The organism is Staphylococcus sp. ZWU0021, assembly GCF_000798895.1.
Taxonomy (GTDB): Bacteria; Bacillota; Bacilli; order Staphylococcales; family Staphylococcaceae; genus Staphylococcus; species Staphylococcus saprophyticus.
Map to the genome: position 1 here is coordinate 172,624 of NZ_JTLN01000027.1, position 115,343 is coordinate 287,966.

The following is a 115,343-nucleotide window of genomic DNA, read 5'->3' on the forward strand; positions in this document are numbered from 1 at the left end:
TGGTAAAGAAGTAGAAAATGCAATTCAAAGAATTACTCAAATGGCTCGTGCAGCAGGCATTCATTTAATCATTGCAACACAACGTCCTTCTGTGGATGTGATTACTGGTTTAATCAAAAATAACATTCCAAGTAGAATTGCTTTTGCTGTTAGTTCACAAACGGATTCTAGAACGATTATTGATAGCGGTGGCGCAGACAAGCTATTAGGAAAAGGTGACATGCTATATGTTGCAAATGGTGGTTCTACAAGAACGCGTGTGCAGGGTGCATTTTTAAGCGATCAAGAAGTGCAAGACATTGTTAATTATGTAGTAGAACAGCAAAAAGCGAATTATGTTAAAGAAATGGAACCAGACGCACCAGTAGAAAAATCAGAAATGAAGAGTGAAGATACGCTTTATGATGAAGCATATTTATTTGTCATTGAACAACAAAAAGCGAGTACTTCTTTATTACAAAGACAATTTAGAATTGGTTATAATCGCGCTTCCAGATTAATGGACGATTTAGAACGAAATCAAGTTATTGGACCACAAAAAGGAAGTAAACCTAGACAAATATTAGTGGATTTAGATAGTGATGAGGTGTAAAAATGGAACTGACTTCTGTTTATAAAGTTAAAGAGTGGATGATACAACAAATCAAAGATGGCAAATTACAACATGGTGAACCATTACCAAGTAATTTAGCAATAGCTAGAACATTAAATGTAAAGACAGATGATGTCTATGATGCAGTAGATGAATTAATCACTGAACAAGTTTTATCAAATAATTTAGAAGAAGGTGCACGTGTTAAATCACTGCACCCATTCTATTATCCTTTAGGAGAAGTTGTAAGTATAAGTAGAATGATTGAAGATCAGGGTTATAGTGCTGGGACAGAATATATTAGTTTTGATGAAAAACCAGCGACCTCATTAGATTCAAAACGATTAAATATTGCAGATAAGGCAAACGTTACAATTATAGAACGTGTCAGAACGGCAAATAAGAAACCCGTAGTATATTGTTTAGATAAAGTGCCTGCGAGTGACTTAACATGCGCACAATATCAAAATAGCGATGAATCGCTACTAGGTGCTATCGAAGCACATACGGGAAAAAAAGTGGCATATGCTGATACTGAAATGGAGGCCATCAGTTATGAGCCGCACATTTCAGACATCTTAGGTGCATCACCACATGAAGGGCTTATGTTATTGAAATTAGTCCATTATGATAAAGATGACCAACCAATACTTTATTCTTTTAATTATTTCAAAAGTAGTTTAGTAAAATTTAAAACGGTTAAAAATAGTTTATAATAAGAAATTTATGAAAGTGAGGCATGACAATTTGAAGAACAAAAATACTCAGAATGACATACATATTAAAGTAATGCCAACTACAAAATTTAAAACGACCACAATAACGTTGAAATTTATGGCTCCCTTAGAAAGTGACACCATGACTGCGCGTTCGATTCTAAGCAAAGTATTAGTTCGAGCAACCAAACAATGGCCTACAGATAAAGCATTCAATAGACATTTATCACATTTATATGGCGCCTATGTGAATAGTTTTGTTTCAAAATTTAAAGATAAGCATGTTATAAGCATTTCATTAGAGTTAATTAATGAACGTTATTTGAAAGACCAAACACCATTATTTGAAAAAGGTGTGGCATTGTTAAAAGAAATTATTTGGAACCCGTTAGTGACTGATCAACAATTTGATGAGGTTTTTGTGTCACAAGAAAAATCTTTATTAGGTAAAAAACTAGAAGCGATGGTTGATAACAAATCGCAGATTTCATTTTTAAATTTATTAAAACATATGTTTGGAGAACATCCTTATAGACATTTGGCTACAGGTCAAATAGAATGCATAAAAAGTGTAACGCCAGAAACTTTATACGATACATATCAATCTATGCTACAAAATGATTACTGTGCAGTTTACGTCGTTGGTAACGTAGATGAAGCACAAGTTAAAACGCAATTGAAAACTTATTTCGATATCAAACCTTTCCACTTTGAATTAACGCAAGACGCACCTATGAAACAAGCACATACATTACCACAAGAAATTGTTGAAGGGGACGATGTAGATCAAGCTAAGTTGAATATGGGCTTTAGAATGCCTGCAAAATATGGCGACGCAGCGTATTTTACAATGGTTGTATTTAATGTAATGTTCGGTGGTGACCCTTCATCTGTATTATTTAATGAAGTCCGTGAAAAACAAAGTTTGGCATATTCAATTCATTCACAAATTGATGCAAAAAATGGCTTCATGTTTGTATTGAGTGGTGTATCCATAGATAAATATGAAGTTGCAAAAGATACAATTATCAAAGAATTTGAAAAGTTCCAAAACGGTCAATTTGAAGAAGATAAGCTAGCATTAGCTAAAAAAGTAATTCTTTCGCAGAGACAAGAATCACATGACAGACCAAAAAGTATGATAGAAATTTTAAACAACAATATCTTATTAGATGAGCCTATGTCAGAAGAAAGTTATTTTGAAGGTATCCAAAGTGTTACAAAATCAGATGTGCAACAATTAGCGCAAGCGGTTGTGCTTGATACCATTTATATTCTGACAAAAGGAGGTAATGACTAATGCGAGAAAATTATTATGAACAAATAGATGAACGTGTATTTGAAGCAGAATTAAATAATGGATTGAAATTATTTATCATCCCCAAAAAAGGGTTCCAAAAAACATTTGTGACGTATACTACAAAGTTCGGCTCGTTAGATAATAAATTTAAGCCACATGGTAGTGATACTTTTGTCACTGTTCCAGATGGTGTAGCGCATTTCTTAGAACATAAATTGTTTGAAAACGATGATGATAGTGAAGATTTATTTACGGCATTTGCTGAAGATAATGCACAAGTCAATGCATTCACTAGTTTTGATCGTACAAGTTATCTATTTAGTGCAACAGATCATGTGGAGCGTAATATTAAACGCTTATTAACAATGGTTGAGTCACCTTATTTCACTAAAGAAACAGTAGATAAAGAAAAAGGCATCATAGCTGAAGAAATTAAAATGTACCAAGAACAGCCTGGTTACAAATTAATGTTTAATACATTGAAAGCTATGTATGATACACATCCTATTCGTGTGGATATTGCAGGCAGTGTAGAGAGTATTTATGAGATTACTAAAGATGATCTTTATTTATGTTATGAGACATTTTATCATCCATCGAATATGGTACTCTTTGTTGTCGGCGATGTAGATGTAGCAAATATTTATGATGTCGTGGCAACGCATGAAAATCAACGCGATAAAGAAGCACAACCGCAAATAGTTAGAGATCCATTGATAGAAAAAGCAACTGTAAATGAATCCAAAGTGACTGAAACTATGAAATTGCAATCACCTCGATTGATGTTAGGCTTTAAAAACAATCCGTTAGTTGATGAACCCGACGCATCTTTTGTAAAGAGAGATTTAGAGATGACACTTTTCTATGAAATGTTATTTGGTGAAGAAACAGATTTTTATCAATCTTTACTTAACGAAGATCTAATTGATGAGACATTTGGATATCAATTTGTATTAGAACCGACATATAGTTTCTCAGTAATTACGAGCGCAACACAGTATCCTGATAAATTAAAAGCGTTACTTTTAACAGAAATTGAAAACAACCAAGGACAACTGAATGATGAAGAAGCATTTAGTTTACTAAAAAAACAATTCATAGGTGAATTTATTTCAGGGTTAAATTCTCCGGAATACATAGCGAACCAATATACGAAATTATATTTTGAAGGCGTAAGTTTATTCGATTTATTGGAAATTGTTGAAAGCATCACTTTAGAGAGTGTAAACGAAACTTCAAAAATGTGCTTGAACCTAGAGCAAGTTGTTGATAGTCGTTTGGAGATGAAATAAAAATGAAGGCATTAGTGATGGGTGGTTCTGGTAGTATAGGTACAGCTATCGTTGATCGTCTATTGTATGACGGTTATGAAGTTATCATTCAGTATAATCAGGCTAATGTTGATACACTGCAGTCGCAATATAAAAGTCAGCCTGTACAATTCATACAAATAGATTTAATGCAGGACATCGATTTTGCGGATTACTTTGATTTTATTACTAATTTGGATTGCCTTATTTATGCGAGTGGCACTGCATTATATGGACAAATACAAGATATGACTGACGAAATGATTGATTTAGCTTATCAAATTCACGTAAAACAATTCATACGTGTTTGTAGGTATTTTGTTGATCAACTAAGACAAAGTCAGAATGGTAGGATTGTTGTTATTTCATCTATTTGGGGTGAAACAGGTGCAAGTATGGAATCAGTTTATTCTGCAATGAAAGGTGCCCAAATTGCTTTTGTAAAAGCATTGAGTCAAGAACTTGCAATGACTTCAGTAACGGTGAACGCTATTGCACCCGGTTTGGTAAGTGGTAATATGGCTAGAGTTTGGAGTGAAGCGGAATTGGCAGCAATTACTGAAGACTTGCCACAACAAAGATTGATAGATCCGACTGAAATTGCTCACACATGTAGTTATCTATGTCATCCTTTTGCGAAAAGTATCACCGGAACAATTCAAAAAGTGAATGGCGCTTGGTACTTGTAAATAATTTAAGTAAACTATAGAAAATAAAACAACTTTGAAACATTCAATGATATAATGTCAGTAAGTATGAGGAAGTAATTTTCTAAAAAGTTTTGTATTACTATTTAACTTAGATGACTGATGAAAGGATTATTATAGCTAAAGTGAAGTAGCACGTTTGTAGTTCATTCTAGTCGTTAGTTGTTCATATGATCTAATAGGATGATTCTTATATTTATGCTCAGCCAATAAAACAAAACGTCAATGATATAATTTATAAAATAATGTTTATTTAAAGTGTATCATTTGCTGTTTATCATAAAAGACAACATATGGTTTATAAACAAAGGGGTGTTTATTTCATGACAGTAGCAACTAAAAAAGAATGGTATTTAGAATATGAGATAACAATGAACCGAGCTGGCCTTTTAGGAGATGTTTCTAGTTTATTAGGTTTGATGGGAATTAGTATTGTGACTATCAATGGTATTGATGAAGGTCGTAGAGGGCTATTAATAAAGTCAGATAGTCTAGATAAAGTGCATAGATTTGAAAATATCGTAACAGAAATAGATGATATATCTATAACAAAATTGCGTAAACCAGAGTTACGTGATCGTTTAGCTGTGAGACATGGAAGATACATAGAACAAGATGCAGATGATAAAAAAACGTTTCGTTTTGAAAGAGATGATTTAGGTTTACTTGTTGATTTTATGGCAGAATTATTTAAAGAGAAAGGCCATAAATTAATTGGTATTAGAGGTATGCCGAGAGTAGGTAAAACTGAATCAATCGTTGCAGGTAGTGTGTGTGCGCACAAGAGATGGTTATTTATCAGTTCAACGTTAATTAAACAGACTGTTCGTAGCTCTTTAATTAAAGGAGAATATGATTCTGATCATGTTTATATTATCGACGGTGCAGTCACAGCGAGAGAGTCTAGTCAAAAACATCAAGAATTAGTTAAAGAAGTTATGAGTTTACCAGCAATAAAAGTAGTCGAACATCCTGACTTGTTCGTTGAAACGAGTGATTATGAAATGAGTGATTTTGACTATATCATCGAATTACGAGAAAATAAAAATCAAGAAATTCAATATGAAGAAATGAAAAAGAAAACAGTTAAAAGTAAAAATAACTTAGATTTTGGTGATGATACGTTTGGTGGCGGATTTGGATTTTTTGAATAAAATATGAATAGTTATTGAGGAGGACTAACATTTTGAATTTAGTTGGTCAAACTTTAAAAGGACGTCGAGAACGTTTAGGTATGACACTAAACGAACTTGAAACGCGTACCCAAATAAAAAGAGAAACACTTACACTGATTGAGAATAATGATTTTGAATCGTTGAAAAATGTAAATTATGCAGAAGGTTTTATTAGGAAATATGCAAAAGCAGTGAATATCGACTCAGTACAGTTAATTGAGGCGCATAGAGAAGAAATTCCTAGTAATGATGAATCGCTTCAAAATGCAATAACTGCTTTTTCAAAAGAAGATAAACCGACTTATCGAACTAAAAATAAAGAACCATTGCAAGTGGCCGTTGTAATAAGTATATTTGTTATTATTACAGCACTTTTATGGATTTTTTCAGTATTAATTTTTTAATCTGTAAGTCCAAGTACGTCATAAGTTATAAATAGAAAAGAGGACTTTGTATGAATATACCGAATTGGATAACTGTATTTAGAGTTATACTCATTCCAATCTTCCTATTGTTTGCTCTAGCGAATTTTGGATTTGGTAAAATTTCATTTATCGGTGGTAATGAAATTAGAATAGAATTATTAATTAGTGGCATTATTTTTATCGTCGCATCATTAAGTGACTTTGTAGATGGTTACTTAGCGCGTAAATGGGAACTTGTAACAAACATGGGTAAATTTTTAGATCCATTAGCAGATAAATTACTAGTATCAAGTGCTTTGATTGCGCTCGTACAAGTAGATTTAACCAATTCTGTAGTTGCAATTATTATTATTGCTCGAGAATTTGCTGTTACGGGATTACGCTTATTACAAATAGAACAAGGTTTTGTTAGTGCTGCAGGTCAGTTAGGTAAAATAAAAACTGCTGTTACTATGGTTGCCCTTGTTTGGATTCTTTTAGGCGATCCATTGTCTAGCTGGATTGGTTTTGAATTAGGACAGGTATTACTATATATCGGTGTATTTTTCACTATCCTATCAGGAATTGAATATTTTTATAAAGGTAGAGATGTGTTTAAGGCAAAATCATAAACACATTAACATCATAACGCTATAAATCGGGGCATGTAGATAATTTGGACATGCTTCGATTTTTTTAATTTTTATAAACAAGTCGTATAGAAGCGCTTTTACATGAACGAATCTTTCGTTATTTATGGTTTTTCATTTTATAATATAGGGAAGTAGAAATATATTGTTAATTAGAAGCTATAAGGAATAAATTATTTACAAAAATGTAAATGTCTCAGGAGGAAACGTTTTGAATATATCTATTATTGCGGTAGGATCAGAATTATTATTAGGACAAATCGCTAATACTAATGGTCAATACTTATCAAAATTATTTAATAGTGCTGGCCATAATGTGGTTGAACATACAGTGATTGGTGATAACCCACAAAGATTAGAGAGAGTAATTAATAAAGCATTAGAAAATTATGATACCGTTATATTAACTGGAGGCTTGGGCCCTACAAAAGATGATTTAACTAAGCATACAGTTGCGAAAGTATTAGATCGAGATTTAGTTATCGATCAAAATGCACTCGACTACATCGAACAATATTTTAATGAACAAAACGTCGAAATGACGCCAAATAACCGTCAACAAGCGTTAGTCATTGAAGGTGCGCATGTCTTGGATAATAAGGTCGGTATGGCCCCAGGAATGCTTGTCCAACAACATGGAAAGCAAATTGCTTTGTTACCAGGTCCACCAAAAGAAATGAAATCGATGGCTAAAGAGGCGTTATTACCTTATTTTATAAATGGTGAAAATACAATATTTTCAGAATTACTTCGCTTTGCGGGTATAGGAGAATCAAAGGTCGAAACAGAATTAATGGATTTAATCGATCAACAAACGAACCCTACGATAGCGCCATTAGCTGGGTCTCACGAAGTCAATGTAAGATTGACAGCAAGTGGTGAGACACAACAAGTATGTGAAACGTTAATAGCGCCGCTTAAAGAAGAAATTTTAGAACGTATCGGTAAATATTATTATGGTTCTGATGATATTGTTATAGAACAAGCATTTATGAATAATATGACAAAAACATTTGCCATTTATGATGGGGTGACAGATGGTATATTATTTTATCGGATGAAAAATTTTGATAATAATCAGTTACTTCAAGGTATGTTATCTCACCACACGCAATTTATAGATGAACGTGATATAATAACATCTCAACTTTCAGTATCTGCTCAGATTGTCAAAGACATGTTTAACACGGAAATAGGTATTTCAGTGATACATCAACATGATACGGTATATTTAGGTATTTTAGAAAATGATGAATTAGCTGTACAATCATTTAAAATGACACAAAGAAGACATTTAATTAAAAGCAGAACTCAAAATTATGTGTTGATTAGATTACTAAATTGGTTTAAATAAATACGAACAGTATACAGAAAACGCGAAAAATAGCACGTGTGTTCTATTTTAGCATTATTGAATTCAAATATTAGCGAACAAATATTCGCAAAATACTTGCGAAATTATCTGAATCAAGGTATAGTGAATATAAGATATTTTTTCGAGAGATAAATCTCATTTAGGAGGTCCAGCATTGGATAACGATCGTCAAAAAGCTTTAGATACGGTAATTAAAAATATGGAGAAATCATTTGGTAAAGGTGCTGTTATGAAATTAGGCGACAACAAAGCGCGCAAAGTTTCGAGTGTATCAAGTGGTTCTGTAACATTAGATAATGCTTTAGGTGTAGGTGGTTACCCTAAAGGAAGAATCGTAGAAATTTATGGTCCAGAAAGTTCTGGTAAAACAACTGTAGCGTTACATGCTATCGCTGAAGTACAAAAAAATGGCGGTGTTGCAGCGTTCATAGATGCTGAGCATGCATTAGATCCTGTTTACGCAGAAGCTTTAGGCGTAGATATACAAAATTTATATTTATCTCAACCTGATCATGGGGAACAAGGTTTAGAAATTGCCGAAGCATTTGTTAGAAGTGGCGCTGTTGATATCGTTGTGGTCGATTCAGTTGCTGCGCTTACACCTAAAGCTGAAATTGAAGGTGAAATGGGAGATACGCACGTTGGTTTGCAAGCACGTCTTATGTCCCAAGCCTTGAGAAAGCTTTCCGGTGCAATTTCAAAATCAAATACAACAGCAGTATTTATCAACCAAATCCGTGAAAAAGTTGGTGTGATGTTCGGTAATCCTGAAGTTACACCAGGTGGACGTGCTTTGAAATTCTATAGCTCTGTTCGTTTAGAAGTGCGCCGTGCGGAACAATTGAAACAAGGTCAAGAAATTGTTGGTAATAGAACAAAAATTAAAGTCGTTAAGAATAAAGTAGCACCACCATTTAGAGTTGCAGAAGTTGATATTATGTATGGTAAAGGTATCTCTAAAGAAGGAGAATTAATTGACCTAGGTGCTGAACATGAAATTGTAAATAAATCAGGGGCTTGGTATTCATACAATGGTGAACGTATGGGACAAGGTAAAGAAAATGTGAAATTATACCTCAAAGAAAACCCTGCTATTCGAGAAGAAATTGATCAAAAATTACGGGAAAAATTAGGTATCTTTGACGGTGACGTTGAAGAAAAAGAAGCTGAAAGTCCTGCTACACTTTTTGATGAGGAAGAATAACTAAAGTTCTGGTTATCAGTAGAGCGTTATAAAATATAATTTGAGTTATTTATTACTAATAACATAATAATAAGCTTAGACATTCAAGCGTGTCTAAGCTTATTTTTTGTATATGAATAAGAATATAAAAATATTATATGAAAATATTTTTCATTTCAAATGTTCTGTGAGTTAAGTAAGCGCAATCGGTAAAGTAAATATTGTGTAAAAGGAACGCTTCAAATATTGAATTAATGTGTATGGAAACCTTGACACTTCTTAGCTGTAAACCGTACAATTACATTGTATGATTCTTTTAGAACTTCATATAATCATATTTAATCATATTGAAATTTGATATACAGAGCAAAATCCTAGATAAAAAGGGGGTGTTTGTGTGAATTTATTAGGCCTCCTACTCATTTTGCTAGGTATTATTCTCGGAGTTGTTGTAGGGTATATTGTTGCCCGAAATTTGTTGCATCAAAAGCAATTACAAGCAGGACAAACTGCCGAAGATATTATCGAACAAGGTAATAAAGAAGCAGAGAATATTAAGAAGGAAAAGCTCCTAGAAGCTAAAGAAGAAAATCAAATCATAAAAGAGCAAAGTGAAATTGAACTTCGTGAAAGACGTGGTGATCTTCAAAAGCAGGAAGCAAGACTTCTACAAAAAGAAGAAAACTTAGAGCGAAAATCTGATCTATTAGATAAAAAAGATGAGATTTTAGAGCAAAAAGAGTCTAAACTTGAAGAACGACAACAACAAGTAGATGCAAAAGAGAGTAGTGTTCAAACATTAATAAATAAGCATGAACAAGAATTAGAACGCATCTCTGGTCTCACTCAAGCAGAAGCTGCACAAGAGCAACTTCAAAGAGTTGAAGATGAATTGTCACAAGATATTGCAATACTTGTTAAGGAAAAAGAGAGAGAAGCAAAAGAAGCAGTCGATAAAAATGCAAAAGAACTATTAGCAACTACTGTTCAAAGGTTAGCTGCAGAGCATACTTCTGAATCTACAGTTTCTGTTGTTAATTTACCGAATGACGAAATGAAAGGTCGAATCATTGGTAGAGAAGGTAGAAATATCAGAACGTTAGAAACGTTAACTGGTATTGACTTAATTATAGATGATACACCAGAAGCCGTAATTCTTTCTGGTTTTGACCCAATTAGACGTGAAATTGCAAGAACTGCATTAGTAAATCTTGTTTCGGATGGTCGAATCCATCCTGGACGAATTGAAGATATGGTAGACAAAGCTCGAAAAGAAGTAGACGACATTATTAGAGATGCAGGGGAACAAGCTACATTTGAAATAAATGTACATAACATGCATCCAGATCTTGTTAAGATCTTAGGTCGTTTACAGTATCGTACTAGCTATGGACAAAATGTATTGAAACATTCTATCGAAGTTGCTCACTTAAGTGGTATGTTAGCAGCAGAATTAGGTGAGGATATTACATTAGCTAAACGTGCTGGCTTACTTCATGATGTTGGTAAAGCTATTGATCACGAAGTAGAAGGTAGCCATGTTGAAATCGGTGTAGAATTAGCGAAAAAATACGCTGAAAATGAAACAGTCATTAATGCAATACATTCCCATCATGGTGATGTTGAACCAACTTCAATTATTTCTATCTTGGTTGCTGCAGCAGATGCACTTTCAGCTGCGAGACCGGGTGCTCGTAAAGAGACTTTAGAAAATTATATTAGAAGATTGGAAAGATTAGAAACACTATCTGAAAGTTATGAAGGTGTTGAGAAAGCATTCGCAATCCAAGCAGGTAGAGAAATTCGAGTTATTGTATCACCAGATACTATCGACGACTTAAAATCACATCGCTTAGCAAGAGATATTAAGAGCCAAATTGAAGATGAACTTCAATATCCAGGTCATATAAAAGTGACAGTTGTTCGTGAGACTAGAGCAATTGAATATGCAAAATAAAAGTTAATTATTAAACGATTAATTTTTGAAATTTAAACAAACTAAACGATATTTCGTTTAGTTTGTTTTTTTTAATATTTTAGAATAAAAGAACATCCGCGACAATTTATTTATGTCGCGGATGTTTCACATTGAGGTTAAAAATAACTGCAATGAAAAGTATTGGTAACAACTCATTAAGATAATGTAGTATATGTCATACTTTTATACAGTTTATCGATACGCTCAATGATGTATATGGATTTAATAATTCAAGTTCATTGTAATTAACATGTTAAAATTTAAGTGAGCTCTAAATCTGCCTGTTGTACTTCTTTAATTATTTCTGCAGTATCATAACAGTTTGTAGAGATATTGGCATACCTTTCAGCTAAACGGTATGCATTGATATATAGCTCCAAACTTTCTTTAGCTATGTCTTCTGCATCTTCACTTTTTGATGGATTTGCTGTAACAACTAAGTCAGCAAAATGTTGTGGATCGATATTAATTGACATGTATTACTTCCAACTCCTATATTTTGAATTAGCTCTTAACTACTATAATCTATACCACTATTTTTATAATTAAAACTTAGCTAATTTAATAAATTTTCATCAGCACCTTTTCATTGTAAATAAATTGAATTAAACTAACACTAAGAGAGGATGAACACGTAAATGAGATTATTATTTATTGGGGATATTGTAGGAAAAGTAGGGCGCGAGGCCATTACAACATATTTATCAAGACTGAAGCAGACATATCGTCCTACAGTTACAATTGTGAATGCTGAAAATGCGGCACATGGTAAAGGCCTGACAGAAAAAATATACAAAGATTTATTAAGAGAAGGCGTAGATTTTATGACGATGGGTAACCACACATATGGTCAGCGTCAAATTTATGATTTTATAGATTCAGCAAATCGTATGGTAAGACCGGCTAACTTTCCAGAAGAAGCGCCAGGCGTAGGTATGCGATTTATTCAAATAAATGAAATTAAGCTAGCTATCATCAACTTGCAAGGTCGTGCTTTTATGCAAGATATTGATGATCCTTTTAAAAAGGCAGATGAGCTTATAAACGAAGCAAAAAAAGAAACGGATTATATATTCGTAGATTTTCACGCTGAAACGACATCTGAAAAAAATGCTATGGGTTGGTATCTTGATGGTAGAGCAAGTGCTGTTGTGGGCACGCACACACATATACAAACTTCGGATGAACGTATATTACCAGGAGGGACAGGTTATATTACGGATGTTGGTATGACAGGTTTTTATGATGGTATATTAGGTATAAATAGACATGAGGTGATTACGCGTTTTATTACAAGTTTGCCACAAAGACATGTTGTGCCAGATGAAGGTCGCAGTGTATTATCGGGCGTGATTATAGATATCAATAAAGAAGGAAGAACAACACACATTGAACGTGTATTAATCAATGACGATCATCCTTTTTAAAATATCGTCCATTAGTATGAATTTAAAAAAGTACCACTCTGTACATAGTAATAGGGTGGTTTATTTTGGTATGATGAACAATGAATTATTATAACCACTAGGAGGCAAGATGATATGAAATCACAAGTATCATGGAAAGTGGGCGGTCAACAAGGCGAAGGTATTGAATCTACTGGGGAAATCTTTGCTACTGCTATGAACCGTAAAGGATACTACTTATATGGATATCGTCATTTTTCAAGTAGAATCATGGGCGGACACACGAATAATAAAATACGCGTATCCACGACACCAGTGCATGCAATTAGTGATGATTTAGATATCTTAATTGCATTTGATCAAGAAACAATCGAATTAAACCATCATGAAATGCGTGAAGACAGCGTAATTATTGCAGATAGTAAAGCAAAGCCAGAGAAACCAGACAACTGTCGTGCTCAATTGATAGACCTACCATTTACTGCAACTGCTAAAGAATTAGGTACTGCATTGATGAAAAATATGGTAGCGATTGGTGCCACTTGTGCTGTTATGGACCTCGATATTTCAGATTTTGAAACATTAATTACAAACATGTTTACTAAAAAAGGTGACAAGGTTGTAGAATTGAATATAGAGGCGTTAAATGAAGGTTATCGTTTAATGAATGAACAGTTAAATAACGTTGATGCTGATTTTATCTTAGATAAAACGGATGGAAAGCCACATCTATATATGATTGGTAACGATGCCATTGGTTTAGGTGCGTTATCAGCAGGATCAAGATTTATGGCGGCTTATCCAATAACACCAGCTTCAGAAATTATGGAATATATGATTGAAAATCTTCCAAAAGTGGGCGGAACAGTTGTACAAACTGAAGATGAGATTGCTGCAGCAAACATGGCAATCGGTTCAAACTATGCAGGTGTACGTGCATTTACTGCTAGTGCGGGACCAGGACTATCGCTAATGATGGAAGCGATTGGTTTATCAGGTATGACAGAAACGCCTTTTGTAGTTATAAATACACAGCGTGGTGGCCCTTCAACAGGATTGCCAACGAAACAAGAGCAATCAGACTTAATGCAAATGATTTACGGTACACATGGTGATATTCCTAAAATTGTAGTCGCGCCTACTGATGCAGAAGATGCATTTTATTTAACTATGGAAGCTTTTAATTTGGCTGAACAATATCAATGTCCAGTCATAGTATTAAGTGATTTACAACTTTCATTAGGTAAACAAACGGTTGAACAATTAGACTATAATAAAATAGAAATCAATCGTGGTGACATGATCCAATCCGATATAGAACGTGAAGAAAATGACAAAACTTACTTTAAACGTTATGCATTAACAGAAAGTGGTGTTTCCCCAAGACCTATTCCTGGGGTAAAAGGCGGCATTCATCATGTTACAGGTGTTGAACATAATGAAGAAGGAAAAACGAGTGAAGCTGCAGATAATAGACAACAGCAAATGGATAAACGTATGCGTAAAACAGAAAACCTATTAATACAAAATCCAGTAGAAGCTGATGTACAACATGAAACAGCAGACATACTATATTTAGGATTTATTTCAACTAAAGGTGCAATTCAAGAGGGTAAATCAAGATTAGAATCACAAAATATTAAGGTTAACCACATACAAATTAGACAATTGCATCCATTCCCTAGTGAAACGATTCAAAAAGAAGTCGACAAAGCTTCAAAAGTCGTTGTAGTTGAACATAATTATCAAGGTCAACTTGCCAATATATTAAAAATGAACGTAAATTTAGGTGATAAATTAGTAAATCAAACGAAATACGATGGCACACCATTTTTACCACATGAAATTGAAGCTAATGGACTTGAGATAGCTAAAGAAATAAAGGAGTTGGTATAAATGGCGACATTTAAAGATTTTAGAAATAATGTAAAACCTAACTGGTGTCCTGGTTGCGGAGATTTTTCAGTACAAGCAGCCATTCAAAAGGCAGCAGCCAATGTTGGTTTAGAACCGGAAGAAGTAGCGATTATTACGGGGATTGGTTGTTCTGGACGTTTATCAGGATACGTAAATTCATATGGCGTTCATGGTATACATGGCCGTTCATTACCATTGGCACAAGGTGTAAAAATGGCTAATAAAGATTTAACGGTTATTGCTTCTGGTGGTGATGGAGATGGTTATGCCATTGGTATGGGTCATACGATTCATGCATTACGTAGAAATATGAATATGACTTACATTGTTATGGATAATCAAATTTATGGCTTAACTAAAGGTCAAACGTCACCTTCTTCAGCTCAAGGATTTATTACTAAATCTACACCAAAAGGAAATATTGAACAAAATGTAGCACCTTTAGAGTTAGCACTTTCATCAGGTGCAACCTTTGTAGCGCAAGGTTTTTCAAGTGACATTAAAGGACTAACAAAAATGATTGAGGACGCAATTAATCATGATGGCTTCTCATTTGTGAATGTATTTTCTCCATGTGTAACATATAACAAAGTGAATACGTATGATTGGTTTAAAGAAAATTTAACAAATATCGATGATATTGAAGATTTTGATATTAAAGATAAGCAAAAAGCCACTCAAAAAGTGTTAGAATATAATTCATTAATAAAAGGTATTGTTTATCAAGATACTGAAACACCTTCATATGAATCACAAATTGAAGAAATGAACGGTACACCTTTAGCTAAACAAGACATTCATATTGATGAAGAACAATTTGAGGCATTAACGAAACAATTTGTATAAAATATTTTTAACTAAATAAGCTAATGAACTGTCACATTATTAACGAAATAATCATGCACGCATTGATTGTCGTATTGAGCATGTGACAGTTTTTTTATATGTTTGATTAAGCATGATTTGTAGTACATATTTTCATTACACGATAGAGAGGACATTCATTATGATAGATCAATTTATGTCAATGTCAGAACTGATTGATCACACTGAAGAACATAAAGATTGGCAAATTTTATATAACGAGCGAGTTGCAAAAAGTTTAATAACAGCTGTTCATGGTGGTGCGATTGAACGTGGCACATCAGAAATTGCACAATTAATTAGTGAAATTGGTGGTTATAGTTTTTATACATTTAAAGGAATCAGGAAAAATAAAAATCATGAACTTCATGTTACATCAAAGCATTTTGATGAGCCCATACTTAATGAATTAGTACCGACACATGAAGTTGTAGTATCGTTACATGGTTGTATGGGTAATGATGTAGCAGTTTATATTGGAGGTAAAGATTTAGAATTATCCTATGAAATCACACAACAATTACAAAAAATAGGTATAAAGGTCAAACCGGCTCCAGCACATATAGCTGGAATGCAAACAGAGAATTTTGTAAATAAGGGTAAACGTGACGCAGGTGTACAATTAGAACTAACTGTGGCATTAAGGAAACAATGTTTTAAAAATAATAAATATAATTTACATGATAGAGAGAATCGAGAGAATTGGTCGCAGTTAATGTTTTCATTTTCCACTGCAATTGCCAATGCTTTAAAAATATTAAATGATTAAGTACGACTTTACAAAATCTTAAGATAATAGTGCTTAAGTTAGGGAATAGGTTGAATAGAAACTATGAAGGGAGTTTATTTATGGCAGATAAATATAAATCAATGACTGAATTGGCTGAATATACGACTGAAAATAGTGATTGGTCAGTGGTTCGTCGCGACTTAGATAGCCAAGTTATTATTTAGGCGATTCATGGTGGAGCGATTGAACCTGGTACAACGGAAATTGCTGATTTAACAGCACAAAAGGGTGATTTTGATTATTTTACTTTTAAAGGAACAAAATCAAAAGGAAATGAAGCGTTACACGTAACTTCTCGTCATTAAGACCAACCGGATATGATGGAAATGGTCAAAAATAAGACGCAAGCAGTAGCAATTTATGGCTGCGTGGGTGATGATAGCATTGTATATATGGGCGGCAAAGATGAAAGTTTGATTCGTGCATTAAAAGAACAATTTGAGCAATTAGATATTAAAGTAGATCAAGCGCCTAAACATATGTCTGGTGCACACGATGATAATATTATCATCGTGTGCACAGGTGAAGGTGTACAGCTAGAATTAACTTCGGGATTAAGAAAATTGTGCTTTAAAAATCAAAAATATAATAAACATAGCCGAGAAGACCAAAGTAATTGGAGTCAGTTTATGGATAACTTTACAATTGCAATCGTTCAAGCGATACAAAAGGTGCAGTAACGCTTGTAAATAATGGACACTTAAGCTATTATAGATTCAAGATGTCTATAGTAGGAAGATGATGATAAATGAAATATTCTAAAGCGACCAATTATGCGTTACACGCGTTATTATTTATGATCAAAAATAATGGTGATGTTCAACGAATTCCGGTACAAGATCTTGCTAAAGCATTAGGTATTTCTACAACTTACTTGTCAAAAATTTTAACAAGATTAGTTAAAGTTGGTGTTATTTCAGCGAGTAGCGGTGCTAAAGGTGGATACCAATTAAGTTTAAATTGGCAAGATGTAACAATCTATGAAGTGATTACAACAATTGATGGTAAACAAAGCTTGTTTGAAGATAGTTTTAATCATGGTGATAGTTGTTCAATTAATAAGTTAATGATTGAAGCGGAGCAAGCGCTCATAGGCAGTTTGAAACAAAAAAAGCTAAAGGATCTCATATAAATAATTGAGGTTCTTTAGTTTTTTTGTACGAGTAATTTAGATATTGGATGATTATAAAGCTGTACATCATGAGTACACATGATGAAATGATAATTGCATTGTTGTACATTAGTTTTCATTTTGTTTTTGAATAAAGTAACACGCGAATAACTGTGCGTATTATGTTTAATTTGCTAAAATATAAAGTAAATAAAGTAATTAAGGGGTTGACGTAGTATGAATGATACATTAATGAGTATTCAGATTATTCCTAAAACTGCTAACGGAGAAGACGTAATTCCATATGTTGATGAAGCGATTAAAGTAATAGATGACGCAGGTTTAACGTACCGAGTAGGTCCATTAGAAACAACAGTACAAGGTGAAATGAATGAATGTTTAATATTAATTCAAAAATTAAATGATCGCATGGTTGAACTAGAAATTCCTAGTATTATAAGTCAGGTTAAATTTTATCATGTACCTGAGGGGATAACGATTGAGACACTGACTGGGAAGTATGATGAACTTTAAAAAGTTCAAATATAGATTTATGTATGCGCCAGATTTATTTTATAAATAAACTTTTTTTTAGAACCACTTCTCAATTTATTGAGATAGTGGTTCTTATGCAAGTGAAAAGGCACTTGTAAACCCAAGCCAGAGCTTCTCAGTTTATTGAGATAGTGGTTCTTATGCAAGTGAAAAGGCACTTGTAAGCCCAAGCTAGAGCTTCTCAATTTATTTTCTTCGTATTGCTTAATCTATAAACTTTAATTGCTGAAAGTCATTGATTTCATACTGACATGGCTACTTTTGATTATATTTTTGAGCGCGGCCACATTTATTGAATGATGAAAGTTGTTTATAAAGGTTAACTGCAAAAAAAGTTGACTTTAATTATTTACAAGTCTTTTTGCACTTTGTGTTCAAATTTAATATAATGTAATAATGATTATGGATAAAGTTATAGAACTTAGAACTACGATGTTGTTAAACAAAATGATGCGAAATCTTTTGAATTACTTGTTCTTAGTTTTTATGATATAGAAAGGATTTTGTAGAGTGAATGAAGAACAAAGAAAAAGTACTTCTATTGATATCTTAGCAGAACGTGATAAAAAGACTAAAGATTATAGCAAGTATTTTGAACACGTGTATCAGCCCCCGAGTTTAAAAGAAGCACGAAAACGTGGTAAAGAGGAAGTTAATTATAATGACGATTTTCAAATAGATGAAAAGTACCGAAACATGGGACAAGGCAAAACATTTTTGATTAAAACATATGGTTGTCAAATGAATGCGCATGATACAGAAGTCATGGCAGGCATACTTGGAGCATTGGGTTATACACCAACGGAAGATATTAATCATGCAGATGTTATATTAATTAATACATGTGCGATTCGAGAAAACGCTGAGAATAAAGTATTTAGTGAAATAGGTAATTTAAAACATTTGAAAAAAGAAAAACCTGAAACGGTCATCGGTGTATGTGGTTGTATGTCACAGGAAGAGTCTGTGGTCAATAAAATATTAAAATCTTATCAAAATGTTGATATGATATTTGGAACACATAATATTCATCGTTTACCTGAAATTTTGGAAGAAGCTTATCTTTCAAAAGCAATGGTTGTTGAAGTATGGTCTAAAGAAGGAGACGTCATTGAAAATCTTCCTAAAGTAAGAGAAGGTAATATCAAAGCGTGGGTTAATATTATGTACGGTTGTGACAAATTCTGTACATACTGTATAGTGCCTTTTACTAGAGGTAAAGAGCGAAGCAGACGACCAGAAGATATCATAGATGAAGTCCGTGATTTAGCGCGCCAAGGCTATAAGGAAATCACATTATTAGGTCAAAATGTTAATGCTTATGGTAAAGATATTGATGGCTTAGCATATGGTTTAGGAGATTTATTAGAAGACATTTCAAAAATTGATATTCCGAGAGTAAGATTTACGACGAGTCATCCATGGGATTTCACAGACAGAATGATTGAAGTCATTGCAAATGGTGGAAATATTGTGCCACATGTCCATCTTCCTGTACAATCTGGTAATAATGCAGTGCTTAAGATTATGGGACGTAAATATACACGTGAAAGTTATTTAGATCTCGTTAACAGAATTAAGACACATATTCCTAATGTTGCACTTACAACTGATATTATAGTTGGTTATCCAAATGAAACAGATGAACAGTTTGAGGAAACTTTAACATTATACGACGAAGTTGAGTTTGAACACGCATATACGTATATATACTCACAAAGAGATGGCACCCCTGCAGCTAAGATGAATGATAATGTGCCATTGGATGTAAAAAAAGATAGATTACAGCAATTAAATAAAAAAGTTGCGTATTATTCTGAACGTGCAATGCAACAATATGAAGGACAAACAGTTCAAGTATTATGTGAAGGTGTAAGTAAAAAAGATGATACGGTCTTATCTGGTTATACCTCAAAAAATAAATTAGTGAATTTTAAAGCTCCTAAATCAATGATTGGAAAAATAGTTAATGTATATATTGACGAAGCTAAACAATTTTCACTTAATGGTACGTTTATCAGTGTGAATGATAAAACGGTGGTGACACAATAATGTATGAAAAAGATGATATTTTAGCTGAAGCAGAACGTTTGAGTGAACGTATTAAATCTCTAGATACTGTCAAAGAATATCATAAAGTAGAATCACAAATTCATCATAATGAAAATTTAGAACAACGAATGAAAGAATTAAAGAAAAATCAAAAGCAATCGGTCAATTTGCAAAATTACGGTAAAACACATGCGTTACAGGCCTCGGAAGAAAAGATTCAAGACATCGAAGAAGATATCAATATACTGCCAATTGTAGAAGAATTTAGAGAATCACAAGCAGAAGCCAATGATTTATTACAAATGATGATTCACACAATGTCCGATAGATTAAATAAACACCAAGAATAAGCAATTTTTTATTGCACTTATGGAAAGGGTTTGAACACTATGAAGACTAAAAAGTTAACATTAACAGCAATTTTTATTGCTATAAATGTTGTGTTAAGCAGTATAATTGTGATTCCACTAGGTCCTATAAAAGCAGCACCTATGCAGCATTTAATTAACGTACTTTGCGCTGTATTTGTAGGTCCTTGGTTTGGACTTGCTCAAGCTTTCATTTCATCAATCTTGCGCATGATTTTTGGTACCGGTAGTTTCTTTGCCTTTCCAGGTAGTATGATTGGTGTATTACTCGCTAGTGGTTTTTATTATTATAGAAAGCACCTATTTATGGCAGCTGTGGGAGAAGTGATTGGCACTGGAATTATCGGTAGCATCATGTGTATACCACTTGCTTGGGTCCTTGGTTTTTCAAATCTTGCAATTAAACCATTAATGCTCGCTTTTATTGTTTCAAGTGTAATTGGGGCAATTATTAGTTATATCATTTTAATGATATTGAAGCGAAAAGGCATTTTAAAACGCTACTTATAAAACACTATTATTATGAGATTGAGACATATTATTTTAATCAATAAGTAAATTTATGAAGTTAACTTGTAATCGTTAAGGTCATTTATTACTTAAAGATAAAATAAAGTGTCTTAATCTCTTTTGTTATATATGGGAGTTGGATTATGAAATCTCTATTAGAAAATTTGATTTCTGTCCCGCTCCCATTGAATTTTTAATATGATGAGAAATGTTTAAATTTAATAAACAGGCGTAAATTGAAAACTTATGTTAAAATTTAAGAGTTAAATTAGCTAGAAAAGCTGAAAATCGTGTGGTTATTAAAACAAATTTCAAACAATATAACGAGATAGTAAAATGATATTAGATGTAAGTACATCTCTTATAATCAATGTAGGATGAGATGCAAAAAGACAAAACTTACTTTCTATGACTAAATCAATGAACTAAGTGAAAATAAGAAAAATAAAAGGATTGTGAAATATATTTATGACAAACCAAACCCCAATGATGCAGCAATATTTAAAAATAAAATCACAATATCAAGATTGCCTATTGTTTTTTAGATTGGGTGACTTCTATGAAATGTTTTTTGAAGATGCTAAAGTAGCATCGAGAGTACTAGAAATTACTTTGACAAAACGTGATGCAAAAAAAGAAGACCCGATTCCAATGTGTGGTGTGCCATATCATTCAGCTGATGGCTACATTGAGACATTAATAAGTAACGGTTATAAAGTAGCCATTTGTGAACAAATGGAAGACCCTAGACAAACTAAAGGCATGGTTCGACGTGAAGTTGTTCGTATTGTCACGCCTGGTACAGTAATGGATCAAGGCGGTGTAGATGAAAAACAAAACAATTATATTCTGAGTTTTATTCAAAGTGCATCAATGTATGCATTGAGTTATTGTGATGTTTCAACAGGTGAATTAAAAGTAACTCATTTTGAAGATGAAGCAACTTTAATTAATGAAATTACGACAATAAATCCAAATGAGATTGTTGTTAAAGAAGCCATTGGTGAATCGCTAAAACGACAAATTAGTCTAACGACAGAGACTATCACGGTGCTTCCAGATATTTCTGATGTAAAATATGATGTTAATACAACGAATGATAGCCATTTATATCACGTAACACAATTATTATTAGATTATGTTTATCATACGCAAAAAAGAGATCTTTCTCATATTGAATCTGTGATTACATATGAAGCAGTAGACTTTATGAAAATGGACTTTTACGCAAAACGTAATCTTGAATTAACAGAAAGTATACGTTTAAAATCAAAAAAAGGAACGTTACTTTGGCTAATGGATGAAACGAAAACACCTATGGGTGCCAGACGTTTAAAACAATGGATCGATAGACCGCTTATTCAAAAAAAGCAAATTGAATCACGTCTTGATACAGTAGATCAATTTATCAATCATTTTATTGAGAGAGATACATTGAGAGGCTATTTAAATCAAGTGTATGATATTGAACGTCTAGTTGGTCGTGTGAGTTACGGCAATGTTAACGCACGTGATTTAATTCAGCTAAAACATTCTATTTCAGAAATACCCAATATAAAAAATCTCTTACAAGCTTTTGATGAACAAATGACAGCACAGTTTGAGGCGTTAGAACCACTAGATGATTTGCTTAATTTATTAGAAGAAAGTTTAAAAGAAGAACCACCCATTTCAGTTAAAGAAGGCGGTTTATTTAAAACTGGATTTAATGAAACGCTTGATAGCTATTTAGAAGCTTCAAAAAATGGAAAAAATTGGTTAGCAGAATTACAAACAAAAGAAAGACAACGAACTGGAATTAAGTCATTAAAAATTAGTTTTAATAAGGTTTTTGGTTATTTCATAGAAATTACTAGAGCTAATTTACAAGGGTTTGATCCCACTGAATTTGGATATCATAGAAAGCAAACACTTTCAAATGCAGAACGTTTCATTACCGATGAATTAAAAGAGAAAGAAGATATCATTCTAGGTGCAGAAGATAAAGCTATTGAATTAGAATATCAATTGTTTGTGCAACTTAGAGAACAAATTAAAGCATATACGGAAAGATTACAAAAACAAGCAAAAGTAATCTCTGAACTGGATTGCCTGCAGAGTTTTGCTGAAATAGCTCAAAAATATAATTATGCTCGCCCGACTTTTAGTGAAGATAAGACATTAGAACTTGTTAATTCACGACACCCAGTTGTAGAACGGGTTATGGATCATAATGATTATGTGCCTAACGATTGTGAATTAGATAAGGAAACGTTTATATATTTAATTACTGGCCCTAATATGTCGGGTAAATCAACATATATGAGACAAGTCGCAATTATTAGTATCATGGCTCAAATGGGTGCTTATGTACCATGTGAATCGGCAATATTACCTGTGTTTGACCAGATTTTCACTAGAATAGGTGCAGCGGATGATTTAGTTTCTGGGAAAAGTACTTTCATGGTAGAAATGTTAGAAGCTCAAAAAGCACTTGCACATGCTACAGAACACAGTTTAATCATATTTGATGAAATCGGTAGGGGTACATCGACATACGATGGTTTGGCTTTAGCTCAAGCAATGATTGAATATGTCGCACATACGTCGCATGCTAAGACTTTATTCTCAACACATTATCATGAATTAACTACGCTAGATCAATCATTGGCATGTTTGAAAAATGTGCATGTTGCTGCAAATGAATACAATGGTGAATTGATTTTCTTACACAAAGTTAAAGATGGCGCCGTAGATGATAGTTATGGTATACAAGTAGCTAAATTAGCGCATTTACCAGTGGAAGTGATTAATCGAGCGCAAGTGATATTGGATGCATTTGAACAATCGAATAATCAAACAAACAATAAGAATACCATGAATCATGTTGATATTCCTACTGATAAAAATCTAAATGCTTCAAGTGATGAAGTGACAGAAACAAAAGCTACGTATTATGTTGATAATGAACAGTCAGCTGCAACACAACATGCAAAAAGTGATGGACAATTTGAGCAAGCTGCCTTTGATTTATTTGATTCGCCTGCAAAACAAAGTGAAATAGAAAATGAAATTAAAACATTAAATTTATCAAATATGACGCCAATTGAAGCATTAGTAAAACTAAGTGAATTACAAAAACAATTGAAATAGAGGTGAAGTCATATGGGTAAAATTAAAGAACTACAGACATCCTTAGCGAATAAAATTGCTGCTGGCGAAGTTGTAGAACGACCTGGATCAGTAGTGAAGGAATTGTTAGAAAATGCGATTGATGCCCAAGCGACTGAAATCAATATAGAAGTTGAACAATCCGGCGTAGCATCTATACGAGTTGTGGATAATGGCACAGGTATCCACATAGACGATTTAGGCCTCGTCTTCCACAGACATGCTACGAGTAAATTGGATGCAGATGATGACTTATTCCATATACGTACACTCGGTTTCCGAGGTGAAGCTTTAGCAAGTATCTCTTCAGTAGCAAAGGTTACATTAAGTACATGTACAGATAATGAAGAAGGACAACAGATCTATGTGGAAAATGGTGAAATATTAGATCAAAAACCTGCTAAAGCGAAACGTGGTACAGATATCTTAGTAGAATCGTTATTCTATAATACGCCAGCGCGTTTGAAATATATTAAGAGTTTGTATACGGAATTAGGCAAAATTACAGATATTGTTAATCGTATGGCAATGAGTCATCCAGATATTCGTATTTCATTAATATCAGATGGCAAAACGATTATGAAAACAAATGGTTCGGGCCGTACAAATGAAGTAATGTCAGAAATTTATGGTATGAAAGTGGCAAAAGATTTAGTGCATATTTCTGGTGACACGAGCGATTACCATTTAGAAGGTTTTGTTGCAAAACCAGAACATTCACGTAGTAACAAACATTATATATCGATTTTTATCAATGGGAGATATATTAAAAATTTCTTGTTAAATAAAGCCATTTTAGAAGGTTATCACACCTTGCTCATGATAGGTCGTTACCCAATATGCTATATCAATATTGAGATGGATCCAATTCTAGTTGATGTCAACGTTCATCCGACTAAATTAGAAGTAAGACTGTCCAAAGAGGATCAATTATTTAATTTAATAGTTGAAAAAATACGTGAAGCTTTTAAAGATCGTATTTTAATTCCGCAAAATGATATGGATAAAATTACCAAAAAGAATAAAGTGTTGGATCAATTTGAGCAACAGAAATTAGATTTTGAAAAGAAACAACAACAAGAGAATCATTCACAACCTGTAAATAGCCATGAGGAAGATGAAAAGAATGACGACAAAGCATATCATTCCAGTCAAACTCATTACGAACCTACAGATTATATACTGAAAGAGGAAAACAACACATCAGTTTCTACATCGCCTAATAGTGATGATGACTATACCCAAACGCAAAAATCTGTTTTATATGATTTAGAAAATGAAAATCAATCTGAATTTATAAATGAAGCTGATTTTGATTCAGATATAAGCAATCACTCAGATTCTGATATTAAAGGAAGTGTCAGTAAAGACCCTTCACGTCGTGTGCCTTATATGGAAGTGGTCGGACAAGTTCATGGCACATACATTATCGCTCAAAATGAAAATGGTATGTATATGATTGATCAACATGCGGCACAAGAACGTATCAAATATGAATATTTTAGAGAGAAAATTGGTGAAGTGACGAATGAAATTCAAAATTTGTTAATTCCGTTAACTTTCCACTTTTCAACTGATGAATTAATGATTATTAATCAGCACAAAGAAGAGTTAGATAAAGTAGGCGTTCATCTCGAACCATTTGGGGGTAATGACTATATTGTAGATAGTTATCCGGTTTGGTTTCCCACAGCTGAAGCAGAAGAAATTATAAAAGATATGATTGAATATGTTTTAGAGCATAAGAAAGTAAATGTAAAAAAAATTCGAGAAGACGCTGCCATAATGATGAGTTGCAAAAAATCAATTAAAGCAAATCACTATTTAAAAAATAATGAAATGGCAGATCTAGTCAACCAATTGAGAGAAACTGAAGATCCTTTTACTTGTCCACATGGTAGACCAATTATTATTAATTTCTCAAACTACGAATTAGAAAGATTGTTCAAAAGAACTATCTAGGAGGTAAGTGGATGAAACCATATATTTTACCAGCAATTAGATCAATGAAAGATTTAGAAAAAATGACGCAAACAGATTATAAAGAATGCGTATTGCTCGATACACATATTGGTCATATTAAAAGTATAATGGATTTATTAAATAAGCATCACATTGAAACATATATGCATATTGATTTAATTAAGGGCATGAGTCACGATGAATTTGCCTGTGAATATATTATTCAAAATTATCATCCTAAAGGTATTGTCTCTACTAAGACTAAAGTGATCAACAAAGCCAAAGCATTGAATACGACGACTGTGTTCCGTGTTTTTGTATTAGATAGTCATGCATTACGTAGAAGTATTGAATTAATCAAACGTGTAGAACCAGACTATGTTGAAGTATTACCGGGAGTTACAACTAAAGCAATACAAATTATCAACGAGGAAACGAACACGTCTGTAATTGCAGGTGGATTAATCAATACGGTAGAAGAAGTTGATATCGCAGTTAAAAATGGTGCTAAATATATAACGACAAGTGATCGCCATTTATGGTAACCATCATGAAGAAAAATATCAATTCTATTTAAACCAAATTTAAGATAAAAGCTAGGCTAGCCAAACACAGAGATAATATTGCTATTTGACAAAGATATTAGCGATACTCTGTTAGCGCTAGCCTTTTTTTCTGATATTGTTAAAGGATTCAATATATATGTTATGATTAGTGGAATTTTATTAGATTGTGTTAAGGGGTGATTTGATGATTAAACCAAAACAATTAAAGCGTGGCGATACGGTAGCAATTGTTTCTTTATCATCAGGACTAGCTGGTGAAACTGACATGTTATGGCGTACGTATCAAGGTATTAATCGATTGAAATATGTATTTGGTTTAAATGTGAAGGTAATGCCAAATGCTTTAAAAGGAAGAACTTATATTAGCCAACATCCCGAAGCGCGGGCTGAAGATTTTAATAATGCCGTTAAAGATCCCACAATAAAGGGTATTATCAGCTGTATTGGTGGTGATGATGCTATTAAAATATTGCCATTTGTGAATCTAGAAGCACTACGGGAGCACCCAAAAATTTTTTCGGGCTATTCTGATTCAACCACGGTTCATATGATGTTTTATAAAATGGGTGTTGTCAGTTTTTATGGGCCTGCATTACTGACAGATTTTGCAGAAAATATTGCTATGGACGATTATACGGTTCGAGATATAGAGAAATTTTGGTTTAATACTAATATAATAGGTGAGATTCTTCCAGCAAAGTATATTAGACCATTTGGATTAGCGTGGCATATAGAAAATAAAATGATTGCTAGACAAACGATACAACAACAAGGTTATGAGTTGATTCAAGGATATGGTATTAAACAAGGACACTTAATTGGTGGGAATTTGGAAACATTGACTAGTTTAATAAACACGGACTTATTTCCAAATAAGACTGATTTTGAAGATGCTATTATATTTTTAGAAACATCTGAAGATACACCAGATCCTCAAGCATTTGAAGCGATGTTGGTCCAATTAATTCAACAAGATGCATTAAAACAGTGCAATGGAATGATTATAGGTAAACCATTTGATAATGTGTATTACACAGCTTATAAAGAAAAAATATTAGATGTATTGAAACAATACAATTACACGAATATACCAGTATTATACAACATGTCTTTTGGTCATAATGAGCCTAAGCACATGCTACCGTATGGTTTACAAGCAAAAATAGATTGTAATAAAAAACAATTTAAAATCAAGGAAAATGCTGTCAATATCACTTGAATTGTGACAAGATTTTTACAAAAAGATTGACAACGCTTACAAAATCGGTGTAAGATGAACACAAGTTAATAAATAGAACAGAGATGGGAGATTTCTACAGTAATTAAACCGGTGGTTCGCAACTGGCTATAATTGTAGGAATCTCTCTATCTTTTTTTAGGAGGAGTCTCTATGAGTGTGTATTTTGCTGAATTTTTGGGAACAGCAATACTAGTATTATTTGGGGGTGGCGTTTGTGCCAACGTCAATTTGAAAAAAAGTGCCGGTAACGGTGCAGATTGGATTGTTATTGCATTAGGTTGGGGGCTTGCAGTTTCAATGGGTGCATATGCGGTTGGAAATATTTCCGGAGCGCATTTAAATCCCGCAGTTACATTAGCGTTTGCTATGGACGGCGCGTTAAGTTGGAGTATGGTACTAGGCTATATCGTTTGTCAAATGCTCGGCGGTATTTTCGGTGGTGTTTTAGTTTGGTTAATGTATTTAGCACATTGGAAACAAACAGAAGATCAAGGCGCAAAATTAGGTGTATTCTCTACAGCACCAGCAATTAAAAATTATTTTGCCAACTTTTTAAGTGAAATCATTGGTACTGCTACACTTACTTTAGGATTACTATTTATTGGGATGAATAAAATTGCTGATGGATTAAATCCATTAATCGTTGGCGGTTTAATTGTAGCGATTGGTTTAAGTTTAGGTGGACCAACTGGCTATGCCATTAATCCTGCGCGTGATTTAGGACCTCGTATTGCACATGCGATATTACCAATTGCTGGGAAAGGGAAATCTAATTGGAGCTATGCGATTGTGCCAGTTTTAGGCCCAATTACTGGAGGAATGATTGGTGCAGTCATTTATAGATTATTCTATAAAGGCGCGTTTGATACAATGTCAGTTGTAGCGATTGTATTACTAATTGTTACTATTGCGCTTGGTATAGTGTTAAATAAAGCTAAAAGTGCAAAAGGTATCGAATCTGTATATTGATTAAGTTTTAAACAGTCCTGTTTATAAGTTAAACTATAAGCAGGCTTTATATTATAACAATTTTTGATTTAGATTAATGTTTGTAAAAATGAATATATGGCAATGTGTATAATAACGTGTAAAAAAGAGTTACATATATATAGCCACGATAAACGAGATAAGAGGGAGATTTTAATTATGGAAAAATATATTTTATCAATTGACCAAGGAACAACAAGTTCAAGAGCAATTCTTTTTGATAAAGAAGGTAAAATTAAAGGCATCGCACAACGTGAATTCAAACAATTCTTTCCAAAATCTGGTTGGGTAGAACATGATGCTAATGAAATTTGGACATCTGTTTTAGCTGTTATGGCAGAAGTATTAAATGAAAGCAATGTAGGAGCAGAACAAATTGCTAGTATTGGTATCACAAACCAACGTGAAACAACAGTTGTGTGGGATAAACATACGTCACGTCCTATATATCATGCAATTGTATGGCAATCTCGTCAAACACAAGGTATTTGTCAAGACTTAAAAGAACAAGGCCTTGAAGATAAATTCCGCAATAAAACTGGTTTGCTTTTAGATCCTTATTTTGCAGGTACAAAAGTGAAATGGATTTTAGATAATGTGGAAGGTGCAAGAGAAAAAGCAGATAACGGTGATTTATTATTTGGTACGATTGATTCATGGCTTGTTTGGAAATTATCAGGTGGACAAGCGCATATTACAGATTATACAAATGCAAGTCGTACATTAATTTATAATATTTATGATTTAGAATGGGATCAAGAATTATTAGATATTTTAGAAATTCCTAATACAATGTTACCTGAAGTCAAAGCATCAAGTGAAGTTTATGCACACACAATTGATTACCATTTCTTTGGTGAAGAAGTACCTATTTCAGGTATTGCTGGCGACCAACAAGCAGCATTATTCGGACAAGCTTGTTTCGACCGTGGAGATGTAAAAAATACTTACGGTACGGGTGGATTCATGTTGATGAATACAGGTGAAGAAGCTGTTTCATCTAAGAGTGGTTTATTAACTACGATTGCTTATGGTTTGGACGGTAAAGTGAATTATGCTTTAGAAGGTTCAATATTTGTTTCAGGTTCTGCAATTCAATGGCTAAGAGATGGATTAAGAATGATTAATTCAGCGCCACAATCTGAAAATTATGCTGAACGTGTTGAATCAACAGAGGGTGTATATGTCGTGCCTGCATTTGTAGGTCTTGGTACACCATACTGGGACGCAAATGCACGTGGTGCAATCTTTGGATTAACACGCGGCACAGAAAAAGAGCATTTCATCCGTGCAACATTGGAATCACTTTGTTACCAAACACGTGATGTATTAGAAGCAATGGAAAAAGATTCTGGCATCAAAGTAAATAATTTACGTGTTGATGGTGGCGCAGTAAAAAATAATTTTATTATGCAATTCCAAGCTGATTTATTAAACTTAGGTGTTGAGCGTCCAGAAATTAATGAAACAACAGCATTAGGTGCAGCGTACTTAGCAGGTTTAGCTGTAGGTTTCTGGGATAGTAAAGATGAAATTGCTAATCGTTGGAACTTAGAAAAAGAATTCCAACCAGATATGATTGAAAAAGATAGAGAAAGATTATATAAAGGTTGGAAGAAAGCTGTAGAAGCAACACAAGTATTTAAATTAGAAGATGAGTAAAAAATTAGACTTAATATTGTTATATATGCTACAATACGGGTAAGTTAATAATATCGAGATGAGAAATGAGAGATTCAATTCGTACAATTATATATGTATGGGATGAATCTCTCTTTTTTTAATACTTTAGGAGGCGCTTGTTTATTATGAGTTTATCAACGTTGAAAAGAGAACAAATAAAAAAAGATTTAAAAGATCAAGAATTTGATGTCGTTATCATTGGCGGAGGTATCACTGGTGCTGGTATTGCTTTAGATGCAAGTGAAAGAGGTATGAAAGTTGCACTTGTTGAAATGCAAGACTTTGCACAAGGAACAAGCTCACGTTCTACGAAATTGGTACATGGTGGGTTACGTTACTTAAAACAACTTCAAGTTGGAGTGGTAGCTGAAACTGGTCGTGAACGTGCGATTGTTTATGAAAATGGACCGCATGTTACTACACCAGAACGTATGCTTTTACCAATGCATAAAGGCGGTTCAATGGGCAAATTCACTACTTCTATTGGATTAGCAATGTATGATAGATTAGCAGGTGTTAAGAAAGCTGAACGTAAAACAATGTTAAATGCTAAAGAAACATTAGAAAAAGAACCATTAGTTAAAAAAGCTGGTCTAAAAGGTGGCGGTTCTTATGTTGAATATCGTACAGATGATGCGCGTCTAACTATTGAAGTTATGAAACGTGCAGAAGAAAAAGGTGCGAAAGTTATTAATCATACAAAATCAGTACATTTCACTTATGATTCAAATGAAAAAGTCAACGGTATACAAGTTGAAGATCAAATCAGTAATGAAACGTATCCAATCAAAGCTAAAAAAGTCATTAATGCAAGTGGCCCATGGGTAGATGAAGTTCGCAGTGGAGACTATGCACGTAACAATAAACAATTACGTTTAACAAAAGGTGTTCACATTGTTATTGATCAATCTAAATTCCCATTAGGTCAAGCAGTTTATTTCGATACTGAAAAAGATGGACGTATGATTTTCGCTATTCCTCGTGAAGGTAAAGCATATGTTGGTACGACTGATACGTTCTATGACAACAATAAAACTTCACCATTAGCTAACCAAGAAGATAGAGACTATCTCATCGATGCTATTAATTACATGTTCCCAGATGTAAATGTAGCTGATGAAGATATTGAATCTTCATGGGCAGGTGTCAGACCGTTAATCTTAGAAGAAGGTAAAGATCCATCTGAAATTTCACGTAAAGATGAAGTATGGGAAGGTAAATCTGGTTTATTAACAATTGCCGGTGGTAAATTAACTGGTTATCGTCATATGGCACTTGAAATTGTGGATTTACTATCTAAACGCTTGAAATCAGAATTCGGTCTTAAATTTGATAAATGTGCGACGAAACACTTAACTATCTCAGGAGGAGATGTTGGTGGTAGTGCGAACTTCGATAAGTTTATTGAACAAAAAGTTGAAGAAGCAAAATCTTATCAAATTGATGAGTCAACTGCACGTCACTTTGCTTCAAAATACGGTTCAAATGCTGAAGAACTATTCAAGATTGCACAAACAGCACAATATCAAGAAACTGGTTTGCCTTTAGACATTTATACTGAATTAGTTTATTCAATCCAAAACGAAATGGTATATCGTCCAACAGACTTCTTTATTCGTCGTACAGGTAAACTATACTTCAAAATTGATGACGTCTTAAATTATAAAGAACAAGTTATTGATGTCATGGCTGGCTTATTAGGATACACAAATATTGAAAAAGAAGCTTATACAAAAGAATTACAAATTGCAATTGATGAAGCACAAACTGGTAATCATCAACCAGCAGTAAAAGAATAATTTAAAGTACTTTTTCAATAATATAATTTAAATAGAAATAGCTGCTAACTTTGCGAGGTTGGCAGCTGTTTTTTTAACCAAAAATGGTAATTTAAAGCATGATTAAAATTTGAAAATACTTTTATTAAAACAATGTTTGTACATACTGAGCTGATTGCGTACTATTTGATAACATGCTCATTTGAAGGTATATTGTATAATATACAAAAATATAAGTCGTAAAGTATGGGAGGCCTATAACATGAGTAAAAATGAATTTAAAATTACAGTTGCAGATGGCACAATGATAGAAGTTAAATTGAATAAAGCTAAAAAAACAACTATCGGTGTCGTGCATATACTTCATGGAATGGCAGAGCATATGGATCGATATGATCAGCTTGTGGAATCATTAAACCAACAAGGTTATGATGTGTTACGACATAATCATCGGGGCCATGGCAAAGATATAAATGAAGATGAACGTGGACAAATTGATGACCTGTCTCAAGTTGCGGAAGATGCATATGAAATTGCTGAAACGGTGTGTTCACATTATCAACATATCCCATATATTATTATAGGACATTCAATGGGATCAATTGTGGGACGTATATTCGCTCAAAGATATCCAGATGTAGCTCAAGGTATGATATTAACCGGAACAACGCAATACCCAACCTTTTTGAGCATTTCCATTTGTACATTACTAAAAATAATTACATTGGTGTTAGGAAAACATCGTAGATTAGATTGGTTAAACAAAATAATGTATAAATCGTTTAATAAAAATATTAATAACCAAAAAACGACAAGTGACTGGCTCTCTAGTGATGCGAATGAAGTAGAACAATTTATAAAAGATCCATATACAGGATTTTTAGTCTCAAATCAGTTGATTTATCAAGTTATGAAACAAATGGTATCAACAAGTCGAATGAAAAATATAAAACAAATGAACGCCAATCTTCCTGTATTGTTAATTTCAGGTAAAGATGATCCTCTAGGAGACTATGGTAAAGGGATTAGGAAACTGGGTAGATTATATAAAAAAGCAGGTATTAAACATATCACAGTACAACTGTATAAAAATAAAAGACATGAAGTACTTTTTGAAAAAGGCTATGTTGAAACATGGCATCATATGTATGAATGGATAGAAAAACAAATTTTAAAAAAGAAAAAGTAAATAGCAAATAAATAAAGAGAGATGATACACGTGGAAAATGACAAGCCCTTTATAGTTGTTCTTGTTGGACCAACTGCAGTAGGTAAGACTGAATTTAGTATTGAATTAGCCAAAAAATATAACGGCGAAATTATCAGTGGAGATTCAATGCAAGTTTATAAAAATATGGACATCGGCACAGCAAAAATAACACTTGATGAGATGTCTGGCATACCACATCATATGATAGACATATTAGAACCCGATGAACCTTTTTCGGCTTATGAATTCAAAAACAGAGCACAAAAATTAATCAAAGAAATTACTCATAGAGGCCGTGTGCCAATCATTGTAGGTGGCACAGGTTTATACATACAATCACTTATTTATGATTATGCCTTCGAAGATGAAACTATTTCAGAAGCGCATAGCGAAAGTGTAGAAACGCAGCTAGCGGAACTTGATCAACTATCAAATGATGAATTACATCAGTATTTGGCATCGTTTGATGAAATTTCTGCGCAAGATATTCATCCCAATAATCGAAAAAGAGTTAGACGTGCTATACAATATTATTTAAAAACAAAAAAACTTTTGAGTTCACGTAAGAAAGTACAACAATTTACAGAAAATTATGATACATTATTATTAGGGATAGAAATGTCGCGTGACATATTATATCAAAGAATTAATACACGTGTTGATATAATGTTGGAACGTGGATTATTAAGTGAAGTGAAACAGCTCGTTGAAAATAGTTATGAAACAAGTCAAAGTATGCAAGCCATTGGCTATAAAGAGATTGTACCCGTTATTAACGGACAAATCAGTCTAGATGAGGCAACTAATAAATTAAAGCAACATTCTAGAAATTATGCTAAACGACAAATGACTTGGTTTAAGAACAAATTAGACGTCTTGTGGTTAGATAGAGAGAAAATGTCACTTTCACTAATGTTAGATGAAGTTTCAGTCCAAATACAGAAAAGGAGAACATAAAATGAATACAACAGAAAACATCCAAGACAAATTCCTAAGACAATTTAAGGCTGATCAAACAAAAATAATTGTATTTTTAGTGAATGGTTTTCAAATGAAAGGTACGATTGAAGATTACGATAAATACATCGTATGTTTATTATCTCAAGGAAAACAACACCTTATTTATAAGCACGCCATAAGTACCTTCACTATTGACGAAGCAGCCACAACTGAAGAAAGGTAATTTACATTTAAAAATTATGAAAAATACTTAAGTAAAACCGAGGTTGGAACAAATAAATGTTTCAACCTTGGTTTTTTGTATAAAAAAAGCATTGCCGTGTTTAAGTAAGGATACGATAATGCTTTTTAATATCATATATGAAATTGTATTTTCAGTTATAGTAATGCTTCAATTTCTGATTCCAATTGACTTGGTTTTTTCTGTGGTGAAAAACGTTGAACCACATCGCCATTTTTATCCACTAAAAATTTAGTGAAATTCCATTTTATTTTTTCATTGAAAAATCCATTTTGAGCTTCAGTTAAAAATTTAAATAGAGGATGTTGTTGTTCACCTTTAACATCAATTTTTTCATGCATTGGGAAAGAAACACCGTAATTGATTTTACAGTTTTGAGTAGCTTCCTCACCTGTACCAGGTTCTTGGCCACCAAATTGATTACAAGGGAATCCTAAAATGATGAAATCTTGATCTTTATACTTATCATATAATGCTTGTAGCCCTTCAAATTGTGGTGTAAATCCACATTCACTAGCCGTGTTTACAATTAACATCACTTTGTTTTTATAAGCATCTAATTTATAAGCATCTCCATTTGGTTTTTGTACTTCTATGTCGTAAATAGTCATAATACTTCACCTCTTTTTATTAATTTAACATAATTTAAGTTTATAGTCTTTATTTTGGCACTATGATAGAATGGCAAAGAATACTTTGAAAAGAGGTGCATGTTATGACCCAACAACAAACATATACAACGGAACAGAGTTTAGAAACAGCAATATTAGTTGGAGTACATGCTCAAACGGATGAAGACTTTAACTTTGAGTCAACAATGGAAGAATTAGCGTCTTTATCTCAGACATGCCAATTAAACGTAAAAGCACAGTTTAGCCAAAATAGAACTAACGTAGACAATAAATTTTATGTTGGTAAAGGTAAATTGGATGAAATTAAAGCATATGTTGAATTTCATGACATAGACGTTGTTGTAGCCAATGATGAGCTTACAACTGCACAATCCAAAACTTTAAATGGTAATTTAAACGTCAAAATAATTGATAGAACGCAGCTTATATTAGAAATATTTGCTCTACGCGCACGTAGTAAAGAAGGTAAACTACAAGTAGAATTAGCGCAATTAGATTATCTTATGCCCAGATTGCAGGGTCATGGCCGAAGTTTGTCTCGACTAGGTGGCGGCATCGGAACAAGAGGTCCTGGTGAAACGAAATTAGAAATGGACCGTAGACACATCAGAACGAGAATGAATGAGATTAAACACCAATTAGAAACGGTAGTAGAACACCGTGAACGCTATCGTAATAAAAGAGAACAAAATCATGTATTTCAAGTAGCATTGGTAGGTTATACTAATGCTGGGAAATCGTCTTGGTTTAATGCATTAGCAAAGGAATCTACTTATGAAAAAAAACTGCTTTTCGCCACACTTGATCCCAAAACGAGACAGATACAGATAAACGACGGCTTTAATCTCATCATTTCAGATACAGTAGGATTTATTCAAAAACTACCAACAACACTTATAGCGGCTTTTAAATCAACTTTAGAAGAAGCAAAAAATGCAGATTTATTATTACATGTTGTCGATAGTAGTCATCCTGAATATCGCGCGCAATATGATACCGTTAATCAAATTGTAAATGATTTAGATATGGGACAAATACCTCAGGCCATCATTTTTAACAAGAAAGATTTGCATGATGGCTCATTACCAGCTACAAACAAACCTCATGTATTTGTTTCTAGTAAAGATGAAAAAGATATAGAGAAAGTAAAATCATTGTTATTTAATCAAATTAAACAAGTGCTTACTTATTATGAAGAAAGTGTACCGAGTGCAAATGCAGATCGCTTATACTTTTTAAAACAACATACGTTGATATCAGAATTAGTATTTGACGAGATAAATGCTAATTATCAAGTTAAAGGATACAAAAAAGAATAGAAGGAAGTTATGAAAATGGAAGAGATGAAACAACTGATTGCGGACACAGAGGCTACATTAGCGCCATATTTTAAAGCAATAGAAGAAACCGCCTTTGTTAATCAGGAAAAAGTACTTAATGCGTTTCATGAAGTGAAAGCTACTGAAAGTGATTTACAAGGGACGACAGGTTACGGGTATGATGATTTTGGTAGAGATCATCTTGAAGAAATTTATGCACACACGTTTAAAGCAGAAGATGCTTTAGTTAGACCTCAAATCATCTCTGGTACACATGCAATCACGATTGCGCTGCAAAGTACTTTGAAACATGGTGATGAGTTATTATATATCACTGGCAATCCTTATGATACTTTATTAGAGGTCATTGGTATCAATGGCAATGGTATTGAAAGTCTTAAAGAACATGGTGTCCAATATAATAAAGTGGATTTGAAACATGGTGATATAGATATAGAAACGGTAATGCAACAAATTCATAGTCGAACAAAAGTCATCGCTATCCAACGTTCCAAAGGCTATGACCAACGTCCTTCTATCAATTTAAATTTAATCGAAAAGGCCATACAACAAATTAAGGCGCAATATCCAGAAATCATTATTTTTGTCGATAATTGCTATGGTGAATTTGTAGAAGAACGTGAACCTATTGAATGTGGAGCGGATTTAATTGCAGGCTCATTAATTAAAAATCCAGGTGGCGGTTTAGCAAAAATCGGCGGTTATATTGCAGGAAAAAAAGATTTAATTGCACGTTGTGGTTATCGTCTAACTGCGCCTGGTATAGGTAAAGAAGCAGGTGCATCACTCAATTCGTTACAAGAAATGTATCAAGGGTTCTTTTTGGCACCACATGTTGTTAGTCAAAGTTTGAAAGGGGCTTTATTTACAAGTCTTCTTCTAGAGAAGATGGATATGCGAACAAGTCCAAGATACGATGAAGCGCGAACAGATTTAATTCAAACGGTTTCTTTTGAGAATAAAGAACAAATGATTCAGTTTTGTCAAAGTATACAACAAGCCTCTCCCATTAATGCACATTTCAGTCCTGAGCCAGCTTATATGCCAGGATATGAAGACGATGTAATCATGGCGGCAGGGACATTTGTACAAGGATCTTCTATTGAACTTTCTGCTGATGGGCCAATTAGACCGCCATTTGAAGCCTATGTTCAAGGCGGATTAACATATGAACACGTAAAATTAGCTGTCTCAAGAGCAGCGAGAAATCTAAAATCACAACAATTGATTTGATTTTTGAATGAACTTCCATATATGTTTTGTAAAAAGAGATAGTATATACATGCTATTTTAATTTATAATCCCATATATGGATTTTTTTGAATAAATTTAAGGAATTTTCTAATAATTATAGATTTAAGGCGACGAATTAACAGATGAAAGTAGTCATATCAAGGGATGAGAACTTCATGTTAGAAAACCTTACATATCTTTGAATTAATCTGATTATTATGCTAAATTTATTACAAGTTCAAAAGTAGAGGTGATCGGATTGAAGTCAAATGATACATTACGACGAAGTATGCCCGTTTTCCCTATGAGTGTTGTAACAAAATTAAGTGAATTGTCTGCTAGGCAAATTCGTTATTATGAAACACATGAACTCGTTAAGCCACAACGATCAGAAGGAAACAAAAGACTTTTTTCATTAAATGATTTAGAACGCTTACTTGAAATTAAGAAGTTAATTGAAAAAGGGTTCAATATTAAAGGTATTAAACAAATTATTAATGATGAACAAGATCACCTTACTGATGATGAACAAGAGACAAGAAAACAAATGATAGTTGAAGCTACACAGAAACCAGAGCGAGAAGCAATTCCAATAAATCGTGGTGACTTATCACGTTTTATTAAATAAAAATACGGGGGACATATATTATGCCAAAACGTTCATTTACAAAAGAAGATATTCATAAGTTTGCTAAAGAGGAAAATGTAAGATACTTACGACTACAATTTACAGATATATTAGGCGTTATTAAAAACGTTGAAGTACCAGTAAGTCAATTAGAGAAAGTATTAGATAACGAAATGATGTTTGACGGATCTTCAATTGAAGGGTTCGTACGTATTGAAGAATCTGATATGTACTTATATCCAGATTTAGATACTTGGGTTATTTTCCCATGGACTGCTGGTCAAGGAAAAGTTGCACGACTTATTTGTGATATTTACAAAACAGATGGTACACCATTTGAAGGGGATCCACGTGCAAACTTAAAACGTGTCTTAAATGATATGAGAGAATTAGGTTTTTCTGAATTGAACTTAGGACCTGAACCAGAATTCTTCTTATTCAAATTAGATGAAAAAGGAGAGCCAACATTAGAATTAAATGATGATGGTGGTTACTTTGACCTTGCACCAACGGATTTAGGTGAAAATTGTCGTCGTGATATTGTATTAGAATTAGAAGATATGGGCTTTGATATTGAAGCGAGTCACCATGAAGTTGCACCTGGACAACATGAAATTGATTTCAAATATGCAGATGCAATTACAGCATGTGATAATATTCAAACATTTAAGCTTGTAGTTAAAACAATTGCGCGTCAACATAACTTACATGCAACATTTATGCCAAAACCATTATTTGGCGTTAACGGAAGCGGTATGCATTTTAATATGTCATTATTCAAAGGTAAAGAGAATGCGTTCTTTGATCCAGATGGTGATATGCAAATGACTAAAGATGCTTTCCATTTCGTAGCAGGTATCTTAAAAAATGCACGTGGATTTACAGGCGTATGTAATCCATTAGTTAACTCATATAAACGTCTTGTTCCTGGCTATGAAGCACCGTGTTATATTGCATGGAGTGGTAAGAACCGTTCACCATTAATTCGTGTGCCATCATCTCGTGGACTATCAACACGTGTTGAGGTGCGTTCAGTAGACCCGGCTGCCAATCCTTACTTAGCATTAGCAGCAATATTACAAGCTGGCTTAGATGGTATTAAAAATAAACTTGAAGTACCAGAACCAGTGAATCAAAATATCTATGAAATGAACCGTGAAGAACGTGAAGCGGTTGGTATACAAGATTTACCTTCAACTTTATATACTGCAATTAAAGCAATGAGAGACAACGAACCAATCAAACAAGCACTTGGTAATCACATCTATCACCAATTTATTAACTCTAAATCAATTGAGTGGGATTACTACAGAACTCAAGTTTCTGAATGGGAAAGAGAACAATACATCAAGCTTTACTAGGTGCTAAACAAAGGGGTTAAACACTAGGAATATAAGCAATCCATTTATTCTTTATGAATAGATTGGGTTGCTTTTTTGCGCCCACTCATTAAAAATAACCAACTATACCTTTAGCGAGTTATAGATGGTCATAAAAATAAAATAATTATAAAACTGTATCGCTTTTTTTAAAGCATGTAATTAACCGATACACACAGTGTGTTACCAATTTGTATGTATCAATAAGAATAATAAAAAATGATCAAATATTTGAGTTATTCAAGCTATATTAGATTTATCAGATTTAATAAAAAAGATAGAATGCACTCGTAAAAGTTAACGAGCCATTCTATCTTTGAACATTAGTGATGAAACTAATGTTTAACCAAATATTGCGTGCGAAAATGGTATTAAATATAAGACGATTAATGTAAGACTTACTAAAAAGTATATAATAAACGCACGCACTTCTTTTGACTTAAAGAAGATAATCACCTCACTCATGTTTAGTGAACTTTAATTGTAGAACAAGCGAATTTATCAGTCAACTTTGACTTATTAATGGGAAGAAGATTGACTAATTACCTTTAAAATTTGTGTGCAATATAAACCTATAGTATAATATACTTAATAAAATTTACTTATCATAAGGGGATGGAATCATGCAAGAAGTAAAATTAGTAACATTAAAAGCACTTTCACTAGATGATTTAGAAAAAGAAATTAATAACTATTTAAAAACAGACGAAATATCTGGTTATAAATTATTAAATTCTACTGTACGTGAAGTTGAAGAACGTACATTTTCAGCTAACGAGCAAGAATTTCATGCATTTTTAACATTTACAAAAGATATTTAAATGGCATATCATTAATTGAAAACACTGCGTAGAAAGATTAATTTCTTTCTGCGCAGTATTTTTTTGTGCCAAAGCTAATATATAAACAACTATAATAATATTATGTAAACTTTATAATTTCATAATATTCATTTTACTTAATGACATTTGTCATATGTAATTTATGACAATATTCACTACTGTCTTTCTATTAGATTCGTCATACTTAAAGTAGGAAATGAAAGGAGTGTATAAAATGATTAAAATAAAACATTTAACTAAAACTTATAAACGAGTAAAAGTAGTTGATGATGTGACGTTTGATATAAATGAAGGTCATTGTACTGCATTAATAGGACCGAATGGCGCTGGTAAATCTACGCTTATAGACATGATTATAGGTGATCGACATGCAAATAAAGCCGAAATACTAGATACGGCACAATTATTGGATTCTAAGAATTTAGGGATTATGTTTCAAAAAACAAATTTTCCAGATTTAATAAAAGTAAAGGAACTTTACCAACTGTTTGCTCATTTATATACGGATGCCATTACTTTAAAAGAGTTTAGTGAAATTACACTTTTTAATGAAAGTCAATTAAATCAATATGCTAATAAATTATCGGGTGGGCAAAAGCGGATTCTTGATTTTGCACTCGCACTTATAGGTAAACCCCAATGTATATTTTTAGATGAACCGACGAGTGCCATGGATGTACAAATGCGTGGCCATTTTTGGGAAGTTGTAACGAAGCTGAAGGACGACGGGGTAACGATATTTTACACCTCCCATTATATAGAAGAAGTAGAGCGTATGGCTGACCGAGTAATTGTTTTGGAAAAAGGACGTGTGATTTTAAATGACAATCCGGAAACGATAAGAACACGTCAACATACATCAATCATTAGTTTACCAAGCAAATACCAAGACAAAGTTGAAACGAATTTATCTAGTAAGCACTTCGAATATACATTAGAGAATCATAAAATACGGATAACTACGACAGATGTACAAATGATCATTGAATATCTCATTTCGATACATGTCGATTTGAATGAAATAGAGATCAATAAAGCAAGTCTGTTAGAAACCGTATTTAATAAAGAAGAGGTGAAGTAGTATGTTAACTTATTACTTAAAGACAGAAATTCAATTATTATTTAGAAAGAAAGTGTATTTGGTGCTATCTATACTGGTACCACTTGCTTTATATTTATTATTTACATCTATACTGGATTTGCCTGAAGAAGCGAAAAAACCATTTTATAAAGAATATATGTATAGTATGACGGCATTTAGTTTATCGAGTTTTTGTTTAATGCAATTCCCGATAGATTTAATTAATGAAAAGACGACAGGTTGGTATAAAAATTTAATGCGTACACCACTACAGTCACATCAATATTATATGGCTAAAGTCTTTAAAATGATGTTCCAATTTATTTTAGCCATCTTACTTATTTTTATTGTCGCACACTTTATGAAAGGTGTTGAAATGTCAACTTCAGATTGGTTACTTTCCGGTTTAATATTATGGATTGGGGCGAGTACTTTTTTATCTGTTGGGGTATTGATATCACAAATCAATGAAATTCAAAAAGCAAGTAGTATTGGTAATATTTTGTATTTAAGTTTAGCTATTCTTGGCGGTCTATGGTTTCCTGTAAGTCAATTTCCTGAATGGATGCGCAAGATTGCTTATGTCACACCGACTTACCATTTGAAGCAAGTCGCTTATGAAATTGGTAAAGGAGGGACGCTAGACTATTTATCACTTTTTGTTTTAGTTGGTTATAGTATACTCTTTTTAGTAGTTGCACTTATTATTCAAAAGAGAAGAGACGTGGATATATGATTAAAAGATTGAAAGTCAATGTAATTGATTTATCGAGTTTAGTATATCTCATATTTGCAGTGATACCATTGTTTACATTTGACTTAAAAGGGCCATATTGGATGTATGTTATTATATTTATTATTTTTACAATTTCATATACTGCTTTGGCCATATTTACGGAAGTGTTATCAACGAAAATGATATATACTTTTCTAATTTTACATTATATTGGTATCACTTATTTAGTTTATAGTGTCGGGCCAGCGACGAGTTTATTCTTTTTCTTTAGTTCATTTATTTTACCATATGTATTGAAAGTGAAAATGAAATCTATAGCCTTTTTAATTTTCATTGTTGTCATGCTTATTAATTTTATTTTAATTTATGTCGCAGATCCGCTAAGTTTAGGCTTTATAGCAGTCATGCATATCGCTATATTACTTATAACGGTTGGAAACTTCAAACAGAGTGAAACAATAAAAATGAAAAATGCACTGGAAGAAAAGAATAAGCATATCAATGTACTCATTGCCGAACAAGAACGAAATCGCATTGGACAAGACTTACATGATACGTTAGGTCATGTTTTTGCAAGTTTAAGCATAAAATCAGAACTAGCAATCAAACTGATTGATAGCGATTCAGAAAAAGCAAAATTACAAATGATTGAAGTTAACAATATATCTAAGGAATCATTAAATAAAGTTCGCAGTATCGTCAATGATTTGAAAATACAGTCATTTGAAGAAGAAGTAGCTTCGATGGAAACGTTGTTAAAAAATGCAAATTTAAATTTTGAATTTTTTAATGCCGAACTAGCAAAAGGTATTAGTCCAGCTAAACAAGCTATTTTGGCGATGATTTTGAGAGAGGCAATTAATAATGTGTTGAAACATGCTCATGCAACATCGGTAACTGGTTCATTAACAGAGACACAAAATGATATTACATTGACTATTATTGACAATGGGATTGGTATGGATGATTTAAAAGAGCATGATTTGAAGAGTATTAAAGAACGTGTAGCCCTTATGAATGGATCGATTGAAATACAATCGAATCATGGCTTATGTATATCCATTAAAATATCTCGAGGTGACGCATGATGATAAATATCATACTAGCAGAAGATCAAACGATGTTAAGAGAAGCAATGGTTCAGCTTATTAATTTAAATGAACAGTTAGAAGTAGTTGGAAGTTCAGGTAACGGAAAAGAAGCGTATGAATTAATTAAAGTAAGACAACCACAGGTTGCTATCTTAGATATTGAAATGCCTGGCATGACAGGTTTAGAAATATTGAGAAATATTAAAGAACAACAACTTGATGTGAAAGTAATTATAGTTACAACATTCAAGAGACCCGGTTATTTTGAATCAGCGGTAGCAAACGATGTAGATGCTTATGTATTGAAAGAACGCTCTATAGATGAATTAGTCACAACGATTTATAAAGTATTGAATAACGAAAAAGAATATAGTGAAGCACTGATGACGTCGCTATTTAAAGAAAAAAATCCATTAACACCTAAAGAACAATTGGTTTTAAGAGAGATAGGTGAGGGCCATACGAGTAAAGAGATTTCCAAGCATCTCTTTTTATCTTATGGAACAATTAGAAATTATACATCTACGATTATTGATAAACTTGATGCCGAAAATCGATTTGAAGCATGGAATATTGCTAGAAATAAAGGATGGATTTAAATGATTTAGCACTTGCTAAATATGTTGTATGGTTCAAATTAAATAATAAAACTGCCGATAAGTCTATAACGGCAGTTTTTATTATTTACGTTTATTTTTGGATGCGATAGATTGGATAATGAAAATGATAAATCCGATTAATATGCCTAATAAAACTGCTACAACGGCAGAAACCATTAGCGGTAGTTGAAATTGGTTTTGTAAGATTAGACCTACGATGACGGCAATGACAACTGCAATAATCGTTATCATGTTTTCTTTGAAAATGCTCAATTTGTTCACTCCTATTCAAGATTATTATAGCACGAGTTATTTACATAGATAAACAATATCATGTTATTTAAAACATCAGCTAATTTATGAGTTAGTGTATAATGTGGTCTTGACGATAGTTTGCTTTTTCTATATGATAATTTGGAATATTTAAAAGAAGTGGGTGCAACAGTGAAATCTAAGAAAAAAATGACTAGTTTAGTCGTTATCGTAGTAGTGTTAGGTGTATTAGCTTTTCAATATATTAATCAAACAGGACCATTTCAAAATAATGGTGCAGATACGTCAACAGGACCACATGATTCTGAAAAAGTTCATGTGTCACGTGTTGTAGATGGAGATACATTCGTTGCTGAAAATGACAATAATGAGCAATTGAAAGTTAGACTGATTGGCGTTGATACGCCCGAAACAGTTAAACCCAATACGCCGGTACAACCTTATGGGAAAGAGGCTTCTGATTATACTAAAAAGCATTTAACAAATAAAGACGTGTATTTAGAGTACGATAAAGAAAAAGAAGACCGATACGGTAGAACATTAGCTTATGTTTGGCTTGATGATAAGACAATGTATAATGAGCAATTAGTCAAACAAGGCTTAGCTAGAGAAAAATATTATTCTCCAAATGGAAAATATAGAGAAGCCTTTGAAAAGTCTGAAGACATTGCTAAAGAGAAAAAATTAAATATTTGGAGTTAAACTTTGAATTTATAATGTGAAAAAAAAGCCGAGACGTATATTAATGTCTCGGCTTTATAATATTATATTTTTCATAACGTATTGGCAGTAATTTGGGCCGACTCCTGTGGAAAAGCACTGGCCGAAGACTACAGGCTAAGGCTGTGTCCACGGAAAGCGTGCACAAAAAACTGCCCACAAAGACGGAGGCTTTAGCTAAAGTTTGAAGAGTCTGAGACATCTATTTTTGTCCCAGACTCTTCTTTCCTATATAGTATATTAATTTAATAAAAACGTGCTACTAATTTATCATATTGCTCTTTAGTCAATGCCTGATCTGTTGATTGAACAGTATCTCCAATAATTTGTTGTAAGGAAGATTTAGATGAGACTGTTTCAACGTAATCACCTCTTGTAGACGGGCCGTCAATAATATTTACGCTACCATCAGTGAAATAAACAAGTCCAATATTCTTGATTTGTTGATTGAGTTTCTCATATATCTTAGCCTCTAAAGCCTGTGTATTGATAGATGATTGTTCAAAAGGATCATAATTATAAAAATCATAGGTTACAGAATTATTTTTAATACGTTCAATGAATGTATACGTTGTCGAACGTGTTGATTGAAACTGACTATGAAATTGATTAGCAATATAACGTCCTACAGTTTGGTCTATATTATCATTCACTTTAGATTCATTGCTGTTTGTTGTATCTGCAGTGAAATGATAAAATGTTTTTTGCTTCCAATTTTTAACATTGATATTAAAAATGCCTTTTTCTGTAATTACAACATAATCGAAAGTTCTAGCGTACTCAAAAAGGGGATGTTTTACAGCTAAGTTACCAGTAGCTATAATATCAAAATGTTGAATGACACCTTCGTTTTTATATTGATTTAAGATACTATTTAAATCTTGCTTCGCTTTTCTTAAACCATGATGGTGCGTATCATTGTTTCCATCTATATTCAGCATTTGATTTTTTAATTGTGTATTTTCTCGAGTTACTGTACTTATTTTTGTAACTAATTGATCTTTTGAATACGTTTCAGTTTCAAGTTTATTTTGCATTACTCGATGGTCAATTATTACAATAACAATTAATAGTATTATAATTACAATTAATATTAACGGGAAAAACATATGTATCATCCTAATCTTATTTAATTTTTTATTATATCTTATTTTACGCTTTTATTTAGTTTAGCACAAATTCTATAATTTTAAATTAGTATATTAGTGCTATGACAATAGAAAGACCATTACTTACAAAAGCAATATTTTGATGTAATATTACTAAATTAATTTTATTGGTTCTTTAAAACTGTTGTGGAATTTGTATAATTCAAGTCATTAAACAGTTATAATGAATTACGCACAATATCTTTCAATGAAGAAGGTGAATAGCAAGTTGAGCAATATAAAACAATATTTTGAACATATCATAGAAACGATCCAGTGGGACGATATTATTGCATTTGATAATCATCCGTTTGCTTATAAAATGATAGATGAACTATATAAAGCAAATATAAAAATATCAGTAATAAGTTATTCTACAGATATTATAAGGTATGTATCAAAATATACAGATTTTAATATAATCATTCCAAATGGTATGGTTGATAGTGCTAGTCATGTGATACTAGGCAAAGGTGTATTAGAAACCTTTTCAAAATACCAAATTCGCTTTTATTTTGTTTCAGCACCTTTTATGAATGAAGATAAGTTATATCAAACCGTACCTGCAATAGCAGAAATACAAAATACGATAAAGAACTGTACTCATAGTGTGCTCCTAATGAATAGACCAGATCCTATTATTGGAGATTCAAATGGGCAATACATAGAAATTGGTGATTTTTAAAATTATTTGTGCTTTATTTCACATTTTTGCGCTTAATGCATTGAAAAATGCGCATACAAATTATATAATATGTATTATTGGAAACGCTTACTTTTATAGGAGGTGCACTTTTGGATAATGAAAATAATGAAAAAGTTAAAGACATTGTAAAATCTTTAAATGAAAATGTACCTAACTTATTTAAATTTAATGGTGAAGTTGCCAAACAACTATTTTTACGTGACGAATTTAACCTGAATGGTAAAGTTGATATCAGCGTTGAAAGAAAATTTTTAGGTGAGGTCTTAAAATATATTCCTAATGACAATCGTAAGGTGCTCCACGATACCAATCACGCATCATCTAATTATGACGAATTAAATTTCGAAAATATTACACATGCAGAAATATTTGATGGTGAAAAATTAATTATGACTATCATTGCCTATGATGTTGAAGATGAAGAATGGATGTTTAGATGGAATCATAATATTCGATTGCCAGAAAAAAATATTTATTTTCACTCTATTAAATGGGATGTAGACTATATTAAGCCAGAAATCGTTTTAATGTATGAATTATTAGATCCTATTGATTATCATCAATTACCAAATTATAGAATTGTTATAGATTCATTGAGTTATTATCAATTTGTAATACTACGTTTAGTAGTGGGCGATGAAAGAATTAATCAAGTGCTTATATCAGAGAAAAAAGCCATATAAAATCCTTCAAATCATTGGAAAGTTTAACCAACAGATACAATGAATTTGAAGGATTTTTGTTTGGCTTGATTTATGAAATATTATTTAAAGCGAGTTTGAATTTGTATGACTTCAATCATATCATTAAAACTACTTTAAGTATCTTTTGATTTATATAACGATAATAAAAGCTACTTAAGATTTTAAACATATGCCATTATAACAATATTCATAAGTGGATTTGACTGCTTTATCGGCATCAGAGACATGTATACCAAACATGATTGATATCTCTGATGCCCCTTGATTCATCATTTTTAAATTGATATTCGATTCAGCTAACGCGTGCGTAATTGTATTTGCAGTACCGACAATTCTATGCATACCTTCACCAACAATCATTAAGATAGCTAAATCATGTTCCACACTTAACTCATCAACATCGCAATTTTTTCGAATGTCATTTAAGACTTGTTCTTCTCTATTTTGGATTTCTTTGGAGCGCATAATAATACTAATATTATCTATACCTGATGGCATATGATCAAATGAAATACCATAATCCTCTAAGACAGCTAATATTTTTCTTGTAAAACCAACTTGTCTATTCATTAAATATTTTTTAATGTTTAAAACTGTAAACCCTTTATCACAACTAATACCACTGACAATGTTATTAGAATTTATTTCTCTATCATGGCGAATATATGTACCAATATCATCAGGTCTATTTGTATTTTTTATGACAACTGGAATTCTATCTTTGTGTAAAGGTTGTAAAGCTTCATCGTGAAACACTCCAAATCCAGCATAAGAAAGTTCACGCATTTCTCGATAGGTAATTTCATCGATGACTTCAGGATTTTTAACAATCGTAGGATTTGCTCTAAAAATACCAGAGACATCAGTGAAATTTTCATATAAGTCTGCCCGTACACCTCTAGCTACTATAGCACCTGTGATGTCAGAGCCACCTCTTGGAAATGTAACAATATAATTTTGTCGTGAAACCCCAAAGAATCCAGGAATTATGAGTTTTTCATTATATTCACGTAATTTATATAGCGTATTATAAGATTGCTCTAAGATTTGTGCATTTTGTGGTAAATCAGTAACTTGAATGCCTGCCTCACCAGGAGATACATATCTTGTAGGAATACCTTGGCTATTGTTATATTCTGCAATGAGTTGCGCATTAAAATCTTCTCCACAGGATAGTAATGCGTCTAATAAACGAGAAGGTTTATCTTTTAATGTAGCAATGTATAACTCTAATGTTTCATCAATTGAAGTTAGTAAATGATAATCCATGTTTAATTCATCTATGATATCTGCGTATCTTTGAATGATTTCTTTCTTTTTAGACGTGTAATCTAATCTATCAATCACTTTTTCATACAAACGAATTAGTAAGTCCGTTGTTTTTACATCTTCGCTGTGACGTTTACCCGGTGCTGATATGATGATAATTTTCCGATCAACATCTGAATTTACGATATTTAATACTTTTTTAATCTGTTCTGCATTAGAAACAGAACTTCCTCCAAATTTAGCTACTTTCATTGTAAATACCAACCTTTCTAAAAAATCAGAAAATTTTGTTTAGTTTTTATCACGGGAGTGATACGATAGATATACGATTAAATATTGAACCTTTACAAAAATAATGAATGAATTTATACTATACCATATTCAAGTATTTTTCAACTGTACAATTGTATTTTTAAGAAGAACAACGGAGGAATGAAGTTATGAGAGAATTAAACGTAGCCTTACTTGGTTTAGGAACTGTAGGTTCTGGTGTAGTTAAAATTATAGAAGAGAATAGAGAACAAATTAAAGAAACAATGAATAAAGATATCAATATTCGACACATTTTAGTTAGAGATAAATCAAGACAAAGACCAATAAATGTGTCGAGTTATCATTTAACAGAAGATATTGATGAAATATTAAATGATGATTCAATTGATATCATTGTAGAAGTTATGGGTGGTATTGAACCAACTGTGGATTGGCTAAAACGTGCATTAAGTCAGAAGAAACACGTCGTAACAGCAAATAAAGACTTATTAGCAGTCCATTTAAATGTATTAGAAGATTTAGCGCAAGAAAATGATGTTGCGTTGAAATATGAAGCAAGTGTTGCAGGTGGTATTCCTATTGTAAATGCTATAAATAATGGGTTGAATGCAAACAACATTAGCAAATTTATGGGCATACTGAATGGTACGTCTAATTTTATTTTAAGTAAAATGACTAAAGAGCAAACAAGTTTTGAAGCTGCCTTAGACGAGGCTAAAGCATTAGGTTTTGCAGAAGCAGATCCTACAGATGATGTAGAAGGTATTGATGCGGCAAGAAAAGTGGTCATTACTTCTTATTTATCATTTAACCAGGTTATTAATTTAAATGATGTCGATAGACGTGGTATCAGTGATGTTGAATCTGAAGACATTCAAGTTGCAGATCAATTAGGTTACAAAATTAAATTAATCGGTAAAGGAACATATGAAAATGGACAGGTACAAGCTTCAGTTGCACCGACGTTCATTAATAAAGCGCACCAACTTGCAGCGGTAGAAGATGAATTTAATGCAATTTATGTTATTGGCGATGCTGTTGGAGAAACAATGTTTTACGGAAAAGGTGCAGGCAGTTTAGCAACTGGTAGTGCTGTAGTCAGTGATTTATTAAATGTCACATTGAATTTTGAAACTAACTTGCATACATTACCGCCTCACTTTGAATTAAAAACTGAAAAAACCAAAGAACTGATGGATGAATCAGAAACTGTTTCACTTAAAGAGAAAGAAAGTTATTATGTTGTAGTTCAAACTGATGGTGAAGAAGTAAATAAAGTTGAAACGTTACTTAAAGGTCAATTACCGTTTCATAAATCATTGGCCGTAACTGAGCGAGATGCTCATACGGTTGGTGTTGTAATTGTTGGTATAGATGAAAATCCTGAAGCATCCATCACAGAATCTGGATATATCGTTAAGAAAATTTATCCAGTAGAAGGAGTTTAATAACTATGAAAAACTGGCAAGGTTTAGTTGAAGAATTTAAAACATATTTACCTGTAAATGAAGCAACACCATCACTAACATTAAATGAAGGACATACGCCACTCATATATTGTGAACGGATGTCTGAAAAATTAGGCATTGAACTCCATGTGAAATATGAAGGTGCGAATCCTACAGGCTCTTTTAAAGACAGAGGTATGGTTATGGCGATGGCCAAAGCCAAAGAAGAAGGGAAAAAAATCGTAATCTGTGCATCGACAGGTAATACGTCAGCATCTGCAGCTGCATACGCTGCTCGAGCTGGCTTAAAAGCAATCGTAGTAATTCCTGAAGGTAAGATTGCACTAGGTAAATTATCACAAGCTGTTATGTATGGCGCAGAAATTGTTTCAATCGAAGGTAATTTTGATGAAGCATTAGAAATCGTGCAAGAAGTTGCAAAAAATGGAGAAATCGCATTAGTTAATTCAGTCAATCCTTATCGACTTGAAGGTCAAAAAACTGGCGCATTTGAAGTTATTCAACAATTGGGTGGTTCGGCGCCTGATATACTCTCTATACCGGTTGGTAATGCAGGAAATATTTCTGCATATTGGAAAGGTTTTAAAGAATATAGTGATAAAAATGGCACTCAATTGCCTAACATGTATGGTTTTCAAGCAGAAGGTGCCTCTCCTATCGTTCAAAATAAAGTTGTTAAAAATCCTGATACAGTGGCAACAGCAATTAGAATTGGTAATCCAGCAAGTTGGGATAAAGCGACGAATGCACTAGAAGAATCAAATGGTTATATTGATAGTGTGACAGATGAAGAAATTTTAGAAGCATACCAATTAATGGCTCGCAATGAAGGTGTATTTAGTGAACCAGCAAGTAATGCATCAATTGCAGGATTGATAAAATTACATCGCGCTGGTAAATTGCCTCAAGGCAAAAAAGTTGTTGCAGTTCTAACAGGTAATGGACTGAAAGACCCTGATACAGCCATTTCACTATTAGATAATCCAATTAAACCATTACCAAATGATAGACAGAGTATTTTAGATTACATCAAAGGGGCACTATAGCATGAAAGAAGCGTTACATTTAAAAATTCCGGCATCTACAGCTAACTTAGGTGTCGGATTTGATTCTATAGGAATGGCTTTAAATAAATTCTTATATTTAGACGTTACTGTGAACGATGAAGATCAATGGTCTTTTAATCATATTGGACCTAATGTAGATGAACTGCCTAATGATGAGAGCCACTACATTTACCAAATCGCACAAAAAGTTGCTGAAACATATGAAGTTGAATTGCCAAATTTAAATGTAGAAATGAGAAGTGAAATTCCTTTAGCAAGAGGATTAGGTTCATCTGCTTCGGCTTTAGTGGGTGCATTGTATATCGCTAACTACTTTGGAGATATTGAACTATCTAAATATGAACTATTACAACTTGCGACGGATTTTGAAGGGCATCCAGATAATGTAGCGCCAACAATTTATGGTGGTCTTGTGCTTGGTTATTATAACGGTGATACAAAAGTTACAGATGTCTCCTACATTGATACACCTAAAGTTGATATTATTATAACGATACCAAGTTATAAATTAAAAACAATTGATGCAAGAAACGCATTACCTGATACATTTTCTCATGAAAAGGCAGTTCAAAATAGTGCAATTAGTAATACGATGATTAGTGCATTAATTCAACATAATTATGAATTAGCTGGAAAAATGATGGAACAAGACGGTTTCCATGAACCTTATAGACAACATTTGATTCCAGAATTTCAAACAATTAAAGGTATTGCGAAACAACATCTAGCATACGCAACAGTAATTAGTGGTGCCGGCCCAACAGTACTCACATTAATAGCACCTGAACGAAGCGGCGAATTAGTACGTGCACTAAAGCGTGAATTTAAAGATTGTAGATCAGAACTTGTTACAATCAATGAAACAGGTGTAACGACTAAAGTATTGTACCAACGTTAATAATCTGTTGTAATATAGAATATAGACGTTGAAGGGAGGTTAGCAACATGGGTAAGTATAAAATGGTAGTCATGGACATGGATGACACATTGATGAATAATGAAAATCAAATGAGTCCAGAGACAGAATCTTATTTATTAGATATACAAAAACAAGGATATAAAGTCGTATTAGCATCTGGTAGACCTACTGAAGGCATGTTACCAACTGCTAAAAAATTAAAATTTGATACATATCAAAGTTATGTAATTAGCTATAATGGTGGTAAAACTGTCAATGTGAATACTGAAAGTGTAGAAAAAAGTCGAACGGTAACTAAGGAAAATTTCGATTTAATTGTGGATTATTGTCGCAAAAATAATTTATTCATTTTAACATATGAAGATGGTCATATTGTTTACGAAGGTGAACATGAATATATGAATATAGAATCGGAATTAACTGGGTTACCTATGGAACATGTAAATGATTTAAAGGATTTCATCCAGGATGACGTGCCTAAAGTAATGGGTGTAGATTATGTATCAACTATCTCAAAACTTAACACTGACTTAGCTGGTCACTTTAATGAAGATATAGATGTGACAACAAGTAAGCCGTATTTCTTAGAATTTATGGCACAGGGTGTTTCTAAAGGTAATGCAGTAACAGATTTATCTAAAAAATTAGATATTGCATTATCTGAAGTAGTTGCATTCGGAGATAGTTCAAACGATATTTCTATGCTGCAAGTGGTCGGTCATGCTGTTGCTATGGGCAATGCCAATGACCAGGTGAAAGCAGTTGCTGATGAAATTACATTGAGCAATAGTGACAATGGCATTCCACATACATTGAGACAGATTTTATAAAAGTTAAAGCGTTTAATGTATTAATATCGTTTTTGTAATTATTTGTTTGTATGCGCACTGAAATTACGATTTGTAGTAGTTATTAAAAAAGAGGTTAGAACTTTAAATAAAAGTCCTAACCTCTTTTTTAATAGATGTATTTATTTTGCAGTATGTGTCCATTCATTTTTACCTCGATGTCGTTTTACATGTGCATAGACATGGTCTGCAGCATAATCTAGGTTTGTATAAACAGTGATTGAAAATGCGGACTGATCCTCCTCAAATGTTTCTTCTAAAAATAGGTCTTTTAAATGTTCAAAGAGGCTTTCCATTTGTGAATGCTCTAAACTACTGTATTCTCTTAGTGTGCGTTTGATTAAGCGTTGATGCTTTTCCTCAAGTGATTGCACAACTATAACGAAACGTTCTTCAGTCTCTAATATGTCATCAAATAAATTCGTTTGTCCAACCATAGTTTCCACCTCTAGGTTAAGTCATTATTATATGTTATTATACTACACTTCTTGACCAGTGAAAATATCCTTACTTCTATAATTAAATTGTTAGCAAATTAAAAAACATCGGAATAAACACATAACAGTTTATTCCGATGTTTTAATTTTAATTATAATCGTGTCTCTTCAAATCCATCTCACTGAGTTTGACGATTTTAGTTTTCTTAATAAATTTGTGAACGATATAAATTACAAATAAAATAATCATAGGTGCTAAATTTCTAAATAGTGCGGCAAAATCTCCAGATAAAGCAGCATCTAACGAGTTACCAACAAATAAGAATAATAACGCTATAATGACAATAATTGGTCCAAATGGATAAAACGGTGCTTTGTAAGGCAACACTTCATTTGGATCTTTATTTTGTTTCTTAATAGCAGAGCGTAACCTAATTTGTGATAAGATACTAGACGCCCAAATCACAATAACGAGTGATCCTATAATATTTAATAACGAGAACACTATATCTGATTTGAATTGCGCTAGTATTATGATGAACAATACAATTACAAATGTAGCAATTAATGCAGTCATTGGTAATTTTGTAGTCTTGTTTAATTTAGATAAGAACTTAGGTGCTTGTCTATCTTCTGCCATAGAGAATAACATTCTACTTGTAGTATAAATCCCAGAATTAGCTGCTGATAATAAAGAAGTTAAAATAACTGCATTTATTACTGAAGCTGCAAATGCAATGCCAACACGATCAAACACAATGGTAAAAGGGCTTTGAGAAACCGATTCGTTTTTATTCAATAACATTGGGTCTGTATAAGGGATAATTGCTGATATAACTGCGATTGATAATACATAAAAGAGTAAAATTCTCCAGAAAACTTGTCTGATAGCTTTTGGCATTGAGCGATCAGGGTTAGAAGATTCGCCTGCAGTAACAGCAACGACTTCCGTACCTCCAACTGAAAAGCCTGCTACCAAGAGGACGCCTAGAAAACCTGAAATACCACCAACAAATGGTGCCTCACCAGTTGTGTAATTCGATAATCCATAAGTTTTCCCACCTAATATTCCTACAATCGTTAATACACCAATGAGAATAAACACGATGATGGTTACAACTTTGATGAGAGATAACCAAAATTCTGTTTCACCGAATGCTTTAACAGAAAATATATTTAATAAGAACAGTAAGCATAAGAATATAATGCTCCATGTGACAGGACTGAAAAATTGAAAAGCATCCCAGTAATAAAGTACACTTGAAGAAATAATAATATCAACGCTCGTTACAAGTAGCCATATTGCCCAATATAGCCACCCCATGGTAAATCCTAATGATTTATCTACAAACCTTGTAGAATAAGAACTAAACGATCCAGAAACAGGATAGAAAGTTGCTAGCTCCCCGATTGATGACATTAAGAAATACAACATAATTCCAATAATTAAATAAGCTAATATAGCGCCACCAGGTCCTGCTTGAGAAATGACATTCCCAGTTGCAACAAAAAGTCCAGTACCAATGGCACCACCAATTGCAATCATTGAAATATGACGAGAATTTAGACCGCGATTCATATTGTTTTGTGCCATAAAAAGTCTCCTATATTCGATTGAAATTTTATATATACAATACATTTTAATGCTTTTACTGAATACAAGCAATGCTTTTTGTGAGTAATAATTACAAAATGTTTAAATATTGCGAAAATTGTCATTAAAATTAGTGAGCCAATGTTTGCTTTTACGTGGAGGATACATTAAAATAAATACTAGATAATAATTATTATTATCTAGATGAAGTAAGGGGGAAGTAAAATGAGCAATAATAAAAAATTGACAAGCCTTTTCGGTGCGCCAGTCTCAGATAGAGAGAACAGTATGACAGCGGGTCCAAGAGGACCGTTATTAATGCAAGATTGGTACTTTTTAGAACAAATGGCACACTTCGATAGAGAAGTGATTCCGGAGCGCCGTATGCACGCTAAGGGTTCAGGTGCTTTTGGTACTTTTACGGTAACAAATGATATTACACAATATACTTCAGCAAGTATTTTCTCTGAAGTAGGTAAACAAACAGAAATGTTCGCACGTTTTTCAACAGTAGCTGGTGAACGTGGTGCAGCTGATGCAGAACGTGATATTCGTGGTTTTGCATTGAAATTCTATACGGATGAAGGTAACTGGGACTTAGTTGGTAATAACACACCAGTATTCTTCTTTAGAGATCCGAAATTATTCGCAAGTTTAAACCACGCAGTTAAACGAGATCCTAGAACAAATATGCGTAGTGCTCAAAACAATTGGGACTTTTGGACATCATTACCAGAAGCTTTACATCAAGTAACAATCTTGATGACAGATCGTGGTATTCCAAAAGGCTTTAGAAATATGCATGGCTTTGGTTCACATACGTACTCAATGTACAATGATAAAGGTGAACGTGTTTGGGTTAAATTCCATCATAGAACACAACAAGGTATTGAAAACTTACAACCGGATGAAGCGGCACGAACAATTGCAGAAGATAGAGAATCTTCACAAAGAGATTTATTCGAAGCAATTGAAAATAAAGATTATCCAAAATGGAAAACGTATATCCAAGTAATGACTGAAGAACAAGCAAGAAATCATAAAGATAATCCTTTTGACTTAACTAAAGTATGGTATAAAGGCGACTATCCACTAATCGAAGTTGGAGAATGGGAACTTAATCGCAATCCAGATAACTATTTCCAAGATGTAGAACAAGCAGCATTTGCACCAACTAACATTGTACCTGGTATTGACTTCTCTCCAGATAGAATGTTACAAGGACGTTTATTCTCATATGGTGATGCACAACGTTATAGATTAGGTGTGAACCATTGGCAAATTCCAGTAAACCAACCTAAAGGTGTAGGGATTGAAAATATCTGTCCATTTAGTAGAGATGGTCAAATGAGAATTCTGGATAACAATCAAGGTGGTAGTACGCACTATTATCCAAACAGTGAAGGTGCATTTGAAGATCAACCTGAATTTAAAAAACCTGGATTAAAAGTAGAAGGCGAAGCTTACGAATATGATTTCCGTGAAGATGACGATAACTACTTCGAACAGCCAGGACGTTTATTCAGATTACAATCTAAAGAACAGCAAGAGCGTATTTTTGAAAATACAGCGAATGAAATGCAAGGTACAACATTAGAAGTACAACACCGTCATATTCGTCATTGTTATAAAGCGGATAGTGAATATGGTAAAGGTGTAGCTAAAGCATTAGGCATTGACATTAATGATGTTGATCTTGAAGTTAAAGACTAATTTAACACAATTTAATAATAAAATAAGCACAAGTTGAATAAACATCATATTTAAAGCCAACGAAATTTATTTCGCTGGCTTTTTTGAGGTGAGGCTTAATTTTATTAACAAAAGTAGGATGACTAGGATTGAAAAGTTTTCAGAGCTGAAGCGCATGTATAAGTCTACTAGCATTTTTATGCATAAGAACTACTAATTTTCATAAATAGAAGTAGTAGTTCTTTAAAGCAGTGGGACTTTACATTTTCTATTCAGTCATCTACTGCCTAAACGAAAAAGAGTCTGAGACATCTATTTTTGTCCCAGACTCTATTGTTCAAAACTCAGAACATTAGACTAATATGCTGCTTTTTAAATTAAAAAAACAACATATATTACAAATTCCAATTTTTAAATGTCGTATTTAAAAGATAAGTAATGAAATGTACTACTTAGTTTCACGATGTAACGTATATTTATTTAATCTTGGACAAAACTTTTTAAGTTCAATACGTTCAGGATGATTACGTTTGTTTTTTGTAGAAATATAATTACGATCGCCACATTCAGTACATGCTAATGTAATATTTACGCGCAAAGTTAACACCTCTTTCCAAATAGTAATGATTACGTTTTATAATATTACCATATAAAATTTAATCTTTCAACATTTTAATAATGTGCAATTTGAAGAATTACATTAAAATACATATCCACTAAAAATTAATTAAAGATTAAAGATTGAATAGATAGAAAAATATGTTATGATATAAAACGTAATAATTACGATTTGTAAAAGGGAGAGGAAAATAGATGGCAAAAAAATCTAAAATAGCAAAAGAGCAGAAAAGAGAAAAGTTGGTTGCACAGTATTACGAATTGAGAAAAGAGCTAAAAGATAAGGGCGATTATGAAGCTTTAAGAAAATTGCCAAGAGATAGTTCTCCTACGAGATTAACAAGAAGATGTAAAGTAACTGGCAGACCTAGAGGTGTTTATCGTAAATTTGGTATGTCACGCATTGCATTAAGAGATTATGCACATAAAGGGCAAATTCCAGGAGTGAAAAAATCTAGTTGGTAATTTACGACTAAAGTCAGTTTACATTTGATATAAAACAATGTATATTATCTATTGGAAAAGATAAATAAAAAAGTTATTGTTCGGAAAAATGATAAAATTATCAATTATTTCAATGATAATGCTCATTAACATCATGAAAATCTTACCATTATATAAAAGTTTTATTAAAAATGTTAGGGGTTTGTTAAAATGAAAATTTTTGATTATGAAGATATACAACTTGTACCAAATAAATGTATTGTAAACAGTCGTTCGGAATGTGATACAACAATTCAATTTGGACCTAGAAGTTTTAAACTACCTGTAGTACCGGCAAATATGCAAACAGTAATGAATGAAACATTAGCGGAATGGTTCGCTGAGAATGATTATTTCTATATTATGCATAGATTTGATGAAGAAGGTCGTATTCCTTTTATTAAAAAGATGCAAGAAAAAGGTTTATTTGCTTCAATTTCAGTTGGTGTTAAAGAACGCGAATTTGGTTTTGTTGAATCATTAGCTGCTGAAAACGTGATTCCTGAGTATATTACGATTGATATCGCTCATGGACATTCTGATTCAGTTATCAATATGATTAAACATATTAAAAAACATATTCCAGAAGTATTTGTAATTGCTGGAAATGTAGGTACACCAGAAGGCGTACGTGAATTAGAAAATGCAGGCGCTGATGCAACAAAAGTAGGTATTGGACCAGGTAGAGTATGTATTACTAAAATTAAAACTGGATTTGGTACAGGTGGTTGGCAATTATCTGCTTTAAATCATTGTAGTAAAGCAGCGCGTAAACCAATAATAGCAGATGGTGGTATTAGAACACATGGTGATATTGCAAAATCAATTCGTTTTGGTGCATCAATGGTTATGGTAGGATCATTATTTGCTGCACATGAAGAATCACCAGGTGAAACAGTGGAATTAGATGGCAAAATGTATAAAGAATATTTTGGTAGCGCATCTGAATTCCAAAAAGGTGAACATAAAAACGTTGAAGGTAAAAAAATGTTTGTTGAACATAAAGGCTCACTTTTTAATACTTTAACTGAAATGCAACAAGATTTACAAAGTTCAATTTCATATGCAGGTGGCAAAGACTTAAATTCATTAAGAAAAGTAGATTACGTTATCGTAAGAAACTCAATTTTTAATGGTGATAGAGACCAAAATTTATAGTAGGTGTTTAAAATCAGAAGACTTTTATTATATATAGTCATTTTTTTGATCATTGTATTAGTCGTCCCTATCAAAGAAACGGCACCTATGACATCGTTACAGCAGCAACTCAAATCGAGTGTTGATAGTTGGACTTCAAGCGAAACAGCAACGAACGATGAACTGAAAGTACCTAATAAACAAGATTTTGCTGTGAATAATATTCAAATGAATATGTCAAAACAGGACGTCGATAACAAACTTGGCAAAGCTAAACGAGTGACATCAAATGAATATGGCACACACTGGCATACGTATTATTCTGATGATTATAGAGCATTTGTAATGGTAAGTTATATTGATGATAGAGTGAATGCACTTTATAGTAATCAAAATCTAATTTCTTCTAAATCGAAAATTAAATACGGTACACCTAAACAAATTGTGCGAGATAGACTTGGCGAACCAATTAAAGATAAACAAAAAGGTAACGTAAAATTTGATGTTCAAGACGATGAATATGATAATTTTCATAAAGACAGCATTTATACAACGGCATTTTATGATAAACATGAGAACAATAACTTAACTGCGCTTTTACAGGTTAGTGACAAAATGGAAAATCGTTTACAACAACAATATGGTGCACCTTCTGATAATTTAGCCCAAAGTTTCGAACTACAAAACTTTGATTTAGTAAATGCTGAAAGGGTTCAACATAATTTAAATACATTAAGCTATTCATCTAGTATTTCAGATACTGCCAGAAAACACAGTAAAGATATGGCTGATAATAACTATTTTGATCATAACAATTTATCAGGAGAATCTCCTTTTGATAGATTGGAGGCAGATGGTCATGATTTCAATGCAGCAGGAGAAAATTTAGCATATGGTCAAGCAAGTAGTATTTATGCACACCAAGGTTTAATGAATTCATTAGGTCATAGAAAAAATATACTTAAAAAAGAATTTAATACTCTTGGTGTGGGTGTCGATTTTAATAAAAATAGGCAACCTTACTGGACAGAAAATTATACAGGCTAATGTTTTATTATAGTTGTATACGGGTATCCATGATTTGTGAGGATGGATAAGTTATGACAACAAATAAAAAAGATAAAACAGAAGATATACTTGAAAAAGTTAAAGAAGTTTTAGAAAAGAATAGAAAAAAATAAGCGAATGCGCAATTGCGCATTCGCTTATTTTTTTGAGAGTGTCTTAAATTGCTCTAAATTACCAATTACATTTCTCTAAATAATCCGACCACTTTTCCTAAGACAGTAACTTGATCTAAATAAATAGGGTCCATTGAACTATTTTCTGGTTGTAGACGGTAATGTGCTTTTTCCTTAAAGAAGCGTTTGACTGTAGCTTCATTTTCTTCAGTCATAGCGACAATAATATCACCATTTTCGGCAATTGTTTGGCTTCTAACAATGACTTTGTCTCCATCAAGAATACCTGCTTCAATCATACTATTTCCAACTACATTTAAAATAAAAATATCACTATTGTGTGTAGATGTGAAATGTTCTGGTAAAGGGAAGTACTCTTCAACATTTTCAACAGCAGTTATTGGTATACCTGCTGTTACTTTGCCAATTACAGGAACATGAATTGTTTCTTCCATATTAATAGGTTCACCTAATTGTTCAGTTACTATTTCAATGGCACGTGGTTTAGTAGGATCTCTTCTAATATAACCTTTTTCTTCTAATCTAGATAAATGACCATGAACTGTTGAGCTAGATGCGAGACCAACAGCTTCACCGATTTCTCTAACACTTGGTGGGTATCCTTTAGCGTGAACAGTTTGTTTTATATATTCAAAAATCTCATTTTGTCGTTTAGTTAACTCTCTCATAATAGGCACTCCCTAATCTAATTTAACCTAATTATAGCATGTGTATATCCGTTTTACAAACGTTTGTTCGTTTCGGTGTTGACATAGAACAAATGTTCTGATAAAGTAACTATACAAACAAACGTTCTAGGAGTGACTATAAATGATAAAAATATATAAATCTCAAATAAAAGCTTATACAATGGTGTTAATTGCAACTATGGTTCTTTGCGCAATTTTTATATTAAGTGCTTATAACAACGCTAATTCAGAACAGACGTACGAAATGACAGATCACCAAATGACGCAACAATCTAACAATAGCGAACAAAACAATACTAAATTGGAGCAGAAAAGCGAACAAGATTCACAACCCGTAATGGCATCAATGTATTAAAATATATATAAAAGACAATGATTAATGATGATAATAAGGTTGGGTTAAGGTGAGCGAAACAATTTAGTTTCGTTCACTTTTTTGTTATATTTTTTATATTAATAATAACGGAGGTTTATAATGTCTCAAAAAGATGGTGTAGATATAAAAAGAATTAATGAATTAGCAAAAAAGAAAAAGGAACAAGGACTTACAGAAAATGAAGCTAAAGAACAATCGAAATTGCGAAAAGCTTATCTAGAATCTTTTAGAAAAAACTTTAAACAACAAATTGAAAGTACAAGAGTCATTGATCCTGAAGGTAATGATGTCACTCCGGATAAAGTGAAGAAAATTTTAGATGCGAAAGAGAAAGAAGATAAATAGAAAATCAATATTTTGTTAAATAGATATTAAATAAGGTATAATGATATAGAATCTTGTTAGAAGAAAGGAAGTCATTTAGATGAATAAAGAAAAAGATCAATTAGCGGTTGATACGATTAGAGCATTGAGTATCGATGCTGTTGAACAAGCCAATTCAGGACACCCTGGATTACCAATGGGTGCTGCTCCAATGGCATATACACTATGGACACGCCATTTAAATTTTAACCCCCAATCAAAAGATTTCTTTGATAGAGATCGCTTTGTATTATCTGCTGGACATGGTTCTGCTTTATTATATAGTTTATTACATGTTTCAGGTAGTTTAGAATTAGAAGAGTTAAAACAATTTAGACAATGGGGTTCTAAAACACCAGGACACCCAGAATTTAAACATACAGATGGAATTGAAGTAACAACTGGTCCACTTGGACAAGGTTTTGCTATGTCTGTAGGTATGGCGATGGCTGAAAAACACTTAGCTGGTAAATTTAATAAAGAAAATGCTAACGTTGTTGATCATTACACATATGTTCTTGCTTCTGACGGTGACTTAATGGAAGGTATTTCTCATGAAGCAGCTTCTTTAGCAGGTCATAATCAATTAGATAAATTAATCGTTTTATATGATTCAAATGATATCTCGTTAGATGGAGATTTAGATAAAGCATTCTCTGAAGATGTAAAAGGTCGTTTCGAAGCTTACGGTTGGAAACACATTTTAGTTAAAGATGGCAATGATTTAGATGCAATTGATAAAGCTATTGAAGAAGCTAAATCACAAGATGTTCCAACAATTATAGAAATTAAAACTGTAATCGGTTTCGGTGCGCCTAATAAAGAAGGTTCTCACGGTGTGCACGGTGCGCCACTTGGAGAAGATGAAAGAAAATTAGCGTTAGAAAACTATGGTTTAGATCCAGAAAAACGCTTTAATGTACCAGAAGAAGTTTATGAAATCTTCCAACAAAGCATGTTAAAACGTGCAAATGAAAAAGAAGAAGCATGGAATAAACTTGTAGAAACTTACAGTAAAGATTATCCTGAGCTTGCAGAAGAATTTAAATTAGCAATCAGTGGTAAATTGCCTGTCAATTATAGTGAAGCATTACCTCATTTTGAAGCTGGACACAGTGGCGCGTCACGTGCAGACTCAGGTGAAGTGATTCAAGCATTAAGTAAAACAGTGCCTTCATTCTTTGGTGGATCAGCAGATTTAGCTGGTTCAAATAAATCAAATGTTAAAGATGCACCTGATTTCGATAAAGAAACGCCAGAAGGTAAAAATATTTGGTTTGGTGTACGTGAATTTGCAATGGGTGCCGCTGTAAATGGTATGGCTGCTCACGGCGGATTACATCCATATGGCGCAACATTCTTTGTATTTAGCGACTACTTAAAACCAGCATTACGCTTATCATCAATTATGGGTCTAAATTCAACATTTATCTTTACACATGACTCAATCGCTGTTGGTGAAGATGGTCCAACTCATGAACCAATCGAACAATTAGCTGGTTTACGTGCAATTCCAAATATGAACGTTATTCGTCCAGCAGATGGTAACGAAACACGTGTTGCTTGGGAAGTTGCTTTAGAATCAGAAGGCACACCAACTTCATTAGTATTAACACGTCAAAATCTTACAACTATGGATCTTTCTAAAGAAACTGTAGAAGAAGGTGTTCGTAAAGGTGCTTATGTAGTATTTGAATCAGATAAAGCACCAGAATTCTTACTATTAGCTACTGGTTCTGAAGTTAACTTAGCTATAGAAGCTGCTAAAGATTTAGAAGCTCAAGGTAAAGGTGTACGTGTTGTTTCTATGCCAAACTGGAACGCTTTTGACCAACAACCTGATGAATATAAAGAATCTGTATTACCATCATCAATTACTAAACGTGTTGCTATTGAAATGGCATCACCACTTGGTTGGCACAAATATGTAGGTACAGAAGGTAAAGTAATTGGTATCGACGGATTTGGTGCTAGTGCTCCTGGAGACTTAGTTGTTGAAAAATATGGCTTTACTAAAGAAAATGTATTAAATCAAATTCAAACATTTTAATTAGTGTAGTGAAAATTGATTTTGTTGGTATGAGAACTTAAGTTCTCATACCATTTTTTATTTTATAATTAAAATAAGCTTATATTTACAAATTGATTTTGAAATTGATATAATACATAAGTCGATAATTTATATAAATAGAGTTGCTCTTGAAAATGAGCACTAATTTTAGTAAAATTCATTAGGGTAGGAAAGTGGGTGAAACAATGGCAACTTGGTTAGCAATCGTATTAATCGTGTTAGCATTAATTTTAGGTTTAGTAGGTGGATTTTTCCTTGCAAGAAAATATATGATGGATTATCTTAAAAAGAACCCACCAATCAATGAAGAAATGCTACGAATGATGATGATGCAAATGGGTCAAAAACCTTCTCAAAAGAAAATAAATCAAATGATGACAATGATGAATAAAAATCAACAAGATCAATTGAAAAAATCTAAATAGAACATCATTAAAGGGCTGGGAGCTACTTGTAAAAAGTAACTTTCAGCCCTTATTTTTTGCTCTGGCAACACAGTGGCAAAATGACTATGAATTTTTAAATCGCATTTATAAATACATTGTTTAGTATTTCATAACTTCTTTTTCATTATTCGGGTACAAAATTATGAATTAAAAGCATTTGGAATGTTTTTGAAAATAATAATTCCAGATGATGAAAATATACCTTTTCTTAATACTACAAATGTAGATAATAAAGGGTATGAAAGTGCATCAAAAAATCAAAGGAAGTGGTTGCTCGATGGTAACACTCAATTCCCAAATTCGATTCAAGTTGCAAAGGTTACTTCACAGCTGTAACTGATGAAAAAGATAAAATTCACTACCCAACAGATAGTGTAAGTCAAAAGTTATAAGATGAATATATGAATGAGGATATTGAGAATTTTAAAAATAAGTTATATAACATTCTTTTTGAAAAATAAGAATACAATAATCAATTTACAATATATTCTTATAGGTAATTTATAGAATGAATACGTAATTAGTGTAGGAGAGTATAACAATAAAAATTCGAATATTCAGAAAAATAATTGATTATAGATTGTAATTTGTTATAATATGAATATAAGGGAGGTAGTAATAAGTGAAGGATGCTTATGCCATGGAAGATAAAGAAGTACTTGATCGACTAGCAAATATGCATATTAACTTTCCGACCGACGAAGCATTTAAGAAATATCATAACGCGATGCAATTACATGATATGAATTATCTTAGATACACTTTAAACGATGCATTGTCCGCATGTACACAAACAAATGCAATATAAAAATACACATGTAGTAAAATCAGCTTAAATATAAGCTGGTTTTATTTTGTGTATATTGTGAATAAGCATTTGACTATGTCGTTTTCTACATAACTAAAAGACATGATATGAACATTAAGCCTTAAATTTTGAAGATTAAATAATAAATTAGGCTATAAATACTGATTATTAATTTATTAAGTGATATACTATCCAAGGTAAATATCATCTTGTAGAAACACAAAGAAGGTGTAAGCATGTTGTATTTAGTATTTTCAATAGTTTTCGCATTTTTAATGGGTATTGGTGTCATTATAGTCAGAATGAAAGCACAACAATTTCCCGTAAATGAAAAGAAAATTATACTACCTCCATTTTTTATGGCAACAGGTGCATTGATGTACGTGGTACCTTATTTTAGATTAACTGGAACTGAGATTTTAGAATGTATCATTATGGGGTTATTATTTTCTACCATATTAATTTGGACATCTAAATTCGAAACACAGGGTAGTGAAATTTACATGAAACGTTCAAAAGCGTTTCCAATTATTCTTATATCATTGTTGTTAATTCGTACAGTAATCAAAATATTTATAAGTAACCAAATTGATCCAGGGGAAATTGCAGGTATGTTTTTCTTATTAGCATTTTGCATGATTGTACCTTGGAGAATAGCAATGTTATATAAATTCAAAAAAGTTAAAAGTAATTTAATTCAATAAATTATTGCCGTTTATCTATAAAGGTAAACGGCTCTTTTATTATACTTGAAGCGTTATGAAAAATATAATAAACTATTAATACGAACAAACGTTCTAAGAGAGGGCGATATAATGAAAATCATACATACTGCGGATTGGCATTTAGGGCGAATATTAAATGGGAAGTCGTTACTAGAAGACCAAGCGTATATACTAGATAAATTTATTGAGGCAATGAAATTAGAACAACCCGACGTTATTGTCATTGCGGGTGATCTATATGACACAAGTTATCCAAATAAAGATGCGATTCAATTACTTGAACAGACAATTGATATATTAAATTTAGAAATGAGTATTCCTTTAATTATGATTAATGGTAACCATGATAGTAAGGAAAGATTAAATTATGGCTCAAAATGGTTTGAAAAATCACATATGTACATACGTACTGACCTTAATGATATGAATAAACCAGTAACGATTGGGAACGTTGATTTTTACACAATGCCTTTTGCCACTATAAATGAAATGCAATATTTCTTTGATGACAAAGCTATAGAAACACACCAACAGGCTTTAAACAGAGTGTTGGCATATATGCATGAAGTCATAGATGAGAATAAAGTGAATATTTTTGTTGGTCATTTAACAGTACAAGGTGGAATTCGCTCTGAATCTGAAAGGCCGTTGACTATAGGTACAGTTGAGTCAGTTGATGAGAATCTATTTAATCAGTTTGATAGAGTTATGCTTGGACATTTACATCATCCTTTCAGTATTGAATCTAATTTTATAAATTACAGTGGTTCATTGTTACAATATTCATTTTCAGAAACGAAACAACCAAAAGGTTATAAAATAGTAGAAATTAAAAATCAAAAAATAACAGACAAATTTATACCATTAAAGCCTCTAAGACAATTAGAAGTGATTGAAGGTAATTATGAAGATGCAATACAAGAAAAGTTAGAAGTAAAACATAAAGAAAATTATTTACATTTTAAATTAAAGCATATGTCACATGTGAGTGATCCTATGATGCATTTGAAGCAAATTTATCCTAATACTTTAGCGTTAACCAATCAGACGTTTGATTTTAATACATCTATACACCATGAAAATATTGAAATTCAAAAATTAGATGATGAAACAATAATTGATAATTTTTATAATAGTATAACGGGTGAACATTTAACTACGAATCAAAGTAAAAAAATAGAAAAAATTATGACAGCATTACTTGAGGAGGGTTCTAAATAAATGAGACCCATTAAACTGAATTTAACTAATTTCGGTCCCTTTTTAAATGAAACAATTGATTTTAATAATGTAGAAAATAACCAACTCTTTTTAATCAGTGGAAAAACTGGTTCAGGCAAGACGATGATATTTGATGCTATTGTGTTTGCATTATTTGGTGAAGCTTCCACAAAAGATAGAAAAGAAAGCGATTTAAGGAGTCATTTTGCTGAAAGTAAAAAACCAATGGTTGTCGAATTTGAATTTAAATTAAGAAATCAATATTTTAAAATTCAAAGACAAGGTGCATTTATAAAGGAAGGTAATAAAAATAAAACACTAGGGCAACTAGCAGTTTATCAATATGAACAAGATGATTATGCACTTAGAGAAAGTAAAATTAATAGTGGTAATCAATTTATCAAAGCGCTACTAGGTGTGAATGCTGAACAATTTCGACAACTGTTTATATTACCACAGGGTGAATTTAAACGATTTTTACTCTCGAAAAGTGTGGAAAAACAAGATATATTAAGAACACTGTTTAACAGTCAGAGATTTGAAGAAATTCAAAAAAAATTATCTGATGATGTAAAAGAAGTAAGAGAGCAAATAGAAAAAAGGTACAACGATTTAGAAAATCATTGGAAAGAATTGGAAACTTTTGATGATGAAACATTATGCGAGCATAAAGTAATAAGTGCTAGACAAACGAACAATATCATTAAGGTATTACCAGATTTTAAAATGAAAGCACAAATAATACGAGATGACTTTGAACAGAAAAAAGAAATATTAAAAAATAAAGTCAACAGTACAGAAAATGCTTTAAATAATAATATTAAATTAGAGGATGCTTTAAATAAGCTCAATGAAAATCAACAAAAATATGAAGCATTATTAGTTAATGAACACGAAATCCAAGAAAAAGTTAAGCGTGTAACAGAAATCAACGAAGTAAGACCCATTACGAATTTATTAGAAGTAAAAGAAAATACAATTTCCAAAAAAGGTAAAGTAGCGCAAAGTATTGAAGAAAAATCTAAAAGTATCTTTGATTTGGAGGATAAGATAAAACAAAGTAACCTTGAAGCGGATAACCTTAAAGAGAAGCAAGATGATATTGAGGAACTAAGGCGTTTTATTGAACAGACGCAATTGTTTTTTGAAAAAGCAAATAAATATAAAGATGCCTACAACAATTATCAGTTCACGAAAACAGCATTTACAGATTTAGAAGCGCATTTAACTCAAAAAAATGAGGAAATCAAAGATACTACAGCTAAATTAAATCAACGTCAGCCTGATTATCGAAAGATAGAACAAATTACGGAAGCAATATACAACCTTAATAATGATATTAAACAATTGAAGCAAAATGAAAAAGATAAAATTGAGTATGATGCATTAGAGAAAAGAAAAATGCAAAAGCAACGTAATCTTAAAGATTTAAGTCAAAAGCGTGTGCAACTCAATGAGGAATATAATAATATTGATAAATCTAAATTAGATTTAAACAACAAACAAGATGTAATTGCAACAGTACAAGCAGCTCTACATACTGGTGAAACTTGCCCAATCTGTGGTAATGAAATTCATACATTATCGAGTCACGTGGATTTTGATGAAATAATGGAAAGACATCAACAGCTCACGCTATTAGAAGAAAAAATAGCTACTGTAAAAGGAGATATTATTAAATGTGAAAGTGAATTGTCACACATTGAGGAGCAATTATCAAAATATACTATAGCTTCATTGGAAAATATAAATTATGAAGCTCTAGAAGATGAAGTTGAGAAGAAATATCAAGAAAAGAAAAAAATAGATGAAGAAAATAATGAAATAGAAAAATTAAAAGACCAATTACAACAATATGAAAAAAGTTCACACGATTTACAGATGAATATTCAAAAAAAAGAACACATATTAAAAGAAAATGAAACTGCGATAAACGATTTTGAAAATACAACAGGTTATAAACGGGTTGATGAATTTTTAACAAAATTTGAAGATGCTTATAATCAAATACGCCAATTTGATCAAACGCTAAATGAAATTGAACAAAAAATACAAAATTATAAGAGTACTTTAGCAATAGAAAAAAATAGTGTAACTTATTTAAAAAATAACCTTGCTGAAATAGAAACTGAAATCAATGAGACTGATATGAAAATCAATGAGGAAATGCAACGTATTGGTTTTACATCAATAGAACAAGTTGAAAAAGTAACAGCACAAGCATCAGAAAAGCAAAATTTAGAAAAAGAAATTGAAACTTTCAAAAAAGAGAAACAATCTTACGAATTATATATAGCGCAACTAAAAGCTGAAACAAATAATAAGAAGCTAGATGATACACAACAACTAAAAGAACGATTTGAAGAAATGCAACAAGTATATGAAACAGCTTCAACTGAATTAAGTCAACATGACTATAAAATGGAGTTTAATTCTAAAAAAATAACTGAAATAAATAAAATTATAGATGAGTTAAATAGTGAATTGCAATCTCAACAAGAAGTATTTCAATTAGCAGAAATTTTAGCAGGGAAAAATGAACAAAAATTAACGTTGGAAAATTATGTATTAATATATTACTTGGAGCGTATTCTTACTCAAGCTAATCAGCGCTTAGCAATTATGACGGGACAGAGATACCAATTAACGAGACGAGCTCAAATATCTCAAGGCTATAGTGGACTAGAAATAGATGTGTTCGATGCACATTCAAATCAATCACGCCACATTACATCGTTATCTGGTGGAGAAACATTTCAGGCATCATTAGCATTAGCATTGGGATTAAGTGAAATTGTGCAACAAGAATCAGGTGGGATTTCACTTGATTCAATGTTTGTAGATGAAGGATTTGGTACTTTAGATCAGGAAACACTAGAAACTGCACTAGATACATTGCTAAGTTTAAAATCAACGGGTCGCATGGTTGGGATTATTTCTCACGTAAGTGAACTCAAGCAAAGAATACCGCTTATATTGGAAGTAACCACAGAACAGTATCAAAGTACAACACATTTTAAAAAACAATAGAGTATAAAAAAAATATATTTAAATAAGAAAAAAGCCAAGACATTTTGAAATGTCTTGGCTTTTTTGATTTAAACTAGAGCGAACTATGAAAATTTTAAAAAAGCTTAATTTTTTTCGCTTTATGCTAATTAAATCGAATTAATTTTTTTCACGTAATAAGTCGCGGATTTCCGTTAATAATACAGTGTTTTCTTCGATTTCTTCTTCCTCTTCTTTCTTCATTAACGTATTAGCAATTTTAACGAAAATGAATAAAGCGAATGCAATGATGATGAAATCAATAATTGATTGAACGAACATACCATATTTAATACCCATAAATGACCAGCTTTCAGCAAAGTCAACAGTACCGAAAATTAAACCAATTAATGGCATGATAATGTATGAAACTAAAGCAGTAACAATTTTATTAAATGCTGCGCCCATAACTACAGCAACTGCTAAATCTAAAACATTACCTTTAAGTGCAAACTCTTTGAATTCCTTTAACATATAATTAACTCCTCTTAATTAAATTTAAAATTTATTATACATTATATGTAAAGTTTAGAAAATAGTTTATTTAATGAAATTTGATATTAACTCATTGTTTTGTTATTGTAATACGTGGCTATTACATAAAATAGTAGTGTTTAGAAATTCTAATCATTCTAATTTAGATTCGAAAATTTAATATGATAAGAAAGGGAGTAATTAATTATGAATTCTTCTAGTAACCAACCTAATGGTAAGAAATTATCTCCAGTTTTTATCTATAGTGCGATTATCGTAGCGATTGTTGTTATTATCGGCGCAGTGTTACCGGAACAATTTGATCATGTTACGAATACAATTAAACTATGGATTACTGATAAACTAGGATGGTATTACTTAATTCTTACAACGTTTATTGTATTCTTCTGTATTTTCCTAATCTTTAGCCCGATTGGTAAATTGAAGTTAGGTAAACCGAACGACAAACCTGAATTTAATACAATTTCATGGTTTGCTATGTTGTTCAGTGCTGGTATGGGTATTGGGCTTGTATTCTATGGTGCAGCAGAACCAATGGCTGACTTTGCAGCGCCGCCAAATGCGGATCCGAAAACTGCAGCAGCTTATACCGAGGCCTTACGTTCAACGTTTTTCCATTGGGGATTCCATGCATGGGCAATTTATGGCGTAGTTGCATTAGCGCTCGCTTATGCCCAATTTAGAAAAGGGGAACCTGGATTAATTTCTAGAACATTACGTCCTATCTTAGGAAATAAAGTTGAAGGCCCAATTGGGACAATCATTGATGTGCTTGCTGTATTCGCTACAGTAGTAGGTGTTGCCGTATCACTAGGTATGGGCGCATTGCAAATCAATGGTGGGCTTCACTATTTATTTGGCATACCAAATAATGTTTGGGTACAAGCAATTATTATTGTAGTTGTAACTATTCTATTTATTATGAGTGCTTGGTCTGGTTTAAGTAAAGGCATCCAATATTTAAGTAATTTAAATATTAGTTTAGGTGCAATTTTAATGATTGCTGTTTTAATCATTGGACCGACAGTATTGATTTTAAATATGATGACAAGTTCTACAGGTAGTTTGTTGAACTCATTCTTATTAAATACGTTTGACACTGCAGCTTTAAACCCTCAAAAACGTGAATGGATGTCTAGTTGGACACTTTACTATTGGGGTTGGTGGTTAAGTTGGAGCCCATTCGTAGGTATTTTCATTGCACGTGTATCTAAAGGACGTTCTATTCGTGAATTTATTGCTGGGGTACTTTTAGTACCAGCGTTAGTAAGTTTCGTTTGGTTCAGTGTATTCGGTGTACTTGGAATTGAAACTGGTAAGAAAAATCCAGAATTATTCGATATGACTGCTGAAACACAACTCTTTGGTGTGTTCAATGAAATTCCACTAGGTATTATACTATCTATTATTGCATTAGTATTAATCGCATCATTCTTTATTACCTCTGCTGACTCAGCAACATTTGTATTAGGTATGCAAACGACAAATGGTTCATTAGAGCCTTCTATTATGATTAAAGTTACATGGGGTATCGCACAATCATTAATTGCATTCGTATTATTATTTGCTGGTGGAGGTAATGGTGCTGAAGCATTGAATGCGATTCAAAGTGCCGCCATTATAAGTGCCTTACCGTTCTCCTTTGTAGTGATCATGATGATGATTTCATTCTACAAAGATGCGAACCAAGAGCGTAAGTTCTTAGGACTTACTTTGACACCAAATAAACATAGATTGCAAGATTATGTACAACATCAACAAGAAGATTATGAAGATGATATTATTGAAAAACGTACACCATTAAGAGATGCAGAAAAAGCAGAAAAATAATATTGATTAATAGTCAAAAACTGAGAATCCAATTGGGTTCTCAGTTTTTTTGTAGGATAATGAAATTAGCTGATAATGATTCTCAACTGATAATAATAACTTATTACACCTGCATTTAGCAATAAGTTTTGCTTATGTATACTGATTGAAAAATCAAATCTAATTTAGCCATGTTTCTGGCTCTATCTAGTTGTTTTAAACTACATATAATTATACAATTTAACTAACGGCATATATTAAAAAAATTCAAGGGGGATTTATATGGCTTCTAATATTAAACAGCAAGCGAAAAAATCGTTTGACTTAAATGGGAAATCATACACGTATTATGATTTAAACACTTTAGAAGAACAAGGTTTAACTAAAGTAGCGAAACTGCCATATTCAATTAGAGTATTACTAGAATCTGTTTTAAGACAAGAAGATGGTTTTGTAATTACAGATGAACACATCAAAGCGTTATCTGATTTTACTGAAGGTGCAGAAGGAGAAGTTCCTTTCAAACCTTCACGTGTAATTCTACAAGATTTCACAGGTGTACCTGCTGTCGTAGACTTAGCTTCATTACGTAAAGCCATGAATGATGTAGGTGGCGACTTAAATAAGATCAATCCAGAAGTGCCTGTTGATTTAGTTATCGACCACTCAGTACAAGTAGATAGCTATGCTAATCCAGAAGCGCTAGAACGAAATATGAAATTAGAGTTTGAAAGAAACTATGAACGTTACCAGTTCTTAAATTGGGCAACTAAAGCATTTAATAATTATAGTGCTGTTCCACCAGCAACGGGTATCGTACACCAAGTTAACTTAGAGTACCTAGCTAACGTTGTACATGCACGTGAAGTTGATGGTGAAACTGTTGCATTCCCAGATACATTAGTTGGTACCGATTCACATACGACAATGATTAACGGTCTTGGCGTATTAGGTTGGGGTGTCGGTGGTATTGAAGCCGAAGCTGGTATGTTAGGTCAACCTTCATACTTCCCAATTCCTGAAGTTATTGGTGTTAGACTATCAAATGCTTTACCACAAGGTGCTACTGCAACGGACTTAGCATTACGTGTAACACAAGAGTTACGTAAAAAAGGCGTTGTAGGCAAATTTGTTGAGTTCTTCGGTCCAGGTGTACAACATTTACCATTAGCTGACCGTGCAACAATTGCTAATATGGCTCCTGAATACGGTGCTACTTGTGGTTTCTTCCCAGTAGATGAAGAAGCATTAAAATATATGCGTTTAACAGGTCGTTCTGAAGAACAAATTGACTTAGTTAAAACATATTTAGAAGAAAATAGCATGTTCTTTACTGTAGAAAAAGAAGATCCTGAGTACACAGATGTTGTAGAACTTGATTTAGCTACTGTTGAAGCTTCATTATCAGGTCCTAAACGTCCACAAGATTTAATCTTCTTGAGTGACATGAAAAAAGAATTCGAAAAATCAGTAACTGCACCAGCGGGTAACCAAGGTCATGGTTTTGATAAGAGTGAATTTGATAAAACTGCAACAATTGAATTTAAAGATGGCACTTCAACAACTATGAAGACGGGTGATTTAGCGATCGCTGCGATTACTTCATGTACGAATACATCTAACCCATATGTTATGTTAGGTGCTGGACTTGTTGCTAAAAAAGCAGTTGAAAAAGGTCTTAAAGTACCTGAATATGTTAAAACATCATTAGCTCCAGGTTCAAAAGTTGTTACTGGTTATTTAAGAGATTCTGGTTTAAATGAATATCTTGATGACTTAGGATTCAACCTTGTTGGTTATGGTTGTACAACATGTATCGGTAACTCTGGTCCATTATTAGAAGAAATTGAAAAAGCGATTGCTGAAGAAGATTTACTTGTTACTTCTGTTTTATCAGGTAACCGTAACTTTGAAGGTCGTATTCATCCATTAGTTAAAGCTAACTATTTAGCATCACCACAATTAGTGGTTGCTTATGCTTTAGCTGGTACAGTAGATATTGACTTACAAAATGAACCACTTGGTAAAGGTAAAGATGGCGAAGATGTATATCTAAAAGATATTTGGCCATCAATCAAAGAAGTTTCAGACACAGTTGATACTGTTGTTACACCAGATTTATTTAAAGAAGAGTACGAAACTGTATATAACAATAACGAAATGTGGAATGAAATTGATGTAACGGATCAACCTTTATATGATTTTGATCCAGAATCAACTTATATCCAAAATCCTTCATTTTTCCAAGGTTTATCTAAAGAACCAGGAACAATTGATTCATTAAATAATTTACGAGTAATGGGTAAATTTGGTGATTCTGTAACGACAGACCATATTTCTCCAGCAGGTGCGATTGGTAAAGATACACCAGCAGGTAAATATTTAATTGAACATGGCGTGCCAATTCGTCAATTTAACTCATATGGTTCTCGTCGTGGTAACCATGAAGTTATGGTGCGTGGTACATTTGCGAATATTCGTATTAAAAACCAACTTGCACCTGGTACTGAAGGTGGCTATACTACTTACTGGCCTACAGGTGAACAAATGTCTATATTTGATGCAGCTATGAAATATAAAGAAAACGGTACTGGATTAGTTGTATTAGCAGGTAACGACTACGGTATGGGTTCTTCACGTGACTGGGCAGCCAAAGGTACAAACTTATTAGGCGTTAAAACAGTTATTGCGCAGAGTTACGAACGTATTCACCGTTCAAACTTAGTAATGATGGGCGTATTGCCGCTACAATTCCAAGAGGGCGAATCAGCTGATAGTTTAGGTATCGATGGTACTGAAGTTATCTCTGTAGACATTGATGAAAATGTTAAGCCACACGACTTAGTTAAAGTACAAGCTAAAAAAGACAATGGTGAGGTAATTGAATTTAAAGCTATTGCTCGTTTCGACTCAAATGTAGAAATGGATTACTATCGTCATGGTGGTATCTTACAACTTGTATTAAGAAATAAGCTAGCTGGACAACAATAAAAAAACAAACCTGTATAATAAGTTTACTGATGGACTGGCCATATGCTAGTCCATCTTTTTTATGTTAATATTTAAGGTATGATATGTATCAGTAGAAATATTGAAAAGAGGATGCAAAAATGATTTACAGTATGACACAAATTGAAGCACGTTATTCAGAAACTGATCAAATGGGTGTAATCTATCATGGTAATTATCCTACGTGGTTTGAAGTAGCAAGAACAGATTATATTTCTAAACTAGGTTTTAGTTATAAGGATATGGAAGATAGTGGTATTATTTCGCCAGTAATCGATTTAGATATCAAGTATATTAAATCGATCTTTTATCCGGAAAAAGTAACAATAAAAACATGGGTTGAAAGATATTCACGTTTGCGATCCATATATAAATATGAAATCTATAATGAAGCAGGGGAACTTGCAACAACAGGTTCAACGGCATTGACTTGTATAAAAAAAGAAGATTTCAAACCAATTAGATTAGATAAATATTTCCCTGAGTGGCATGCAACTTATAGTGAAGTTGATAAAAGAAACAAGGCTGGAGAGTGCTTAGAGGTCATAAACGGCTTATAAAACGAAGTGGTTAATATCTATATCTATATATAATAAAAAGCGTCTGACACTTGAGCCAGGCGCTTTTTATTATATAGGTTATTTTGTAGCATATGAAATTTCATCAATGCCATCATTTACGTCAATAAATAAATTATGGTCTTCAAAATACCATAAATCTTTTTCAGCAATTACGACATCTAAACCGTCGTAATGATTTTCATAACCAATTTCAACATCCTCTTTTTTGTCAACGCTAAATGCAGGACTGAATCCTTGTTTTAATTGGAATTCGCCACCATAACGTACAAAGAATTGTAAGACTTTGTCACCTTCAGGTAATTCAAGTTCTTCTTTAAACCAAGACACGGCATTATTTGAAAGTTCTATTTCCATAATAAAAGTCTCCTTTCGGTTCACAAGTACTTAACTTATGACTATTGGCAACTAAATTGAATTAGTATTTTTATATATTACCCACTTTCAGTAATATTAAAAGTAGTATAACATAATTTTTCAATTAGTTATGTCAAATCATTCTACAATGCGGAGAAATATATATAACGCATGATAATGATACATATAAGTAGTATAATAGAATTAATGATCATAAAGCTGTGTTTAAATCTTACGATTCAATATGTGATATAAAAAAGCTGGAGGCATTAACGCCCCAGCTCAAATTTTGTTTACAACATATTATTTTGTAGAACGACTATTGTAATAGTTACATCCATTTAATTTTAGGTTCTTCACCCTTAAATATCCTTACAATATTAGTTCGATGTCTAATAATGAGCAATACACCGACACCAATACTAACAATAAATAGGATATAGTCTCGAATTAATAATGCACCAATGACGCAACAAATAGATGCAATGATACTTGATAACGATACATATTTTGTTAAATATAATATTCCAAAGAAAATTGCTGCTAATATTAATAATAAGACAGGATTGACACCTAGTATGACACCAGCACTTGTTGCAACGGCTTTTCCGCCTTTGAATCCAAGATAAACTGGATATACATGGCCTAAAATTGCAAAAGCACCAACAATAAGTCCATTTGTGAAAAATGTAGTTATTGGGCCTTCAGCTTGGACAGGTAACCATAGTGGAAAGAACACTACAATGAACCCTTTAAATATATCTAGGAAAGTTACAAGAAATCCAGCAGGTTTTCCTAATACTCTAAAGCTGTTTGTTGCCCCAGTGTTACCACTTCCGAATTGACGGATATCTTTTTTGAAAAATAGTTTACCTATTACATAGCCACTTGGGAAAGCACCGATAAGGTAACTTAGTATTAACATGATTACAATCATCATATATAATCCACATCCTTTAATGACATTAAAATTATTTTACCATATAAGCATAGGATAATACGAATGAAAATTTAAAATGGGTATTATTTCTCAATTGAAAATTCATTTGATACTTGCATTTTATCAAGATTTATATAAGAATAACTAATGTATAGTTTTAAAAACGAACGTACGTTTGTAGGAGGGCGAAACGATTGGCAATGAATAAGAAAAATAATTATTCGGATGATTCCATTCAGGTACTTGAGGGATTAGAGGCCGTAAGAAAAAGACCTGGGATGTATATTGGTTCTACCGATAAACGTGGATTACATCATCTAGTATATGAAGTTGTCGATAATTCCGTCGATGAAGTATTAAATGGTTTTGGTAGCGAAATCCAAGTTACAATTAATAAAGATGAAAGCATTACAATTGAAGATAATGGTCGTGGGATGCCAACAGGTATACATACATCTGGAAAACCTACAGTACAAGTCATTTTCACAATACTTCATGCTGGTGGAAAATTTGGACAAGGCGGATATAAAACATCAGGTGGATTACATGGTGTTGGTGCCTCCGTTGTTAATGCATTAAGTGAATGGTTAGAAGTAGAAATATACAGAGATGGCAATATCTATACTCAAAGTTTTGCACAAGGTGGTAAACCAACAACTGGTTTGGTTAAACACGGGAAGACTAAAAAGACTGGAACTAAGGTGACATTTAAACCAGATCCAGAGATATTTAAATCAGCAACATCTTTTAATTATGATGTTTTAAGTGAGCGACTTCAGGAGTCAGCTTTTTTACTTAAGCGTCTTAAAATAACATTGAAAGACTTAAGAGCTGGAAAAGAACGTGAAGATGTTTTTCACTATGAAGATGGTATTAAAGAATTCGTTGCTTATGTTAATGAAGGCAAAGAAGTTTTACATGATGTAGCCGACTTTTCTGGTGAAGCTAATAATATCGAAGTTGAAGTTGCATTCCAATACAATGATCAATATTCAGAAGGTATTTTGAGCTTCGTTAATAATGTGCGTACAAAAGACGGGGGTACACATGAAGTTGGCTTCAAATCTGCAATGACACGTGTATTTAATGATTATGCACGCCGTATTAATGAACTAAAAGAAAAAGATAAAAATTTAGATGGAAATGATATTAGAGAAGGGTTAACAGCTATTATTTCCATCCGTATTCCGGAAGAGTTACTTCAATTTGAAGGACAAACAAAGTCTAAATTGGGTACACCAGAAGCTAGAAGTGCAGTGGATTCTGTAGTAGCAGACAAACTTCCATATTATTTAGAAGAAAAAGGTCAGTTATCAAAATCACTTGTTAAAAAAGCGCTGAAAGCACAACAAGCTAGAGAAGCTGCGCGTAAAGCTCGTGAAGATGCACGTTCCGGTAAGAAAAATAAACGTAAAGATACTTTACTTTCAGGTAAATTAACACCAGCTCAAAGTAAAAATACTGAGAAGAAAGAACTTTATCTTGTTGAGGGTGACTCAGCAGGTGGTTCAGCAAAATTAGGTAGAGATCGTAAATACCAGGCTATTCTGCCTTTAAGAGGTAAAGTCATTAACACAGAAAAAGCACGTCTAGATGACATATTTAAAAATGAAGAAATTAATACGATTATTCATACTATTGGTGCTGGTGTTGGTAATGAATTTAAAATTGAAGATAGTAATTATAACAGAATAATTATTATGACTGATGCGGATACGGATGGTGCACATATACAAGTACTGTTATTAACATTTTTCTTTAAATATATGAAACCACTTGTAGAAGCTGGAAGGGTATTTATTGCCTTACCCCCCCTCTATAAATTAGAAAAAGGGAAAGGCGCCTCAAGAAAAATCGAATACGCATGGACTGATGAAGAATTAGAAAAATTACAAAAAAAATTAGGCAAAGGTTTCTCATTACAACGTTATAAAGGTTTAGGTGAAATGAACGCTGATCAATTATGGGAAACGACAATGAACCCAGATACAAGAACACTCATCAGAGTTCAAGTTGAAGATGAATTACGTTCTTCTAAACGTGTAACAACATTAATGGGTGACAAAGTTGCGCCTAGACGTGAATGGATAGAAAACCATGTTGAATTTGGATTACAAGAAGAACAAAGTATATTAGACAATAATGAAATCCAAATTTTAGAACAGGAACATCCTAATGAGGAGGAAATCAATTGAGTGAAATAATTCAAGATTTATCGCTAGAAGATGTTATTGGCGATCGTTTTGGTAGATATAGTAAATACATCATTCAAGAGCGTGCATTGCCAGACGTTCGTGATGGGCTCAAACCTGTTCAAAGACGTATTTTGTATGCTATGTATTCTAGTGGTAACACATATGATAAAAATTTCCGTAAAAGTGCTAAAACAGTCGGTGACGTAATTGGACAGTATCACCCTCATGGCGACTCATCTGTGTATGATGCTATGGTAAGACTCAGTCAGGGATGGAAGCTGTGTCATGTGCTCATAGAAATGCAAGGGAATAACGGTAGTATCGACAATGACCCGGCTGCAGCAATGCGTTATACAGAAGCTAAGTTAAGTCGTATTTCTGAAGAACTTTTAAGAGATATTAATAAAGAAACAGTACCATTCATGCCAAACTATGATGATACTACTTTGGAACCGATGGTATTACCAGCAAGGTTACCTAATTTATTAATTAACGGAAGTACGGGTATTTCTGCTGGTTATGCAACAGATATTCCACCACATAATTTGGGTGAGGTGATTCAGGCTACACTTAAATTTATCGATAATCCTGATATCACAGTAGCTCAGTTGATGAAGTATGTTAAAGGACCAGATTTCCCAACAGGTGGCATTATACAAGGTATAGATGGTATAAAAAAAGCTTATGAAACTGGTAAAGGTAAAATTATTGTTCGTTCAAAAGTCGAAGATGAAGAATTAAGAAATGGCAGAAAGCAATTAATTGTTACTGAAGTCCCATATGAAGTGAATAAGAGTTCACTTGTTAAAAAGATGGATGAATTACGTGCTGATAAAAAAGTGGATGGTATTGTTGAGGTAAGAGATGAGACAGACCGTACTGGATTACGTATTGCCATTGAATTGAAAAAGGACGTAAATAGTGAAGCTGTATTAAATTACTTATACAAAAATACAGATTTACAAGTTGCTTATAACTTTAATATGGTTGCTATTAGTGAAGGTAGACCAGTATTAATGGGGATTCGTCAATTTATTGATAGTTATTTAAATCATCAAATTGATGTTGTGACTAAACGTACACGTTATGAATTAGATCATGCTGAAAGCAGAATGCATATTGTTGAAGGTCTTATGAAAGCATTATCTATTTTAGATGAAGTTATCAAGTTAATTAGAGCTTCTAAGAATAAAAAAGATGCTAAAGACAACTTAGTCGCTGAATTTGATTTTACAGAGGCACAGGCCGAAGCGATCGTAACACTACAATTATATCGTTTAACGAACACAGATATTGTGCAACTACAAGAAGAGCACGATGAATTAAAATCACTAATTGGACGTTTAAAAAATATTTTAGATGATCATAGTGCACTTTTAAATGTAATAAAAGAAGAATTAACAGAAATTCGCAATCGTTTTAAACAAGGGCGTTTGTCTTCAATAGAAGCAGAGATTTCTGAAATTAAAATTGATAAAGAAGTTATGATTCCTAGTGAAACGGTTATTATGAGTGTTACAAAACACGGTTATATAAAACGCACTTCATTACGTAGTTATAATGCCAGTGGCGTAAATGAAATTGGTGTAAAAGACGGTGATGTACTTATGAAACATCAAGAAGTCAATACACTTGATACTGCATTGGTCTTTACTAATAAAGGGCGTTATCTATTTATTCCAGTACATAAATTAGCTGAAATTAAATGGAAAGAATTAGGTCAACATGTTTCTCAAATTGTGCCACTTGATGAAGGTGAATTTATCATCGATGCGTATTGCGAAAGTGATTTTAAACCAGACGCATTTTATATTTTAGCTACGCGTCATGGAATGATTAAACGCAGTAATGTTTCTATGTTTAAAACATCACGATTCAATAAACCTCTCGTTGCAATGAAAGTGAAAGATGATGACGAAATTATTAATGTCATGCGCATAGACTCTACTCAATTAATTACTGTTATTACAAACAAAGGTATGTCATTAACCTATAGTAGTGATGAACTCTCTGATACAGGATTGAGAGCAGCTGGCGTTAAATCAATTAATCTAAAAGATGAAGACTTCGCCGTGTTAACACAGGTCATTAGTGCAAACAACTCAATTTTAATGGCAACACAACGAGGATCACTAAAACGTATTGGTTTCAAAGTACTACAAACAGCCAAACGTGCACAACGTGGAATTACATTACTGAAAGAATTGAAAAAGTCACCGCATCGTATTGTAGCGGCTGACGTAATTCAACCTGAGCACACGACTTACACAATTTATTCTGATAAACAACAAGAATCTGGCGCCATTAAAGATATTCATTTGTCTGAACAATATACAAATGGCAGCTTTATTGTAGATACAAGTGAATTTGGTGAAATTATTGACTTAGAAGTTAATTAGGGGTAATTTTTAAAAATTATTAGTAAATACAACTATATAGTGATAAAATACCAGTTAGGTGCAATAAATTATTAAAAAAGAGGTTTATAGCAGTGTGAAAAGTATCATATTAGGCGTATGACTAGGGCGTACTTTTTCATCATTTTATAAGTGGCATGTAATGAAATGTTACAATTCCTTATAAGACTGTCTATAAATCTCTTGCTCTAATTTGAAATTAAATATTACATAGATGAGAGGGATTAAATTGAAAGATTTTGATAGTTTAATTCCAGATTGGTTCAAAGCTTTTGTTCAAGTCGGGAATGATTTAATCTGGTCACAATATCTAATTGGACTTTTAATAACAGCAGGTATATTCTTTACTATCGGCTCTAAATTTGTGCAATTAAGATGGATTCCAGAAATGTTTCGTGCTATTGGTGAAAAACCTGAAACATTAGATAACGGTAAAAAAGGTATTTCTCCATTCCAAGCATTTGCGATAAGTGCTGGTTCTAGGGTTGGTACTGGTAATATAGCGGGTGTTGCTACAGCTATAGTACTTGGTGGTCCTGGTGCAGTCTTTTGGATGTGGGTTATTGCATTTATAGGTGCAGCGAGTGCGTTTATTGAAGCAACTTTAGCACAAGTATACAAAGTGCCTGATGAAGAAGGCGGTTACCGCGGTGGACCAGCTTATTACATAACTAAAGGTTTAAATCAAAAATGGTTAGGTATCGTGTTTGCTGTATTAATTACGGTTACTTTTGCTTTCGTATTTAATACAGTTCAATCTAATACAATTGCTGAATCATTGAAAACACAATATAATGTAGATCCTATAATAACAGGCATTATTTTAGCGGTACTTACTGCTATCATTATATTTGGTGGTGTACGTAGTATCGCCAATTTATCTTCAGTTATTGTACCTGTTATGGCTATTATTTATATCGGTTTAGTTCTAGTGATTCTTATCATGAACTATGATCAAATTATTCCAATGATTTCTACAATTATTAAAAGTGCATTTGGATTTGAACAAGTAACAGGTGGTGCAGTTGGTGCTGCCATACTACAAGGTGTAAAACGTGGTCTATTTTCTAATGAAGCTGGTATGGGTTCTGCGCCTAACGCAGCAGCGACAGCAGCACCACCACACCCTGTTAAACAAGGTTTAATTCAAGCACTCGGTGTATTCTTTGACACGATGCTAGTTTGTACAGCAACGGCTATTATGATATTGCTTTATAGCGGTTTAGAGTTTGGTGAAAATGCATCACAAGGTGTTGCCGTAACGCAATCAGCTTTAAATGAGCATCTTGGTAGTGCTGGTGGTATATTCTTAACGATTGCCATTACACTCTTTGCATTTTCTTCAGTAGTTGGTAATTATTACTACGGCCAATCTAATATTGAGTTCTTATCAAAAAATAGAACGATATTATTTATCTTTAGATGTTTAGTTGTCGTATTAGTGTTTGTTGGTGCAGTAATTAAGACAGAAACTGTTTGGAGTACTGCAGATGTATTTATGGGATTGATGGCGATTGTCAACTTGGTAGCAATCATAGGTCTTTCAAACATTGCATTTGCTGTTATGAACGATTACCAACGTCAACGTAAAGCTGGCAAAAAACCAGTTTTCAAACCAGAAGAATTGGAAATCAATTTATTTGGTATTGAAAGTTGGGGCATGAAAAAATAATCAAATTGATAATTAGTTCATAAATATCAAAGCTTAAAGCGTCTTTTAAGATTGTCACGATAAAGTGACATCTTAGAGGCGTTTTTTGTTTTTTTAATTAACTCGTAAGATATATTTATTAATTAAAATAGAATAATTCTTTCATTTTATAATTAGTCACTATATAATATTGAGTAAGATAAAGATAAGGATGATTGATGTGAATGATTTCTTAATAACTAAGGTTCTCAATAATAATGTGATTATTTGTACAAAAGCACAAGCGGAATATGTATTAATTGCAAAAGGCATTGGGTTTAATAAAAAAAGTGGCATGATTTTACAAGAGAATCAAACGATAGAAAAAATATACATATTGGATCAAAAATCACAGCAAGACCATTATAAAACATTAATGGAGCTAGCAAATGATACTTTAATTCAAGCAGTGATAGAAGCAGTTAATATTATTACGAATTCGGAAATGAAGGTAGATAACCAAAAATTAGTCATTTCATTAACCGATCATATTATTTTTGCTTATAAGCGGTTGAAGCAAAATCAGTTGATTAATAATCCTTTTATTGTAGAAACTAAACAGTTGTATAGCAAAGAATACAAAATAGCTGAAAAAGTAATTGAACGTTTAAATCACGTATTGGAGGTTCACTTTCCTGAAGATGAAATTGGTTTTATTGCATTACATATTGCTTCGAATACTGAATCATTGTCCATGCGTGAGATGGATTTAATCAACGAACTGATTAATAAGAGTGTTTTTATTTTAGAAAATGATTTGAAACAAACGATAGATAAGGATACTATTCAATATCAACGTTTTATAAGACATATTCAATTCTTAATTAAACGATTACGAAATGGTGAATCATTAAAGAAAACCAATGCTTTTGAAGCACTACTCAAAGAACAATATCCATTATGTTTTAATATTGCATTGAAAATCATGCGACTTTTACAACAAGAATTGAAAATAAAAGTGTATGAGGCAGAGGTTATCTATTTAACGCTACATGTCTACCACTTTATGGAAAACCATAAATCTTAACAAGATAGTAGTTAAACAGAAAGTCATATATAAAGTGGATTGATAATTGAATGTATAATAAAAACAAACCAGATGCTATATTTGCCATCTGGTTTGTTTTTTGTATTTGTGAATCATATCCATAAATGATAGGCGTCATAGGATATAACAATTTAGTTATTTATTAGTTAGCGCTGGCGTGAAGACTGATATGAATGTTTTTGCCATAATATTGTTGGTCATATGTATTTATAGGTTTATTTAGTACAATTTCTATTTGTTTTGGTTGTTTTTGTGAATCTAATTTAGTGAATGCATAGCCACGTTTCTTAGTACCTGAGTCTAACTCATCTACTAGAGTGGTTGATTTTGGCATATTTAATTTTGTTTTTTTTATCTAATATGATTTTTACATCACCAGTATATTTTATAGGTACTGGTGTTTCATTTATAACGTCACCAAAATATCCTAAATAAAGGTCATGTGTCTTTGTATTTTCAATTAGTAAATAGGAAAATGCTGTTCTAAAAGTTTTGTTATTTGTTGATGTTATACCTGTTTTAGATGAATGGTTATTTGTATATTTTTGAACTGATTTATAAGTAGTATCATTATTTTTAGAATAAAATGTGTTACCTATCTCAGCTTTAGCAAATATCAGTGGATCTGTCATTTGCTTTTTTGAACTTTTGGTATAACTGTAACCAGCTAAACCGATTAGAAGAATTAATATAATGACTATTGTCTTTTTCAATGGAATGCTCCTATTTTAAGTTGCGTATTATATGTTTAATTATATTATACGATTATAAAATGAATAAATAAAGATGATTAATGAAAAATAACATATTAATTGGTGTAAAACTAAAAGAAAATGATTAATGTTTGTTAATTGTGTGTGATGTAATTATTAAGATTTATAATTTGATTGTAAATTCTATTTACAAGTATATTGAATCATCTTATACTTGGTGTTCTGTCTGATTTGAATTTAGGGGGACGTACGTGTATGAAGTATTATGATGAGGTACCGATAATAAGATCTGTTGCCGCTATGTTAGTTGTGGCGATACATACAGTTAATAGTATAGCCTTGTCAGGAGGGACATTTACATCAGATGGCTTAGGTTACGTTAACCAAATAGCAAGGTTAGGAACGCCTATATTTGCTGTAATAAGTGCGTTTTTATTAACAATCTCAGTAGTGAATAAAGGGTTTAATTTAGATTATTTTGTTAAATCACGTTTTAGTAAAATATTTATTCCTTATATCATTTGGACAGTATTTTACTTATTATATAGAGCCTTTTATTTACATAATCTTGAAGATGATGGGAAATTATTGAATTACTTTGTGTATGGAAAAGCAAATTTCCACTTGTATTTTATTTTGACTGTTATTCAGTTTTACTTTTTATTTCCGTTATTACAGAAATTCAAAAAAGGTTGGCCTATTATTATAGTGTATATATTAGCGACAATCGCTAATATCATTTGGATTAGAATGGGGCCAGTTTCATTAGGTGGCGGTGGTGTCGAACGTTTTGTGAATGATAAATTATTCATTACGAATTGGATATCATTCTTTATGTTAGGTATTGTATATGCTAAATTTTACAATGAAATTAGAATCCTCATCTTTAAGCACAAAGCCATATTATCTACTATTATAGGTATATTATTTATCGATTTCCTATTGAGTATTGATTTGGATCATTTACAAAGTTCAATTACTGTGTCGAATATGATTTATATTCCATTTTTCATTGTGTTTCTAAATTATTTATATGAACATGTTAAAAAGAATCATACCATTTTAAAAACCTTAACCTTAATTGGTAATTATTCTATGGGAATTTATTTAGTGCATTACGTTGCAATTCAATTCGTAAAACGTTTGCCTATAATTGAAGATATCGTGCCACAAAGTAAATTTATGGGCGTATTTATATTAACAGTAGCAGTATCTGTATTGATTGTTTATCTAATAGGTAAAATCCCCTATGGTAACTATATTGTTCCAATTCCAAAGAAAAAAGCAACGCAAACCACAGATGTAGACAAAAAGAAAGTTACTCAAAGCAAAAACACACCTAATTATAATTCATGAGCAAATTATAAAATAAAGTCTGAAGCATTGATGATAAATGTTTCAGGCTTTTTTATGCGAAAAAGGGTATGACAATGGTTTTATATTATTGGGGATATATTTAAACTAGAATTATTAAGACGTATGAATTAGGGTACATATATGTTATAAAAATAGATATGTGAAATGTTAATAATGTGATATGATGAGGATTAGTAATTAAGACGATTAAAGCATTCTATGATATAATTTTGTACAGTATTTTTTATCTGGTAGATTATATGATTATAATTTTTAAGAATTAAGTTAAGGTATGGTGAGTTATATATGTCGAATGAAGACAATGTTAGACAAGAAACAAAAAATAAAAAAGAAAAATTGAGACTTAGTTTTCCAGAGACCCGCTTCATGAAATTTATGGGAGGCAAAGATTTATTATTCGCCTTAATCATGCTGATACTCATTGGTATTGCGATATTTATATTTGATCAAGTATCCTATATATTTAAACCATTTATCATTGTATTTAATACGATTGTAGCACCGATTATTGTATCCATCATTCTATACTATTTATTCAATCCATTAGTCAATTTGATGGAACGCTATAATATATCACGTCTTTGGGGCGTTATTATTTTATTCCTAGTTATTATTGGGGTTATCGCGTTAGCAATTAATTTATTGATACCAGTCATTGGTACTCAATTTAAAAGTTTCGGTAATAATTTTCCGCATTATGTAGATAAAGTGAATCAATTTATTGATAATCTTACTAGAAATTCCTTGATTTCTAACTTTTATGGACAAATACAAGAACAATTAGATGCTTTAGCTAACAAGCTACCATCAATGGTTTCTGATTATTTTAATGGTTTCGGTTCAAAAGTGAAAAACTTTGCTGAAGCTATCGTAAATGTAGGGGTAGTCATTGCCACAACACCATTTGTCTTATTCTTTATGTTAAAAGATAGCCATCATTTCAAAGAATATTCTACGAAATTAATGCCACCAAAATTTAGAAAAGATTATCATGATTTATTAGACAAAATGAGTGTACAAGTTGGATCTTATATCCAAGGACAGATTATTGTTTCATTTTGTATCGGTATTTTACTATTTATTGGTTATAGTATTATCGGATTAGATTATAGTTTAATTTTAGCATCTATAGCTGCTGTGACGAGTGTTGTACCATATTTAGGGCCTACAATTGCAATTTCTCCAGCTATCATTATTGCTTTAATTACTTCTCCAATTATGCTCTTGAAATTAATCATAGTATGGACTGCAGTTCAATTTATAGAAGGTCACTTCATATCGCCTAATATTATGGGTAAAACGCTGAAGATTCACCCACTCACAATTATCTTTATCTTATTGAGTGCAGGTAATCTTTTAGGTGTTGTTGGTGTCATCTTAGGTATTCCAGCCTACGCTATATTAAAAGTGTTAGTCTCACATTTATATTCAATGTATAAACGCAGATATAATAAATATTATGGCGATGATGCAGGTGAATATGAAATTACAAACGATGAACAAATACGCTAGAATTTACAACTGAATACTTCATTATTCATCATACATGTAAGAGATTGATAAATGAGTCTGGGACAAAAATAGGTGTCTCGGACTCTTTTTCATTTAGGAAATAGCTAACGGATTTAAAAATGTAAAGTCTCACTTGTTTAAAGAAAGGATTTTTCATTTTTACGGGCCTAACAATTATGTTAGAAGTTATTATTAAAATTTTATTTCTTATATATTATTATTGTGCTATATTTTTTATTGAGCTTAGATTATTAAAAAGTGAAGTGAAAACATGTCTAAAGAAATGAGAAGTAGATTATTTTCTATTTTAAAAGTTGTGTTTGCGGTCGCCTTATTTAGTATCGTAGTGTTTACTTTATATAAGGAATTGTCGCATATTAATATTAAAGAAACGATTCAGTCGTTTGGAAAAATTAATCGTGTATGGTTAGTCGCCTTATTTGTAATTGGCGGGGCATCGATTATTGTACTTTCGATGTATGATGTCATATTAGCGAAATCATTAAATTTAAAAATTTCTTTATTAAAAACGATACGTGTTGGGTATATTGTCAATGCGCTTAATGCTGTCGTAGGTTTTGGTGGTTTTATTGGCGCAAGCGTGCGTTTTTTATTTTACAAAAATGCCACCGATGATAAAAGAGCGTTACTGCACACGATTTCTATTGTATTGATTTCTATGTTAACAGGGTTAAGTTTATTATCCATTTTAGTAGTCATCCATGTATTTGATGTATCACATCTATTTACACCATACCCATGGATTAAATGGCTAATGTATGTTGTAGCCTTGTTCTTACCGGTGTTTGTAATTTTTACGATTTTACGACCAGTACAAGAAAATCAAAAGTTATTAGGTGTTTATTGTACGATTGTATCAAGTATTGAATGGCTTGTTGCGGCACTCGTTTTATATATGGCTTTAACAATGGCAGGCGTTCATGTACCAATCTCAATATTTATGGGCATATTTATCATTGCAGCTTTATCAGGACTTATCAGTTTTATACCTGGTGGATTTGGTACATTTGATTTAGTAGTATTACTTGGGCTTAAGCATTTGAATATAGATGAAGAATCTATAGTTTTAGGGTTATTACTTTATCGTTTTGCGTATTATCTATTTCCTGTGCTCGTTGCTTTAATTTTATCTACATTTGAATTTCGTGGTACAGCTAAACGCTACTGGGAAGATGCAAGAATACTTGTTCCGGTGAGAGATATGACATCATTATTATCATCTTACCAAAAGGATATTATTGCACGTGCACCCTCGTTTTCAATTGCTATTTTATTAATGTTTACGAGTCTATTATTTTTCTTGAATAATCTAACTATTATCTACGATGGCCTATATGATCCGAATCACTATATCTATTACATTATCGTATCGGTTCACACATGTGCATGCTTATTATTACTTTTAAATGTGGTAGGTGTATATCGCTTATCTAAACGTGCCATCTTATTTTCGATTATTTCTATTATATTAATTTTTATTGTAACAGCCTATACGTATGCTTCATTTATATTACTTAGTTGGCTTGTTGTAATGTTAATTTTATTGTTCATTTTTTACAGAAGAGCACGAGTTATAAAACGTCCATTTAGATATTTAAAATTATGCTTAAGTTTTATAATGGGTGCGCTCGTACTTTATATTAATCATATTGTTATTGCGAGTACGTTTTATACATTAGACATTTATCACATTGAGATAGACACCTCTATTTTGAGATATTATTTCTGGTTTACTATCTTATTGGTAGCGGTTATTGTTGGTCTGATTGTTTGGTGGTTTGAATATCGTTATAGAATATCTAATACACGAGAAGATACTAAAATATGTGCGTCTATTGTAAAACAATACGGTGGTAATTATTTAAGTCATCTCATGTATAGTGGCGATAAAAAATTTTTTATTAATGAAAATGAAGATGCCTTTATAATGTATCGTTATCAACGCAATGCATACATTGTACTTGGAGATCCTATAGGTAATCCCCAATCTTTCTATAGTTTACTAGAGTCTTTCTATCAAGAAGCAGAGTATCTTGGCTATGATATTATTTTTTATCAAGTAACGGATAGAAATATGTCTCTTTATCACAGTTTCGGTAATCAATTCTTTAAATTAGGTGAAGAAGCGGTTATCGATTTGAATGAATTTAAGATTTCTGGTAAGAAAAAACGTGGTTTACGGGCAACTTTAAATAAGTTAGATGATTTAAAATATACTTTTGAAGTTATAGAACCTCCATTTACGCAAGCTTTAATTACGGATTTGAAAACAATTAGTGATGAATGGCTCGCCGATAAAAAAGAAATGCATTTTTCAGTAGGTAGTTTCAATGAATCGTACTTATCAAAAGCACCCATTGCAATTATAAAAGACAGTGATGGACTTATTATTGCATTTTGTACGTTGATGCCAACTTATTATAAAGGAACGATTTCTGTTGATCTCATACGTTGGAAACCAGATTGCACATTGCCATTAATGGATGGTTTATATTTAAATATGTTGTTATGGTCACAAAAACAAAATTATCAACATTTTAATATGGGAATGGCTACGTTATCGAATGTAGGTCAATTACCTTATTCATTTTATGGAGAACGTATTGCAGGCCGTGTTTTCGAACATTTTAATGGTTTATATAGATTTCAAGGTTTGAGAAAATATAAAGAGAAATTTAATCCAAATTGGGAACCAAGGTTTCTTGTTTATAGAAAACGTCATTCCTTATGGCTTAGTATGATAAAAGTAATGCGTGTCATTAGAAAACATAAATAATATGAATGACAAAACACCCCACATGTGCTCAGCATGTGGGGTGTTTCTAGGAGTTGATAGTGCTTAATGGTTTTTGTGTAATTAATTACTGGAGAAGTTATTAATTACATTAATAAACTAACTATAAAATTTCTAAATATCATTTTGACTCTAACTATGAATTTAACATTACCTTGTTACTTAAGGTATAACCATAATATATCACCAATAGAAAACGCTTTCAACAAGGTATTACCATATTATTTCTTTTCTTTTTAACATATTATCTTTATATATTCTTTTTAAATATTAAAGGTATTATTACACTTTGGATCTAATGTTATCTATTCGAAATGATTTTTATTGTAGCTAAATAGCTATCCTAATTATTTATGTTATATCAATAATAACAATTTTAAGCATTATAATTATAGTGTGAAAAAATAATTAAATAACAAGTTTATGAAAATAGACTATTAAATAGTAAAATCTTATGTTAATATGAAAACGGTTACATAAAAGAGGTGAAACATGGCAACGATTAAAGATGTAGCGACTTTAGCAGGATGTTCTGTAGCAACTGTCTCAAGGGCAATTAATAACAATGGTTATGTTAAGGCAAAAACACGACTTCATATAGAAGAAGCAATTGCCGAATTAAACTACCAACCAAATGAAGCAGCACGCACATTATATAAAAGAAAGTCTAAACTAATAGGTTTATTACTGCCGGATATGAGTAATCCTTTTTTTACACTTATCGCTCGTGGCGTTGAAGATGTTGCTTTAGCACATGGTTACCAAGTACTTATTGGTAATAGTGATAATGATATAAAAAAAGCACAAGGCTACTTAGCAACATTCGTATCACACAATTGTACAGGCATGATATCTACAGCATTTAATGAAAATATTATCGAGAACACACTGACTGATCATCACATTCCATTTGTTTTTATAGATCGTATTAATAATGAGCATAATGGGATTTCAACGAATCACTTTAAAGGTGGTCAACTTCAGGCAGAGGTAGTACGAAAAGGTAAGGGTAAAAACGTTTTAATCGTACATGAAAATTTATTAATCGATGCATTTCATCAACGCGTCCAAGGTATTAAGTACATATTAGATCAACAGCGTATTGATTATAAAATGTTAGAAGCAACGTTATTAGATAATGATAAAAAATTTATTGACTTAATTAAGGAACTTAGCATCGACAGTATTATTTGTAGTAATGATTTATTAGCGATAAACGTTTTAGGCATTGTACAAAGATATCATTTTAAAGTTCCAGCAGAAATACAAATTATTGGATATGATAATATTCCATTTTCAGAAATGACCTATCCACAAATTACTACTATAGATCAATCAGCATATCATTTAGGTGAAATTGCCGTTTCCCAACTATTAGGTTTGAATACGGATAATTTAACAAACAACCATAAGCAATTGGCACTTACAGTTAAACATAGAGGAAGTACACGTAATTAAATGACATTATGTAACGGGTTACATATAAGGAGGTAAATTTTATGTATAAAACAGGGATATTAAATAGCGATATTTCAAAATTACTTAGTGATTTAGGTCATACAGATGAAATTATGATTGCTGATTGTGGTCTTCCAATTCCAAACGGTGTTAAAAAAATAGATTTAGCATTGGATTTTGGTAAACCATCATTCTTAGATGTATTTCATATTGTGAAATCGCATATGGCCATCGAAAAAATGACTTTAGCAAGTGAAATGAAAACTGAAAATGAATCACTTTATAACGTTTTAAAAGAAGAAGAAATTAAATTTACTACTGAATCCCATGAATTATTAAAGCAACATAGTAAGCATGTAAAAGCTATCATTCGTACGGGTGAAGCGAAACCTTATGCGAATGTCATATTAGCTAGTGACGTTTTATTTTAAAGGAGGGATCAATGGATGATTGAAATGAAGAATATTTATAAATCTTTTGGTCAGAATGATGTTCTTAGAGGTGTGGATTTTGATATTGCGGATGCCGAAGTTCATGCATTGATGGGGGAGAATGGTGCCGGCAAAAGTACGTTAATGAAAATTTTAACCGGTGTTTATGAAGCAAATGGTGGACAAATTTTAGAAGATGGTAAACCACTTCAATTTAAAAATACAAAAGACGCTGAGCAACATGGTGTGTCATTTATTCAACAAGAATTAAATATTTGGCCTAATTTAACGGTTTTAGAAAACCTATTTTTAGGTAAAGAACCAACGAAGTTTTTAGGGATAATTAATCATAAAGTGATGAGAAAACAAGCGTTGGAAATATTTAACAATTTAAATATACAGCTTGATTTGAATCAAATGGCTGGGACGTTATCAGTAGGTATGCAACAAATGTTAGAAATTAGTAAAGCATTAATGCAAGATTCTAAAGTCATTATTATGGACGAACCAACGGCAGCTTTAACGACTAGTGAGATTGAAGTGTTATTCACACAAATTAATAAATTAAAATCTAAAGGTGTTTCATTTATTTATATTTCACATAGAATGGAAGAAATTTTTAATATTGCAGACCGTATTACAGTGATGAGAGACGGCCGGTCTATATTAACTTCGAACACGCAAGAGACCTCTAATGCAAAAATTGTAAAAGCCATGATTGGTAGAGATTTGGATAACCAGTATCCAGAAAGAAATTATAAGCAAGATGAATTAGTGCTGTCAGTTAATCAGTTAAGTTCTACGGTATATGACTTAAATGATGTACATTTTGAGTTACACAAGGGTGAGATTTTTGGATTCAGTGGACTTATGGGTGCTGGTAGATCTGAAATCATGCGCGTGTTATTTGGCCTAGACAAAGGACAAATGCAAGTAACACTTAATGGTAAAACCATTCACATGAATAATCCTAAGACGGCCATAAAGCACGGGTTAGCGTTTATTACTGAAAATAGAAAAGAAGAAGGTTTAGTTCTACAAGATTCTATTATAGAAAATATTTCATTACCTGCATTGAAAAGTTTTTCAAAGGGTGGTTTTTTAACACCAACAGCGATGAACAATTATACAGAACAGATGATTCAGCGTTTGAATATCAAAGGTGGAAAAGATGATAGTTGTATGGATTTATCTGGAGGAAATCAACAAAAGGTTGTTTTGGCTAAATGGATTGCTACTGCACCACACGTTTTGATTTTAGACGAACCAACTAGGGGAATTGACGTTGGCGCAAAACGTGAAATTTATCAATTAATGAATGAACTGACAGAACGTGGTATGTCTATCATTATGATTTCATCAGAATTACCAGAAGTGATAGGAATGAGTGATAGAGTTGCCGTTGTACATGAAGGTAATATTGCAGGTGTTTTAAATAAAAAAGATCTAACTGAGGAACGTATTATGACATTAGCTACAGGAGGGAATATCAATGAAACAATCTAGCTTATCATTTTCATATTTAGAAAAAATTATTCCATTTATTGGTTTAATATTATTAGTCATTATCATTAGTGTATTAAATAGTGCATTTTTAGAACCATCTAATCTGTTTAACTTATTGAGACAAGTTTCTATAAATGGATTAATTGCATTTGGTATGACATTTGTAATTTTAACGGGCGGCATAGACTTATCTGTTGGTTCTACACTAGCGTTATCCAGTGCGCTTATAGCTATTTTAATGGTCTCAGGTGTAGATTCTATGATTGCGCTATTAGTAGGCTGTATTTTAGGTGCGATTTTAGGTGCTATTAATGGGCTTTTAATTACGCTTGGTAAGATGGCGCCATTTATAGCGACTTTGGCTACAATGACTGTCTTTAGAGGTTTGACACTGGTTATTACAGATGGCAATCCAATTACTAATTTAAATGGCAGCTATGCCTTTCAATTATTTGGACGAGGTTATTTTTTAGGTATTCCAGTTCCAGCAGTGACAATGTTTATTACTTTCATTATTTTGTATATCATTTTACATAAAACAATATTTGGTAGACAAACTTATGCTATGGGTGGTAATGAAAAGGCAGCTTTTATCTCTGGTATTAAAGTGAATAAATTAAAAATCATGATTTATAGTTTAGCTGGTTTAATGTCTGCAATGGCTGGTGCGATTCTCACATCTCGTTTAAACTCAGCGCAGCCAACTGCAGGTATGTCATATGAATTGGATGCAATCGCTGCTGTTGTATTGGGTGGTACATCTTTAACAGGTGGTAAGGGACGTATACTTGGCACATTAATAGGTGTATTAATTATAGGTGTGTTGAATAATGGACTAAATTTATTAGGGGTTTCTTCATTTTACCAACAAGTAGTTAAAGGAGTTGTCATTATTATTGCAGTACTCATTGATAGAAAGAATAAATAAAGTAGGAGGTTTATCATGAAAAAATTATTTTTAAGTATGATGGCAATGATACTGTTGTTAGCTGGTTGTTCTTTAGAGTCTCCTCTAGAAAAGCAAGATAGTGGTAAATCAGACAAGAAAAAATCAGATATTGTGGTTGGTGTAAGTATTTCTACATTGAATAATCCATTTTTTGTGAAAATTAAAGATGGTATATCAGCTGAGGCGAAGAAACAAGGTATTAAGGTTAAATTTGCAGATGCTCAAGACGATGCAGCAAAGCAATCTAATGATATTGATGATTTAATACAGCAAAATGTAGATTATCTTATCGTGAATCCAACTGACTCAGATGCTATTTCGGGTAGTGTTCAAATTGCGAATGATCAAAATATTCCTGTTATCACATTAGATAGAGAGGTTGCTAAAGGAAAAGTTGCTTCGTTTATTGCTTCAGATAATGTTAAAGGTGGAGAAATGGGCGGCAAGCTCATTGTTGATAAATTTGGTAAAGGTACAAAAGTAGTAGAGCTTGAAGGCATACCAGGTGCTAGTGCAACTCGTGAGCGTGGTAAGGGATTCCACAACGTTGCTGATGATGAGTTAGATGTCGTATCAAAACAAAGTGCCAAATTTAATAGAACAGAAGGTCTAAATGTAACGCAAAATATGATTCAAGCGCATCCTGATATTAAAGCAATATTTGCACAAAATGACGAAATGGCTTTAGGGGCTGTTGAAGCGGTTGGTAATAAAGATATTAAAGTTATTGGATTTGATGGTAATGAAGATGCAATAAAATCTGTTGAAAACAACAAACTATTTGCAACAGTCGCACAACAACCCAATTTAATGGGAGAAGAAAGTATTAAAACAGTTATGGATTTATTTAATGGTAAAAAAGTTCAAGAAAAAAATAAGATACCTTTAGAAATGAAAAAACAAAAATAGGATTTATGAGAAAAAGCCGGATACAGTGATCATCGTACTGTTTCCGGCTTTTTGTTTATTTATCTGTCTGTTGCTTATAATTTTGACGGTCTTGTTGTTCTTTGGCGTAACGTTCTGGATTTTTTTTATAAAAATCTTGATGTTCTGGCTCTGCTTCATAAAATGTAGCAGCAGGTAATACTTGTGTTGCAATAGCTTTATCTTTATCGATTGTTTCTTTGAGTTGTTCAATATATTCTTCGGCAACATTTTTTTGGTCTTCATTGGTATAGAAGATAGCAGTTTTGTACTGTGCACCTCTATCTTGAAATTGTCCGCCTTCATCTGATGGGTCTATTACTGAAAAGAAAATTTCTAATAATTTATTGTATGAAAACAGTGCTACATCATATTCGATTTCAACAGTTTCCAAATGTCCAGTGTTGCCTGTCTTAACTTGCTCATATGAAGGATTATCCACATGTCCTCCCATATAGCCAGAGGTTACGCTTTCAATACCTTCAAATGTGTCGAAGGGTTTAACCATACACCAAAAGCAACCTCCTGCGAAGTAGGCTTTGTTTATATTCATGCTTAACATCCTTTCCGTATTAGACCTTAGTACCATATATTAAGATATTACTTGATTTTTATACACTTTTTATATAACTTTAATATATGTTAATTATAGTACATAGAAGTGCAATTTTGAAGATATAAGGTTGATACTAATGAATGAAGACAAACTAAGAAGTAGTAAGAACACACAAGGCAATACTAATCCTCCGCCAATGCGTAGGGGGAAAAAGAAGCGGTTTAGGAAACTACCATTTATTATTTTGATTGGTATTATTATTTTAGCAATTATCATAGGCTATTCCGTACATGGTTATAATTCCGGCATAAAATATGCTAAAGATCATGGTAAAACGTTGAAACAGCATAAATTTAATGGTGCCGTAAAGAATGATGGTAAAATTACGGTTATGGTACTAGGTGCGGATAAAGAACAAGGCGGAATTTCTAGAACGGATTCTATTATGATAGCGCAATACGATTATATTCACAAAAAGATGAAAATGATGTCTGTGATGCGTGACATTTATGCTGATATTCCTGGAAACGGACAGCATAAAATAAATTCTGCATATTCTATCGGTGGACCAGAATTGTTAAGACAAACATTGAAGAAAAATCTTGGCATTGATCCTGAATATTATGCGATTTTAGATTTTACTGGATTTGAAAAAATGATAGATGAACTAGAACCTAATGGTGTGCCAATTGATGTTGAGAAAGATATGTCAAAAAATATTGGCGTGTCATTGAAAAAAGGACATCATCGTCTGAATGGTAAAGAATTATTAGGTTATGCTAGATTTAGACATGATCCAGAAGGCGATTTTGGTCGTGTACGTAGACAACAGCAAGTAATGCAGTCTCTTAAGCAAGAACTCGCAAGTTTGGATACATTACCGAAGTTACCAAAAGTTGCTGGTATTTTAAGAGGTTATTTAAATACGAATATGCCAGATTCTGTATTAATACAATCAGGTTTAAACTTTGGTATCCGTGGTGATAAGAAAGTCGTCTCTGTTACATTACCTATTAAAGGTACTTATCAGGATATTCAAACACCAATGGACGGTAGTGCTTTAGAAATTGATAAAGCCAAAAATAAAGCTGAAGTTAAAAAATTCCTTGAAGAAGATTAAGATAGTTTCGACATAAATAATAATAAGCGTACGTTACCCTATGGATAGCGTACGCTTTTTTTATATAGAAAATTTTTCATTTGTAATCAGGTGGGTTAGGTAATGAACTTGATTACATTTTTGATCATTAATTCTGTTTTTATTGATCAGATTTTCTCACACCAGCTACGCCATAGTGAGATGCTTTCATTTCTTCTATGACAATTTGTATCGCCTCTTTATTAGCACCTGTTGTTTTTTCTACAGCATTTGTAACCTCAGTTACCAAATTTTTAAGTTGTTCATCTGAACGTCCTTCTAATAACTTTACATTTACGATTGGCATGTGTAATTCCTCCTTTAATAATTTAAAGATATTATAGCATGAAAATTGAGAAAATTATAAATATATCAAATTGGAACATTTGTTCTTATCGCTATTGAAATAGAACATTTGTTCGTATATAATAAAATTAATTGAGGGAGGCATGAGATATGTATGATTATAATCTGGTGGAAGAGAGAGATGTATTGTGTATAGATCAAAAAAGTTTTTTTGCTAGCGTTTCTTGCATACAAAAAGGATTAGACCCAATGAAAGAAAAATTAGCTGTTGTTGCTGATACTAAAAGACAAGGTTCAGTTGTGTTAGCAGCAACGGGACCTTTGAAAGCATTAGGTGTAAAAACGGGATCTAGATTATTTGAAATACCACATAGAAATGACATATATATTATTAATCCAAGTATGAGAAAGTATTTAGAAGTTTCTGTAGCAATATCAAAAATTGCATTGCGCTATATTGCTCCTGAAGATTTACATCAGTATAGTGTAGATGAGTTTTTTATGGATGTGACCAATAGTTATCATAGGTTTAGTAGTACGGTTCAATCTTTTTGTCAAAAATTGCAATTTGAAATCAAAGAAGAAACAGGCATCAATTGTTCTATAGGTATAGGATCTAATATGTTATTGAGTAAGATTGCCATGGATGTAGAAGCAAAGCATACTAAAAGTCTAATTGCAGAATGGCGTTATCAAGATGTTCCGAAAAAACTTTGGCCAATCCAACCATTAAGAGAATTTTGGGGAATTAGTAGAAAAATTGAAGCGAAATTGAATAAAAGAGGTATTTTTACGATAGGCGATTTAGCACATTATCCTCACCAATACTTAAAAAGAGATTTAGGTGTTATAGGTGTGGATTTACATTTACATGCGAATGGTATCGATCAAAGTAGAGTGAGAGATAAATATAGAGTAATGAATCCATCTATTTGTAAGAGTCAGATACTGATGCGTGATTATCGTTATGAAGAATCTAAAGTAGTGATGCGAGAATTAATTGAAGATGTGGCGAGTCGTGTTAGAGGGCGAAATCAATTGGCAAGAACAATTCATTTTTCATTTGGTTATAGTGATAAGGGTGGCATAAATAAACAGTATACATTAGAAGAACCGACGAATTTAGAAGACAGTATTTTTAAAGTTGTCGAATATTTTGCTGATAAATTATGTGATCGTACCGCATTGATTCGTACAGTAAGTATTTCATTAACACAGTTTATAGAAGAGACAGATAGACAATTGAATTTGTTTATAGATGAATATGAAAGAAAGAGAAATGAAAAATTAGCTAAAACGATTGATGCATTGCATCGCAAATTTGGACGAGGTATTGTATCTAAAGCTGCTTCTTACACTGAAGCAGGAACAAAACACGGGAGATTAGGTCTTATGGCTGGCCATAAAATGTAAAGTCCCAAATAGCATTCTACTGGGCTTATACATGGAAGGTAGCTCAGGTAAATCTAAAAAATACTGCTTCATCCATTAAACAAGTAGGACAACGAAAATCAAATTTACCAAAAATGATTTCGTTGTCCGACTCATAAAATTTCATATATTAATCAAAATAAGTATCAAAATCACTAAGCGCATCTGCACCATCTTTGCGATCTTGTGGGTTTTTAAAACTAACTCGAAGTGCACCATAAATATCTTCACGAACTTCTAATATTCTCAAGTTGCTTATAGAAATATTATGTAAACTTAGGATGTTTGTAACTTTGCTTATCATACCCGGTTTATCCGGAATGTCTACATATAGATCATACTCCACAGATAGTGCACCTTGTTGTTTAAGGGGTAACTGATCACGATAAACTTTAGCATCGTTGAAAAAATCATAAAGTTCATCAGGATTATTGTGTTCGATTATATTAATGACATCAGACATTTGATTTTTCCATTCTTTTAAAATGCGCAATATTGTATTTTTATTTTCAATAGTAATATCACGCCACATAATAGGATTACTACTTGCGATTCTAGTAATATCTCTAAAACCACCAGCTGCAAGCGTCTTAACAAGTGAAGAATCTTCGACATGTTGCGCATTCAAATGAACGAGACTTGAAGCAATGATATGAGGGACGTGACTCACAATACCAGTGACAAAATCATGTTCTTCCGCTGTTGTAGAAATAAATTTAGCACTCGTTGTTTGTAATAAGTGCTGTATTTCCTCAAAAGCAGCATCATTATCAGTTTCATTATGAACTAAAATATAAAAAGCATTTTCAAATAAATGTTTTTTTGCATTTAATACTCCAGATTTATGGCTTCCTGCCATAGGATGGCCACCAACCAAATGAATATCATGATTTAAAAGAAACTGCTCATATTGTTGAATCGTTGACTTTGTACTTCCAGTATCTGTAATAATTACATGTTTTTTTAGTTGATAGTTTGGTAAATCTTGTAAGTATTTAACAGTCTGCTGTACCGGTGTTGCATAAATAATAATGTCAGCATTTTCAACACTAGTTTTATAGTCAGTTGATTGATAATCTATGATACCAATAGACAATGCTTTATCTAATTGTGAAGTATCCGCATCAAAGGCGGTTATTTCGATATCATCATGATAATATCTTAAGTTACTCGCTAAGCTTCCGCCAATAAGGCCTAAGCCAACGAAAAGAATTTGTTTCATTTAACAAACCACCTCTATCAAAATTTTCAGAATAGTAACATTGTATAGTAGCGTATACAATTTCGCAATATGAATTAAAAGTAGAAGTAAAAGTGAATAACTTTATAGAAAGTATGCTAAAGTAAACATATTATGCTTACTAAAATAAACATAGCATGGATTAGGAGAGAAGGCATTGGAAATAAATCATATTTTAATAGCCGGTGACTATAAATCAATTTTCCAAAAATATTTAAAGGATTTAAAGAATTACCAATTAAGTTTTGAGTCAGTTGAATCAATTACAAATGAAGATTTAGATTGGGCAGATGCTTATGTGGGATTTGAGCCATGTGAGCAATTTAAACCATCACAGGTGAAATGGGTGCATACGTTTAATGCAGGCATCAATAACTATTTAGCTATAGACGGCTGGCAAGCATCGCAAACTTTACTCACAAGAACAATTAGTGATTTTGGAGAAAAAATGAGCGAATATTGTTTGAGCTATATATTAGCTGATTTACAACATCATAAGTTATTTGAAGAACAGCAAGATGAAAACATTTGGCTCAAACAATCACCACAAGGATTGCGAGATCAAACTATAACTATTTTTGGTACTGGAGAAACTGGACAAACCATTGCTAAGATATTTTCATTATTAGGTATGACTGTCTACGGTATTTCTAATAGTGGGAAAGCAAAAGCCTATTTTAAAAAAGTGCTTCCTATCCATAAAGCTAAGACATTAGTTCAGCAAGCAGATTATATTATCAGTACTTTGCCACTAACAACAAAAACAGAAAAATTATTCAATCAAACTATGTTTGAAGCATTTGATCAAGCTTATTTTATCAATGTTGGTAGGGGACAAGTGGTGGATCAAGAAAGTTTAAAATCAGCTTTAAACAAAGGTAACGTCAGACATGCGGTATTAGATGTTTTTGAGTCAGAACCATTACACAAAAACTCTGAATTATGGCAAAGAAATGATATCACTATCACACCTCATATTTCTGCATTAACCGATTTGAATGAAGCTGTCACATGTTTTTATCATACTTTGAAAAATATAGAGCATGGTGAAATACTTGAAAATCAAGTGGATTTAAAAAGAGGCTATTAACAACGAACAAGCTGTACATATAACAAAAGCAATCATAAAGCTGTTTCTAAAAGTAAAATAAAGCTACTATCATCATCTCTATGTAAAGGATAGTAGCTTTATAATTAAAATTTAAGTATGTTTGGCAACATCAATTTAGCATATAGTTTTAAAATGTTATTGTATATTTTTAGATTTAGAATTTATATTTAACCTTTTTTCTAATACAGATATAAAAATAAAATTAACTAAAACAACTAAAAAAATAGTGCCAATATTTCCAAGTAAATGAGGCAAATCAAAATATAGTATTATAATCATCAATAGGATATTTGTATAAACATAAATATAAACATGAGTCATTATTTTTCGTTTAAGTTTATTTGATGCTGAGCCGAAGAATTTGAGAAGGCTTAATAAACCTAAAATTAATAAAAAACTTACTGCAATCATACTAGTGAAAACGTTATATTTTGTTGAGCTTGAAGTCAGAAAGATATTTAATACATATAAAATAAAAAAGATTATAGATATCGTATATCTTAATCTAACTTCCAATTTTAAAAGTTTGTCATTTTTCATAAAGTTTTATACACCCCTAAAGCATAATGATTATTTAATACATATTATTTAGTATTTCAAAATAATATTTAAAAATGTTGTTGTATGCAATGTAACATAAATTTTTAAATTCAACTATGTATTTTAAAAGGGATATAGTATTAATGGTATTATTTTTAAAATTTAAACGTTAGACTATATATATAATATATTTGGAGGGGGATTAGATGTCAGAATCAATTTTTAATACAATCCAAGCATTGACGGCAATAAATAGTCCGTCAGGGTACGCAGAAAAAGCCATTCAATACGTAAAAGGTGAAGCAGAACAATTAGGCTACCCAACAGAAGTGACTAACAAAGGAGCGCTATTAATCACAGCAAAAGGTGAAAATGATAAAGCGCAAAAATGTGTTACAGCACATGTGGATACGCTTGGCGCTATGGTCAAAGAAATTAAGGAGGATGGTCGTTTATCACTAGATTTAATCGGTGGGTTTAGTTATAACGCAATAGAAGGGGAATATTGTGAAATTGAAACTTCGTTAGGACAAATCTATACAGGAACCATTTGTTTACATGAAACAAGTGTACATGTATATCGCAATAATGACGATATCTCGAGAGATATTGAACATATGGAAGTAAGAATAGATGAAAAAGTCTCAACCAAAGAAGAAACTCAAAGTTTAGGTATAGAGGTAGGCGATTTTATAAGTTTTGATCCAAGAACACAGATTACATCATCAGGTTTTATTAAATCACGCCATTTAGATGATAAAGCAAGCGTAGCCATGATTATTGAATTTTTAAAGACTATAAAAAATGAAAATTTAACTTTACCACATACGATTCAATTCTATATATCAAATAACGAAGAAATTGGTTATGGTGCTAATGCGTCTATATCTCCAAAAATAAGTGAATTTATAGCATTTGATATGGGAGCATTAGGAGATGGACAAGCATCGGATGAATACACAGTTTCTATTTGTGCGAAAGACGCATCTGGTCCATATCATAAAGGGTTACGAGAGCAATTGGTTGAATTATGTAAGATAAATCAAATACCGTACAAGGTAGATATTTATCCATATTATAGTTCTGATGCTTCTGCAGCATTAAAAGCGGGTGCTGATATCAAGCACGGTTTATTTGGTGCAGGCATTGAATCCTCTCATGCATTAGAACGGACACATATCGATTCTATAAAGGCAACGCAAGCATTGTTACAGGCTTATTGTCTAGCAGCTATACAGAGCTAAATGTTTATACTAATTGTTTAAATTATTAGTTGAAAAGGAGAATTTGAGTGGAACAGTCACTACTTTGGTCAAGAAAATTCATACCTGTGTATTTCATAGTAGCAGCGCTACATTTCATATTTTTTAAGATGTATATCCAAACAGACAATTATTCTATTTATTTGATGACTATTTTACTTGTTGGTTTAGGTATTGCTTCTTGTATATATAATTATAGAAATAGGTCATAATTTAAATGAAGTACCAGCTATGTTAATGGAATTAGAATCTTTGATGCCATAAAAACATAGACATATTAAAAAAAAGAGCCATTTATGGCTCTTTTTTTGGTTTGAAAAATCATAACAGTCTAGTAAGTGAATTCAACAAAGTTAATGAACAACTTAAACAATAAATAAATTTAAATGAAAAATCAGACATCTTATTGATAATCAATATCAATTACTGCATAATAAAATGATATTGAAAGAATATACTAAAAGGGATGATACGATGAAAAGATTAATTGTTTTATTTTTAAGTTTATTAATTATTTTGTCTGCTTGTGGTCAAAATAAAGACTCGAATAAAGAAACAAAAACGTTTAAAACGCAATCAGGAAAGAGTATTAAAATACCAAAGCACCCAAAAAGGATAGTAATTTTAACTTCAAATTTCGGTAATTTTAAAGATTTAGGCGTTACACCTGTGGGTGTTAATAATGATTTTCCAAAATCAAAATATATCAATGAAAAAGGTGCTAAACGTGTAGGTTCAGAAGATGTTGAAGGTGTTGCAAAATTGAAGCCAGACCTAATTTTGACTTATGATGTAAATACTAAAATAAAAAAATATCAAAAAATCGCACCTACAATACCAATAAAATACAATGATTATTCATATAAAGAAATGCATCTTGCAATAGGGAAAATACTAAATAAAGAAAATGAAGCTAAAAAACAAATTAAAGATATGGAGAAACAACTTCAATCTGATGGAAAGGTAATTAAAGATAAAATAGGCTCAAATAAAACTTTTACCGTAATGGAAATCAAACCTAAGCAACTTTCAATTTTTGGTGAAAATTTTGGTAGAGGCACGCCAATAATATATCAAGAATATCAATTACCATTTCCAAAAGGTGTAAAGGGAATGCTTGATAAAGATGGCTTTAAAACAATACCACATGAGCAATATAGCAAATATGCTGCTGATTATATATTAATTCCGACTGAAAAAGGTAACCCTATCAACAATGAATTTACAGAATCATCGCTTTGGAAAAATCAGCCAGCTTATAAAAATAAGCATATATATTATTATCCTAAAAATGAGGCTACCTATTCTGATCCTTCGTCGCTTAAGAAACTTTCAAATTATTTCAAGGATAGATTGCTAGAGCAAAAATAAGCATATGATGATATTGAAGTGACATCTTTGATTATGGAATATAAAATTGTACTAATCAAAGATGTCTATATATTACTTATTAAAGAAAGATAATCTCAATGGCCAAAATGATTTAAATAACGCGTAGGGTGGTTTTTAAACTGAAGAAAACGCTGCTTTATTAGCTTTTTTAATAATAATGAGCCGTTTATAACAATTTAAGGGTAACTGTTGGCATCTCGATGTATATACCATTAAAATAGAAATTAACGACTAACTATAAAAAAAGCAATCAAATGTAATATGGGAGTATAAAATCATGAAAAAACCGAGTTTAAGAACGATATTGTTAACGATATTTTGGATATTAGTTTTACTATATGCGATGTATGTAACATTTGCTGACCATAAATTTCAATATCATCCAATTATCTTTTTATTCTTATTTGCCATAGGTGCAAATTTAATCAAAAAAGTCGCTCCAAAAGATAATTATGAAAAATATCAAAATAATAAAGACAAGCTAGAATAGGCTTATCTAATATGGCTTTGTAATATAATCGATGTATTTTTCAATAGCACGGAAAGTATAAAAATGAAATTAATGATTGACAAATTGATTTTATCCTAGTAGGATTCTAGGTAATTACTTTTTGCAACGAAAGTTGCCATTTGAAAGATAACGTAGCAAATATGTCATGTAGCAAAAAGAAAGCTAATGGTTGATGAAAATTAGCACTGCATATATTGTGAATTGGGCTTTTAAATGTACTAAATTAATAGCAATGAAAGTGAACAATGAATTTGTTAACTAAGGTGGCACCACGGTAACGCGTCCTTACAGTATGTATGCGTTAATGTGGTGTTTTTTTATATTAAATTTGAACTGAATTAGAAAACAAAATGAAGTAAGTTATGGCAGGGTAGTTACAGAAAGTTAGTGGTTGATGCAAACTAACACCCACATATACTGAAATTGGGTTTTGTTGGATTAAAACGAATAAAACAAAGAGCGAGTAGATGATTTTAAATTAATTGTTTATCTACTAATTTTAGGTGGTACCGCGCGTCAGCGTCCTTAACATAGTTTAAGGGCGCTGTTTTTTTATAAGGAGGAAAGTTAAATGAAAGTACAATACCAAAAATTAAATGCTGAAGTTACCCCAGAAGCATTAGCAAGATTAAGAAAAAATAAAATGATTTTAGAAAGCTCAGATCAATCACAATTAAAAGGACGTTATTCTATAGTGATTTTTGACACTTATGGAGCAATTACTTTGGATAATGATGAAATGACTATTCAAACAGCTACTAACAAAACGATAGAACAGAATCATCCTTATGAAAAAATGCAAGCTTTTATAGATCAATATAAAACTAATATAGAGGATGCAATATTAGAAGATTTACCTTTTATTTCAGGTTTCGTTGGTTCGTGTAGTTTTGATTTGGTAAGACATGCATTTCCTGTTTTAAAAGAAATTGAATTAACAGATCACCCACAACACGACGCAAAATTATATATGGTAGAAGATGTTTATGTTTTTGATCATTACAAAGAACATTTATACGTCATCGCAACGAATTTATTTTCTAATCAAAGTGATGAACAATTGAAAGCACGTGTGCAACGTCGTGTAGAAGAATTACAACAAATTAATATCTATCCTTTACGAAATGAACAAAAAGTAACAGAAAAAAACATAAAATCTAATATGGCAACGGAACAATTTATAGCAACAGTAGAAAAAATGAAGCATCTTATACAACAAGGTGATATGTTCCAAGTTGTGCCATCTATCATATACAGCTATGAACACAATTTTGGACAACAGTTACATCAATTATCTTATCAGTTGTATCAAAATTTAAAACGTCAAAACCCAAGTCCGTATATGTACTACTTGAACATGGATGAACGCATTGTCGTCGGCAGTTCACCTGAGAGTTTTGTAAAAGTTCAAGGTCAAACAGTAGTGACCAATCCTATTGCTGGAACAATAAAAAGAGGAAGCACTCTGGAAGAAGACAATGCAAACGAAACACAATTGAAAAACGATCACAAAGAATTAAGTGAACATAGCATGTTAGTTGATTTAGGAAGAAATGATATTCACAGAGTAAGTGAAACAGGTACTTCTAAGATACAAAAGTTAATGGCAATTGAGCGTTATGAACATGTTATGCATATTGTAAGTGAAGTAACAGGACAACTTAAGCAAGACTATTCTCCAATGTCTGTGATTGCGAGCTTACTACCTACTGGTACAGTGTCGGGTGCTCCAAAACTAAGAGCCATTCAACGTATCTATGAAGCGCAACCACAAAAACGAGGTGTCTATAGTGGCGGTATAGGCTACATCAATTGTAATCATGATCTAGATTTCGCCTTGGCAATACGTACAATGATGATTGATGAAACACATGTAAATGTTGAAGCTGGATGTGGCGTTGTCTATGACTCAATACCTGAAAAAGAACTAGAAGAAACAAAGTTAAAAGCTAAGAGTTTATTGGAGGTGTCACCATGATATTAATCGTTGATAACTATGATTCATTTACCTATAACCTAGTAGATATGATAGCCAAAAATAATGAAGTGATAGTGAAATATCCTGATGATCCGGAGATTTATCATTTAGATGTAGATGGTGTAGTCATATCACCTGGGCCAGGGCACCCATTAGATAAAGAAGATTTAATGAAAATTATAAAGCATCATGAAAATAAACCAATCTTAGGTGTATGTTTAGGTGCTCAAGCATTAACATGCTATCACGGTGGAGATGTTATTCAAAGTGAATTCATCATGCATGGTAAAACGGATCAAATGAGAATCATAAAAGATACAAAGTTGTACAGAAATATTCCAGAATATTCTGAAATAATGAGGTATCATTCACTGATTAGTAATTCAAAAACAATACCTGAAGCATTTATTATAACAGCAGAAACAAAAGATTGTATTCAATCATTTGAACATAGTCAATTGTTACACTTCGGAATTCAATATCATCCTGAATCTTTTGCAACAGCGGATGGTGTACAAATCATCAATAATTTTTTGAATATAGTAAAGGAGGACAAAAGTAATGGAACTACAAGCACAATTAAAACAGTATAAACCATTAAATCAGCAACAAATGAATGAATTTATAGAACTACTTATTGCTGATGATATATCAAACGAAATAAAAGCAAATTTATTATCATCGTTCTCAGAAAAAGAGATTACTCAAGAAGAATTAACATATATTTCAAAAAGTTTGATTCATTCTATGTATCGACAGCAGCCTTATTATCCGAATGGTATGTGTGTTTGTGGTACAGGGGGAGATAAATCAAATAGCTTTAATATTTCAACGACAGTTTCGTTTGTAATTGCTAGCGCAAATATCCCTGTGATTAAACATGGCAATAAGAGTGTTACCTCATCATCAGGTAGTACAGATTTGCTAGAGGCAATGGGTATAAATACAAGTTCTGTTGAAGCAACACCAAGTCAATTGAATCAAGTTGGTTTAGCTTTCTTGAGTGCAACAGATACGTACCCGATTATGAAAAGCATTCAACCTATTAGAAAAATGATGACTAACCCAACAATTTTTAATATAACTGGTCCGATTATTAATCCATTTAAATTAGATTATCAAGTGATGGGTGTATATGAAACATCAAAATTAGAAAAGATTGCTCAAACACTTAAAGATTTAGGCCGTAAAAAAGCAATCGTTGTCTATGGAGCCAATGGCATGGATGAAGCAACGCTTTCTGGTGATAATATGATATACGAAGTAAATGAAAACGAAGCTACTAAAAATTATACTGTAAATCCAAAGGACGTTGGTTTAGCGTATGCACCAAATGAAGCGCTCATTGGTGGTACACCACTTGAAAATTTAGAGATTACCAAAAATATTTTGACGGGTGTTGATCGAAGCGCAAAACGTGATGTAGTGGTGTTTAATGCGGGTATCGCTTTATATGTTGCTGAGAAGGTCAGTTCTATTAAACAAGGTGTAATTGAAGCACAACGCTTAATTGATAATGGCAATGCTATTGCACAATACAACAAAATGGGAGGAATGACATATGACTATATTGGATGAAATCGTGGATTATAAAAGAAATTTAATAAAAGAAGGTTACTATGAAGAGAAATTAAAGACATTAAATGAGGTAGACATTACGCATAAATCTTCGTTTAAGTCGCAATTAGATGAGTCTAACCAATTAGCAGTAATCGCAGAGATTAAATCTAAAAGTCCAACATTAGATCAATTACCAAATAGAGATTTAGCACAACAAGTTAAGGATTACGAAGCTAACGGTGCAAATGCAGTCTCAATTCTCACAGATGAGCATTACTTTGGAGGTAGCTATGAAAGATTGCAAGATTTAACATTACAAACGACTTTACCGGTACTATGTAAGGACTTTGTTGTCGATAAAATTCAAATTGATGTAGCAAAAAAAGCCGGAGCATCAATCATATTGTTAATCGTTAATGTATTAACAGATCAACAAATGAAAGATTTATATCAATATGCGACATCACTAAATTTAGAAGTACTAGTAGAAGTACATGATAAAGAAGAATTAGAAAGGGCCTACAAATTAAAACCACAAATTATTGGTGTAAACAATAGAGATTTGAAACGATTTGTCACAGATGTGCTGCATACAAATGAAATATTAGAAAACAAAAAAGAGGGCTACTATTATATTTCGGAAAGTGGTATTCGGGATGAACAGGATGTAGCGAATGTGGTTGAGTCAGGTATTGATGGTCTGTTAATAGGTGAGTCGTTAATGAAATGTGAAGATTTAAGTCAATTTTTACCAGGATTAAAATTAACTAAGGTGACAAAGTGAAAATAAAATTTTGTGGATTTCGTACGTTAGAAGATGTTGAAAAGGCAAAAGCATTGAATATCGACGCTATGGGCTTTATACATTTTACTGAGAGTAAGCGATTTGTTGATATTCAAACGATTAAACAATTTACAGATATTATACCAAATGATAAGGAAAAAGTGATTATTCTAGTAAATCCTGAACGCGCTACAATAGATAGCATTATTAATCATACAGGTATTACAACAATACAACTTCATGGAAACGAACCTATAAGTACGGTGCAATATATTAGACAACAAAATAGTAACTTAAAAATTATTAAAGCATTACCTGCAGTAAATCAACAAACATTATTAACATCAATAGATTATTACAAGCATTCAGTTGACCAATTTATTATTGATACACCATCACAATCCTATGGTGGTACTGGCAAAACGTATGATTGGAAAATTTTAGATACCATACATGATGTTGATTATTTAATTGCAGGTGGCATTAATTATGAAAATATACAAAAGATAGAAAACTTATCACTTCATCATACTGGTTATGATATTGCAAGTGGCATAGAAACGAATCATAAAAAAGACTTAAATAAAATGTTAGAAATTATAAAACTTTTAAAAGGAGCTCAATAAACTATGGTTGAAAATATACAAACAGAAGCAGATGCATTTGGTTTTTTCGGTAATTATGGTGGACAATATGTACCAGAAACATTAATGCCCGCAATACAAGAATTGAAACAAGCTTATCAGGACGCTAAAAATGATCCTCAATTTCAGATAGAACTTGATGATTACTTAAAAGATTACGTAGGTCGTGAAACACCGCTAACATATGCTAAGTCTTATTCGGAATTACTTGGTGGTGCAAAAATCTATTTGAAACGTGAGGATTTAAACCATACGGGTGCACATAAAATTAATAATGCACTTGGTCAAGCACTGTTAGCTAAACGCATGGGAAAAAATAAATTAGTAGCCGAAACTGGAGCGGGGCAACATGGTGTTGCTAGTGCAACTGTAGCTGCCTTATTTGATATGGAACTCGTTGTGTTTATGGGTGAAGAAGATATCAAAAGACAATCATTAAACGTGTTTAGAATGGAACTATTAGGCGCAAAAGTGGAATCAGTCACTGAAGGACAAGGCACATTATCTGATGCAGTCAATAAAGCATTACAGTACTGGGTAAGCCATGTTGATGATACGCATTATTTGCTAGGCTCTGCACTGGGACCTGATCCTTTTCCTACTATTGTAAGAGACTTTCAAAAAATTATTGGTCAAGAAATTAAAGCACAAGTTCATGAAAAAGAAGGTCAATTACCAGATGCTATTGTCGCATGTGTAGGCGGTGGTTCTAATGCCATCGGGACGTTTTATCCATTTGTAAAGGATGATGTTAAGCTTTACGGTGTTGAGGCAGCGGGCGACGGAATAGATTCAGATAAACACGCGCTTGCTATAAATAAAGGTAAAGAAGGCGTGTTACATGGTACTAAAATGTATTTAATTCAAGATGATGATGGTCAAATACAATTAGCACACTCAATATCTGCAGGATTGGATTATCCTGGCGTTGGTCCAGAGCATTCATATTATCATGACATTGGAAGAGTGAAATATGCTACTGCAAGTGACAAACAAGCAATGGATGCTTTAGTGCGATTTACTAAAGCGGAAGGTATCATACCAGCTATCGAAAGTGCACATGCCTTAAGTTATGTAGAAACATTGGCACCTACGATGCGTAACGATGAAATACTTGTGGTTACAGTATCAGGCCGCGGTGATAAAGATATGGAAACGATTAGAAATTATATGAAACAGGAGGGTGACACGCATGCATAAATTATTTGTACCTTATGTTATGGGCAACAGAGACTTTATTGAAAATGTAAAAACACTAAGTGAAGCAGGTGCAGATATAGTTGAAGTGGGTGTTCCATTTTCAGACCCTGTTGCTGATGGGCCGGTAATCATGAATGTTGGTAATAAAGCAATTCAAGAAGGCGTTAATATACAATATATTTTCGATCAACTTACAGAAAATCAAGATGAGATTCAAAGTAAGTATGTGTTAATGACATACTACAATATCATTAATCATTATGGTGAATCAGCATTTTTGAATGCTTGTGAACAAGCAGGTGTGTATGGTTTGATCATACCAGATTTGCCTCATGAGTTGGTGCAACAACTTAAAGCGCGTCATCCAGAACGCAAAACAAATATTATTTCATTAATTGCTATGACAACTTCAAATACTAGAAGTCATCAAATAGCCAAGGATGCAGAAGGATTTATTTATACTGTAACGATGAATGCGACTACAGGCGAAGATGGTAAATTTCATCCAGAGCTAAAAAATAGAATTAAAGATATAAAAGCACATACTGAAGTTCCTGTAGTAGCTGGATTTGGTATAAGAACAGCAGCACATGTAAAAGATATTATTGAAGCTTCAGATGGCGTAGTGATAGGTAGTGAAATAGTAAAACGCTTTGAAAATGACGATAAACAAACTACCATTGAGTATTTAAAAACAATAAGAAATGTCTTGAATTAAGCAAAGATTGTCATATATTTTTATGTGTATGCATTAAAAATAAGGGTAATATGATATCAGAGGAAGAGTTAGATAAATAGTATCGTTGGTATTATTTATCGTTCATACCTTTATTTTTAAAAGAGGTGACTTAATTTGAGTAAAAAAGTATTATTTATAATTACGAGTAGAAGTCAATATGATGATGGCACGCCAACTGGACTATGGTTAGAAGAGGCGAGCGAACCTTATAATATATTAACAGAAGCAGGTATTGATGTGGATATCGTGTCGATTGAAGGTGGAGAAATTCCATTAGATCCAAATTCTACACAAAATGATGAATTAAATCAGTATGCTAATTTTGTTGAAAAGTTAAAACAAGTACCAAGTATTGAAAATATTGATGTATCACAGTACGATGCAGTCTATTTACCTGGTGGACATGGTGCCGTATTTGATTTTGCACATAACCAACAATTAGCAGATATCCTTGCAGACTTTAAAGAAGAAAAGAAAATTATTTCTTCAGTATGTCACGGACCAAGTGTATTTGTGGGTGCCAAAGATAAACAAGGCAATTTCTTAGTTAAAGGTGTTACATTAACATCATTTACAGATAATGAAGAACGTACGATGGGCTTGGAAGACAAAGTTCCATTTTTAACTCAAACGGAATTGGAAAATCAAGGTGCTAAGTTTGTGACAAAAGATGATTTTACAGAGCATATTGAATCTGATGCCCAATTTATCACTGGTCAAAATCCACAATCAAGTGTAGCAATAGGTAAAGCAATCAGAGATGCTTTATAATTAGAAACTTTTTCTTGAAATAATATAAAACCGGAGAACGAGATAAGTTCTCCGGTTTTATCATGTATTTACAAATAAATTAAGTGAAGATGACAGTAAATATATAATTAAGGTAATAAAACCAAAAGTTATTCATAATTAAATTATAAATCTAACATGTTAAATATGAATAAATGCTTACGCTTTGTTAAAATAAAAGTAGTGATATAATTAAATAATACATAAAACGCAGTGTAATCATTGCATTAGAAAGATTATGTACAGGCTATTGATTTAGTTTTATAAATGAATATTGTATAATAATCTAGATTGAGAATTAAACTCGAAAATAGAACTATAGATAAATAGGAGTATATAAAAAATGAAATTTACGAATTTAACTGCAAAAGAGTTCGGTGCATTTACGGATAAAATGCCGAATAGTCATTTTACGCAAATGGTTGGAAATTATGAATTGAAAATTGCAGAAAGTACAGAAACACACCTAGTAGGTATTAAGAATAATGATAATGAAGTAATTGCAGCATGTTTACTTACAGCTGTTCCTGTTATGAAATTCTTCAAGTATTTTTATTCCAATAGAGGTCCAGTCATAGATTTTGAAAATAAAGAACTCGTACATTACTTCTTTAACGAATTAGCAAAATATGTAAAAAAACATAATGCCTTATATTTACGAGTAGATCCTTATCTTGCTTATCAATATCGTAATCATGATGGTGAAGTATTAGCAAATGCGGGTCACGATTGGATTTTTGATAAAATGAAACAACTCGGTTATAAGCATGAAGGTTTTTTAACTGGCTTTGACCCAATACTTCAAATAAGATTCCATTCTGTTTTAGATTTAGCTGGAAAAACTGCTAAAGACGTACTTAATGGTATGGATAGTTTACGTAAACGAAATACTAAAAAAGTACAGAAAAATGGTGTGAAAGTAAGATTTTTAGGTGAAGATGAGTTGCCAATATTCCGCTCATTCATGGAAGATACTTCTGAAACAAAGGATTTTGACGATAGAGATGACGATTTTTATTATAATAGGTTAAGATATTATAAAGATCGTGTGCTTGTCCCATTAGCTTATATGGATTTTGATGAATATATAACAGAATTAAAGGCTGAACGCGAAGTATTAAGTAAAGATATAAATAAAGCAGTTAAGGATATAGAAAAAAGACCAGAAAATAAAAAAGCGTATAATAAAAAAGAAAATTTAGAACAACAACTGATTGCAAACCAACAAAAAATAGATGAAGCCACTGCGTTACAAGAGAAGCATGGTAACGAATTACCGATTTCTGCAGCTTACTTTATTATTAATCCTTATGAAGTCGTTTACTATGC

Annotated in this window: 104 protein-coding genes and 3 pseudogenes (2 of these 107 only partly in view); 90 read left to right on the forward strand and 17 right to left on the reverse strand. The window is 32.3% G+C overall.

Annotated features, from left to right (window positions below):
* From L987_RS14395 to rny, 11 genes and pseudogenes are all read left to right on the forward strand, one after another.
* Positions 1-592 (forward strand): annotated as a pseudogene (locus tag L987_RS14395) (DNA translocase FtsK); its annotated part reaches 872 nt to the left of the window's first position; the annotation flags it as partial.
* Positions 593-594: 2 nt separating this feature from the next.
* The gene (locus L987_RS06255) at positions 595-1,308 is read left to right on the forward strand and encodes a GntR family transcriptional regulator (RefSeq protein ID WP_011303248.1); all 714 of its coding nucleotides are present in this window, start codon (positions 595-597) and stop codon (positions 1,306-1,308) included.
* A 31-nt stretch (positions 1,309-1,339) separates the two neighbouring features.
* A complete protein-coding gene (gene yfmF / locus L987_RS06260) occupies positions 1,340-2,608 on the forward strand; it encodes an EF-P 5-aminopentanol modification-associated protein YfmF (protein WP_231558582.1) in 1,269 nt (422 codons plus the stop codon).
* Complete coding sequence (gene yfmH / locus L987_RS06265) at positions 2,608-3,900, forward strand: EF-P 5-aminopentanol modification-associated protein YfmH (protein WP_047503636.1); 1,293 nt, start codon at positions 2,608-2,610, stop codon at positions 3,898-3,900. Before yfmF ends, yfmH begins: the two co-directional genes overlap by 1 nt.
* A gap of 2 nt (positions 3,901-3,902) precedes the next feature.
* Positions 3,903-4,607, forward strand: coding sequence for an elongation factor P 5-aminopentanone reductase (gene ymfI / locus L987_RS06270; RefSeq protein ID WP_047503638.1), 705 nt, complete (start codon positions 3,903-3,905; stop codon positions 4,605-4,607).
* Between the two features lie 341 nt (positions 4,608-4,948).
* Positions 4,949-5,779, forward strand: coding sequence for a DUF3388 domain-containing protein (locus L987_RS06275; RefSeq protein WP_002483440.1), 831 nt, complete (start codon positions 4,949-4,951; stop codon positions 5,777-5,779).
* 32 nt (positions 5,780-5,811) lie between these two features.
* A complete protein-coding gene (locus L987_RS06280) occupies positions 5,812-6,204 on the forward strand; it encodes a helix-turn-helix domain-containing protein (protein ID WP_011303244.1) in 393 nt (130 codons plus the stop codon).
* A 50-nt stretch (positions 6,205-6,254) separates the two neighbouring features.
* Complete coding sequence (gene pgsA / locus L987_RS06285) at positions 6,255-6,836, forward strand: CDP-diacylglycerol--glycerol-3-phosphate 3-phosphatidyltransferase (RefSeq protein WP_011303243.1); 582 nt, start codon at positions 6,255-6,257, stop codon at positions 6,834-6,836.
* Positions 6,837-7,065: 229 nt separating this feature from the next.
* Positions 7,066-8,208: a CinA family nicotinamide mononucleotide deamidase-related protein gene (locus L987_RS06290; protein WP_011303242.1), complete on the forward strand. Its 1,143-nt coding sequence runs from the start codon at positions 7,066-7,068 to the stop codon at positions 8,206-8,208.
* Positions 8,209-8,383: 175 nt separating this feature from the next.
* A complete protein-coding gene (gene recA / locus L987_RS06295) occupies positions 8,384-9,433 on the forward strand; it encodes a recombinase RecA (RefSeq protein ID WP_002483436.1) in 1,050 nt (349 codons plus the stop codon).
* 376 nt (positions 9,434-9,809) lie between these two features.
* A complete protein-coding gene (gene rny, locus L987_RS06300) occupies positions 9,810-11,369 on the forward strand; it encodes a ribonuclease Y (RefSeq protein ID WP_011303241.1) in 1,560 nt (519 codons plus the stop codon).
* Positions 11,370-11,650: 281 nt separating this feature from the next.
* Here rny and L987_RS06305 read toward each other — a convergent pair whose 3' ends face one another.
* Positions 11,651-11,866 carry a hypothetical protein gene (locus tag L987_RS06305; protein ID WP_002483434.1) on the reverse strand — a complete coding sequence of 72 codons (216 nt, stop codon included), beginning with the start codon at positions 11,864-11,866 and terminating at the stop codon, positions 11,651-11,653.
* A 162-nt stretch (positions 11,867-12,028) separates the two neighbouring features.
* Here L987_RS06305 and L987_RS06310 point away from each other — a divergent pair, with 162 nt between their 5' ends.
* The 20 genes and pseudogenes from L987_RS06310 to hfq all read left to right on the forward strand — a co-directional run bounded on the left by L987_RS06310 (position 12,029) and on the right by hfq (position 34,722).
* On the forward strand, positions 12,029-12,817 hold the full coding sequence (locus L987_RS06310) for a TIGR00282 family metallophosphoesterase (RefSeq protein WP_002483433.1): 789 nt from the start codon (positions 12,029-12,031) through the stop codon (positions 12,815-12,817).
* 114 nt (positions 12,818-12,931) lie between these two features.
* Positions 12,932-14,692, forward strand: a complete 1,761-nt coding sequence (locus tag L987_RS06315; RefSeq protein WP_011303240.1) for a 2-oxoacid:acceptor oxidoreductase subunit alpha — start codon at positions 12,932-12,934, stop codon at positions 14,690-14,692.
* Positions 14,693-15,559 carry a 2-oxoacid:ferredoxin oxidoreductase subunit beta gene (locus L987_RS06320; protein ID WP_002483431.1) on the forward strand — a complete coding sequence of 289 codons (867 nt, stop codon included), beginning with the start codon at positions 14,693-14,695 and terminating at the stop codon, positions 15,557-15,559.
* 160 nt (positions 15,560-15,719) lie between these two features.
* Entirely contained in the window at positions 15,720-16,346 is a 627-nt protein-coding gene (locus L987_RS06325; protein WP_047503640.1) for a poly-gamma-glutamate hydrolase family protein, read from the forward strand.
* A gap of 188 nt (positions 16,347-16,534) precedes the next feature.
* Positions 16,535-17,047, forward strand: a pseudogene (locus L987_RS06330) (poly-gamma-glutamate hydrolase family protein).
* Between the two features lie 68 nt (positions 17,048-17,115).
* A complete protein-coding gene (locus L987_RS06335; RefSeq protein ID WP_047503642.1) occupies positions 17,116-17,499 on the forward strand; it encodes an RrF2 family transcriptional regulator in 384 nt (127 codons plus the stop codon).
* Between the two features lie 216 nt (positions 17,500-17,715).
* A complete protein-coding gene (locus tag L987_RS06340) occupies positions 17,716-18,012 on the forward strand; it encodes a thiamine-binding protein (protein WP_002483427.1) in 297 nt (98 codons plus the stop codon).
* A gap of 531 nt (positions 18,013-18,543) precedes the next feature.
* Complete coding sequence (gene miaB / locus L987_RS06345; RefSeq protein ID WP_047503645.1) at positions 18,544-20,085, forward strand: tRNA (N6-isopentenyl adenosine(37)-C2)-methylthiotransferase MiaB; 1,542 nt, start codon at positions 18,544-18,546, stop codon at positions 20,083-20,085.
* Positions 20,085-20,435: a RicAFT regulatory complex protein RicA family protein gene (locus L987_RS06350; RefSeq protein WP_041080475.1), complete on the forward strand. Its 351-nt coding sequence runs from the start codon at positions 20,085-20,087 to the stop codon at positions 20,433-20,435. Before miaB ends, L987_RS06350 begins: the two co-directional genes overlap by 1 nt.
* 39 nt (positions 20,436-20,474) lie before the next feature.
* Positions 20,475-20,963 carry an energy coupling factor transporter S component ThiW gene (thiW, locus tag L987_RS06355; protein ID WP_002483424.1) on the forward strand — a complete coding sequence of 163 codons (489 nt, stop codon included), beginning with the start codon at positions 20,475-20,477 and terminating at the stop codon, positions 20,961-20,963.
* 468 nt (positions 20,964-21,431) lie between these two features.
* Positions 21,432-23,802, forward strand: a pseudogene (gene mutS, locus L987_RS06360) (DNA mismatch repair protein MutS); the annotation flags it as partial.
* A 305-nt stretch (positions 23,803-24,107) separates the two neighbouring features.
* Positions 24,108-26,075, forward strand: a complete 1,968-nt coding sequence (mutL, locus tag L987_RS06365) for a DNA mismatch repair endonuclease MutL (protein WP_011303231.1) — start codon at positions 24,108-24,110, stop codon at positions 26,073-26,075.
* An 11-nt stretch (positions 26,076-26,086) separates the two neighbouring features.
* Positions 26,087-26,620, forward strand: a complete 534-nt coding sequence (locus tag L987_RS06370) for a glycerol-3-phosphate responsive antiterminator (RefSeq protein WP_047503653.1) — start codon at positions 26,087-26,089, stop codon at positions 26,618-26,620.
* A gap of 205 nt (positions 26,621-26,825) precedes the next feature.
* Positions 26,826-27,860, forward strand: a complete 1,035-nt coding sequence (locus L987_RS06375; RefSeq protein WP_047503656.1) for a S66 family peptidase — start codon at positions 26,826-26,828, stop codon at positions 27,858-27,860.
* A gap of 171 nt (positions 27,861-28,031) precedes the next feature.
* Entirely contained in the window at positions 28,032-28,850 is an 819-nt protein-coding gene (locus L987_RS06380) for an MIP/aquaporin family protein (protein WP_011303229.1), read from the forward strand.
* A 177-nt stretch (positions 28,851-29,027) separates the two neighbouring features.
* The gene (glpK, locus tag L987_RS06385) at positions 29,028-30,530 is read left to right on the forward strand and encodes a glycerol kinase GlpK (protein ID WP_011303228.1); all 1,503 of its coding nucleotides are present in this window, start codon (positions 29,028-29,030) and stop codon (positions 30,528-30,530) included.
* Between the two features lie 146 nt (positions 30,531-30,676).
* Positions 30,677-32,350, forward strand: coding sequence for a glycerol-3-phosphate dehydrogenase/oxidase (locus L987_RS06390; RefSeq protein WP_011303227.1), 1,674 nt, complete (start codon positions 30,677-30,679; stop codon positions 32,348-32,350).
* 241 nt (positions 32,351-32,591) lie between these two features.
* Positions 32,592-33,518 (forward strand): alpha/beta hydrolase, encoded by a 927-nt coding sequence (locus tag L987_RS06395; protein ID WP_011303226.1) that lies wholly within the window; start codon positions 32,592-32,594, stop codon positions 33,516-33,518.
* A gap of 21 nt (positions 33,519-33,539) precedes the next feature.
* Positions 33,540-34,496 carry a tRNA (adenosine(37)-N6)-dimethylallyltransferase MiaA gene (gene miaA / locus L987_RS06400; protein WP_047503659.1) on the forward strand — a complete coding sequence of 319 codons (957 nt, stop codon included), beginning with the start codon at positions 33,540-33,542 and terminating at the stop codon, positions 34,494-34,496.
* Between the two features lies 1 nt (position 34,497).
* On the forward strand, positions 34,498-34,722 hold the full coding sequence (gene hfq / locus L987_RS06405) for an RNA chaperone Hfq (RefSeq protein WP_047503662.1): 225 nt from the start codon (positions 34,498-34,500) through the stop codon (positions 34,720-34,722).
* 155 nt (positions 34,723-34,877) lie between these two features.
* On the opposite strand, the gene L987_RS06410 is transcribed toward hfq, so the two are convergent.
* Positions 34,878-35,354 carry a glutathione peroxidase gene (locus L987_RS06410; RefSeq protein WP_370445200.1) on the reverse strand — a complete coding sequence of 159 codons (477 nt, stop codon included), beginning with the start codon at positions 35,352-35,354 and terminating at the stop codon, positions 34,878-34,880.
* Positions 35,355-35,455: 101 nt separating this feature from the next.
* Here L987_RS06410 and hflX point away from each other — a divergent pair, with 101 nt between their 5' ends.
* The 9 genes from hflX (at position 35,456) to L987_RS06455 (ending at position 44,301) form a co-directional block, all read left to right on the forward strand.
* Positions 35,456-36,691, forward strand: a complete 1,236-nt coding sequence (gene hflX, locus L987_RS06415) for a GTPase HflX (protein WP_047503666.1) — start codon at positions 35,456-35,458, stop codon at positions 36,689-36,691.
* A gap of 15 nt (positions 36,692-36,706) precedes the next feature.
* Positions 36,707-37,945, forward strand: a complete 1,239-nt coding sequence (locus L987_RS06420; RefSeq protein WP_011303221.1) for a methionine gamma-lyase family protein — start codon at positions 36,707-36,709, stop codon at positions 37,943-37,945.
* Positions 37,946-38,204: 259 nt separating this feature from the next.
* A complete protein-coding gene (locus L987_RS06425) occupies positions 38,205-38,573 on the forward strand; it encodes a MerR family transcriptional regulator (protein WP_011303220.1) in 369 nt (122 codons plus the stop codon).
* 20 nt (positions 38,574-38,593) lie between these two features.
* Positions 38,594-39,934, forward strand: a complete 1,341-nt coding sequence (glnA, locus tag L987_RS06430; protein ID WP_011303219.1) for a type I glutamate--ammonia ligase — start codon at positions 38,594-38,596, stop codon at positions 39,932-39,934.
* A gap of 641 nt (positions 39,935-40,575) precedes the next feature.
* Positions 40,576-40,773, forward strand: coding sequence for a hypothetical protein (locus L987_RS06435; RefSeq protein WP_002483408.1), 198 nt, complete (start codon positions 40,576-40,578; stop codon positions 40,771-40,773).
* A 235-nt stretch (positions 40,774-41,008) separates the two neighbouring features.
* Positions 41,009-41,875: an ABC transporter ATP-binding protein gene (locus L987_RS06440; protein WP_047503669.1), complete on the forward strand. Its 867-nt coding sequence runs from the start codon at positions 41,009-41,011 to the stop codon at positions 41,873-41,875.
* 1 nt (position 41,876) lies between these two features.
* Entirely contained in the window at positions 41,877-42,611 is a 735-nt protein-coding gene (locus L987_RS06445) for an ABC transporter permease (RefSeq protein WP_011303217.1), read from the forward strand.
* Positions 42,608-43,699, forward strand: a complete 1,092-nt coding sequence (locus L987_RS06450; RefSeq protein ID WP_047503672.1) for a sensor histidine kinase — start codon at positions 42,608-42,610, stop codon at positions 43,697-43,699. The genes L987_RS06445 and L987_RS06450 overlap by 4 nt, the downstream gene beginning before the upstream one ends.
* Entirely contained in the window at positions 43,699-44,301 is a 603-nt protein-coding gene (locus tag L987_RS06455; RefSeq protein WP_037538489.1) for a response regulator transcription factor, read from the forward strand. Before L987_RS06450 ends, L987_RS06455 begins: the two co-directional genes overlap by 1 nt.
* Positions 44,302-44,382: 81 nt before the next feature.
* Here the strand turns inward: L987_RS06455 and L987_RS06460 are convergent, their stop codons facing one another.
* Positions 44,383-44,574, reverse strand: coding sequence for a hypothetical protein (locus tag L987_RS06460; RefSeq protein ID WP_011303215.1), 192 nt, complete (start codon positions 44,572-44,574; stop codon positions 44,383-44,385).
* A gap of 171 nt (positions 44,575-44,745) precedes the next feature.
* Here L987_RS06460 and nucI point away from each other — a divergent pair, with 171 nt between their 5' ends.
* On the forward strand, positions 44,746-45,276 hold the full coding sequence (gene nucI / locus L987_RS06465; protein WP_011303214.1) for a thermonuclease NucI: 531 nt from the start codon (positions 44,746-44,748) through the stop codon (positions 45,274-45,276).
* 263 nt (positions 45,277-45,539) lie between these two features.
* On the opposite strand, the gene L987_RS06470 is transcribed toward nucI, so the two are convergent.
* Positions 45,540-46,403 (reverse strand): NERD domain-containing protein, encoded by an 864-nt coding sequence (locus L987_RS06470; protein ID WP_037538486.1) that lies wholly within the window; start codon positions 46,401-46,403, stop codon positions 45,540-45,542.
* A 223-nt stretch (positions 46,404-46,626) separates the two neighbouring features.
* Here L987_RS06470 and L987_RS06475 point away from each other — a divergent pair, with 223 nt between their 5' ends.
* Both L987_RS06475 and L987_RS06480 read left to right on the forward strand, forming a co-directional pair.
* Entirely contained in the window at positions 46,627-47,127 is a 501-nt protein-coding gene (locus L987_RS06475; protein ID WP_002483400.1) for a hypothetical protein, read from the forward strand.
* A 110-nt stretch (positions 47,128-47,237) separates the two neighbouring features.
* The gene (locus L987_RS06480) at positions 47,238-47,831 is read left to right on the forward strand and encodes a hypothetical protein (RefSeq protein WP_047503676.1); all 594 of its coding nucleotides are present in this window, start codon (positions 47,238-47,240) and stop codon (positions 47,829-47,831) included.
* Between the two features lie 174 nt (positions 47,832-48,005).
* Here L987_RS06480 and L987_RS06485 read toward each other — a convergent pair whose 3' ends face one another.
* Complete coding sequence (locus L987_RS06485; protein ID WP_047503679.1) at positions 48,006-49,373, reverse strand: aspartate kinase; 1,368 nt, start codon at positions 49,371-49,373, stop codon at positions 48,006-48,008.
* Positions 49,374-49,561: 188 nt separating this feature from the next.
* Between L987_RS06485 and L987_RS06490 the strand changes: the two genes are divergently transcribed.
* Genes L987_RS06490 through L987_RS06505 form a run of 4 tightly spaced genes read left to right on the forward strand, consistent with a single transcriptional unit; the run spans position 49,562 to position 53,679 of the window.
* The gene (locus tag L987_RS06490) at positions 49,562-50,842 is read left to right on the forward strand and encodes a homoserine dehydrogenase (RefSeq protein ID WP_011303208.1); all 1,281 of its coding nucleotides are present in this window, start codon (positions 49,562-49,564) and stop codon (positions 50,840-50,842) included.
* Between the two features lie 5 nt (positions 50,843-50,847).
* Positions 50,848-51,909, forward strand: a complete 1,062-nt coding sequence (gene thrC / locus L987_RS06495; protein ID WP_011303207.1) for a threonine synthase — start codon at positions 50,848-50,850, stop codon at positions 51,907-51,909.
* A 1-nt stretch (position 51,910) separates the two neighbouring features.
* Positions 51,911-52,828, forward strand: a complete 918-nt coding sequence (gene thrB, locus L987_RS06500; RefSeq protein WP_002483395.1) for a homoserine kinase — start codon at positions 51,911-51,913, stop codon at positions 52,826-52,828.
* 47 nt (positions 52,829-52,875) lie between these two features.
* On the forward strand, positions 52,876-53,679 hold the full coding sequence (locus L987_RS06505) for a Cof-type HAD-IIB family hydrolase (protein WP_011303206.1): 804 nt from the start codon (positions 52,876-52,878) through the stop codon (positions 53,677-53,679).
* Between the two features lie 140 nt (positions 53,680-53,819).
* On the opposite strand, the gene L987_RS06510 is transcribed toward L987_RS06505, so the two are convergent.
* The gene (locus tag L987_RS06510; protein ID WP_011303205.1) at positions 53,820-54,134 is read right to left on the reverse strand and encodes a hypothetical protein; all 315 of its coding nucleotides are present in this window, start codon (positions 54,132-54,134) and stop codon (positions 53,820-53,822) included.
* Between the two features lie 148 nt (positions 54,135-54,282).
* Positions 54,283-55,728: an amino acid permease gene (locus L987_RS06515; RefSeq protein ID WP_037538480.1), complete on the reverse strand. Its 1,446-nt coding sequence runs from the start codon at positions 55,726-55,728 to the stop codon at positions 54,283-54,285.
* Between the two features lie 225 nt (positions 55,729-55,953).
* On the opposite strand from L987_RS06515, the gene L987_RS06520 reads away from it, so the two are divergent.
* Positions 55,954-57,441 (forward strand): catalase, encoded by a 1,488-nt coding sequence (locus L987_RS06520; protein WP_047503682.1) that lies wholly within the window; start codon positions 55,954-55,956, stop codon positions 57,439-57,441.
* A gap of 427 nt (positions 57,442-57,868) precedes the next feature.
* Here L987_RS06520 and rpmG read toward each other — a convergent pair whose 3' ends face one another.
* The gene (gene rpmG / locus L987_RS06525) at positions 57,869-58,018 is read right to left on the reverse strand and encodes a 50S ribosomal protein L33 (protein WP_011303194.1); all 150 of its coding nucleotides are present in this window, start codon (positions 58,016-58,018) and stop codon (positions 57,869-57,871) included.
* A 215-nt stretch (positions 58,019-58,233) separates the two neighbouring features.
* On the opposite strand from rpmG, the gene rpsN reads away from it, so the two are divergent.
* The 3 genes from rpsN (at position 58,234) to L987_RS06540 (ending at position 60,705) form a co-directional block, all read left to right on the forward strand.
* Positions 58,234-58,503 (forward strand): 30S ribosomal protein S14, encoded by a 270-nt coding sequence (rpsN, locus tag L987_RS06530; protein ID WP_011303193.1) that lies wholly within the window; start codon positions 58,234-58,236, stop codon positions 58,501-58,503.
* A 189-nt stretch (positions 58,504-58,692) separates the two neighbouring features.
* Complete coding sequence (gene guaC / locus L987_RS06535; protein ID WP_011303192.1) at positions 58,693-59,679, forward strand: GMP reductase; 987 nt, start codon at positions 58,693-58,695, stop codon at positions 59,677-59,679.
* 3 nt (positions 59,680-59,682) lie between these two features.
* On the forward strand, positions 59,683-60,705 hold the full coding sequence (locus L987_RS06540; RefSeq protein WP_047503685.1) for a CAP-associated domain-containing protein: 1,023 nt from the start codon (positions 59,683-59,685) through the stop codon (positions 60,703-60,705).
* Positions 60,706-60,904: 199 nt separating this feature from the next.
* Here the strand turns inward: L987_RS06540 and lexA are convergent, their stop codons facing one another.
* Positions 60,905-61,528, reverse strand: a complete 624-nt coding sequence (lexA, locus tag L987_RS06545) for a transcriptional repressor LexA (RefSeq protein ID WP_011303190.1) — start codon at positions 61,526-61,528, stop codon at positions 60,905-60,907.
* A gap of 142 nt (positions 61,529-61,670) precedes the next feature.
* Between lexA and sosA the strand changes: the two genes are divergently transcribed.
* The 8 genes from sosA (at position 61,671) to sbcC (ending at position 70,589) form a co-directional block, all read left to right on the forward strand.
* Complete coding sequence (gene sosA, locus L987_RS06550; protein ID WP_041784811.1) at positions 61,671-61,904, forward strand: DNA damage-induced cell division inhibitor SosA; 234 nt, start codon at positions 61,671-61,673, stop codon at positions 61,902-61,904.
* Between the two features lie 120 nt (positions 61,905-62,024).
* Positions 62,025-62,270, forward strand: coding sequence for a DUF896 domain-containing protein (locus L987_RS06555; protein ID WP_011303189.1), 246 nt, complete (start codon positions 62,025-62,027; stop codon positions 62,268-62,270).
* 79 nt (positions 62,271-62,349) lie between these two features.
* Positions 62,350-64,338, forward strand: a complete 1,989-nt coding sequence (gene tkt / locus L987_RS06560; protein WP_011303188.1) for a transketolase — start codon at positions 62,350-62,352, stop codon at positions 64,336-64,338.
* Between the two features lie 206 nt (positions 64,339-64,544).
* Positions 64,545-64,784, forward strand: coding sequence for a YneF family protein (locus L987_RS06565; RefSeq protein WP_011303187.1), 240 nt, complete (start codon positions 64,545-64,547; stop codon positions 64,782-64,784).
* Between the two features lie 643 nt (positions 64,785-65,427).
* Positions 65,428-65,613, forward strand: coding sequence for a hypothetical protein (locus tag L987_RS06570; RefSeq protein WP_047503688.1), 186 nt, complete (start codon positions 65,428-65,430; stop codon positions 65,611-65,613).
* Between the two features lie 236 nt (positions 65,614-65,849).
* Positions 65,850-66,317, forward strand: coding sequence for a CcdC family protein (locus L987_RS06575; RefSeq protein WP_011303185.1), 468 nt, complete (start codon positions 65,850-65,852; stop codon positions 66,315-66,317).
* Between the two features lie 111 nt (positions 66,318-66,428).
* On the forward strand, positions 66,429-67,559 hold the full coding sequence (gene sbcD / locus L987_RS06580; protein WP_011303184.1) for an exonuclease subunit SbcD: 1,131 nt from the start codon (positions 66,429-66,431) through the stop codon (positions 67,557-67,559).
* Positions 67,560-70,589, forward strand: coding sequence for an exonuclease subunit SbcC (sbcC, locus tag L987_RS06585; protein WP_047503691.1), 3,030 nt, complete (start codon positions 67,560-67,562; stop codon positions 70,587-70,589).
* A gap of 138 nt (positions 70,590-70,727) precedes the next feature.
* On the opposite strand, the gene mscL is transcribed toward sbcC, so the two are convergent.
* Positions 70,728-71,081: a large conductance mechanosensitive channel protein MscL gene (gene mscL, locus L987_RS06590; RefSeq protein ID WP_011303182.1), complete on the reverse strand. Its 354-nt coding sequence runs from the start codon at positions 71,079-71,081 to the stop codon at positions 70,728-70,730.
* A gap of 207 nt (positions 71,082-71,288) precedes the next feature.
* Between mscL and L987_RS06595 the strand changes: the two genes are divergently transcribed.
* From L987_RS06595 to menI, 3 genes are all read left to right on the forward strand, one after another.
* Complete coding sequence (locus tag L987_RS06595) at positions 71,289-72,932, forward strand: BCCT family transporter (RefSeq protein WP_047503694.1); 1,644 nt, start codon at positions 71,289-71,291, stop codon at positions 72,930-72,932.
* A 261-nt stretch (positions 72,933-73,193) separates the two neighbouring features.
* Positions 73,194-75,902: an aconitate hydratase AcnA gene (acnA, locus tag L987_RS06600; RefSeq protein ID WP_011303180.1), complete on the forward strand. Its 2,709-nt coding sequence runs from the start codon at positions 73,194-73,196 to the stop codon at positions 75,900-75,902.
* Positions 75,903-76,021: 119 nt separating this feature from the next.
* Positions 76,022-76,480, forward strand: coding sequence for a 1,4-dihydroxy-2-naphthoyl-CoA hydrolase MenI (gene menI / locus L987_RS06605; RefSeq protein WP_011303179.1), 459 nt, complete (start codon positions 76,022-76,024; stop codon positions 76,478-76,480).
* Positions 76,481-76,558: 78 nt separating this feature from the next.
* Here menI and L987_RS06610 read toward each other — a convergent pair whose 3' ends face one another.
* Together L987_RS06610 and plsY are read right to left on the reverse strand one after the other, a co-directional pair.
* Positions 76,559-76,855, reverse strand: coding sequence for a HesB/YadR/YfhF family protein (locus tag L987_RS06610; protein ID WP_002483372.1), 297 nt, complete (start codon positions 76,853-76,855; stop codon positions 76,559-76,561).
* 331 nt (positions 76,856-77,186) lie between these two features.
* Entirely contained in the window at positions 77,187-77,795 is a 609-nt protein-coding gene (plsY, locus tag L987_RS06615; protein WP_002483371.1) for a glycerol-3-phosphate 1-O-acyltransferase PlsY, read from the reverse strand.
* A gap of 200 nt (positions 77,796-77,995) precedes the next feature.
* On the opposite strand from plsY, the gene parE reads away from it, so the two are divergent.
* The 4 genes from parE to glcT all read left to right on the forward strand — a co-directional run bounded on the left by parE (position 77,996) and on the right by glcT (position 85,124).
* On the forward strand, positions 77,996-79,990 hold the full coding sequence (gene parE / locus L987_RS06620) for a DNA topoisomerase IV subunit B (RefSeq protein ID WP_103301490.1): 1,995 nt from the start codon (positions 77,996-77,998) through the stop codon (positions 79,988-79,990).
* The gene (gene parC / locus L987_RS06625; RefSeq protein ID WP_011303177.1) at positions 79,987-82,389 is read left to right on the forward strand and encodes a DNA topoisomerase IV subunit A; all 2,403 of its coding nucleotides are present in this window, start codon (positions 79,987-79,989) and stop codon (positions 82,387-82,389) included. The genes parE and parC overlap by 4 nt, the downstream gene beginning before the upstream one ends.
* A 247-nt stretch (positions 82,390-82,636) precedes the next feature.
* Complete coding sequence (locus tag L987_RS06630) at positions 82,637-84,079, forward strand: alanine/glycine:cation symporter family protein (RefSeq protein WP_011303176.1); 1,443 nt, start codon at positions 82,637-82,639, stop codon at positions 84,077-84,079.
* Between the two features lie 199 nt (positions 84,080-84,278).
* Positions 84,279-85,124 carry a glucose PTS transporter transcription antiterminator GlcT gene (gene glcT, locus L987_RS06635; RefSeq protein ID WP_011303175.1) on the forward strand — a complete coding sequence of 282 codons (846 nt, stop codon included), beginning with the start codon at positions 84,279-84,281 and terminating at the stop codon, positions 85,122-85,124.
* Between the two features lie 326 nt (positions 85,125-85,450).
* Here the strand turns inward: glcT and L987_RS06640 are convergent, their stop codons facing one another.
* Positions 85,451-85,858 (reverse strand): hypothetical protein, encoded by a 408-nt coding sequence (locus L987_RS06640; RefSeq protein ID WP_047503700.1) that lies wholly within the window; start codon positions 85,856-85,858, stop codon positions 85,451-85,453.
* A 255-nt stretch (positions 85,859-86,113) separates the two neighbouring features.
* Between L987_RS06640 and L987_RS06645 the strand changes: the two genes are divergently transcribed.
* From L987_RS06645 to L987_RS06680, 8 genes are all read left to right on the forward strand, one after another.
* Positions 86,114-87,214 carry an acyltransferase gene (locus tag L987_RS06645; protein ID WP_047503703.1) on the forward strand — a complete coding sequence of 367 codons (1,101 nt, stop codon included), beginning with the start codon at positions 86,114-86,116 and terminating at the stop codon, positions 87,212-87,214.
* 306 nt (positions 87,215-87,520) lie between these two features.
* Positions 87,521-88,747 carry an AI-2E family transporter gene (locus L987_RS06650; protein ID WP_011303172.1) on the forward strand — a complete coding sequence of 409 codons (1,227 nt, stop codon included), beginning with the start codon at positions 87,521-87,523 and terminating at the stop codon, positions 88,745-88,747.
* 271 nt (positions 88,748-89,018) lie between these two features.
* Complete coding sequence (mprF, locus tag L987_RS06655; protein ID WP_047503706.1) at positions 89,019-91,544, forward strand: bifunctional lysylphosphatidylglycerol flippase/synthetase MprF; 2,526 nt, start codon at positions 89,019-89,021, stop codon at positions 91,542-91,544.
* 510 nt (positions 91,545-92,054) lie between these two features.
* Entirely contained in the window at positions 92,055-93,020 is a 966-nt protein-coding gene (locus L987_RS06660; RefSeq protein ID WP_011303170.1) for a LacI family DNA-binding transcriptional regulator, read from the forward strand.
* 41 nt (positions 93,021-93,061) lie between these two features.
* A complete protein-coding gene (rbsD, locus tag L987_RS06665) occupies positions 93,062-93,451 on the forward strand; it encodes a D-ribose pyranase (protein WP_011303169.1) in 390 nt (129 codons plus the stop codon).
* A 15-nt stretch (positions 93,452-93,466) separates the two neighbouring features.
* Positions 93,467-94,957: a sugar ABC transporter ATP-binding protein gene (locus tag L987_RS06670; protein WP_011303168.1), complete on the forward strand. Its 1,491-nt coding sequence runs from the start codon at positions 93,467-93,469 to the stop codon at positions 94,955-94,957.
* The gene (locus tag L987_RS06675; protein WP_011303167.1) at positions 94,944-95,885 is read left to right on the forward strand and encodes an ABC transporter permease; all 942 of its coding nucleotides are present in this window, start codon (positions 94,944-94,946) and stop codon (positions 95,883-95,885) included. The genes L987_RS06670 and L987_RS06675 overlap by 14 nt, the downstream gene beginning before the upstream one ends.
* 15 nt (positions 95,886-95,900) lie before the next feature.
* Entirely contained in the window at positions 95,901-96,815 is a 915-nt protein-coding gene (locus L987_RS06680; RefSeq protein WP_011303166.1) for a D-ribose ABC transporter substrate-binding protein, read from the forward strand.
* A 55-nt stretch (positions 96,816-96,870) separates the two neighbouring features.
* Here L987_RS06680 and msrA read toward each other — a convergent pair whose 3' ends face one another.
* Positions 96,871-97,386: a peptide-methionine (S)-S-oxide reductase MsrA gene (gene msrA, locus L987_RS06685; RefSeq protein WP_011303165.1), complete on the reverse strand. Its 516-nt coding sequence runs from the start codon at positions 97,384-97,386 to the stop codon at positions 96,871-96,873.
* 139 nt (positions 97,387-97,525) lie between these two features.
* Between msrA and L987_RS06690 the strand changes: the two genes are divergently transcribed.
* Complete coding sequence (locus tag L987_RS06690) at positions 97,526-98,509, forward strand: LCP family protein (protein WP_011303164.1); 984 nt, start codon at positions 97,526-97,528, stop codon at positions 98,507-98,509.
* Between the two features lie 139 nt (positions 98,510-98,648).
* Here L987_RS06690 and L987_RS06695 read toward each other — a convergent pair whose 3' ends face one another.
* On the reverse strand, positions 98,649-98,834 hold the full coding sequence (locus L987_RS06695) for a 2-hydroxymuconate tautomerase (RefSeq protein WP_011303163.1): 186 nt from the start codon (positions 98,832-98,834) through the stop codon (positions 98,649-98,651).
* A gap of 149 nt (positions 98,835-98,983) precedes the next feature.
* On the opposite strand from L987_RS06695, the gene L987_RS06700 reads away from it, so the two are divergent.
* Positions 98,984-100,246 (forward strand): Y-family DNA polymerase, encoded by a 1,263-nt coding sequence (locus tag L987_RS06700; RefSeq protein ID WP_047503710.1) that lies wholly within the window; start codon positions 98,984-98,986, stop codon positions 100,244-100,246.
* A gap of 148 nt (positions 100,247-100,394) precedes the next feature.
* On the opposite strand, the gene L987_RS06705 is transcribed toward L987_RS06700, so the two are convergent.
* Positions 100,395-101,486 (reverse strand): prephenate dehydrogenase, encoded by a 1,092-nt coding sequence (locus tag L987_RS06705; RefSeq protein ID WP_002483353.1) that lies wholly within the window; start codon positions 101,484-101,486, stop codon positions 100,395-100,397.
* 175 nt (positions 101,487-101,661) lie between these two features.
* Here L987_RS06705 and L987_RS06710 point away from each other — a divergent pair, with 175 nt between their 5' ends.
* A complete protein-coding gene (locus L987_RS06710) occupies positions 101,662-102,594 on the forward strand; it encodes a D-2-hydroxyacid dehydrogenase (RefSeq protein WP_047503713.1) in 933 nt (310 codons plus the stop codon).
* Between the two features lie 156 nt (positions 102,595-102,750).
* Here the strand turns inward: L987_RS06710 and L987_RS06715 are convergent, their stop codons facing one another.
* Positions 102,751-103,155 (reverse strand): hypothetical protein, encoded by a 405-nt coding sequence (locus L987_RS06715; RefSeq protein ID WP_011303161.1) that lies wholly within the window; start codon positions 103,153-103,155, stop codon positions 102,751-102,753.
* Positions 103,156-103,361: 206 nt separating this feature from the next.
* On the opposite strand from L987_RS06715, the gene L987_RS06720 reads away from it, so the two are divergent.
* The 13 genes from L987_RS06720 to L987_RS06775 all read left to right on the forward strand — a co-directional run.
* Positions 103,362-104,399 carry a M42 family metallopeptidase gene (locus L987_RS06720; protein WP_047503716.1) on the forward strand — a complete coding sequence of 346 codons (1,038 nt, stop codon included), beginning with the start codon at positions 103,362-103,364 and terminating at the stop codon, positions 104,397-104,399.
* 47 nt (positions 104,400-104,446) lie between these two features.
* Positions 104,447-104,629 (forward strand): hypothetical protein, encoded by a 183-nt coding sequence (locus tag L987_RS14155; RefSeq protein WP_011303159.1) that lies wholly within the window; start codon positions 104,447-104,449, stop codon positions 104,627-104,629.
* A gap of 262 nt (positions 104,630-104,891) precedes the next feature.
* The gene (locus L987_RS06725) at positions 104,892-105,788 is read left to right on the forward strand and encodes an ABC transporter substrate-binding protein (RefSeq protein ID WP_011303158.1); all 897 of its coding nucleotides are present in this window, start codon (positions 104,892-104,894) and stop codon (positions 105,786-105,788) included.
* Positions 105,789-106,086: 298 nt separating this feature from the next.
* Entirely contained in the window at positions 106,087-106,299 is a 213-nt protein-coding gene (locus L987_RS06730) for a hypothetical protein (protein WP_011303157.1), read from the forward strand.
* Between the two features lie 592 nt (positions 106,300-106,891).
* Positions 106,892-108,298 (forward strand): anthranilate synthase component I, encoded by a 1,407-nt coding sequence (locus tag L987_RS06735; RefSeq protein ID WP_047503719.1) that lies wholly within the window; start codon positions 106,892-106,894, stop codon positions 108,296-108,298.
* Positions 108,295-108,891 carry an anthranilate synthase component II gene (locus L987_RS06740; protein ID WP_047503722.1) on the forward strand — a complete coding sequence of 199 codons (597 nt, stop codon included), beginning with the start codon at positions 108,295-108,297 and terminating at the stop codon, positions 108,889-108,891. Before L987_RS06735 ends, L987_RS06740 begins: the two co-directional genes overlap by 4 nt.
* Positions 108,860-109,876 carry an anthranilate phosphoribosyltransferase gene (gene trpD / locus L987_RS06745; protein WP_047503725.1) on the forward strand — a complete coding sequence of 339 codons (1,017 nt, stop codon included), beginning with the start codon at positions 108,860-108,862 and terminating at the stop codon, positions 109,874-109,876. The genes L987_RS06740 and trpD overlap by 32 nt, the downstream gene beginning before the upstream one ends.
* Positions 109,860-110,642, forward strand: a complete 783-nt coding sequence (gene trpC / locus L987_RS06750) for an indole-3-glycerol phosphate synthase TrpC (protein WP_011303152.1) — start codon at positions 109,860-109,862, stop codon at positions 110,640-110,642. Before trpD ends, trpC begins: the two co-directional genes overlap by 17 nt.
* Positions 110,639-111,268, forward strand: coding sequence for a phosphoribosylanthranilate isomerase (locus tag L987_RS06755; protein WP_011303151.1), 630 nt, complete (start codon positions 110,639-110,641; stop codon positions 111,266-111,268). The genes trpC and L987_RS06755 overlap by 4 nt, the downstream gene beginning before the upstream one ends.
* A gap of 3 nt (positions 111,269-111,271) precedes the next feature.
* Positions 111,272-112,486 carry a tryptophan synthase subunit beta gene (gene trpB, locus L987_RS06760; protein ID WP_011303150.1) on the forward strand — a complete coding sequence of 405 codons (1,215 nt, stop codon included), beginning with the start codon at positions 111,272-111,274 and terminating at the stop codon, positions 112,484-112,486.
* Complete coding sequence (gene trpA / locus L987_RS06765) at positions 112,479-113,204, forward strand: tryptophan synthase subunit alpha (RefSeq protein ID WP_047503728.1); 726 nt, start codon at positions 112,479-112,481, stop codon at positions 113,202-113,204. Before trpB ends, trpA begins: the two co-directional genes overlap by 8 nt.
* A 135-nt stretch (positions 113,205-113,339) precedes the next feature.
* A complete protein-coding gene (locus L987_RS06770; protein WP_047503731.1) occupies positions 113,340-113,996 on the forward strand; it encodes a type 1 glutamine amidotransferase domain-containing protein in 657 nt (218 codons plus the stop codon).
* A 361-nt stretch (positions 113,997-114,357) separates the two neighbouring features.
* Positions 114,358-115,343 carry the 5' portion of an aminoacyltransferase gene (locus L987_RS06775; protein ID WP_002483340.1) on the forward strand. Its footprint extends 277 nt past the window's final position, so 986 of the gene's 1,263 nt are visible here — the first part of the coding sequence; its start codon is at positions 114,358-114,360; the stop codon falls past the right edge of the window.

What these genes read in the sequence shown, in the direction of transcription:
- L987_RS06255 (WP_011303248.1), top strand. Translation starts at nt 595, where the DNA reads ATGGAACTGACTTCTGTTTATAAAGTTAAAGAGTGGATGATACAACAA.
- yfmH (WP_047503636.1), top strand. Translation starts at nt 2,608, where the DNA reads ATGCGAGAAAATTATTATGAACAAATAGATGAACGTGTATTTGAAGCA.
- ymfI (WP_047503638.1), top strand. Translation starts at nt 3,903, where the DNA reads ATGAAGGCATTAGTGATGGGTGGTTCTGGTAGTATAGGTACAGCTATC.
- L987_RS06275 (WP_002483440.1), top strand. Translation starts at nt 4,949, where the DNA reads ATGACAGTAGCAACTAAAAAAGAATGGTATTTAGAATATGAGATAACA.
- pgsA (WP_011303243.1), top strand. Translation starts at nt 6,255, where the DNA reads ATGAATATACCGAATTGGATAACTGTATTTAGAGTTATACTCATTCCA.
- L987_RS06305 (WP_002483434.1), bottom strand. Translation starts at nt 11,866, where the DNA reads ATGTCAATTAATATCGATCCACAACATTTTGCTGACTTAGTTGTTACA.
- L987_RS06310 (WP_002483433.1), top strand. Translation starts at nt 12,029, where the DNA reads ATGAGATTATTATTTATTGGGGATATTGTAGGAAAAGTAGGGCGCGAG.
- L987_RS06315 (WP_011303240.1), top strand. Translation starts at nt 12,932, where the DNA reads ATGAAATCACAAGTATCATGGAAAGTGGGCGGTCAACAAGGCGAAGGT.
- L987_RS06320 (WP_002483431.1), top strand. Translation starts at nt 14,693, where the DNA reads ATGGCGACATTTAAAGATTTTAGAAATAATGTAAAACCTAACTGGTGT.
- L987_RS06325 (WP_047503640.1), top strand. Translation starts at nt 15,720, where the DNA reads ATGATAGATCAATTTATGTCAATGTCAGAACTGATTGATCACACTGAA.
- L987_RS06335 (WP_047503642.1), top strand. Translation starts at nt 17,116, where the DNA reads ATGAAATATTCTAAAGCGACCAATTATGCGTTACACGCGTTATTATTT.
- L987_RS06340 (WP_002483427.1), top strand. Translation starts at nt 17,716, where the DNA reads ATGAATGATACATTAATGAGTATTCAGATTATTCCTAAAACTGCTAAC.
- L987_RS06350 (WP_041080475.1), top strand. Translation starts at nt 20,085, where the DNA reads ATGTATGAAAAAGATGATATTTTAGCTGAAGCAGAACGTTTGAGTGAA.
- thiW (WP_002483424.1), top strand. Translation starts at nt 20,475, where the DNA reads ATGAAGACTAAAAAGTTAACATTAACAGCAATTTTTATTGCTATAAAT.
- mutL (WP_011303231.1), top strand. Translation starts at nt 24,108, where the DNA reads ATGGGTAAAATTAAAGAACTACAGACATCCTTAGCGAATAAAATTGCT.
- L987_RS06370 (WP_047503653.1), top strand. Translation starts at nt 26,087, where the DNA reads ATGAAACCATATATTTTACCAGCAATTAGATCAATGAAAGATTTAGAA.
- L987_RS06375 (WP_047503656.1), top strand. Translation starts at nt 26,826, where the DNA reads ATGATTAAACCAAAACAATTAAAGCGTGGCGATACGGTAGCAATTGTT.
- L987_RS06380 (WP_011303229.1), top strand. Translation starts at nt 28,032, where the DNA reads ATGAGTGTGTATTTTGCTGAATTTTTGGGAACAGCAATACTAGTATTA.
- glpK (WP_011303228.1), top strand. Translation starts at nt 29,028, where the DNA reads ATGGAAAAATATATTTTATCAATTGACCAAGGAACAACAAGTTCAAGA.
- L987_RS06390 (WP_011303227.1), top strand. Translation starts at nt 30,677, where the DNA reads ATGAGTTTATCAACGTTGAAAAGAGAACAAATAAAAAAAGATTTAAAA.
- L987_RS06395 (WP_011303226.1), top strand. Translation starts at nt 32,592, where the DNA reads ATGAGTAAAAATGAATTTAAAATTACAGTTGCAGATGGCACAATGATA.
- miaA (WP_047503659.1), top strand. Translation starts at nt 33,540, where the DNA reads ATGATACACGTGGAAAATGACAAGCCCTTTATAGTTGTTCTTGTTGGA.
- hfq (WP_047503662.1), top strand. Translation starts at nt 34,498, where the DNA reads ATGAATACAACAGAAAACATCCAAGACAAATTCCTAAGACAATTTAAG.
- hflX (WP_047503666.1), top strand. Translation starts at nt 35,456, where the DNA reads ATGACCCAACAACAAACATATACAACGGAACAGAGTTTAGAAACAGCA.
- L987_RS06420 (WP_011303221.1), top strand. Translation starts at nt 36,707, where the DNA reads ATGGAAGAGATGAAACAACTGATTGCGGACACAGAGGCTACATTAGCG.
- glnA (WP_011303219.1), top strand. Translation starts at nt 38,594, where the DNA reads ATGCCAAAACGTTCATTTACAAAAGAAGATATTCATAAGTTTGCTAAA.
- L987_RS06435 (WP_002483408.1), top strand. Translation starts at nt 40,576, where the DNA reads ATGCAAGAAGTAAAATTAGTAACATTAAAAGCACTTTCACTAGATGAT.
- L987_RS06440 (WP_047503669.1), top strand. Translation starts at nt 41,009, where the DNA reads ATGATTAAAATAAAACATTTAACTAAAACTTATAAACGAGTAAAAGTA.
- L987_RS06445 (WP_011303217.1), top strand. Translation starts at nt 41,877, where the DNA reads ATGTTAACTTATTACTTAAAGACAGAAATTCAATTATTATTTAGAAAG.
- L987_RS06450 (WP_047503672.1), top strand. Translation starts at nt 42,608, where the DNA reads ATGATTAAAAGATTGAAAGTCAATGTAATTGATTTATCGAGTTTAGTA.
- L987_RS06455 (WP_037538489.1), top strand. Translation starts at nt 43,699, where the DNA reads ATGATAAATATCATACTAGCAGAAGATCAAACGATGTTAAGAGAAGCA.
- L987_RS06470 (WP_037538486.1), bottom strand. Translation starts at nt 46,403, where the DNA reads ATGTTTTTCCCGTTAATATTAATTGTAATTATAATACTATTAATTGTT.
- L987_RS06475 (WP_002483400.1), top strand. Translation starts at nt 46,627, where the DNA reads ATGAATTACGCACAATATCTTTCAATGAAGAAGGTGAATAGCAAGTTG.
- L987_RS06485 (WP_047503679.1), bottom strand. Translation starts at nt 49,373, where the DNA reads ATGAAAGTAGCTAAATTTGGAGGAAGTTCTGTTTCTAATGCAGAACAG.
- L987_RS06490 (WP_011303208.1), top strand. Translation starts at nt 49,562, where the DNA reads ATGAGAGAATTAAACGTAGCCTTACTTGGTTTAGGAACTGTAGGTTCT.
- thrC (WP_011303207.1), top strand. Translation starts at nt 50,848, where the DNA reads ATGAAAAACTGGCAAGGTTTAGTTGAAGAATTTAAAACATATTTACCT.
- thrB (WP_002483395.1), top strand. Translation starts at nt 51,911, where the DNA reads ATGAAAGAAGCGTTACATTTAAAAATTCCGGCATCTACAGCTAACTTA.
- L987_RS06505 (WP_011303206.1), top strand. Translation starts at nt 52,876, where the DNA reads ATGGGTAAGTATAAAATGGTAGTCATGGACATGGATGACACATTGATG.
- L987_RS06510 (WP_011303205.1), bottom strand. Translation starts at nt 54,134, where the DNA reads ATGGTTGGACAAACGAATTTATTTGATGACATATTAGAGACTGAAGAA.
- L987_RS06515 (WP_037538480.1), bottom strand. Translation starts at nt 55,728, where the DNA reads ATGGCACAAAACAATATGAATCGCGGTCTAAATTCTCGTCATATTTCA.
- L987_RS06520 (WP_047503682.1), top strand. Translation starts at nt 55,954, where the DNA reads ATGAGCAATAATAAAAAATTGACAAGCCTTTTCGGTGCGCCAGTCTCA.
- rpsN (WP_011303193.1), top strand. Translation starts at nt 58,234, where the DNA reads ATGGCAAAAAAATCTAAAATAGCAAAAGAGCAGAAAAGAGAAAAGTTG.
- guaC (WP_011303192.1), top strand. Translation starts at nt 58,693, where the DNA reads ATGAAAATTTTTGATTATGAAGATATACAACTTGTACCAAATAAATGT.
- lexA (WP_011303190.1), bottom strand. Translation starts at nt 61,528, where the DNA reads ATGAGAGAGTTAACTAAACGACAAAATGAGATTTTTGAATATATAAAA.
- sosA (WP_041784811.1), top strand. Translation starts at nt 61,671, where the DNA reads ATGATAAAAATATATAAATCTCAAATAAAAGCTTATACAATGGTGTTA.
- L987_RS06555 (WP_011303189.1), top strand. Translation starts at nt 62,025, where the DNA reads ATGTCTCAAAAAGATGGTGTAGATATAAAAAGAATTAATGAATTAGCA.
- tkt (WP_011303188.1), top strand. Translation starts at nt 62,350, where the DNA reads ATGAATAAAGAAAAAGATCAATTAGCGGTTGATACGATTAGAGCATTG.
- L987_RS06565 (WP_011303187.1), top strand. Translation starts at nt 64,545, where the DNA reads ATGGCAACTTGGTTAGCAATCGTATTAATCGTGTTAGCATTAATTTTA.
- L987_RS06575 (WP_011303185.1), top strand. Translation starts at nt 65,850, where the DNA reads ATGTTGTATTTAGTATTTTCAATAGTTTTCGCATTTTTAATGGGTATT.
- sbcD (WP_011303184.1), top strand. Translation starts at nt 66,429, where the DNA reads ATGAAAATCATACATACTGCGGATTGGCATTTAGGGCGAATATTAAAT.
- sbcC (WP_047503691.1), top strand. Translation starts at nt 67,560, where the DNA reads ATGAGACCCATTAAACTGAATTTAACTAATTTCGGTCCCTTTTTAAAT.
- mscL (WP_011303182.1), bottom strand. Translation starts at nt 71,081, where the DNA reads ATGTTAAAGGAATTCAAAGAGTTTGCACTTAAAGGTAATGTTTTAGAT.
- L987_RS06595 (WP_047503694.1), top strand. Translation starts at nt 71,289, where the DNA reads ATGAATTCTTCTAGTAACCAACCTAATGGTAAGAAATTATCTCCAGTT.
- acnA (WP_011303180.1), top strand. Translation starts at nt 73,194, where the DNA reads ATGGCTTCTAATATTAAACAGCAAGCGAAAAAATCGTTTGACTTAAAT.
- menI (WP_011303179.1), top strand. Translation starts at nt 76,022, where the DNA reads ATGATTTACAGTATGACACAAATTGAAGCACGTTATTCAGAAACTGAT.
- L987_RS06610 (WP_002483372.1), bottom strand. Translation starts at nt 76,855, where the DNA reads ATGGAAATAGAACTTTCAAATAATGCCGTGTCTTGGTTTAAAGAAGAA.
- plsY (WP_002483371.1), bottom strand. Translation starts at nt 77,795, where the DNA reads ATGATGATTGTAATCATGTTAATACTAAGTTACCTTATCGGTGCTTTC.
- parE (WP_103301490.1), top strand. Translation starts at nt 77,996, where the DNA reads ATGAATAAGAAAAATAATTATTCGGATGATTCCATTCAGGTACTTGAG.
- L987_RS06645 (WP_047503703.1), top strand. Translation starts at nt 86,114, where the DNA reads ATGAAGTATTATGATGAGGTACCGATAATAAGATCTGTTGCCGCTATG.
- L987_RS06650 (WP_011303172.1), top strand. Translation starts at nt 87,521, where the DNA reads ATGTCGAATGAAGACAATGTTAGACAAGAAACAAAAAATAAAAAAGAA.
- mprF (WP_047503706.1), top strand. Translation starts at nt 89,019, where the DNA reads ATGTCTAAAGAAATGAGAAGTAGATTATTTTCTATTTTAAAAGTTGTG.
- L987_RS06660 (WP_011303170.1), top strand. Translation starts at nt 92,055, where the DNA reads ATGGCAACGATTAAAGATGTAGCGACTTTAGCAGGATGTTCTGTAGCA.
- rbsD (WP_011303169.1), top strand. Translation starts at nt 93,062, where the DNA reads ATGTATAAAACAGGGATATTAAATAGCGATATTTCAAAATTACTTAGT.
- L987_RS06670 (WP_011303168.1), top strand. Translation starts at nt 93,467, where the DNA reads ATGATTGAAATGAAGAATATTTATAAATCTTTTGGTCAGAATGATGTT.
- L987_RS06675 (WP_011303167.1), top strand. Translation starts at nt 94,944, where the DNA reads ATGAAACAATCTAGCTTATCATTTTCATATTTAGAAAAAATTATTCCA.
- L987_RS06680 (WP_011303166.1), top strand. Translation starts at nt 95,901, where the DNA reads ATGAAAAAATTATTTTTAAGTATGATGGCAATGATACTGTTGTTAGCT.
- msrA (WP_011303165.1), bottom strand. Translation starts at nt 97,386, where the DNA reads ATGAATATAAACAAAGCCTACTTCGCAGGAGGTTGCTTTTGGTGTATG.
- L987_RS06690 (WP_011303164.1), top strand. Translation starts at nt 97,526, where the DNA reads ATGAATGAAGACAAACTAAGAAGTAGTAAGAACACACAAGGCAATACT.
- L987_RS06695 (WP_011303163.1), bottom strand. Translation starts at nt 98,834, where the DNA reads ATGCCAATCGTAAATGTAAAGTTATTAGAAGGACGTTCAGATGAACAA.
- L987_RS06700 (WP_047503710.1), top strand. Translation starts at nt 98,984, where the DNA reads ATGTATGATTATAATCTGGTGGAAGAGAGAGATGTATTGTGTATAGAT.
- L987_RS06705 (WP_002483353.1), bottom strand. Translation starts at nt 101,486, where the DNA reads ATGAAACAAATTCTTTTCGTTGGCTTAGGCCTTATTGGCGGAAGCTTA.
- L987_RS06715 (WP_011303161.1), bottom strand. Translation starts at nt 103,155, where the DNA reads ATGAAAAATGACAAACTTTTAAAATTGGAAGTTAGATTAAGATATACG.
- L987_RS06720 (WP_047503716.1), top strand. Translation starts at nt 103,362, where the DNA reads ATGTCAGAATCAATTTTTAATACAATCCAAGCATTGACGGCAATAAAT.
- L987_RS06725 (WP_011303158.1), top strand. Translation starts at nt 104,892, where the DNA reads ATGAAAAGATTAATTGTTTTATTTTTAAGTTTATTAATTATTTTGTCT.
- L987_RS06730 (WP_011303157.1), top strand. Translation starts at nt 106,087, where the DNA reads ATGAAAAAACCGAGTTTAAGAACGATATTGTTAACGATATTTTGGATA.
- L987_RS06735 (WP_047503719.1), top strand. Translation starts at nt 106,892, where the DNA reads ATGAAAGTACAATACCAAAAATTAAATGCTGAAGTTACCCCAGAAGCA.
- L987_RS06740 (WP_047503722.1), top strand. Translation starts at nt 108,295, where the DNA reads ATGATATTAATCGTTGATAACTATGATTCATTTACCTATAACCTAGTA.
- trpD (WP_047503725.1), top strand. Translation starts at nt 108,860, where the DNA reads ATGGAACTACAAGCACAATTAAAACAGTATAAACCATTAAATCAGCAA.
- trpC (WP_011303152.1), top strand. Translation starts at nt 109,860, where the DNA reads ATGACTATATTGGATGAAATCGTGGATTATAAAAGAAATTTAATAAAA.
- trpB (WP_011303150.1), top strand. Translation starts at nt 111,272, where the DNA reads ATGGTTGAAAATATACAAACAGAAGCAGATGCATTTGGTTTTTTCGGT.
- trpA (WP_047503728.1), top strand. Translation starts at nt 112,479, where the DNA reads ATGCATAAATTATTTGTACCTTATGTTATGGGCAACAGAGACTTTATT.